This is a genomic window from Anaerocolumna sp. AGMB13020 (genome assembly GCF_033100115.1).
Lineage (GTDB): Bacteria > Bacillota > Clostridia > Lachnospirales > Lachnospiraceae > Anaerocolumna.
On sequence record NZ_CP136910.1, the window covers coordinates 3958015 to 4073357 of the forward strand.

Annotated in this window: 96 protein-coding genes, 4 tRNA genes, 1 other RNA gene and 1 other annotated feature (2 of these 102 only partly in view); of the genes, 85 read left to right on the forward strand and 16 right to left on the reverse strand. The window is 36.7% G+C overall.

Going from position 1 to position 115343, the window contains the following annotated elements; genetic code table 11:
• Nucleotides 1-651 carry the 5' portion of an ISL3 family transposase gene (locus R2R35_RS16395; RefSeq protein WP_317730912.1) on the reverse strand. The gene continues 525 nt to the left of window position 1, outside the view, so 651 of the gene's 1176 nt are visible here — the first part of the coding sequence; its start codon is at nt 649-651; its stop codon lies off the left edge, out of view.
• Nucleotides 652-934: 283 nt separating this feature from the next.
• Between R2R35_RS16395 and R2R35_RS16400 the strand changes: the two genes are divergently transcribed.
• From R2R35_RS16400 to R2R35_RS16435, 8 genes are all read left to right on the forward strand, one after another.
• Entirely contained in the window at nt 935-1846 is a 912-nt protein-coding gene (locus R2R35_RS16400; protein WP_317730913.1) for a LacI family DNA-binding transcriptional regulator, read from the forward strand.
• 397 nt (nt 1847-2243) lie between these two features.
• Nucleotides 2244-3581, forward strand: coding sequence for a carbohydrate ABC transporter permease (locus R2R35_RS16405; RefSeq protein WP_317730914.1), 1338 nt, complete (start codon nt 2244-2246; stop codon nt 3579-3581).
• Between the two features lie 115 nt (nt 3582-3696).
• Complete coding sequence (locus R2R35_RS16410; protein WP_317730915.1) at nt 3697-4518, forward strand: sugar ABC transporter permease; 822 nt, start codon at nt 3697-3699, stop codon at nt 4516-4518.
• A gap of 79 nt (nt 4519-4597) precedes the next feature.
• Nucleotides 4598-5941, forward strand: a complete 1344-nt coding sequence (locus R2R35_RS16415; protein WP_317730916.1) for a sugar ABC transporter substrate-binding protein — start codon at nt 4598-4600, stop codon at nt 5939-5941.
• Nucleotides 5919-7838, forward strand: a complete 1920-nt coding sequence (locus R2R35_RS16420) for a glycoside hydrolase family 13 protein (protein WP_317730917.1) — start codon at nt 5919-5921, stop codon at nt 7836-7838. The genes R2R35_RS16415 and R2R35_RS16420 overlap by 23 nt, the downstream gene beginning before the upstream one ends.
• Nucleotides 7839-9004: 1166 nt before the next feature.
• Nucleotides 9005-10534, forward strand: coding sequence for an ATP-binding cassette domain-containing protein (locus R2R35_RS16425; RefSeq protein WP_317730919.1), 1530 nt, complete (start codon nt 9005-9007; stop codon nt 10532-10534).
• A 104-nt stretch (nt 10535-10638) separates the two neighbouring features.
• Nucleotides 10639-11244 (forward strand): HAD family hydrolase, encoded by a 606-nt coding sequence (locus tag R2R35_RS16430; RefSeq protein WP_317730920.1) that lies wholly within the window; start codon nt 10639-10641, stop codon nt 11242-11244.
• Between the two features lie 89 nt (nt 11245-11333).
• Nucleotides 11334-12080 (forward strand): hypothetical protein, encoded by a 747-nt coding sequence (locus R2R35_RS16435; protein WP_317730921.1) that lies wholly within the window; start codon nt 11334-11336, stop codon nt 12078-12080.
• A 332-nt stretch (nt 12081-12412) separates the two neighbouring features.
• Here the strand turns inward: R2R35_RS16435 and R2R35_RS16440 are convergent.
• Nucleotides 12413-13824, reverse strand: a protein-coding gene (locus R2R35_RS16440) for an IS3 family transposase (RefSeq protein ID WP_317730922.1) whose coding sequence is annotated in 2 segments (ribosomal slippage) — nt 12413-13347 and nt 13347-13824 — 1413 coding nt in all. Because the reading frame shifts where the segments join, the coding sequence is not laid out codon by codon here.
• 163 nt (nt 13825-13987) lie between these two features.
• Between R2R35_RS16440 and R2R35_RS16445 the strand changes: the two genes are divergently transcribed.
• Nucleotides 13988-15163: an ISL3 family transposase gene (locus R2R35_RS16445; RefSeq protein ID WP_317730923.1), complete on the forward strand. Its 1176-nt coding sequence runs from the start codon at nt 13988-13990 to the stop codon at nt 15161-15163.
• A gap of 279 nt (nt 15164-15442) precedes the next feature.
• Here R2R35_RS16445 and R2R35_RS16450 read toward each other — a convergent pair whose 3' ends face one another.
• Both R2R35_RS16450 and R2R35_RS16455 read right to left on the reverse strand, forming a co-directional pair.
• The gene (locus tag R2R35_RS16450; RefSeq protein ID WP_317730924.1) at nt 15443-16729 is read right to left on the reverse strand and encodes an O-acetylhomoserine aminocarboxypropyltransferase/cysteine synthase family protein; all 1287 of its coding nucleotides are present in this window, start codon (nt 16727-16729) and stop codon (nt 15443-15445) included.
• 323 nt (nt 16730-17052) lie between these two features.
• Nucleotides 17053-17490 (reverse strand): RrF2 family transcriptional regulator, encoded by a 438-nt coding sequence (locus R2R35_RS16455; protein WP_317730925.1) that lies wholly within the window; start codon nt 17488-17490, stop codon nt 17053-17055.
• A gap of 339 nt (nt 17491-17829) precedes the next feature.
• Between R2R35_RS16455 and R2R35_RS16460 the strand changes: the two genes are divergently transcribed.
• From R2R35_RS16460 to rlmB, 9 genes are all read left to right on the forward strand, one after another.
• Nucleotides 17830-18348, forward strand: a complete 519-nt coding sequence (locus R2R35_RS16460; protein WP_317730926.1) for a cytidine deaminase — start codon at nt 17830-17832, stop codon at nt 18346-18348.
• A 137-nt stretch (nt 18349-18485) separates the two neighbouring features.
• Nucleotides 18486-18558 (forward strand) — tRNA-Val (locus tag R2R35_RS16465).
• A gap of 73 nt (nt 18559-18631) precedes the next feature.
• A tRNA-Met gene (locus R2R35_RS16470) sits at nt 18632-18705 on the forward strand.
• A gap of 112 nt (nt 18706-18817) precedes the next feature.
• Nucleotides 18818-19381, forward strand: a complete 564-nt coding sequence (ispF, locus tag R2R35_RS16475; protein ID WP_317730927.1) for a 2-C-methyl-D-erythritol 2,4-cyclodiphosphate synthase — start codon at nt 18818-18820, stop codon at nt 19379-19381.
• A gap of 42 nt (nt 19382-19423) precedes the next feature.
• The gene (locus tag R2R35_RS16480; RefSeq protein ID WP_317730928.1) at nt 19424-20566 is read left to right on the forward strand and encodes a GNAT family N-acetyltransferase; all 1143 of its coding nucleotides are present in this window, start codon (nt 19424-19426) and stop codon (nt 20564-20566) included.
• A gap of 78 nt (nt 20567-20644) precedes the next feature.
• Nucleotides 20645-20868 (forward strand) — a binding site (T-box leader).
• 262 nt (nt 20869-21130) lie between these two features.
• Nucleotides 21131-21841, forward strand: a complete 711-nt coding sequence (gene epsC, locus R2R35_RS16485; RefSeq protein ID WP_317730929.1) for a serine O-acetyltransferase EpsC — start codon at nt 21131-21133, stop codon at nt 21839-21841.
• A gap of 184 nt (nt 21842-22025) precedes the next feature.
• Entirely contained in the window at nt 22026-23456 is a 1431-nt protein-coding gene (gene cysS / locus R2R35_RS16490; protein WP_317734804.1) for a cysteine--tRNA ligase, read from the forward strand.
• Nucleotides 23441-23899, forward strand: a complete 459-nt coding sequence (locus tag R2R35_RS16495; protein ID WP_317730930.1) for a Mini-ribonuclease 3 — start codon at nt 23441-23443, stop codon at nt 23897-23899. Before cysS ends, R2R35_RS16495 begins: the two co-directional genes overlap by 16 nt.
• 149 nt (nt 23900-24048) lie before the next feature.
• Entirely contained in the window at nt 24049-24789 is a 741-nt protein-coding gene (gene rlmB / locus R2R35_RS16500) for a 23S rRNA (guanosine(2251)-2'-O)-methyltransferase RlmB (protein WP_317730931.1), read from the forward strand.
• Nucleotides 24790-24891: 102 nt separating this feature from the next.
• Here rlmB and R2R35_RS16505 read toward each other — a convergent pair whose 3' ends face one another.
• Nucleotides 24892-25710: an EcsC family protein gene (locus R2R35_RS16505; protein WP_317730932.1), complete on the reverse strand. Its 819-nt coding sequence runs from the start codon at nt 25708-25710 to the stop codon at nt 24892-24894.
• Between the two features lie 316 nt (nt 25711-26026).
• Between R2R35_RS16505 and R2R35_RS16510 the strand changes: the two genes are divergently transcribed.
• The 6 genes from R2R35_RS16510 to R2R35_RS16535 all read left to right on the forward strand — a co-directional run bounded on the left by R2R35_RS16510 (nt 26027) and on the right by R2R35_RS16535 (nt 30979).
• Nucleotides 26027-26296, forward strand: a complete 270-nt coding sequence (locus tag R2R35_RS16510) for a CD3324 family protein (protein WP_033168373.1) — start codon at nt 26027-26029, stop codon at nt 26294-26296.
• 366 nt (nt 26297-26662) lie between these two features.
• Complete coding sequence (gene sigH, locus R2R35_RS16515; protein ID WP_317730933.1) at nt 26663-27295, forward strand: RNA polymerase sporulation sigma factor SigH; 633 nt, start codon at nt 26663-26665, stop codon at nt 27293-27295.
• A 10-nt stretch (nt 27296-27305) separates the two neighbouring features.
• A tRNA-Thr gene (locus R2R35_RS16520) sits at nt 27306-27378 on the forward strand.
• Nucleotides 27379-28378: 1000 nt separating this feature from the next.
• The gene (locus R2R35_RS16525) at nt 28379-28831 is read left to right on the forward strand and encodes a GNAT family N-acetyltransferase (protein ID WP_317730934.1); all 453 of its coding nucleotides are present in this window, start codon (nt 28379-28381) and stop codon (nt 28829-28831) included.
• A gap of 272 nt (nt 28832-29103) precedes the next feature.
• Nucleotides 29104-30270 (forward strand): ABC transporter permease, encoded by a 1167-nt coding sequence (locus R2R35_RS16530; RefSeq protein ID WP_317730935.1) that lies wholly within the window; start codon nt 29104-29106, stop codon nt 30268-30270.
• Nucleotides 30271-30289: 19 nt separating this feature from the next.
• A complete protein-coding gene (locus R2R35_RS16535) occupies nt 30290-30979 on the forward strand; it encodes an ABC transporter ATP-binding protein (protein ID WP_317730936.1) in 690 nt (229 codons plus the stop codon).
• Between the two features lie 61 nt (nt 30980-31040).
• On the opposite strand, the gene R2R35_RS16540 is transcribed toward R2R35_RS16535, so the two are convergent.
• A complete protein-coding gene (locus R2R35_RS16540) occupies nt 31041-31661 on the reverse strand; it encodes a helix-turn-helix domain-containing protein (protein WP_317730937.1) in 621 nt (206 codons plus the stop codon).
• A 456-nt stretch (nt 31662-32117) separates the two neighbouring features.
• Between R2R35_RS16540 and R2R35_RS16545 the strand changes: the two genes are divergently transcribed.
• On the forward strand, nt 32118-33062 hold the full coding sequence (locus R2R35_RS16545) for a sigma-70 family RNA polymerase sigma factor (RefSeq protein WP_317730938.1): 945 nt from the start codon (nt 32118-32120) through the stop codon (nt 33060-33062).
• 130 nt (nt 33063-33192) lie between these two features.
• On the opposite strand, the gene R2R35_RS16550 is transcribed toward R2R35_RS16545, so the two are convergent.
• Both R2R35_RS16550 and R2R35_RS16555 read right to left on the reverse strand, forming a co-directional pair.
• Nucleotides 33193-33894: an ImmA/IrrE family metallo-endopeptidase gene (locus R2R35_RS16550; protein ID WP_317730939.1), complete on the reverse strand. Its 702-nt coding sequence runs from the start codon at nt 33892-33894 to the stop codon at nt 33193-33195.
• A 16-nt stretch (nt 33895-33910) separates the two neighbouring features.
• On the reverse strand, nt 33911-34819 hold the full coding sequence (locus R2R35_RS16555; RefSeq protein WP_317730940.1) for a helix-turn-helix domain-containing protein: 909 nt from the start codon (nt 34817-34819) through the stop codon (nt 33911-33913).
• A gap of 228 nt (nt 34820-35047) precedes the next feature.
• Here R2R35_RS16555 and R2R35_RS16560 point away from each other — a divergent pair, with 228 nt between their 5' ends.
• From R2R35_RS16560 to R2R35_RS16655, 20 genes are all read left to right on the forward strand, one after another.
• Nucleotides 35048-35377 (forward strand): hypothetical protein, encoded by a 330-nt coding sequence (locus R2R35_RS16560; protein ID WP_317730941.1) that lies wholly within the window; start codon nt 35048-35050, stop codon nt 35375-35377.
• Between the two features lie 105 nt (nt 35378-35482).
• A complete protein-coding gene (locus R2R35_RS16565) occupies nt 35483-35977 on the forward strand; it encodes a hypothetical protein (RefSeq protein WP_317730942.1) in 495 nt (164 codons plus the stop codon).
• Between the two features lie 275 nt (nt 35978-36252).
• A complete protein-coding gene (locus tag R2R35_RS16570; protein ID WP_317730943.1) occupies nt 36253-36702 on the forward strand; it encodes a phage scaffolding protein in 450 nt (149 codons plus the stop codon).
• On the forward strand, nt 36683-37105 hold the full coding sequence (locus R2R35_RS16575; RefSeq protein ID WP_317730945.1) for a phage tail terminator family protein: 423 nt from the start codon (nt 36683-36685) through the stop codon (nt 37103-37105). Before R2R35_RS16570 ends, R2R35_RS16575 begins: the two co-directional genes overlap by 20 nt.
• Nucleotides 37106-37142: 37 nt before the next feature.
• Nucleotides 37143-37352, forward strand: coding sequence for a hypothetical protein (locus R2R35_RS16580; RefSeq protein ID WP_317730946.1), 210 nt, complete (start codon nt 37143-37145; stop codon nt 37350-37352).
• Entirely contained in the window at nt 37346-38656 is a 1311-nt protein-coding gene (locus R2R35_RS16585) for a phage tail sheath family protein (protein ID WP_317730947.1), read from the forward strand. The genes R2R35_RS16580 and R2R35_RS16585 overlap by 7 nt, the downstream gene beginning before the upstream one ends.
• Before the next feature lie 20 nt (nt 38657-38676).
• The gene (locus R2R35_RS16590) at nt 38677-39153 is read left to right on the forward strand and encodes a phage tail tube protein (RefSeq protein WP_317730948.1); all 477 of its coding nucleotides are present in this window, start codon (nt 38677-38679) and stop codon (nt 39151-39153) included.
• A 334-nt stretch (nt 39154-39487) separates the two neighbouring features.
• On the forward strand, nt 39488-39916 hold the full coding sequence (locus tag R2R35_RS16595) for a phage tail assembly chaperone (RefSeq protein ID WP_033168361.1): 429 nt from the start codon (nt 39488-39490) through the stop codon (nt 39914-39916).
• A 183-nt stretch (nt 39917-40099) separates the two neighbouring features.
• On the forward strand, nt 40100-42370 hold the full coding sequence (locus R2R35_RS16600) for a tape measure protein (protein WP_317730949.1): 2271 nt from the start codon (nt 40100-40102) through the stop codon (nt 42368-42370).
• Between the two features lies 1 nt (nt 42371).
• The gene (locus tag R2R35_RS16605; protein ID WP_317730950.1) at nt 42372-43367 is read left to right on the forward strand and encodes a LysM peptidoglycan-binding domain-containing protein; all 996 of its coding nucleotides are present in this window, start codon (nt 42372-42374) and stop codon (nt 43365-43367) included.
• A 1-nt stretch (nt 43368) separates the two neighbouring features.
• Nucleotides 43369-44352 carry an XkdQ/YqbQ family protein gene (locus R2R35_RS16610; protein ID WP_317730951.1) on the forward strand — a complete coding sequence of 328 codons (984 nt, stop codon included), beginning with the start codon at nt 43369-43371 and terminating at the stop codon, nt 44350-44352.
• The gene (locus tag R2R35_RS16615; RefSeq protein ID WP_317730952.1) at nt 44342-44608 is read left to right on the forward strand and encodes a DUF2577 domain-containing protein; all 267 of its coding nucleotides are present in this window, start codon (nt 44342-44344) and stop codon (nt 44606-44608) included. Before R2R35_RS16610 ends, R2R35_RS16615 begins: the two co-directional genes overlap by 11 nt.
• Nucleotides 44601-44990, forward strand: coding sequence for a DUF2634 domain-containing protein (locus tag R2R35_RS16620; RefSeq protein ID WP_317730953.1), 390 nt, complete (start codon nt 44601-44603; stop codon nt 44988-44990). Before R2R35_RS16615 ends, R2R35_RS16620 begins: the two co-directional genes overlap by 8 nt.
• Entirely contained in the window at nt 44990-46045 is a 1056-nt protein-coding gene (locus tag R2R35_RS16625) for a baseplate J/gp47 family protein (protein ID WP_317730954.1), read from the forward strand. The genes R2R35_RS16620 and R2R35_RS16625 overlap by 1 nt, the downstream gene beginning before the upstream one ends.
• A complete protein-coding gene (locus tag R2R35_RS16630) occupies nt 46038-46586 on the forward strand; it encodes a putative phage tail protein (protein WP_317730955.1) in 549 nt (182 codons plus the stop codon). The genes R2R35_RS16625 and R2R35_RS16630 overlap by 8 nt, the downstream gene beginning before the upstream one ends.
• A complete protein-coding gene (locus tag R2R35_RS16635; protein ID WP_317730956.1) occupies nt 46586-48679 on the forward strand; it encodes a hypothetical protein in 2094 nt (697 codons plus the stop codon). The genes R2R35_RS16630 and R2R35_RS16635 overlap by 1 nt, the downstream gene beginning before the upstream one ends.
• Before the next feature lie 17 nt (nt 48680-48696).
• The gene (locus R2R35_RS16640; protein ID WP_317730957.1) at nt 48697-49413 is read left to right on the forward strand and encodes a hypothetical protein; all 717 of its coding nucleotides are present in this window, start codon (nt 48697-48699) and stop codon (nt 49411-49413) included.
• A 271-nt stretch (nt 49414-49684) separates the two neighbouring features.
• Nucleotides 49685-49996, forward strand: coding sequence for a serine/threonine protein kinase (locus R2R35_RS16645; RefSeq protein WP_317730958.1), 312 nt, complete (start codon nt 49685-49687; stop codon nt 49994-49996).
• Between the two features lie 30 nt (nt 49997-50026).
• A complete protein-coding gene (locus R2R35_RS16650; RefSeq protein ID WP_317730959.1) occupies nt 50027-50314 on the forward strand; it encodes a phage holin family protein in 288 nt (95 codons plus the stop codon).
• Complete coding sequence (locus tag R2R35_RS16655) at nt 50304-51017, forward strand: glucosaminidase domain-containing protein (protein ID WP_317730960.1); 714 nt, start codon at nt 50304-50306, stop codon at nt 51015-51017. Before R2R35_RS16650 ends, R2R35_RS16655 begins: the two co-directional genes overlap by 11 nt.
• A 173-nt stretch (nt 51018-51190) precedes the next feature.
• Here the strand turns inward: R2R35_RS16655 and R2R35_RS16660 are convergent, their stop codons facing one another.
• Nucleotides 51191-51493, reverse strand: a complete 303-nt coding sequence (locus tag R2R35_RS16660; RefSeq protein WP_317730961.1) for a hypothetical protein — start codon at nt 51491-51493, stop codon at nt 51191-51193.
• Nucleotides 51494-51703: 210 nt separating this feature from the next.
• Here R2R35_RS16660 and R2R35_RS16665 point away from each other — a divergent pair, with 210 nt between their 5' ends.
• Entirely contained in the window at nt 51704-52777 is a 1074-nt protein-coding gene (locus R2R35_RS16665; RefSeq protein WP_317730962.1) for a GNAT family N-acetyltransferase, read from the forward strand.
• Nucleotides 52778-52920: 143 nt separating this feature from the next.
• Here the strand turns inward: R2R35_RS16665 and R2R35_RS16670 are convergent, their stop codons facing one another.
• The gene (locus R2R35_RS16670; RefSeq protein ID WP_317730963.1) at nt 52921-53601 is read right to left on the reverse strand and encodes a hypothetical protein; all 681 of its coding nucleotides are present in this window, start codon (nt 53599-53601) and stop codon (nt 52921-52923) included.
• 267 nt (nt 53602-53868) lie between these two features.
• On the reverse strand, nt 53869-54516 hold the full coding sequence (locus R2R35_RS16675) for an epoxyqueuosine reductase QueH (RefSeq protein WP_317730964.1): 648 nt from the start codon (nt 54514-54516) through the stop codon (nt 53869-53871).
• Nucleotides 54517-54708: 192 nt separating this feature from the next.
• Here R2R35_RS16675 and R2R35_RS16680 point away from each other — a divergent pair.
• The 13 genes from R2R35_RS16680 (at nt 54709) to R2R35_RS16740 (ending at nt 69969) form a co-directional block, all read left to right on the forward strand.
• Nucleotides 54709-54783: transfer RNA gene (locus R2R35_RS16680), tRNA-Pro, on the forward strand.
• A 581-nt stretch (nt 54784-55364) separates the two neighbouring features.
• Complete coding sequence (locus R2R35_RS16685; protein ID WP_317730965.1) at nt 55365-55517, forward strand: SDR family NAD(P)-dependent oxidoreductase; 153 nt, start codon at nt 55365-55367, stop codon at nt 55515-55517.
• Nucleotides 55518-55733: 216 nt separating this feature from the next.
• Entirely contained in the window at nt 55734-56780 is a 1047-nt protein-coding gene (locus tag R2R35_RS16690) for a deoxyguanosinetriphosphate triphosphohydrolase (protein ID WP_317730966.1), read from the forward strand.
• Between the two features lie 149 nt (nt 56781-56929).
• On the forward strand, nt 56930-58714 hold the full coding sequence (dnaG, locus tag R2R35_RS16695) for a DNA primase (RefSeq protein WP_317730967.1): 1785 nt from the start codon (nt 56930-56932) through the stop codon (nt 58712-58714).
• Nucleotides 58715-58772: 58 nt separating this feature from the next.
• Nucleotides 58773-59861: an RNA polymerase sigma factor RpoD gene (gene rpoD, locus R2R35_RS16700; protein WP_317730968.1), complete on the forward strand. Its 1089-nt coding sequence runs from the start codon at nt 58773-58775 to the stop codon at nt 59859-59861.
• 513 nt (nt 59862-60374) lie between these two features.
• A complete protein-coding gene (locus R2R35_RS16705; protein ID WP_317730969.1) occupies nt 60375-61076 on the forward strand; it encodes a tRNA (adenine(22)-N(1))-methyltransferase in 702 nt (233 codons plus the stop codon).
• 151 nt (nt 61077-61227) lie between these two features.
• Complete coding sequence (locus R2R35_RS16710; RefSeq protein ID WP_331670150.1) at nt 61228-62895, forward strand: hypothetical protein; 1668 nt, start codon at nt 61228-61230, stop codon at nt 62893-62895.
• 103 nt (nt 62896-62998) lie between these two features.
• Nucleotides 62999-63382, forward strand: an RNA gene (gene rnpB, locus R2R35_RS16715) — RNase P RNA component class A.
• Nucleotides 63383-63612: 230 nt separating this feature from the next.
• On the forward strand, nt 63613-64314 hold the full coding sequence (locus tag R2R35_RS16720) for a response regulator transcription factor (RefSeq protein ID WP_033168345.1): 702 nt from the start codon (nt 63613-63615) through the stop codon (nt 64312-64314).
• Nucleotides 64304-65536, forward strand: a complete 1233-nt coding sequence (locus R2R35_RS16725) for a sensor histidine kinase (protein ID WP_317730970.1) — start codon at nt 64304-64306, stop codon at nt 65534-65536. Before R2R35_RS16720 ends, R2R35_RS16725 begins: the two co-directional genes overlap by 11 nt.
• On the forward strand, nt 65533-68142 hold the full coding sequence (locus R2R35_RS16730; RefSeq protein ID WP_317730971.1) for a hypothetical protein: 2610 nt from the start codon (nt 65533-65535) through the stop codon (nt 68140-68142). Before R2R35_RS16725 ends, R2R35_RS16730 begins: the two co-directional genes overlap by 4 nt.
• Nucleotide 68143: 1 nt before the next feature.
• Nucleotides 68144-69070 carry an ABC transporter ATP-binding protein gene (locus R2R35_RS16735; protein WP_317730972.1) on the forward strand — a complete coding sequence of 309 codons (927 nt, stop codon included), beginning with the start codon at nt 68144-68146 and terminating at the stop codon, nt 69068-69070.
• Between the two features lie 2 nt (nt 69071-69072).
• Nucleotides 69073-69969, forward strand: coding sequence for an ABC transporter permease (locus R2R35_RS16740; RefSeq protein ID WP_317730973.1), 897 nt, complete (start codon nt 69073-69075; stop codon nt 69967-69969).
• Between the two features lie 165 nt (nt 69970-70134).
• Here R2R35_RS16740 and R2R35_RS16745 read toward each other — a convergent pair whose 3' ends face one another.
• Complete coding sequence (locus R2R35_RS16745) at nt 70135-70950, reverse strand: hypothetical protein (RefSeq protein WP_331670151.1); 816 nt, start codon at nt 70948-70950, stop codon at nt 70135-70137.
• A gap of 900 nt (nt 70951-71850) precedes the next feature.
• Between R2R35_RS16745 and R2R35_RS16750 the strand changes: the two genes are divergently transcribed.
• From R2R35_RS16750 to R2R35_RS16780, 7 genes are all read left to right on the forward strand, one after another.
• A complete protein-coding gene (locus tag R2R35_RS16750; RefSeq protein WP_317730975.1) occupies nt 71851-73107 on the forward strand; it encodes a cell wall hydrolase in 1257 nt (418 codons plus the stop codon).
• Nucleotides 73108-73556: 449 nt separating this feature from the next.
• Entirely contained in the window at nt 73557-75041 is a 1485-nt protein-coding gene (gene thrC, locus R2R35_RS16755) for a threonine synthase (RefSeq protein WP_317730976.1), read from the forward strand.
• Nucleotides 75042-75784: 743 nt separating this feature from the next.
• A complete protein-coding gene (locus tag R2R35_RS16760; RefSeq protein WP_317730977.1) occupies nt 75785-78205 on the forward strand; it encodes an Ig-like domain-containing protein in 2421 nt (806 codons plus the stop codon).
• A gap of 211 nt (nt 78206-78416) precedes the next feature.
• Nucleotides 78417-80798 carry a CDP-glycerol glycerophosphotransferase family protein gene (locus R2R35_RS16765; RefSeq protein ID WP_317730978.1) on the forward strand — a complete coding sequence of 794 codons (2382 nt, stop codon included), beginning with the start codon at nt 78417-78419 and terminating at the stop codon, nt 80796-80798.
• 95 nt (nt 80799-80893) lie between these two features.
• Complete coding sequence (locus R2R35_RS16770; protein ID WP_317730979.1) at nt 80894-83176, forward strand: polysaccharide pyruvyl transferase family protein; 2283 nt, start codon at nt 80894-80896, stop codon at nt 83174-83176.
• 243 nt (nt 83177-83419) lie between these two features.
• Nucleotides 83420-84196: an ABC transporter permease gene (locus R2R35_RS16775; protein WP_317730980.1), complete on the forward strand. Its 777-nt coding sequence runs from the start codon at nt 83420-83422 to the stop codon at nt 84194-84196.
• Between the two features lie 96 nt (nt 84197-84292).
• Nucleotides 84293-85030: an ABC transporter ATP-binding protein gene (locus tag R2R35_RS16780; protein ID WP_317730981.1), complete on the forward strand. Its 738-nt coding sequence runs from the start codon at nt 84293-84295 to the stop codon at nt 85028-85030.
• 63 nt (nt 85031-85093) lie between these two features.
• Here the strand turns inward: R2R35_RS16780 and R2R35_RS16785 are convergent, their stop codons facing one another.
• Entirely contained in the window at nt 85094-86920 is a 1827-nt protein-coding gene (locus R2R35_RS16785) for an O-antigen ligase family protein (RefSeq protein ID WP_317730982.1), read from the reverse strand.
• A gap of 406 nt (nt 86921-87326) precedes the next feature.
• Here R2R35_RS16785 and R2R35_RS16790 point away from each other — a divergent pair, with 406 nt between their 5' ends.
• From R2R35_RS16790 to R2R35_RS16855, 14 genes are all read left to right on the forward strand, one after another.
• Nucleotides 87327-87962, forward strand: a complete 636-nt coding sequence (locus R2R35_RS16790) for a sugar transferase (protein ID WP_317730984.1) — start codon at nt 87327-87329, stop codon at nt 87960-87962.
• A 134-nt stretch (nt 87963-88096) separates the two neighbouring features.
• On the forward strand, nt 88097-88891 hold the full coding sequence (locus R2R35_RS16795; RefSeq protein WP_317730985.1) for an NAD-dependent epimerase/dehydratase family protein: 795 nt from the start codon (nt 88097-88099) through the stop codon (nt 88889-88891).
• A gap of 51 nt (nt 88892-88942) precedes the next feature.
• Nucleotides 88943-89716 (forward strand): glycosyltransferase family 2 protein, encoded by a 774-nt coding sequence (locus R2R35_RS16800; protein ID WP_317730986.1) that lies wholly within the window; start codon nt 88943-88945, stop codon nt 89714-89716.
• Between the two features lie 43 nt (nt 89717-89759).
• Nucleotides 89760-90725, forward strand: a complete 966-nt coding sequence (locus R2R35_RS16805; protein ID WP_317730987.1) for a glycosyltransferase — start codon at nt 89760-89762, stop codon at nt 90723-90725.
• Between the two features lie 60 nt (nt 90726-90785).
• Nucleotides 90786-91568, forward strand: a complete 783-nt coding sequence (locus tag R2R35_RS16810) for an ABC transporter permease (protein ID WP_317730988.1) — start codon at nt 90786-90788, stop codon at nt 91566-91568.
• A 15-nt stretch (nt 91569-91583) separates the two neighbouring features.
• Complete coding sequence (locus R2R35_RS16815; RefSeq protein WP_317730989.1) at nt 91584-92327, forward strand: ABC transporter ATP-binding protein; 744 nt, start codon at nt 91584-91586, stop codon at nt 92325-92327.
• Nucleotides 92328-92396: 69 nt separating this feature from the next.
• Nucleotides 92397-94277, forward strand: a complete 1881-nt coding sequence (locus tag R2R35_RS16820; protein ID WP_317730990.1) for a DUF4422 domain-containing protein — start codon at nt 92397-92399, stop codon at nt 94275-94277.
• Nucleotides 94278-94298: 21 nt separating this feature from the next.
• Entirely contained in the window at nt 94299-95399 is a 1101-nt protein-coding gene (locus R2R35_RS16825) for a glycosyltransferase family 2 protein (RefSeq protein ID WP_317730991.1), read from the forward strand.
• A gap of 19 nt (nt 95400-95418) precedes the next feature.
• Nucleotides 95419-96198 (forward strand): glucose-1-phosphate cytidylyltransferase, encoded by a 780-nt coding sequence (rfbF, locus tag R2R35_RS16830; protein ID WP_317730992.1) that lies wholly within the window; start codon nt 95419-95421, stop codon nt 96196-96198.
• Nucleotides 96198-97250 (forward strand): CDP-glucose 4,6-dehydratase, encoded by a 1053-nt coding sequence (gene rfbG / locus R2R35_RS16835; protein ID WP_317730994.1) that lies wholly within the window; start codon nt 96198-96200, stop codon nt 97248-97250. The genes rfbF and rfbG overlap by 1 nt, the downstream gene beginning before the upstream one ends.
• A 69-nt stretch (nt 97251-97319) precedes the next feature.
• Nucleotides 97320-98243, forward strand: coding sequence for an NAD-dependent epimerase/dehydratase family protein (locus tag R2R35_RS16840; RefSeq protein ID WP_317730995.1), 924 nt, complete (start codon nt 97320-97322; stop codon nt 98241-98243).
• On the forward strand, nt 98236-99399 hold the full coding sequence (glf, locus tag R2R35_RS16845; RefSeq protein ID WP_317730996.1) for a UDP-galactopyranose mutase: 1164 nt from the start codon (nt 98236-98238) through the stop codon (nt 99397-99399). The genes R2R35_RS16840 and glf overlap by 8 nt, the downstream gene beginning before the upstream one ends.
• A gap of 57 nt (nt 99400-99456) precedes the next feature.
• The gene (locus R2R35_RS16850; RefSeq protein ID WP_317734806.1) at nt 99457-100644 is read left to right on the forward strand and encodes a glycosyltransferase; all 1188 of its coding nucleotides are present in this window, start codon (nt 99457-99459) and stop codon (nt 100642-100644) included.
• 37 nt (nt 100645-100681) lie between these two features.
• Nucleotides 100682-102319, forward strand: a complete 1638-nt coding sequence (locus R2R35_RS16855) for a polysaccharide pyruvyl transferase family protein (RefSeq protein ID WP_317730997.1) — start codon at nt 100682-100684, stop codon at nt 102317-102319.
• A gap of 127 nt (nt 102320-102446) precedes the next feature.
• Here the strand turns inward: R2R35_RS16855 and R2R35_RS16860 are convergent, their stop codons facing one another.
• Nucleotides 102447-105665, reverse strand: a complete 3219-nt coding sequence (locus R2R35_RS16860) for a X2-like carbohydrate binding domain-containing protein (protein WP_317730998.1) — start codon at nt 105663-105665, stop codon at nt 102447-102449.
• 728 nt (nt 105666-106393) lie between these two features.
• Here R2R35_RS16860 and R2R35_RS16865 point away from each other — a divergent pair.
• Nucleotides 106394-107119 carry a hypothetical protein gene (locus R2R35_RS16865; protein WP_317730999.1) on the forward strand — a complete coding sequence of 242 codons (726 nt, stop codon included), beginning with the start codon at nt 106394-106396 and terminating at the stop codon, nt 107117-107119.
• Nucleotides 107120-107232: 113 nt separating this feature from the next.
• Complete coding sequence (locus R2R35_RS16870) at nt 107233-108936, forward strand: vWA domain-containing protein (RefSeq protein ID WP_317731000.1); 1704 nt, start codon at nt 107233-107235, stop codon at nt 108934-108936.
• A 272-nt stretch (nt 108937-109208) separates the two neighbouring features.
• On the opposite strand, the gene R2R35_RS16875 is transcribed toward R2R35_RS16870, so the two are convergent.
• The gene (locus R2R35_RS16875; protein ID WP_317731001.1) at nt 109209-109904 is read right to left on the reverse strand and encodes a hypothetical protein; all 696 of its coding nucleotides are present in this window, start codon (nt 109902-109904) and stop codon (nt 109209-109211) included.
• 122 nt (nt 109905-110026) lie between these two features.
• Nucleotides 110027-111943 carry a polysaccharide biosynthesis protein gene (locus R2R35_RS16880; RefSeq protein WP_317731002.1) on the reverse strand — a complete coding sequence of 639 codons (1917 nt, stop codon included), beginning with the start codon at nt 111941-111943 and terminating at the stop codon, nt 110027-110029.
• Nucleotides 111944-112450: 507 nt separating this feature from the next.
• Between R2R35_RS16880 and R2R35_RS16885 the strand changes: the two genes are divergently transcribed.
• From R2R35_RS16885 to R2R35_RS16895, 3 genes are all read left to right on the forward strand, one after another.
• Nucleotides 112451-113416: an ABC transporter permease gene (locus R2R35_RS16885; protein WP_317731003.1), complete on the forward strand. Its 966-nt coding sequence runs from the start codon at nt 112451-112453 to the stop codon at nt 113414-113416.
• Between the two features lie 117 nt (nt 113417-113533).
• Nucleotides 113534-114472 (forward strand): carbohydrate ABC transporter permease, encoded by a 939-nt coding sequence (locus tag R2R35_RS16890; RefSeq protein ID WP_317731004.1) that lies wholly within the window; start codon nt 113534-113536, stop codon nt 114470-114472.
• 434 nt (nt 114473-114906) lie between these two features.
• Nucleotides 114907-115343 carry the start of an ABC transporter substrate-binding protein gene (locus R2R35_RS16895; RefSeq protein WP_317731006.1) on the forward strand. It continues 1198 nt past the right edge of the window, so only the first 437 of its 1635 coding nucleotides appear in the window; the start codon lies at nt 114907-114909; its stop codon lies beyond the right edge, outside the window.

A 115343-nucleotide genomic window follows, 5' to 3' on the forward strand; every position in this document is an offset into this window, starting at 1 on the left:
CTTTGCCAGATTTACATAAGGTTCCCACATATCACAAACGAAGAATTTTACGCGGTAGCGTTCCGCGCGATTCATTTCTCTAAAATAGGAACTTAAGTGGCTCTGCGTTCTGTCTGGTAAGATGTCTAATATACGGTGTTTTCTGGCATCTGTAAGAATGCATTGATATTTACCGGCATCCGTATTTCCCTTAAATTCATCAATGGATATGCATTCTGGAAGAGAGGGGGCAGGATAACTAACGGTGTCCAAAAGCCTAGTAACAGTACTTACCGATACATTCGTAGCTTCCGCAACGGACTTGATACTTACGAGATTTCTGAGCTGGTCAATAATCTTATAGGAGAGCCGTAAGGTACGCCGTTGATAAGAAGGAAGAAAAGGATATTTTTCAGTAAACTTTTTCCCACACTTACAAATATATCGCCTTTTCTTAAGGACTAAGTATGTATCTTTCATCTGAAAAGGGAGATCCTTAATATGCTGGTAACGGTAATCGTGAATGCGTTTGGTTTGGTTACCGCAGGATGGGCAAGTCTGAAAGGAAGGATTAGTCTCAATAAATACCCTAACATGGTGATCACCATGAACAATTTTTTTAATAAAAATATCTTCTAAATTTAAAAGATTCTTGGTACAATTAGAGTGCATCTATATAAAACCTCCTTTTAAAATGTGTGTTTTGGACGACGTTCATTCTATAAGAGGCTTTGTATAGATGTATTTTAATATAAACTTAACAATGTTGGAAGTATGTTTTTAACATACCCCAACATTTATTATAGAACCTTTGATTTCAGGGTATATACAAGATAATTGTTACGTCAAATCCATGAAGAGTTGTTTGGCTGAGGAAATAGATTGTGACAAATTGACAGGTGAAAGTGGGAATGATATACTTAACCGCATAAGTTAAGTGACGGGGAGGATATGAATGTCGGAGAAGCGTATTACCATGAAAGATATAGCAGCAGAAGCAGGAGTTTCCACGGCAACGGTTTCTTATGTGCTGAATTATTCAGAAAAAGAGAGAATCAGCCATGAAACGAGAATGCGTATTTTTGAAGCAGCCAATAAATTGAAGTATGTTCCTAACATGACTGCGAAATCTCTGGCAAGTCAAAGAAGTTATCTGGTTGGAATCATAATTAATCTGGGAGGACAGGATAAGAAAAGTAAGATCTATCAATATTACGACCTTGCCAGAGAAATTCAACGAAGCCTGTATCCAAAGGGGTATGATGTTGTATTGATATCAACGCAGGAAATGGAAAAAGACTTTACCATAGGGCAGAAACGTTCGCTGGATGCGGTATTTATAATGGATATGGAGGAAGAAAGTATGAAAGCAATTGCTTCCCATTACTATGTGCCTGCTATCTTTATTGAAGGATATATTGAGGACCCTATATTCTGCAAGATTCTGACTTGTTATGAGAGTGTTCTGATTCAGGCGGAAGAGCAGCTGGGCAGCAGCTTTTATGTTGTTATGGAGGACCATGCCAATAAAAATGTATTACAGACCATAGCGAAGAAAATACCGCCGGAAAATATCTTCGTAAATCATAATGATGCAAGTCTGATTCAGTTTCTTAAGGAACATCATAACCAAAAGGGACTTATAATCGGAGAGATACTTGGTATGCAGGTAGAAAACTACGTCGATAACCGTAATATCTCAGTGGTAGTCAATTCAGCGAAAGATATTATGCTGCTACCAGACACGAAGACCATCGTAATCAGCAACAAAGAGAAAGCCCAAAAGGCAGTAGAAATAATGGACCGGATGCTGCGGCTTGATAACCCCGACGAGGTAGAGAGAATAACTTACATACGACCTATGTAAGGTAAAAGTGCTAATAAGGGAAGAGAAATCGTGATTTTGAACAAAATACGGTTTCTTCTTTTTTTTGGTTACAATTCTTTAAGTACTTAACAAAAAGCAGAGAAACGCGAAAGTAATGAAAAATATTCCTTCGCAAAAATTGATTCCTACTTAACAAACGGACGTTAAGTGCGTTAAGTAAAAATAGTACAAAATAACATTTGTATAATTTGTTGAAAGTGTATAAAATGCACAAATATGATTGACGTATTAAACGATAATGTCTATAATTACAGTAGGTTAAGCGCATAAGTTGAAATTAAGTGTAAGAAGTAGTTCAAATAAAATAATGTGGTTATTCCTATCTGATTATAACATTAACAGTCATAGAGATGAACTTTAAGGAAGCAGGTGTGATGTGAAAAAGTACAAAGCGTTAAGTCTCTCACTATTGATATGGGGCAGCGGACAATTTCTGGTATGCAGGCAAAAAATAAAAGGACTGTTTTTTTTGCTATTACAGCTGTTATTTATAGGTATTGAATTATTTAGCGGCTATTGGCTCCAATATGCTGGTGGTCTCATTTCTGATTTCTCAATAAGGCTACACGGAGGTTTTTTTACAAAAGGGATATGGGGACTTATCACCTTGGGAGAAAAAATCGGTGGAAAATACGGTGACCACTCGACGATGTTATTGATAAGGGGAGTCATTGCTCTGTTTGTAATTATTTTATTTCTGCTGGTTTACTTCTGGAACCTAAAGGATGCTTATTGCTCTGGTTTGCAGATAGACAGAAGTGGTACATATACAGATATAAAAGAGGATTTGAGAAGATTTTACAGCATCAATTTTGCTTATATCGTGTTAATACCCATTGGTATAGCATTTTTATTTATTGTAGTAATGCCCATTGTATTCTCTGTGCTGACTGCTTTTTTAAATTACAACAGAGATCACCTGCCACCGGGAAAACTGTTGGATTGGGTGGGCTTAGCCAATTTTAGAAAGCTGTTTACGGTTCCTATCTGGTCCCATACCTTTTTTAAAGTGTTAGTCTGGACGATACTCTGGACCTTTATCGGAACAATGACCACCTATTTCTTTGGAATGCTCCAGGCATTGATTCTTAATCATCCAGTCGTACGCTGTAAGAATGTCTTTCGGACGATTCTCATTTTACCTTGGGCGATTCCACAGATGGTATCTCTGCTGGTTTTTAGAAACCTCTTAAACGGACAGTTTGGACCCGTGAATCAGGCTCTCTTAAATCTTGGATTAATTTCAGAGAATATTCCCTTCTTATCCGATCCGTTTATTGCAAAGCTTTCTATAATCATTGTAAACCTGTGGCTGGGTTTTCCAATCTTTATGGTTATGATGCTTGGCGTATTTGCTAATCTGGATCAGAGCCTCTTTGAAGCGGCAGCCATAGATGGGGCAAATAAATACCAAAGCTTTTTAAGGATTACCCTGCCATTGGTGTTCCAGGCAACAGCAGCGAACCTGATAATGAGTATGGCAGGTAATTTTAATGCCTTTGGAGCGATTTATTTCCTGACCCAGGGTGGTCCCAACAACCCGGATATGCAATTTGCGGGAAGCACAGATATCTTGATTTCCTGGATATATAAATTGACACTGAACCAACAAATGTATGATATTGCGGCAGTTATGAGCGTGCTGCTCTTTCTCTTCGTAGGTGCTGTTTCTTTCTGGAATTTCAGGAGAACCGTATCCTTTAAAGAGTTATAGGAGGGAAAGGTTAAAGGAAACTACTAAAATAATGAAAGGATGCCACGGAGGATTTTTCATCCTTTTATTTGTGGCAGTACTGCAAGCGAACTTGTGGTATGCAAGGGGTATAAGAATGAAGAAAAAGCTTACTGTATTTTTATTGCATGCGGAACTTATCCTGATGTCTTTTATCGTTCTGATTCCGGTTATGTGGATTATACTGTCCTCCTTTCAAAGAGGCAGCGGACCGCCGGTTGCAATAAACTTGAAGGGATTGACACTTGATAACTATAACCGGCTGTTTTCAGAAACCAGTTATTTTTTATGGTTCTATAATACCTTTAAAATTGCATTAGCCAATATGGTATTGTCCGTACTGTTAATTATGATAACTGCCTGGATAATGTCCAGATTCCTGTTCAGAGGCCGTAAAGCAGGATTAATGGCAATTATGATCTTATCCATGTTTCCTACCTTCTTGTCCATGACGGCAATCTACACCTTGTTTCTCACTTTGGGATTAGTGGGGAAATCCATATCCCTGATTATTGTATATGCAGTGGGAGCGATACCGTACAATACCTGGCTGGTTAAAGGATACTTAGACGGGGTGCCAAAGGCTATTGATGAAGCGGCTTATATGGATGGCTGTACCAGGTTTCAAACCTTTCGAAAAGTTATCCTTCCCATGTCAAAACCAATCATTACCTATTGCGCAGTATCTCAGTTTATGCTGCCGTGGATGGATTATATCCTGCCAAACATCCTACTGTCAGGGGACAGGAGCAGGACGCTTGCAGTTGGACTCTTTGCGCTGATAAACGGAAAAGAGAGCATCAACTTTACGGTATTCGCCTCAGGTGCTGTCTTAATAGCAGTCCCTATTACAATCATATTTATAATCTTTCAGAAATATCTGGTACAAGGGGTTTCAGCGGGAGCTGACAAAGGCTGATAATCTGAAAGTTCTATAAAAAGAAAAAAATAAGAGAAGCAGATTTTGTGCCGCCTTTGGCGGGAGAATGGAGGAAAATATGAAATTAAGAAAAATCCTTAGTATTTTACTGGTAGCAGTGATGCTTGCGGGAGTATTCGGTGGCTGCAGCAGAAACATTCCGACGGAACAAGAAGTAAACGAGACAGGGGGTCAGTCAGTTAACGGTTCGGAGAATCAGACAGACGCAAAAGGTACACAAGCCCCCGAAGTTCAGGGGGGCGGGGAAATCATACCGGAAGAAGGCGCTAAGCTGAACTTTTGGACTTTGTCTGGTTACCTGGAGTATGGTAAAGCAGTAGCTGAATTATTTGAGGAAAAATACGGGGTAACGGTTGAAGTTCAAGAGAATGGACTGGATTCTGTTAATAAGATGATGTTAGACGGACCTTCCGGTAATGGTGCGGATATATTCATGGCTGCACATGATTCCTTTGCAACGGCTAAAGATGCAGGGATTTTAGCAGAATTCAGTGAAACAGCGTCCGCTGTCGTAAAGGATAAAATAAACGAAACTGCTGTTAAAACGGTAACCTCAGAAGGTAAAATCTATGGTATCCCGGTTTCAATCGAAACGTATGCATTGCTTTATAATAAAGCGCTGGTAACAGGAGAACCGGCTTCCACCTTTGAGCAGATTAGAGAAGAAGCTTTAGCGTATAATAATGCAGGAGAGAATAAATTCTGGTACCTGACAGTTCCTACAGATGGTTATCCGGCATTTCCTTTTCTTAGTCTCTATGGTTTCCAACTTTTTGGAGCTGACGGTTCGGAGGGAGATAATCCGGGATTTGATACACCTGAATTCCTCAAAGGGCTGGAGACAATAGCATCTTTAAAAGAGATTATTCCTATTAAAGCAGATGACTTGAAAATGGAAACCATGTCACTATTAGAGCAGAATTTCAAAGACGGAAAAACAGCATATTATCCTATCGGACCCTGGCTGATTAAATCCTTAAAGGAAGAAAACATTGATTTTGGAGTAACAGTACTGCCAACCTTGGACGGAAAACCCATGAGATCCTTCAGTGCAGTTCAGAATGCTTATGTATCAGCATATACGAAATATCCCAATGCAGCAGAATTATTTGCAACCTTTTTGACCAGTGATGATGCGGCAGCACTTTTATATAGTAAATCCTATAAGATTACGGCCAACAAAGATATTATAAAAGTAGAAGGCTTAAAAGATGACGAACAGTTAAGAGTATTTTGCGAGGAATTCACCAAATCTGTTCCAATGCCTAGCACCAAGAGGATATCATATTACTGGACGATTGCCCAAAGTGTATTAAGTGCTGTATTTGATGGAACTCTGACACCGGAAGAGGGAGCCCAAAAGGCACAGAAGGATTTTGATGCCCTGGTTGCCAGTGAATAAGACCGGGTACAAGAAAACAATGAAAAGTGAGGAAAGTGCTATGTTATTTTCAGCCCTTATACATGACCCCAAAAGCGCACTGTCCTATGCCTATGATGAGAATACGCTGCATCTCAGGCTGAAAACGGCCCGAGGAGAAGTAAAAGAAGCCAAAGTGCTGGCAGTAGATCCCTTTAACTGGATTCCCAGAGGGGATGGTACACCGATATATGACTTTGATAAAAGCTCAGTGAAACATATTGCTATGGTAAAAGAGCAGGTGACCGCAAACCATGACTGTTGGTTTGCTGAAATACCTGACATCAACTGGAAGAGGACAAAATATTGCTTTGTAATCAGCAATGATACCGAAAAATACCAGATCGGAAGCCGTAGCCGCATACCCTATTCCGAAGAAGACGAGGTGCTCTACAACTTAAGCAACTATTATAATTATCCATACATTAATGAGGAGGACTTATACAAAGCACCGGAATGGGTGACGGAAACCGTATGGTATCAGATATTTCCGGAGCGGTTCTGTAATGGAACTCCTGGGGATGAAAGAGATGTCCTGCCTTGGGGAAGTGATGCCCTTGACGGCTATGACAAGAAATTCGGAGGAAATCTGGCAGGAATAATAGAAAAGCTTGATTATATAAAGGATACCGGATTTACTGGCATTTATTTAAATCCCATTTTTAAGTCCCCAAGCTCACATAAATATGATACAACAGACTATTATACTATAGATCCTGATTTCGGAGATAATGAAACATTTGGTCTACTGGTAGAGGAAGCCCATAAACGTGGCATAAAGATAATGCTGGATGCAGTATTTAACCATTGCGGCTTTCACCATCCATTCTGGCAGGACGTATTAAAGAATGGAATAAACTCCAGGTACTACGACTGCTTTTATATCCTTGATCCGGAAAAACCATATTATACCGGAGAACTAAGAAATGGTCAGCCTCAGGACTGCCCCAAAGAAGAACTGAACTATCGGACTTTTGCCTATGCTCAGACTATGCCAAAGTGGAATACCGGAAATCCTATAGCCCGGGAATATCTTCTTGATGTGGCAGCTTATTGGATAAATGAATATCACATAGATGCTTGGAGACTGGATGTATCAAACGAGATTTCCCATGATTTCTGGCGGGCATTCCGGAAGAAAATAAAAACCATTGATCCCGAGGTATATATTTTGGGGGAAAATTGGGATAATTCCTATCCATGGCTCCAGGGAGACCAGTTTGACGGTGTAATGAACTATGAATTTACCGCTCCGGTCTGGAATTTCTTTGGAACAGAGGAAAAAGGAGCTTTGAAGCTCCATGCCAAGGAATTCAAAGAAGCCATCAGCAGTCTCTTGACAGCTTATCCCAAGCATGTAACCAATAACCTCTATAACCTTCTGGACAGTCATGACACCGAACGCATACTGCATGTAGTTAAGGGTAATCAGGACATAGCAAAGCTGGCATACATATTCCTGATGACTTACCCTGGAACCCCCTGTATCTATTATGGAAGTGAAATCGGAATGGGAGGCGGAGAGCACAGTAACAGGCAGTGTATGATCTGGGAGGAAGAACGGCAGAATAAAGAACTTTATACTTTGATCAGAATCCTGATTCGCCTGAGGAAAGAAAAAGAAAGCTTTCGTACGGAAAACTTCCAATGGATTGAAGGAAACGCTTCTGCAGATACTATAATCTATAAAAAAACTACGCCTACGGAAACCCTCTATGTAGTGCTCCACAAGGAAGAAACCTCCGAGCTATTAAGTCTGCCGCAAGAATTAATCGGATTGGTTTGTCTGGATCCTATAAGTGCAAGTGAGGTAATCCTTGGTGAAAGTATTGAATTATTACCATATGACTTTAGATTGTATACTGTAAAGCATGGATAAATAATAAGTATAAGTGAATTTATGGAATATTAATGGGTAAGGGTAAGGATTAAGGGTTCAATCTGGATTTTGGCAAGGGGACGGTAAAATACGCAAAGCAGAAAAAACTTATGCTTCAATTCCAAGGCATAAGAAGTCCTAGTCTCTGAAAATTTTGTGCTTGACATATTATAAAACAGATAACTCGCTGCGCTCAAACAATCTGATTTATAATATAGCACAATATTTTCAGAGACAAGGACATCTAATGCCTTTCCATAGGCGCATTCGTTCTTTCTGCTTTGTGTATTTTACCTGAACTCTTTGGAATATATTCAAGAACTATCAGACGAGAAGTTTCAAGATACAACGATAAATGTCCAAATCTATTATAAAATAAAGTAGCAATGGAAAGATAAGCAGATGATTTTGAGTACTGTTTGGGAGTTTTGTATTGAGAGGTTCCTTATGACACTTAAGTGGCAGAAACTGCGTATAGGTTAAATTGTGCCACTGTCTGAGCGCACTAACAAAATATATTTATATAAGGTCACAGCGAGTTTGGCACAATTTCACCTGTCCTGAGCAGTTGCTGGCACTTTAGTGGAATAAGGAACCACGAACAACAAAACGCACAAACAGTACTCAAAATCATCGTCCGTCCCCAACCCCCCCCAACCCGCCCGAATCCTGCCACTGATTTATCAAATGAAAATAAACATTTGACTAAAACCTCTCCCTATGCTACAATACTTTTGTTGTAAGTTACTGGAACAATTTCAGAAAGGATAAGAATACCTCTGTCAGAGAGTATTCCGTGTAAAAGAGAAATGAATAGAACATTCAATCACAGCCAATTGAATAATGACTTTTTATACGGAATGTTTATGACCGTCTGATAATTATTGTTTCCTCAGCTTAACAGCTCTCACAATCAGTGCCGATGCTTCAAGGGCATTAGTATACCTTATTGCAGGTAAGGATATTATAATAATTGAATCACTCAGCTAGTGAACATTTTCCGGAGGGAAGATGTTTTTTTATTGCCCAAAAATAATTGAAGTGCACATTAAACGATAAGTTGAAGTAGGTTTTTGCATCTTCCCAATAGGAACAGTCATTTAATCAAGTAGTATGACCGGAAAAAAATATCAACTTATATTGTTGGATTTGAGAGGAGAATGTGTATGTTGGATATAAGAAATGTAACGATAACAAACCGAGAAGATAACAGATGTATTATCAAGGAGTTTAATTTTACCCTGAACCGTGGACAGAAAGCTGTAATCATAGGGGAAGAGGGGAATGGTAAGAGTACTTTATTAAAGTTTATTTATGACAAGACACTCATTGAGGATTATTGTGATTATACCGGACAGGTAACTTCTGGTGTCAGGTGCGGGTATCTAAAGCAGGAAGCTGATGAAGAATGGCTCAAGATGAGTCCGGCTGAGTATTTGAAAGAGGTTGATATTTATAGTATCCGGGATGAAAATATCTGGGCTTTTAATCCTGACCCGGTAATGATAGCATCGGAAGACCCCATAAAGAACTTGTCCGGAGGTGAGAGGGTAAAACTGCAGTTACTAAAATTACTGGCAGATGAACCGGATGTACTTCTATTGGATGAGCCGACCAATGATCTTGACATAGGATCACTTACCTGGCTGGAGGATTTTATTAACCGGACAGATAAGCCGGTTCTTTATGTATCTCATGATGAAACCTTGATAGAACATACTGCTAATGTTATAATTCATTTAGAGCAGTTGAAGAGAAAGACGGAACCTCATTATTCTGTTAGCTATATGTCCTATGATGAATATAAAAATCAGAGATCCTCTTCTCTGGCAAAGCAGGAAATGACTGCGAGGAAACAAAGAGAAGAGTATGAGGATAAAATGGATCGCTTCCGTCAGATCTATGATAAAGTTGAGCACCAGCAAAATGCCATAACCAGGGCAAATCCAGCCGGAGGCAGACTGCTTAAGAAGAAGATTAAGAGTCTTAAGTCTCAGGAAAAACGTTATGAGAAAGAGAAAGATGATTTTCTCGAAATACCGGATACGGAAGATGCCATTCTCTATGATTTTCCGGATACCATTAAGATTCCAAGAGGAAAACGAATTATCGAGTTCAAACTGGGAGAGCTAAAGGTAGGAGAAGGAACAGAGGAGAGAATTCTGTCCCAGGATATATACCTTCGTGTAATGGGACCGGAGCATATTGCTATCATTGGTGATAATGGTACCGGTAAGACTACTCTGCTTCGTAAGATTGCTGCAGAGCTCCTTAATAGAACGGATATTAAGGCTGCGTATATGCCTCAGAATTATGAAGAGGTATTAGATTACAAGAAGACTCCTATTGAATTCCTTACCACCAGCGGACAAAAAGAGGATATTACCAAAGCCTTCACTTATATGGGAGGCATGAAATTCACCAGAGATGAAATGGAACACACAATTGGTGAATTAAGCGGAGGACAGAAGGCAAAGCTTATTCTGTTAAAGATGATATTGGAAGGTGTTGAGGTTCTGATACTTGATGAGCCCACCAGAAATCTAAGCCCCCTTTCCAATCCGGTAATCAGAGGAGTGCTGGCCTCCTACAAAGGTGCAATTATAAGCGTTACCCATGATAGAAAGTATATGGAGGAAGTTGCGGAGAAGCTCTACAAGCTGACAGAAAAGGGTCTCATAGAAAAACTGAAGTAAGTGCTCTGCTACTATATAAAGTAACCACATACTTAAAGTATATTGTATTTATCCTACAAAAAATGAGGTCCTTTAACGCTCTGTAACAAAGAGAGGAGAGCAGAATGATAAATACGGTTGTGTTGGATATCGGGCAGGTACTTGCAGCCTTTCGATGGGAAGATTATCTGAGAGACTGCGGTTATGATACAATTACAAGAGAGAAGGTGGCGAAAGCCACCGTACTCTCCCGTTATTGGGGAGAGCAGGATAGAGGTGCACTTCCTGAAGCTGAGATAATCAGAGCATGTTGCGAATTAGACCCTTCTGTGGAAACGGAAATAAAGAAGCTGTTTGAAGATATCACAAAAACGGTAATTGAGTTTCCTTATGCAAAGGAGTTTATCAGAAAACTTAAGAATAATGGTTACAAGGTTTATTTGCTCTCCAATTATGGTGAAAGAAATTTTGCCTATGCGAAAGAACATTTTACCTTTATACCGGAAGCAGACGGTGGAGTTATTTCCTACGAAGTAAAATACATAAAACCAGAGCCTGAGATTTACGAATTCCTAATAGCCAAATATGGTTTTGAGCCTGCGGAGGCAGTATTTCTGGATGATTCGAAAGCGAATCTGGAAGGCGCTAAAAAGTTTGGCTTTCACACTGTGTTGGTAACAGAGCATGAGCAGGCACTCAGGGATCTGAGAAGTCTGGGAGTAAAGATATAAAGGCATGAAGACAAAGAGAAAACAAAAATATTCAACTTATAAAGCAATAGAAACAGTTTCCTGTTGCAGAAAGATTGGAGGAAAGTAGAATGAAAACAAGAAGAATCATTCTTTTAGTATGCATAGCCATGGCAGGTGTTCTGTTGATGTCCTGCCGTAAGGATAAAAAGGAAGAAGAACCGGTAGTAGTTACAGTGACACCAAGCCCTACAATCGAGGCAACTCCGGAAGTTTCACCGACTCCTGCAGTTACGGAAGAACCGGAGGAAGAAGAGGGAGAAGAGCTTACTGACCAGCAGGCTATAGAAAAAATAGAAGCTATCTTGGGAGAGGAAAACTATTACTTTGAATTACTGGACGATCATTTGAATGTAAGTGACAGATTATATTATATCTTTGAAGTGAGCGACGGTGTAAATGTAATTGAACCTAATATCATCGTGGATAAATTAAATGGTGAAGTACTCTGTTATAATAGCGATGGAACGACAGCACCATTTACGGAACATCCATTATATAATAAGGCAGGTTCTACGGAAGGTCAGGAGGAAAGTACGGAGGATAAGGGAATCGGGAAAGAGCAGGCCCTTAAGCTGTTAAGTGAGATACCTCATAAAACCCTTCAATTATCCAAGGAATTGAAGGAATATGTTATCATCTATGATGACTGGCCTTCTAATATTAAAGGGAATGAATGCTATGGTATTAATGTCCATGAAAAAGGGGATGCAAAAAATACTTTGGCAGGAGTATTTTATGTGGCATTAGACGGTAGTAAAATATATCTGTATGATACCGTAGAAGATAAGGAAATCGATATAACACCGAAGAAATAAATAATGGTTCAAGCAGAAGATAGTGGGTCAGAATAATTGTATAATTAAAAGCCGCTGCCATTTTAGTAAAAACTGTTGTAGAAATCGTTAACTTCATTGGAAATTACAAAACAAAAGTACTGTAAAATATATGTACTTATATGGAAGTTTTTATTTTTATGAAGTACTTAAGTATATTATAAAGGTGTAAGGAATCAATGAACCTTACACCTTTTTTCGTTACTAAATTTTATTGGTTCTATAATAAATGTTGGGGTATGTTGAAAAATATTGATGTGACCCCAATAAGTTAGACTTTATTGCGTAGTAGTTTATAATTGCTACGCAATTATTTATGCAGCCGTGAGGCTAAGCCTGTATTCCACAGGGCTCATCCATCCTAGTTTCTCTTTAATTCGTTTCTCGTTATAATACTTTATGTATTTGTCTATTGTCCCTTTTAGGTGCTCATAGCTGTAATAAATCATACCATAATACATCTCCTGTTTCATAATTCCAAAGAAATTTTCCATAACAGAATTATCATGACAGTTTCCTTTCCGGGACATACTTTGGAAGACTTTATTTTCTTTCAGAGTATAACTATAAGCCTTCATCTGGTAAGCCCATCCTTGATCCGAATGAAATGTACGCCTGTACTTACAATCGCTTGTAATTTTAATGGCTTCATTTAAAGCATTCATTATATTCTCGGCAGATGGTCGTTGTGAAACACCATAGCTAATTATTTCTCTATTACACATATCCATAAATGGATCCAGATAGAGTTTCTTGATAATTATTCGTCCTTTATCATCTATATCATAATACTTAAATTCAGAGGTGTCTGTTGTAATCTTTTGGTGTGGAATATGAGTTTCAAACCTCCTATGAATTCTATTAGGAGCAACCTTACCCACCTTGCCTTTATAAGAACTGTATTTACGACTTTTCCTGGTAAACGAAGTAACTTGAAGACCTAGCTTCTGAACAATTCGTTGAACACATTTCTTGTTTACAACGAGTCTCTGTTTTCTTAATTCTCCATAAATCCGACGATAGCCGAAATCCTTATTTTCCTTTCTAATTTCAAGGATTCGTTGTTCGAGATCCTTATTTGGCTTTTCTCTATCAAAGCGTTTTTGCCAGTACATATAGGTCGCTTTAGGAAAACCTGTGAATGCGAGAATATCTTTTAGTTTGAAGTCTCCTCGGAGGCTGTGGATGATTCTCGCTGTTTTTTCAGAAGAGCTTCCTCCTCTAAACGCAGCCTCCTCAGTTCTTTTAAATAGGTATTCTCTATTCTTAACTTGAGATTTTCATCTTCAAGTTTTTTTAAATACTCAGAATTATTGCTTGTAGCTTCGATATTTGTAGATTTGCTTTCTTTTGGCTCAGACACTTTGGAACGCCGCCCCTTTCGTTTGGTTCGTAAAGCATCAGGACCAGCAATTCTAAAATCATTTACCCACTTAGTAATTAAAGGTGGATTGTTTAAGCCAACTGATAGAGCCAACTCCTGATAAGAGACCTCTGTTGATAAATATAACTCTACCACATGAAGTTTAAATTCAAAAGCATATGTTTCGTTTTTCCTAGAACGCATTAATCCTCTATTACCTAATTCTTTATACGCATTTACCCATTTACGTATTGGTGTATTTGAAGAAAATCCATATTTCTTAGCTAAAAAATCAACTCCGCCCTGTTGTTTAAGATACTCTTCAACTATTTGTTTCTTAAATTCAAAACTATATTTTGCCATGAAAAAACTGACCTCCCAATCGTTAGATTTTTAGGTCTAACTTTTGGGGGTCAGTTCACATACTTCCAACATTGTTAAGTTTATATTAAAATACATCTATACAAAGCCTCTTATAGAATGAACGTCGTCCAAAACACACATTTTAAAAGGAGGTTTTATATAGATGCACTCTAATTGTACCAAGAATCTTTTAAATTTAGAAGATATTTTTATTAAAAAAATTGTTCATGGTGATCACCATGTTAGGGTATTTATTGAGACTAATCCTTCCTTTCAGACTTGCCCATCCTGCGGTAATCAAACCAAACGCATTCACGATTACCGTTACCAGCATATTAAGGATCTCCCTTTTCAGATGAAAGATACATACTTAGTCCTTAAGAAAAGGCGATATGTTTGTAAGTGTGGAAAAAAGTTTACTGAAAAATATCCTTTTCTTCCTTCTTATCAACGGCGTACTTTACGGCTCTCCTATAAGATTATTGACCAGCTCAGAAATCTCGTAAGTATCAAGTCCGTTGCGGAAGCTACGAATGTATCGGTAAGTACTGTTACTAGGCTTTTGGACACCGTTAGTTATCCTGCCCCCTCTCTTCCAGAATGCATATCCATTGATGAATTTAAGGGAAATACGGATGCCGGTAAATATCAATGCATTCTTACAGATGCCAGAAAACATCGTATATTAGACATCTTACCAGACAGAACGCAGAGCCACTTAAGTTCCTATTTCAGAGAAATGAATCGCGCGGAACGCTACCGCGTAAAATTCTTCGTTTGTGATATGTGGGAACCTTATGTAAATCTGGCAAAGGCATACTTCCCCAACGCAATCATTATCATTGATAAATATCATTTCATAAGATACGTTACATGGGCCATTGAAAACGTCAGAAAAAGGCTCCAAAAAACAATGCCTGCAAACTTAAGAAAGTACTATAAGAGAAGCCGTAGGCTAATTTTAACTCGTTATAAAAAACTAAAGGAAGAGAACAAAAAGGCCTGTGATCTCATGCTACTTTATAATGATGATCTAAGGAAAGCCCATTTTCTAAAGGAATGGTTCTATGATATTTGCCAGAACGAGAAATATTCCTATCAGCGAACAGCTTTCTGGGATTGGGTTAAGGCAGCTGAAAAATCAGGAATTCCGGAATTTGAAGAATGTGCAAAGACATACCGAAACTGGTCAGAAGGAATACTAAATGCCCTCAAGTATAAATACACGAATGGCCCCACCGAAGGCTATAATAATAAAATCAAGGTGCTCAAGAGAATATCTTTTGGAGTCCGAAACTTCAAACGTTTTCGGACAAGAATAATACACTGCTCTATTTGATTAGATTGGACGACGTAAAATTAAGAGGCTTATTTGGCATGCCCAGAAACATCAATTATAGATGTAATTACCAAAATAGCTCTAAATATAGCAATGGAGCGGGATTCAAAGAATCCCACCCCAACTATTGACACAGAGCCATTTTATTTTCGTTAATTTCATGTTACCGAAAGCTGAATATAAATTACTATCGGGAAAGATGGGTAGTGCTGCAGTCATATAGTATTATTATTCATCTTACGATGCATCTTGTTCTATACATAACTGGATTATAGCGTATTACTCACCGAAAGCCTGGTTTAAATCGTAGATCAAATCCTCTACGTGTTCCGTTCCAATAGAAAGACGAATGGAATTCGGTTTGATACCCGATGCTAGCAGCTCTTCTTCATTCATCTGGGAGTGAGTAGTGCTGGCAGGATGGATTACCAGTGATTTTACATCTGCAACATTGGCAAGGAGAGAGAAGATTTCCAACTTATCAATGAACTCAGTAGCTTCTTTTGCACCGCCTTTGATTTCAAAGGTGAAGATAGAACTTCCACCATTAGGGAAATACTGATTGTATAGATCGTGGTAAGGATTATCCTTAAGAGAAGGATGATTTACCTTTTCTACCTTTGGATGCTTTGCCAGGAACTCAACAATTTTTAATGTATTTTCCACGTGGCGTTCCACACGGAGGGAAAGGGTCTCAAGTCCCTGCAGGAAGAGGAAGGAGTTAAAGGGACTGATGCATGCTCCGGTATCTCTCATAAGGGTAACTCGAATCTTTGTAACATAGGCAGCGGCACCTACTGCTTGGGTGAATACTACGCCATGGTAGCTGGGGTTAGGTTCTGTAAGATAAGGGAATTTACCGGAAGCTTCCCAGTCAAACTTACCGGAGTCGATAATCACACCACCGATAGAGGTTCCGTGTCCTCCGATGAATTTGGTTGCTGAATGGACTACTACATCGGCACCATATTCAATGGGGCGGAGGAGATAAGGTGTAGCAAAGGTGTTATCAACGATTAAAGGAATCTGGTTATCGTGAGCTACCTTGGCAATGGCGGCAATGTCAATAATATTGGAATTGGGATTGCCAAGGCTTTCAATAAAGATAGCTTTTGTATTCGGTCTAATGGCTTTGGCAAAACCGTCCTTTTCATCAGGGTCCACAAAGGTTGTGGTAATACCGGATTCTTCAAGGGTATGTGCGAATAAGTTATAGGTACCGCCATAAATAGTCACTGCAGATACAATATGGTCTCCGGCATGGGCTATGTTTGTGATAGCATAATGAATGGCAGCAGATCCGGAAGCTGTTGCAAGTGCGGCAATCCCTCCTTCAAGTGCAGCAATTCTCTGCTCGAATACATCTGAGGTAGGATTCATAAGACGGGTATAGATATTCCCTCCTTCTGACAGACCGAATCTTCCGGCTGCCTGCTTTGCATCTGCAAAGACATAGGATGAGGTCTGGTAGATGGGTACACAACGAGCATCAGTAGCGGGGTCGGGATTCTCCTGGCCAACATGAAGCTGCAGGGTTTCAAAATGATATTTGCGCTTTTCTGACATAAAACTCCACCTTTCATTATTGTTTATAATATGAAACACGCAGTTAACAGTAAAGACATTTGAGATAGCGAAATGAATTCATTATTAACTGCGAGTTATATATAAGCTGATTTAAGCTGTTAACTGCTTCCAAATATAAAATACTGATTTATCTTAAGGTTTTTTATATTTGGAAGCAGATAAGACTTAAATCCACCTTATAATTAATTGTAAAAAATACATATCGTTGTATCCATTTAACCTGTTTTCAGAGTATACTGCAAAGGGTTGCGGTATGCAAGAGAACGGTGTGATATAACGCAAGCTGGTTTACAATAAGTAGGTTAAATTATATAATCATTACCTGTCATACTGTTCTGCTTATCCACAAGATCTGCCAGAGTAATATTATCAACGACATTATTGATGGCTTCATACATCTGTTTCCATACGTCCAGGGTTGCACATTGTCCGCTTCTGGTACAGGGGTCTGCATCATCCTCCAAACAACTTACTGGAGCAAGGCTTCCTTCGATAAGCCGTAAAATACTGCCTACAGTATATTCTTCAGGAGCTTTGGCAAGACGATAACCTCCCTGTGCACCGCGAATACTTTTTACAAAACCGGCTCGGCTGAGTTGAGTAATAATCTGTTCCAAATATTTATCTGAGATTTCCTGTCTAGCAGAAATGCTCTTGATTGTCACGTATTCACCAGTATTATGAAGAGCCAGATCCAGCATAAGGCGCAGAGCATAGCGGCCTTTTGTTGATATTTTCATAGGTACCTCCTTCATGATAAGTTACTATACCCTATATTAACATTGGAATAGTAGGATTTCAAGGTCTTTTGCAAAATATTATAATCTGTAATTTAAATTCCATACATTTTTAGCGTCAACATTCTATATAATTAATAAATAAGGTATTTTTCTGTCCATAACGGTTAAAAATGTTTTCTTATATATCCTATACTTGTTTTATTTATATTGCAAGAATATTTATTGATTAATGAATTATTTGATGATAAAATTAGCTTATAAGTGGAATTTTGTTTTTTCTATATATAATTAGTTCAACTTTTAGAACGACCACAAAAATGCAATCAAGGAGATGATTCCATGGGAGAACATAATAACACAAAGGAAGGAAATGAACTTGCCTGCAGGCATGAAGGACAGCTTGTCCCAGCGGATAAGAAGGAAATAGCGGGAGTTATTAATGCAGATACCTGCAAGATGCTTATAAGAGAAGCAATTGATAGTTTGAATTATTCTTATACCCCTTACTCAGGATTCAAAGTAGGTGCGGCTCTTTTGTCTAAGAGTCTGAAAGTGTATAAAGGCTGTAACATAGAGAATGCTTCCTTTACTCCAACGAATTGTGCTGAAAGAACAGCATTTTTTAAGGCAGTAAGTGAAGGAGAGAAAGAATTCATGGCAATAGCCATAGTTGGTGGCAAGAATGGGGTGCTGACCGATTACTGTTCACCCTGTGGTGTATGCAGACAGGTCATGATGGAATTCTGTAATCCGAAGAATTTTCTTATAATTCTTGCGAAATCAGAGCATGATTATTGGCTGTATACTTTGGAGGAATTGCTGCCTTTAGGTTTTGGACCCTCGGATCTGGAGAAATAATTGAATTATAATAGAGTCTGCTTCGCCGCAAGTTTTAAATTTTTTTAATTTTTAGAACAAAACAGATAAAAAGTGCTTGACAAAATAAGCCTGTCCAAATATAATATAAAAGTACCTGTTGAGAGACATGTACGAATGGGATCTTAGCTCAGCTGGGAGAGCATCTGCCTTACAAGCAGAGGGTCATAGGTTCGAGCCCTATAGGTCCCATTTTTATGAAAAAGCAAAGAAAATTTAAGTCATAATCATAATGTTTATAGACTGAAGGCATTTGCTCATATATGGCGAAGTAGCTCAGTTGGCTAGAGCATGCGGTTCATACCCGCAGTGTCGGCGGTTCAAATCCGTCCTTCGCTATTAAAAAGATTGTCTTACTGACAGTCTTTTTTTGTAATATAAATAATACAAAATATATAAAGGAGTAATTGCACCAGGCGTTTTCTTAACGTTTAGGTGCAATCAGATAGATATGAGAATAGGATCAGGCTATGATGTTCACAGGCTGGTTGAAGGCCGTGACTTAATCATCGGAGGCGTTAAAATTCCTTATGAAAGAGGACTTTTAGGACATTCTGATGCAGATGTATTAACCCATGCAATTATGGATAGTCTCTTAGGTGCAGCAGCTTTGGGAGACATTGGAAAGCATTTTCCGGATACGGAGTCCAAATATAAGGGAGCTTCCAGTCTGGAGCTTTTGGCGCGGGTGAAAGAGTTACTGGAGGAGAATTTTTATCTCATTGAGAATATTGATGCAACAATTATTGCACAGCAGCCCAAAATGGCTCCTCATATTGAAGCGATGAGAGAGAATATATCCAAAGTACTTGGAATAGAAATAAATCAGATTAACATTAAAGCTACCACAGAAGAAGGACTTGGATTTACCGGAGAAGGTCAGGGAATCTCCAGTAATTCCATATGTCTGTTAACTTCAGTTGCAGACTACCGTTATGATGAGAGAACCAGGGTATTTGGTGAGGAAAGCAGTGGTGGGTGCAGTGGCTGCAGCGGTTGCTCGAAGAACAAATAAGAGATTTGTTTAAGATACCGTTGCAGGGAAAGCAGGTGAAGAATGGAGTACAAAATATATACTTCTCTGGAGGAAGCAAAAGAAGACGGAAATGAAAATGTCAGAGAGGATGTTTACCGGCTGTGGCAGGAATGCTTCGGGGATTCAATCTCCTATACAGACTTTTATTTTGAGTGGGTAGTTCCCTATAATCGCATCTTTACTCTCTACAAAGGGGACAAGTTATGTTCCATGCTTCATCTTAATCCATATACCTTCGAAATCTGGGAGGTAGAGGTAAAAGCAGATTATATCGTAGGTGTGGCTACAAAAGCGGAGGAAAGAAGAAAGGGTTATATGGGATTATTGATAAAGGAAGCCCTGGATGCAATGTATCAGGAGGAAAAACCATTTACCTACCTGATGCCGGCGGCAGAGAGTATCTACTATCCCTATGAATTCAGAAGCGTTTATTTTCAGGAAGACTGGATCCGTAAAATGAAGCAATATGGTCAGAATGGCAAAGAGAATACAGAAATCCAAGTGGTGAAGCTGGGAATGTCGGACCTGGAGGAAAGAAGAATACTTACTGAATTTACCGAGGAACTGCTTAAGAAATACCATAAATATTATGTCTTAAGAAGCAGAAAGTATTATGAGAAGCTTTTAATTGAAATGGAAAGCGGACAGGGTAGCATCGCAGTTATCAAAAAGGATGGAATACCTGTAGGTTATGCGGCATATATGTTAGAAGATGGCCTGCAAATTGCAGAATGTCTTTATGAGCCGGATTTTGAAAAAGAAGTCTTTCAATGCCTTTACCAAGAATTTTCTTCTCATTTAAGAGAGAAGGTTGAGCCCTTTAAACCATCCATTATGATACGTATTGTGAACTTAAAGGTTTTTCTGGAAGGGTTAACGGCTTCCGAAGAAGTTGCCCTTATAATAGAAGCCAAAGATGACAGAATTACCTGTAACAACAAAAAAATGCTGCTGACACTTAATGAAGATGGCGGTTGTGTTGTTGATTCAGAAGAAACACCTCATCTGTACGGAGATATCGGAGACCTTACAAGTCTGTTCTACGGGCAGTTAGGTGTTCAGGAAACAAAAGCGCTGATACAGAGTGAGAAGAAGGAGGAGGTTATGAAGCTCCTTTCGAAAATAAACCTGTATAAAGATGTTTTTATTAATGATGTTGTATAATTGCAATTGACATTTTTACCGCTTTTGCATAGAATGGTATATAGATTAATGAAACAAATATTAGCTATTAAATATAGAAAAAAAGCTATGAACAGAAAAGTAATCCGTAGGAAGGCAGCAGAGATAGGATGTCACCGGCTGAAAGCATCCTTTACCTGATTTCGGATAAAGTGCATCTGGGAGCTGATTAGGTGAGACCATGGGTTTAGCTTAGTCCGGTATAGGCCGTTATCCGATTAAGTGTGCAGAATATATATAAGCTGCATAATAGAGTGGAACCGCGGAATAACTTCGTCTCTAATTAGAGACGAAGTTTTTTTATTGGCTGGAATTTCGCCTGGTAACATAAAAAGCTCAGTTGAGACTTTTTCTTTTGTTTTAGAATATAATATTTAATGCATAATAAGTTTATCAGATGGATTCAAATTTAGGCTTACGGAGGATTCTCACGTATATGGTTCTTTGACTAGGATGGGTTCTGACAGTAATGGTACTTTGTTCTACATAGATAGTACAACAGATAGTTAGAGTTTCTATTATAAGGTATTGAAAAGGAGGAAGCAAATGGGTATCATAAAATATATTAAAAGTGAAATTGAAATAATCAAAGAGAGAGATCCCGCCATCCGTACACCTCTGGAGGTATTCCTGTATCCAAGCTTTAAAGCAATTATAAGATACCGTATAGCAAATAAACTCTATAAGCATAAACATTATTTCCTGGCCAGATGGTATTCACAAAGAACAGCCAGGAAGACAGGTATCGAGATACATCCCGGTGCAACTATTGGAAAAGGGCTGTTCATTGATCATGGTCACGGTGTGGTCATAGGTGAAACCGCTATTATAGGAGATAATGTTACTTTATACCAGGGCGTGACACTGGGGGGTACCGGGAAAGAAAAGGGAAAAAGGCATCCAACCATCGGAAATAATGTCATGATAAGTGCCGGTGCTAAGATACTCGGTTCTTTTACCGTAGGTGAGAACTCCAAAATTGGAGCAGGTTCTGTTGTATTATCAGAGGTGCCGCCAAATTCTACAGTTGTAGGCGTGCCCGGACATGTAGTAAAACGGGATAATATGAAGGTTCCGAGAGAAGATATGGATCAGATACATCTTCCCGATCCAGTGTTTATGGAACTCCTTAGCCTGAAATCAGAAAACATTAAATTAACAGAGGAGATCAAACAGCTCCAATTGAATTTTCAGCTGATGGAGGCACTTAATAACAGGCCTAAAGATGAAATATCCTTTGATAACAGTATGCTTTAAGAATTATTCGAAAGAGCTTTAGATAGATTATCAATAGTACTACAGGTAATGGAAGCACCCTGATTTATGGCCCTACAGCATCTGAAATTGGATGCTGAAGGTATTGTGAGCAGGTGTGATATAAATGAAGAAATACAAATATTATTATCCGGGAAGTGAATGGATATACAGAAAAGAGGTTATCATGAAAATCTATAATACCCTTACGAAGAAAAAAGAAGAATTTGTTCCTTTGGAAGAAGGCAAGGTGAAAATGTATGTCTGCGGTCCAACAGTGTACAATCTGATACACATAGGAAATGCCAGACCTATCATTATTTTTGACACGGTAAGACGTTATTTTGAGTATAAGGGCTATGAGGTGAATTTTGTATCAAACTACACAGATGTGGATGATAAAATAATAAAGAAAGCGATTGAAGAAGGGGTATCTGCTTCTGAAATATCCGAACGTTATATCTTAGAACTAAAAAAAGACGTGGAGAGACTGAATGTAGAACCGGCCACCTATAATCCCAAGGCCACAGAAGAAATTGAAGGGATGGTTGAGATGATTACCTCCCTTATTGAAAAAGGTCATGCATATGAAAAGAATGGTACGGTATATTTTCGTACCAGAAGTTTTGAGGAATATGGCAAGCTGTCCAAGAAAAACATTGATGATCTGGAAGCCGGTATCCGTATAGCTGTAAGCGAAGAGAAAGAAGATCCTATGGATTTCGTACTTTGGAAACCTAAAAAGGACGGAGAACCCTTCTGGGAATCTCCCTGGAGCCAGGGCAGACCCGGATGGCATATTGAATGCTCTGTGATGAGCAAGAGATATCTTGGGGAGCAGATTGATATTCATGCCGGCGGAGAGGATCTGGTATTTCCTCATCATGAAAATGAAATAGCTCAAAGTGAAGCCTGCAACGGCAAGGAGTTTGCAAAATACTGGATGCACAATGCCTTCTTAAATATTGATAATAAAAAAATGTCCAAATCAGCCGGAACTTTCTTTACCGTAAGAGAAATCACGGAGATTTACGATCCTCAGGTGCTTCGTTTCTTTATGCTGAGTGCCCATTACAGAAGTCCTATTAATTTCAGTCAGGAGCTTATGGAGTCTTCTAAGAATGCACTTGACAGAATACTTACGGCGGCAGCTAATCTTAAATATCTGATAGATAATGCAGGTAAGGTGGAAAGTGCAACGGTTGCAAGTGTCAGCGGAACTTCCCTGCAACAGGGAGAAGAAGAGCTGATTGCAGATATAGAAAAGCATCAGGAGAAATTTGAAGCGGCCATGGAGGACGATTTCAACACAGCTGATGCAGTAACAGCTGTATTTGAAATTGTAAGAATAGCAAATACCAATGCAAGTTCTGCGTCATCAATGTTATTTCTAAAGGCAGCACTTGATAAAATCACACAGCTCCTGAACGTACTTGGAATTAAAGCTTTAAAACAGGAAGAACTGCTGGCAGAAGAGATAGAGCAGTTGATTCAGGATCGTCAGGATGCCAGAAAAGAGAAGAATTTTGCAAGAGCGGATGAGATAAGAAACCTCCTGCTTGAGAAGGGTATTGTACTGGAAGATACAAGAGAAGGTGTAAGATGGAAAAGAGCGTAGACAATGGCTTGATCAGTATCTTAAAGGAGACTTTCTCGCTTCCGGATACGGATCTTAAGACGTATTCACCTTTAACCCTTGCATTTATCGGAGATGTAGTATACGATTTAATTATCAGGACACTGGTAGTAGAGCAGGGAAATGCTCCGGTGAACAAGCTTCATAAGAAGGTGAGCAGTATGGTTAAAGCTTCTGCCCAAATGGAGCTGTTTCATCGTGTTGAGGACATGCTTACAGAAGAGGAGCTGGTGGTGTACAAAAGAGGACGTAATGCCAAATCCTTTACCACTGCCAAAAATGCCAGTATAACAGAGTATCGTACTGCAACAGGCTTTGAGGCGCTGATTGGATATCTGTATCTGGACGACCGTCTTAACCGTGCCCTTGCTATTGTAAAGACAGGAATTGAAAGAGGAAGTGCAGAAGAGAGTGAAAAGGCATAATACTCTTAACCTGTAAAAGCTGATAGAGGTATGTGTCAGTTGAAAGGTCGGGTTAAAAGCATGACTTGAGCTGTTTATAGACATGAAGCGGTGGTTTATACTATCCCCTGAGTGTAGTTTAAATAAATATAAGAAAAGAAGAGGAATACATGAGATACGAGGAACTTACCATTGAAGGCCGTAATGCTGTAATAGAGGCATTTCGTGCCGGAAAAACCATCGACAGACTGTTTATATTAGATGGCTGTCAGGATGGCCCTATAAAGTCCATCTTAAGAGAAGCAAAAAAAGGTGACACAATTATAAACTATGTAAAAAAAGAAAGACTTGACCAGCTTTCAGAGACAGGAAAGCATCAGGGTGTCATCGCTTATGCTGCAGCTTATGAATATGCAGAGATTGAGGATATTCTAAATGCCGCCAAGGAAAAAGGTGAGCCTCCTTTTATAATCCTTCTGGATGGAATAGAAGATCCCCACAACTTAGGCGCAATTATCCGTACGGCTAATCAGGCAGGGGCTCATGGCATTATAATACCCAAGAGAAGGGCGGTAGGACTTACAGCCACAGTTGCCAAAACCTCAGCAGGTGCAATCAATTATACACCCGTAGCGAAAGTAACAAATCTGGTTGCCACCATAGAAGAATTAAAGGAACAGGGTCTCTGGTTCGTATGTGCTGATATGGAAGGTGAAGTAATGTACAAGCAGAATCTGAAAGGGCCAATTGGACTTGTTATCGGAAGTGAAGGAGAAGGAGTTGGAAGACTGGTAAAGGAAAAGTGTGATTACCTGGCGAAGATTCCAATGTTTGGAAATATTGATTCCCTAAATGCGTCTGTTGCTATGGGAGTTCTCTCTTATGAAATTGTAAGACAAAGAATGGCTTAAATGAATGAAAAATCTCCTGAAAGAGCTTTAGACGAGCTTTTTCAGGAGATTTTTCATTATAAGGCGGGGATTTAAGAGTAAAGAAAAAACGAGGAATATATTCTAGTCTGTTATGGTATTGGCATACTGTTCATTGATTTTTTTGAGCAGATAACGTTTCTTATATTTTATTTGACTGTATGCAGTTATTTTCTTGATATAACTATGATTGATTACGCCGCCTATTGCTCCTACAATAGGAGTTCCCTGAATGAATTTGGCGGTTAGGAGAGCCTCTGAGAAGCAGGAGGAGGCGGCTTTCATTTCCTTTTTTATATTAAGAGCAGGAACATTTCCATTCTCAATAGCATAAGCCAGTTGGTCGATACGCATATTTAATTCCCTTTGTTCTTTTCCTTTTAAGAGGGAGGCTTGAATTAAAAGCAGCAGATATGCTTTCTCTTCCTCTTTCTCATTGGTGAAACCATAACTTAAGGAGATTTCGTTTATTGATTTTATAATGAGGCCCAGAAATACCGGTATATCCGGAAGTCCGATGCCAAATAAACCAAGGACACTTCCCTCAACAGCAGAGAAAGCAGAATTAAAACGACTGGAATTAAGAGAAGGGTTATCCAGATCTTTGATATGTTTTTTTGTCAATTTCTTGTTCATGGCCTGGTTGTTGATGTCGTAATCCACCAGTATGCTGTTTTTGTTATAGGTCTTTTCAATAACATCAATTCCTTTTTCGTAGATCAGTTCAAAGGCTTTAAAAAAAGCTTTATCCAAAGTATTCTTTAAATTTGCGGGTATTTTATCCCGAACCTTATCAAGGAGAGGATTTATTTTCTGATTCAAATAGGTGTTGTCCTTACCTTGTAAGAATAGTTCTTCTTTTTTATTGATTTCTTTAATCTGCTCCTCTAATAAATGCTTCATAAGCTTATCCTTTCTTTTATTACGGTCTGGGTTTCTAGTAATCCATTATATGATAATAACGATAATATATAAATACTTTCTGTTAAATTCTAATATATTATTAATTTTTCTGTTTTATAAAAGAAAATGATAGTGGTTTAATAACTCAATTATATTCATTTGATCAAATAAAAGAATAAATAACTGGAAATTCTCCAAATCCTATGATATACTGGTAATTATTAATATAAAATACAAAAATCAAGGAGGTGGCTATACATGAAAAGCTTAGTATTTCGTAGCGTTGAGAGTAATGTAATAACGGAGGTAATGCTGATTGAATTACAAAAAAGGAGCAGATGTATTGCCGGACCAACTGTTAAAGGAAGTACAGCAATACGCTGAAGGATGCCTTGTATATATTCCGAAGCGAAGCAGCAAGGCACAATGGGGATGCATTAGTGGCACCCGTGAATGGATTGATAAGAGAAATGAAGAAATAACCTGTTTATTCAGACAGGGAGAACCGGTTAAGAATTTGTCGGAAGAATATCATCTGAGTGAAGATACCATCAGAAAAATTATATATAAGAGAAATCAGATATAATCATTCTTACCCTGGCTTACAAAGGAAAACTATGAGATAATACAGTTGACCGGTCGATTCCAACAGGAAAGGGGATGGTTATATTGAACAACAAATTAGAGGTGTTTAAACTCTAAGGAGTAGGAGAGGTATTGCTTAAGCAATTAGGCAGTACCTTTCTTTTCGTGTTAGAAGCAATTATAAGGTTTAATAGTTATATTACCAAGAAGCATAAAAGGAAGTTTAAAAGAAGTACAAAAAGAAGCATAAAAGGAAGGTATGCATCCAGCTTATCTGGTTGCTATTTCCTAAGGCCTGTGCTACACTGATTGTAAAATAGCAATCATTATAGACATTTTCAAACAGACCAGGGGAGGTTACGACAAAATGCCTGATAAGATATGGGATCAGTTGAGTGACGATGAAATCATTTCTATGATTCATGGCGGGGATTCCTATGCAATGGACTTTATGCTCACCAAATATAAAAGTCTGGTGAAAAACAAAGCAAAGGCTCTTTTTTTAATTGGCGGGGATAAAGAGGATTTAATACAGGAGGGCATGATAGGTCTCTATAAAGCTATCAGAGACTATGATACGGATAAAGACAGTACCTTTTACAGCTTTGCTGACCTTTGTATCTCGAGGCAGATTTACACCGCAATCAAAGCCTCCAATCGAAAGAAAAACATTCCTTTGAATACCTACGTCTCATTATACGCACCTGCTTACAGTGAGAATGCAGATCAGGACGAGAAAGAAACCCTGGCTGATATCATGAGTCAAAATAAAATTTCAAATCCTGAAGAATTAGTTATTGACAAAGAGAGTACAAGTATGTTAGAATATGAACTCGTAAGGCATTTAAGTCAGTTTGAAAAAACAGTTTTGGATTTATATTTGCATGATTATTCTTACCTTCAGATAGCAGACAAATTAAAGAAAGAACCAAAGTCAATTGATAATGCATTGCAGCGAATTCGTTTGAAGCTGAATACAGTTTTGAAGGATTTGTATTAAATAAATAACTGCCCCCGTAGCTCAGTCGGTAGAGCGTTACCTTGGTAAGGTAAAGGTCTCGAGTTCAAGTCTCGTCGGGAGCTCTCAAGAAAACCTGGTAAATTCAAGGGTTTGAACGGTTTTAAAAAGTTAAAAGGCATCCATTAACGGGTGCCTTTTTTATGCCTTGGTAACTGTTTGGTTTTGCTTATTTTATCTGATTCTTTTTGGCTGGAGCATAGATGTCATTGTGGTGCTTGTCTGAGTGTACCCCAGTTGAGCTGATACGATTCTAAGATCAACGTCTTCTGGTATAAGCATAGTACCAGTGTGCCTTGTTCTAAGCAATGGATATGAAGGATTTGAAGGATTCATCCTCAACGGTTGCATTATATTTGTGGATAATATCCTTAAAAATCTGATAAGGTGTGGATATATTCATTTACTTATCGTTTCGCCGGATAAAGATATAAATATATTCATTTGCTTGCCGTTTCGCGGGAGAAAGATATGGTTCGTATCCTGCTAGTTTTTACCTTCACAACTTTCCATTGATTGCCCAGTTTATTTGTGTTGATATTGACATTACAAGTATAGTGTGTAATCGTATATATAAACCACTGAATGTGCGAATGCATTGCAGGTGGTGTTTTTATTTGGATGGATATATAAAAATCCATATTTGGTAGAACTTGCCAATTCGTTAAGAATACCTGCGCCATGATTACTTAATGTAGCCATGACCTGCTCTGCAAATTTATTATCTATGAGTCTTCCTACGCATGAAGGAAGGCTTTTTATGTCGAGTTTTGAAATATAAATGAACAAAGCATGAAAAAAAATCATATATTTGAATAAAACAAGATTCGTTTGAGACTTTTCCATAATATCTTCAATAAGGTAATTGATTGGTTTGTTTATCTTACCTGAGTATTATGAAGGAATTGGACTGCTTACTTGGAATATTTATATCTCTTTTTTGGACATCTGAAAAAAATATTTTTTATCTAATCTGATATTATCTTACCATCTCTTAGAATAATAGTCTATTCATTTTTGGGGTATGCTTTATACTAAAGGTATACTAAAAGGGAGGTAAACAATATGTTGAGTATTGAACGTGCAGATGTACAGGATGCTAGTGCAATCACAGAAATTAAAATAGCAGCATATAATCAAGAAGTTAATACATATTTGGGGAGAAATGGAGGCCCGCCTGGTTATGATAGTATAGAATCACAAATTTTCATAATAAAAAACTTTATTTCCTATAAAATCATATTGGATAGCCATATTATAGGAGGATTCTTTCTCATAACAATAGATAAAGAAACAATGCGTTTTGAAGACTTTGTTATTAATCCGATCTATCAAGGAAAAGGATATGGATATAGAACAATGGAATTAATTGAAGAAAATTATAGGGATATCTTAGTATGGCAACTTTCAACACCAGTTTTCAGTAAAGTTAATCAATACTTATATGAGAAATTTGGATACACCGAAGTGTCCAGAGATGACAATGAGATAGAGTACATAAAGAGAATAGTAACTTGATCGACTTAATAGTTCACTACCAGCTATCAATTCAGTTGGTAGTTTTTTATACCAAGAATTAAAAGTGGATAACATGGGCAATGATAATAATTAAACACAATTAAATAGATTAAAATTATATTGCAAGATGCCGAATGTTGTGCTATATTATTTTTAAAGATTTACAACTAACAGATATGACTTCTCAAATACTGAATATGAATCATACTGGATGAAGTTGTGATGCTGACTGTAATATAAATTAAAAATATGTAGTGTGAGGTGGCTGATATATGAGACTTGGTTTTAAAATAGGTGCTAGATTTCTAAAATCAAACATAGGGCAGACTATACTGATAATCTTAGGAATCTCCATAGGTGTTTCGGTACAGATTTTTATCGGTTCTCTTATTCAGGGACTCCAAAAAAGTCTGGTGGATAAAACAATTGGAAATGCATCACAGATAACCGTTACAGCGGATGCAGCAGACAAAAAAATAAATGATTATGATGAAATTATTAAATTGATACAATCGGCGGATAAGGATATTACTACCATAGCTCCTGTCTCCGATCATCCGGTCTTTCTTGATAGAGAAGAGGATGCGGCATCATTGCTTTTAAGAGGATTTGATTTAGCAAGTGCAGATGAAATCTATGATCTGAAAAAGCAGCTGGTAGAGGGGAGTATGCCTGAAGGAAGAAATGAAGTTATTCTTGGAACGGATATAAAGGATAAATATGGCCTTCATACCGGAGAGGATGTCAAAGTCATTACACCGGAGAAAGAACTGATTACACTGAAGATAAAAGGCTTTTATGATTTGAAGGTGAAATCTATTAATACGACCTGGGCAATTACAAATCTTGAGACTTCTCAGGAAATATTTAAAGAAGTTGGAAAAATTACTTCTATAGAAATTCAGGTGGAGGATTCAGCGGTATTTTCGGCAGATATCATAGGTAATAGCATAAGTACTGCCTTACAAGGAAGGGATGTTTCCATAACGAACTGGAAGGAACAGAATGAGCAGCTGCTAAGTGGGTTGAAAGGTCAGAGTATATCCAGTTATATGATACAGATATTCGTACTTATATCTGTTGTGCTTGGAATAGCCAGTGTTCTTGCTATATCGGTATTGCAGAAATCAAAGCAGATAGGCATTTTAAAAGCCATGGGTATGAAAAACAGGATGGCGTGTTATGTTTTTCTCTCACAAGGGATTATTCTTGGAGGCTTCGGAGCGGTGTTGGGAATTGTTCTTGGTCTCGGCTTATCCTATGGATTTAGTACCTTTGCATTAAATCCTGATGGTACCCCAATCGTTGCATTATATCTAAACAAAGGATTTATTAGTATATCTGTATTGGTGGCATTGCTGTCTTCCGTAGCGGCTTCCTTACTGCCGGCTGTAAAATCATCCAGATTAAATCCAGTAGATATTATACGCAATAATTAATGAAACCAGGAGGTAAAAGATGAAGCATGTTATGGAATTAAAAAATATCAATAAAATATACGGCTCAGAAATCCAGAACCAGGTACTTTATGATATTAACTTAAATATAGAAAAAGGATCCTTTAATTCGATTATCGGACAGTCAGGAAGCGGAAAAACAACTCTTCTTAATATTATGGGAACCCTGGACCAACCTACTTCTGGTGAGATTCATGTAAATGGTCTTAAGATCAATAAGCTGCCGGTTAATCAACTGGCCGAAATTCGTAACAGGACCATCGGATTTATTTTTCAGTTTCATTATCTCCTGCCTGAATTCACTGCCTTGGAAAATGTACTGATGCCCTATGAGATACAGTATGGAAAAGGAGGGAAAAAAAGAAGGAGTGAAGCCGAGGAGTATCTGGAGCTGGTTGGGCTTAAAGATGTTATTAACAATCCTTCCTCCAAAATGTCCGGCGGCCAACAGCAGAGAACTGCAATTGCAAGGGCTCTGATGAATTCTCCGGAGATTATTCTGGCTGATGAGCCAACTGGCAATCTGGATTCGGATTCTGCAGAGACAATATATGAACTTCTTCGCAAGATCAATGGAGAAAAAGGAACCACTTTTGTTATTATTACCCATGACAACAGAATAGCAGAGAAGACAGATCGTATTATTGAAATAAAGGATGGCAGAATTGTAACCGATACGAACAGGATATGATCCTGTTCGTATCGGTCAGGTTTCAGGTATAAGCCTTTCTGACTCATTGAGAAGCTCAAATTTATTGAAATATAGAAGTGTTACCTTTGCGTATACTCACTTTTAGCTCTTCATCTTCGGTTTTAATGTGATAATAACCTCTTATATCGGCATTTATTGTATTCATCACTGCAGTACGCATGCGCTCCATTATTCGCTCCAGACTAAAATCTTTTAATGTATCAACATTTAATTTATGTTTTTCTTCACTGCTTAGTTTATAAAAAGCATCCTCCATTTCCTCCCACTCCTTCTCGGTTCTGGTTTTAAAGGTAAGGAGCAGGTCAATAGATTTCGTAAATTCTATATCCGATATTAATTTATTGAAAATATCCATCATTGTAATACCTGTTTTTGAATCAACATTGGTTGAAAAATTCTTAATGGAAGCAAGAGCTTCTTTTGACATTAGTAATTCCTTGGAAATAATGGTATCTTCTGTGGTATCCCACCCCATCAATCTGGCGGGAGTGGTGCCTAAAGCCGCTGCTAGACTCTCGATTCTTTCCGATGGAATATTAGGAATAGTACCATTTTCGTATTTGTGCAGTGTAGAACGTCCGATACCGACTTTGTTTGCAACCTCTTCCAAAGTGAGATCTAACTCAATTCTTTTTGCTTTTAAATTTTCTTTTAATCCCATGTTACGCACCTCCATATTCTCTAGTATATCATTAATTTCTAATTAAGCAACAAAAATTAGAATATTTCATTAAAAAGTTGCTTGACAGTGGAAAATATTAAGCTTATAATGTTTCTTATAAGGAAACAATACGTGATTGTATATACATAGATAATTCAGTATTAGCGTGAGATATCAATATATATTTAAACAAAGAATTTGAATACTTTATATAGTACATATAATCAATCATATAAATGGATTCAGATATAGATAATCAGTCATGTAAATGGATTCAGAAAAAAATTTACCACAAAAGTTTCCTAATGAGAAACTTTTGCACCAAGTAGTGTGTTCAGATTAATATAGTAATATATAGTATGAAGAAAAGGCGGATTTGTCAGAGTACGATTAAGTTATTGTATTTACGAAAGTAAAATAACTACAATTTATTAAAAAGAAAAAGGGGTTGAGTGAATGAGTAATGAAGAATTGATTGAGCTCATAAAGAAAGGCGAGGATGTTACCGGAAATATGAGTCAACTATATAGAAGGAATCAAGGTATCATATTTTCAATTGTTAAAAAGTATAGCTATGCCTGCAAAGCAAGTTATGGCTGTGCAGCAATAATAGAATTAGAAGAGTTAATGCAGGAGGCTTACTTTGGATTGGTAAAAGCAGTAGAGAAATACGATGTCACACAAGGTGTTTTATTTATGTCTTATGCACCTTTCTGGATAAGACAAGCGATTAAAAGGTTTCTGGAGGACAGTGGGCAGTTTATTCGTGTACCGGTTCATACCCAGGAGAAAATTCATCGGTATAATCAGTTATCTTCTCATTATATGTATAATTTAAACAGGCAGCCAACCAAAGAGGAGTTTGCCTCGACGCTGCAAATGTCAGTCAAAGAGGTAGAACAGCTTCAAAGATTTATGTATAGAAATAAAGTCAGCAGTCTGGATAGAGTAGTAGCTGATGGAGCTGATGAGGATATAAGCTATTCTGAAACAGTACCTGGCGAGACTGATGTGGAAACTGAAGTTGTGGAAAAGGTGGCCAATCAGCAGCTAAAGGATGAATTGTGGATTGTAATTGATAAAATTCTTAAGGATGAAAAGAAGATGCAGCTGATCAGAATGAGGTATATAGATAATAGGAACATGGAGGACATTGGAAAATACTACAATATAAGCAGAACTGCTGTAAAACAGTCCATAGATTACAGTCTTAAATTAATAAAACGCAATGCACAGATAAGACAATTAGCTGTTCAAACAGGCTTATGGGATGAGAATAAGCCCTTTACCGAAGAGAAGATCAAAAGATTATGTAAGTGGGGGCATTATGAAGGTTTAGATGAGAAAGAATTGAACTATGCGAAACAAAGAGGATGGGTGCCGGAACAACATATTAAGTGAAGTAATTCTTTTAAGCTGCACAATGCAAGAATGGTATGAATCCGCTTGAATCGATGAAACATGAGTTAGGCGTTAAAGAAAGAGGTGTTATAATATGCCTGCCTAAGGCTGAATTATAACACCTCTTTTGCTATTGTTCTCCATATAACCAGTTTGATTCAGCAATCAGAAAATCATCATTATGGACAGAATAAGAGGAGTAGTGATTAGAGCTATGGAACAGCTTTTCACATTTTTTACAATGTGGTTCCTCCGTATTATATAATTCCTGCCCACAAAAATGGCAGTTAGCAATACGGTAAACAAATCCATTATACTCCTTATTATAAAAATGATTATAGATGGTTTTATCTAGTGCATCCAGTGTATGGATCGACTTTCTGTGCCATCTTCTGTAATCATTAAATGCATAATGTGCAGCTTCATAGGAAATGTCAAATTGTTTTGACACCTGTACGTAGTTTTTGCAAGCAGCATAATGTATGGCGATTCTGGGAGCTATAAAGAAACTTGCGAAAGTGTCAGCTTCTTTTTCGTGCAAAGGAGTCCTGGGTTCTGAGTGCTTTAAAGCAATGTGAGCAATCTCATGGGCAAGTGAAAAGTATATTCTGCCTGGTAGTTGAGCATCGTTGTAATATACGGTTTTCTTTAAAGTAAAGGCATCTTTGCTGAAAGACATACATTTTTCGTATTTTTTTGGTTTCTGTGCAGAGTAAGGTTCAATTTTCATGCCATATGCTTCCAAAACTTCAGTACAGTCGATTGGAAAGGACTTTATATTACATTTTTGAAATACCTCTAAGGTTGTTAATTTTATTATGTTGTAATCCATAGAACCACCTTTTTGATTATTCATCGTCATCGGAATACATTTCAGTTATAAACTCTATGGCTTCCTCTCTGGTCATCTTCTTACCATTTCTGGCAACCAGGGAACGAATATCCTCTTCTGTAGGTACGTATCGTTCTTTCTTTTTGGGCATACTAGGGTTATTATCCGTGTACTGAGGTATATATGTAAGTTCAGTCACACGGTTAACGGCTACGCTTTTTCCTTTTTCATTCAGCTTATTGAATTCCTTTAGCAACATATTCTCATCTTCTGAATTTTCGTATGGGGATTGGGAGTGCAGCCTGGAAGCCTGGGGCATAAGTAAATTTGTTTTTCCTTCTTCCAGTCCCTCCTGTGTGCCATACATCCTAACAAGTCGTGTATAAACTGCTGTGTCATTGATTCTGTCCTCTATGGTTTTGGTGTTTAGTAACATTGCGGCATAGTTATCAAAGGTAGGGTGTTCCAGCTCATAATTCCATCCGGAAAGGCTTCGTGAAAAATAAGCTCGTATCACTTCTATCCAGGCATTTACTCTGGTCTCAAAACTATTATCGTAATTAGAAGCTAGATTAAGGTATTTGTTCTTTTCGTTTTCGATTACCGGTAATGGATAAAAGTCACCATAAAATCTTGATGCCAACAAGTATTTTCTATGAAATTCATCGTGAGTACGGCGCTCGGTTATATCTGAGGCATAATACATCATACCACATTCCTGGCAGGTAACAATACCATTTTTGCCCAGAAGGTATTCTAAAGGTACATTAAAAAAATCTGCAATCTTCTGCATCTTGTCAGATTTAGGAGTACTTTTACCCTTTTTCCACTCTGAGAACACGGTCTGGTTAATTCCGGTTTCTCTTGCTACATCTGCAGTCCTGCAACCCTTTTCACTTAATAAAAGCTCATAAACTTCATACATAATAATACCTCTTTCAATAAAATTAGGAAAATCTAATTACAGACTTGACAACTTAGGATATGCTATATATAATTAAAACATGTACTTAGGATATTCTAATTAATTGACGAAATATAGCGAATGAACTGTTACCTATATTATATAGGAAATTCGAAGTTGTGTCAAATTAAAATTAGAAAATTAGAAAAATAGAAATTATGATATCAATTAAGGGGGAAGGTATTTACGATGGATACGTTAAGGGAAAGTAGACAAAGCCAATCCAGCAGGATAATTATCCCTATTGAGATAAGGAAAGTTTCAGTGTTAAAGGGGAGAGATATAAGAATATCGTTAGAAGGGATAACTAGATATGTAAATTATGGCGAACCAATTGATTCAGGTAAAAGCCGTAATAATATCACTGGCAGGAAGGGGTCTCCCTTGGCGAATAATACAGTAAACCTGGAAGTCTATAAACGGGATATTGGCTGTATACTGTGTTCTGAAACAGAAGGGCTGGTGGAACTAAATGGGTATACCATATGTTCAAAGTGTTCAGGGATTATTTTGAGATAATGGAATAAAAGCTGCTATTTGCAGATAGGCAGGAAAAAGGAATATTACAGAGAAATCTGGTTTGAAAACAGGTGCTATCTATACCTGTTGGAGAGGAGTGTTTGGGTGAACATACAAGTGACAGATGATTTTATTGAAGAAGCTATAAGAAAAGCGATCAAAGAATACAGTATCGAACAGAGGACTGAAAGAAACAGGAAAGCTCTGCATAACACGAAGTTATTGCTTAAGAACTACAGTAAATTGAAAAAAAGTGTTGAGGCAGGAATGGCTGATATAACAAGATATGATAAGTTCAACCATTATCAAACGAAGGCAGATGAGTTATATGTGGAAAGCATTAAAAGAAGTAAGATGAGAAGTTTGATTGTGGTGACACATATAGATAATGCGCTGGCAGTAATAAAGGAAGATTATGAGAAGAAAGGGCTGCAAGAAAAATATGAAGCATTTGAAAGCTGCATATTGGACGAGATGAACTATGATGATGCGGCATTGATCTATAGTTCCAGTAAAGCTTCTATAAGCCGCTGGATAAATGAAATAACCATAGAAGTCAGTGTATTATTGTTTGGGATAGAGGGATTGGAACTCATTTGAAACAAATATGAAATAAAGACGAAATTAACCGGACATATGAAATATGTTAATATTAAAGTATAAGGGAATAGAGTTGAACAAGAAAGCATTTAGCTGCCTTCAGCAGTTGAGTGCTTTCTTTCTATTCAGCAGCTGGCTCCTGACACAGATGCAGGAAGTTGGGCTAAGTGTTGCTTCTGTCCGGAATGACGTAAAACTATCAAAACTCCGCCGGAGAATAACGGCCAGATCCCAATACCCGGAGAGCGGGAATAACTATCTATGGAGGAAGCGAAATGAAGTGGATACGAAAATTAATAGAAGGAGCCTTGATAAACGGTGATGGCCGTATTGATCTGGAGAGCCTGATGAAACAAATCAATGAAGAATTCCCTAGAAATGCGGTACCAAAATCAGAATTTAATCAGGCGAAGAAAAAACTGAAAACAGCTATGGCAGCCATTGAAATCCTGAGAGAGAGTAAAAGTGAAAAAGAGATGTTGCTTGAAATTATCAAGCAGCAGGAAGCGACAATCCAAAAGCTTCAATATGATGTCGTCAATACAATAAAATCATATTCTCTGAATAAACAATTCGGTAAAGCAGGAATCCAGGATCCGGATTACCTGAGTTACAGGCAAAGAGGTCTTGATGGGTTTCAACTTGAGAACAAAGAGAAACCCATGGTTATAGAAGAGCTTATTAAATCTCTTAAGGAGGAATTGGATGGTAAAGGATATTGTTAATGGCATTGTTGCAATGCTGGAAGCAACTTACGGAGAGGATATTCATATCTATACGGACGGGGTCCAGAATGAGCTTACGATGCCTTGCTTTTTGGTGAAGCTGATTAAGGGAAGCCGTAAACAGATGATGAGTAACCGATTATACCTGGAGCATTCATTTGATATTCAGTATTTCCCGGGTACTGTGAATAAAAACAGTGAAATATCAGAGATAGTTCCCGGTCTTTCGGCCTTGGAGTATATTATGTCAGATGGAAAACTGCTCCGTGGTACCAAAATGAATTATGAGATTACAGAAGAGATACTGCATTTTTATGTGCAATATAATTGCTTTGCATACACTTCCAAAGAAGAGAGTGACAAAATGCAGTCTTTCAATGTAAAAAGTGATTTAAGGAACTAGTGCTTGTGGCACTTAGTTTGCAGAATATGAGAAAGGTATGGTTCTAAATATGGCGAAAGCAAAAATCATACAGGAAGAAAATATTGAACCTGTAACATTTACGAAGAAACAGTTAGCAGCAAGTAAAAAATATGCCGAAAAAAAAGATCTGCTCAATGCCCTGCTGGCAGAGGACAGAGCTTATTCAATATCGGAAGTCGAGGGAATTCTTGAGGGTTTCCTGAAAGGTAAGGTGATTTCATGTTAGGTGGCGGAACATTTACAACACAAAACAAGGTAATTCCTGGTGCTTACATTAATTTTGTAAGTGCTGCCAATGCTTCATTATCCTATTCTGACAGAGGGTTTGTAGCATTTCCACTGGTGCTCGATTGGGGTACAGATGGGGAGGTATTTACTGTAACACAGGGAGAGTTTCTGACAAACTCTCAGAAACTCTTTGGATACGCTTATACAAGTGATAAGTTAAAGGGCCTAAGAGATTTATTCCAACATGCTCAGACCTGTTATTTCTACAAATTAAATGGGGGAGTGAAAGCCTCCAATGCATTTGCAACAGCAAAGTGTAAAGGAGTAAGAGGCAACAGTCTCAAGACAGTTATTGCCGTGAACGCAGACGATAATGACAAATTTGATGTAGCCACTTATCTGGATACAGCCCTGGTGGATTCTCAGACCGTTGCAGCGGCATCTGAACTGGTGGCAAATGATTATGTGGAGCCTGTAAAAACAGCTGAACTTGCAGTTACAGCCGGAACACCACTAACAGGAGGCACCAATGGGGAAGCAGTGACAGGTACAGATTATCAGAATTTCTTAGCAAAGATTGAAAGTTATTCTTTTAACATCCTGGCCTGCCCATCTGATGTAGCAGAAGTAATTGCTTTGTTTGTGGCTTTTACCAAACGTATGAGAAATGAAGTGGGTGTAAAGTTCCAGACAATCGTATATCGTACGGCAGCAGATGATGAAGGTGTAATCAATTTAAAAAATGCTATTACGGATAATAACGTAGATTTCCCGGTATATTCCTTAATGTACTGGCTGGCCGGCAGGGAAGCAGCCTGCGAAGTAAATAAAGATCTGACGAACAAAGCCTATACTGGAGAATTTAAGGTTGATACCAATTATAGTCAGCAGGCTTTAGCCCAGGGAATAGGTGCCGGTGAGCTGCTGTTCCATAAGGTAGGGGATAGCATCAGGGTTTTAAATGATATTAATTCCCTGATTTCCTTTACAGAAGAAAAGAGCAGGGATTTTTCGAACAACCAGGTTATCAGAGTTCTGGATCAGGTAGGCAATGACATTGCTGCGATTTTCAACACGAAATACATAGGGAATATTCAGAACAACAGTGCCGGCCAGAGTCTGCTTTGGAATGATGTTATTAGCTATTTGGATGCATTATCACAGATCGGTGCCATTGAAGGAATTATAAAGGATGAGGTTATTGTTTCACAAGGTACTGCAAAAGATTCAGTTGTTGTAACTTGCCCGGTTACCCCGGTAGCAGCTATGAAGAAGCTGTACATGGAAGTTGCTGTAAATTAAAAGAAAGAAGGTAAAAAAATATGGCGAATGCTATTATGAATGCTCAGGACGCAATTAGTGCCTCACTGGCTGAATGCTATGTAACGATTGGGACGCAAGTATATAATTTCATGCAGGCTATCAATCTTGAAGCTAAAATGGAAAAGACCAAATCAGAAGTTCCGATTCTTGGTAGGACTGGAAAGGGTAATAAGACTACAGGATGGAAGGGAACCGGATCAGCAACCTTCCATTATAATACGTCAATCTTTAGAAGTTTACTATATGATTATAAGAACTCAGGAAAGGATATGTATTTTGATATACAGATAATAAATTCTGATCCTACTTCTACTATTGGCACCCAGGAAATTATACTAAAAGGTTGTAATATGGATGGAGGGATACTCGCAAAATTTGATGCCGATGGTGAGTATCTTGAGGAGGATATGGACTTTACCTTTGAAGATTGGGAAATGAAGAAAGGTTTTGATGTAATAAAAGGAATGCGTATGTAAGTCATAGAGACTGTTGCATTTAAAGTAATTTAGCGGAAGAGCTCCAGGTTCACTGCCACACACAGGATATCTGCACATTATTAGCAGGTGAAGAATTAATCGCAAGAATAGTTCCTTACAGGCATGATAGATAAATATCGTCTTTCAACGGTGTATTGCAGGAGAACCAGGAGTCTCTTCCCATTTTATGTTGAATATAAGTTGAATTTAAGTATATTCCTTCAAAGCAATGAAAGCATAGATAAGAAGATTATTTATGTTTTGGCAGGTATTATACTTCATTCACCTTATATGATTGCTATTTATCTTATTACAATAATCGGAGGATATAAATATGAGTGAATTGAGTATGTTCTTTGCGGAAAACGCATTAAAAGAGGAAAATGTGAAATTTGTAGCATCAAAGAGGTTTCTGAAAAAGTCCGGTAAGCCGGTGGAGTGGGAATTGTGCTGTATTTCTTCCAAAGAGGACGAAGATATCCGAAAAGCCTGCACCAGGAAAGTGCCGGTACCCGGGAGAAAAGGTCAGTTTACAACAGAAACCGATGGGAATATGTATCTTGGCAAACTGGCAGCAAAATGCGTAGTGTATCCTGAGCTTAACGATGCCGGGTTACAGAATTCCTATGGTGTATTAGGTGCTGACAACCTGTTAAAGGTTATGCTTAAGAGCGGAGAGTATTCCGACCTTATACTAAAAGTCCAGGAAATCAACGGATTTAATACGGATACGGAAGAGCTGGTAGAAGAAGCAAAAAACTAATTGAAACCGACGGCGAGGCAAGTATTCTTTATTACTGTATACTGAAGCTCCATTGGAAACCATGGGAGTACATGCAGCTAAGTCTTAAGGAAAAGGCCTTTGTCATCGCGTCGGTTGAAAAGAAGATCAAAGCTGACCGGGAAGCGGATAGAAGAGCCAGAGCAAAGAGAAAGTAGGTGAGATATGGGGTCAGTAGAAAACGCCATCGAGGTATACGATGGGGCAACACTAGCACTGCAGAACATGAATACTGCCTTGGCAAGAACAGGGCAGCGTTTTGATGATGCCTTTAGCGGAGGCCGCTTCGGTGCTGCTTTAAATGGCCTTAATATGATTAATGTATTCATAGATAAGATAGAAACTAACATTGACCACAGCACGACTACACAGAAGGCCTTCGTTCATGAGATTAATCTGGGTACGCAGGCAGAAGCGAAATTGCAAGCACAAATTGCAGCATCCAACGATGAACAAAAGAAGATTCTAAGTCCTATCGAAGAAGCCATAAAGCTTCAGAATAAATTGACAGAATCATTAAGCAATAGTACTTCAGCAGTCGTTGCATTGGTTGATAAAGCCAAAAGCATTGGAGTATCTTTTCTTGATACGGGCAAAAAGATAATGGGCGCATCTGATGAAATGAACCAGACGAAAATGAAGCTGGATGCTATAAATAAAGGATTACAAACCTCAGAACAATTTTCCCAGAAGGTCTTTGAAGCCGCTGAGCGGTCCAGAACAAGTTATGCAGATACCGCTGATATGGTCTATGCACTTGGTACAAAAGCGAAAGGTGCCTTTAGCAATGAGGATGAATTGATTGCTTTCACTGAATTAATGAATAAGAATTATAAGATTGGTGGTGCTAGTGCACAAGACCAGGCAAATTCCATGTCGAAGTTATCAGAAGCAATGAGTGCGGGCGGTATTCAGGGAGATGGATATAAGGATATCTTACAAAATGCTCCATTACTGGCCGCATCTATCGAAGATTACATGACAAATGTACAGAAGGCAAAGGGATCTATGGGAGATTGGGCAGCGGAAGGTTTACTGACTGCTGATGTAATCAAAGCTGCTATGTTTCTTTCAGGTCAAACGGTAGAAGAGCAGTTCGGTAAGCTACCAATTACCTGGGCAGAGGTAAGTAACAGCATTAAGGACAATGGGCAGATGGCTTTCCAGGCTGTATTGGAAAAGATAGGGAAAATAACAGGGAGTACCGCATTTCAGACTTTTAAGAACAATTTGATAACTGGGTTTCAAGCTATAGGTATGGTTGCTTCCCAGCTCTTTGATGTAATAGCCGGAATCGGAAACTTCTTTACGGACAATTGGGGGATGATAGCACCTTTTATTTACGGTATAGTTGTAGCTGTGGTGATATATACAGGGGTTTTGACTGCTCTGAATATTGTGCAGGGCATATCAAATGGCTTAAAGGCGGCAGCAGCACTGAGAGCGGGGATTTTAGCAACGCAACAGGCATTTGCAGCAGGGGCAACCTTTACTGAAATGGTTGCAGTTCAAGGATTAAATGCGGCGCTTTTAGCTTGTCCGTTGACTTGGATTATACTAGTAATCATAGCTGTTATAGCAATTATTTATGGTGTCGTAGCTGCAATAAACCATTTCGCAGGTACATCTTTAAGTGCGACTGGTTTAATTGCAGGAGCGTTCATGTGGCTTGCAGCACTTATTGCTAATGTATTTATAGGTGCTATAAATGGGATGATTCAATACTTCTATACCACTTTTGTAGAACCTTTCATCGGAATCTTCGAATGGATTTTTAATGTAATAAATGGTGGATTTGACAGCTTGGGTGGTGCAGTTGCAAATTTAATTGGACAAATTATCTCCTGGTTTCTGTCTTTGGGGATGATCGTAACGAAAATTATCGATGCAATTTTTGGTACCGATTGGACTGCTGGCCTTGAAGGTTTGAAAGGTACTGTCCTTTCGTGGGGGAAAAACGAGAATTCAATTACGTTAAATCGAAACGCACCAGAGATAAATTATAGGGTTGATATGACAGATGCATTTGATGGTGGGTATAATGGGGGGAGCAAATTGTTTAATTCAAAGGATGAGAAAAATGAATTACAAGACCCGTACACTAATTTTATAGATAATTCTTCAGGCAACCCTTTGATTAATCCTACCGTTAATCCTCTTGACAATTCGAATAATTCAGACCTTTACGACAATGTATCAACAACTGCCGATAATACAAGTAAAATGGCTGAAAAAGTGAATATAAGTGATGAGGATCTGAAATATCTCCATGATGTGGCAGAGCGGGATGCAATTAATCGATTTACAACCTCGGAAATTAAGGTTGACATGATCAATAACAACAGTATCAAAGGAACGAGAGATATCGACGGAATTGTAGAATACCTAAAAAATGAAGTTGAAACAGCAATGAGCAGTTCCGCAGAGGGGGTGTAGAATGTATAAGTTTTATATGGGAAAGGTGTTGCTGCCAATTCCTCCATCAAAGCTGCAAACGACAATAAATAATCAGAATAAAACAGTTAATTTGATGAACGAGGGTGAAGTCAATATAATAAAAACTCCGGGTCTTACCTCCATTAAGTTTGATATAATCTTACCCCTGTATACGTGGTATCCTTTTGCTAAGTATGAAAATTCTTTTCAACCGGCAGGGTATTATCTGGAATATTTTGAAAAGCTTAAATTCATGGGCACACCATTTGAGTTTATAGTAAATAGATACAAAGAAAATTCTGAACCAATAATGAGTCGGGATATTATGTGGACAAATATGCTGGTAGTGTTAGAGAACTACACGTTTACAGAATCAAAAGACAATGCGCCGGACTTGGATGTTTCTATTGAATTAAAAGAATATATAAAGTATGAGACCCTGGTTAAGAAATTCGACATCAAGACAAAAAAAGAATTAAGCAGTACAAAAAAAGAAAATAAGGCAAAGAATACGATTCCGAACACTTACACTGTAAAAAAAGGAGATACTCTATGGGCGATAGCCAAGAAGCTTCTTGGAGATGGTGCGAAGTGCTGGAATCTCGCAAAATTAAATGGAATTAGTAATCCCAATAAGCTGTCTGTTGGTCAGGTACTGAAGATACAGGATGTAAAAGCATCTTCTGCACCGGCTTCCGCATCGAATCCTACAAAGACCAGCTCACCTACAAAGAATAATTCATCCTCTAATACGAACACCTCTACGAAGCCTACTACAACTACAGTTAAAACGATTACACCATCAGCAGCAAATAACAAACCCCCCCTGCCTAATCTGTCATATTGGAATTACACTTATGATGTCTTAAAAGATTTAACTGGGATAAAAGATGCAAACACCGCAGTATGGACGGAGTACAAGGGATATAGCAGTAAACGAGAACTTCCTAAAAGATCACTAAGAGATTTGAAAAAATTAGGAAAAGGAGGGAAATAGAATGCAATTATTTATTGAAAACAATAATAATTTATATTTTCCTTCTGTTCTGGATGGTGTTAAGTGGACAACGGAGAGAAAAGGTACACCAGGAGTTTTGACTTTTTCTGTTATAAAGGATGAAGCGCTTGCTTTTACAGAAGGGAATTCTATTTCATTTCAATATGATGATGAAAAAGTGTTTTATGGATTTGTATTTTCCAAGAAACGCACAAAGGCTAATATCATTGAAGTTACAGCATATGATCAGTTAAGGTATCTGAAGAATAAAGATACATACACCTATGAGAATAAAAAAGCCAGTGAGGTTATAAAGATGCTGGCAGCAGATTTCAAGCTTCAGGTAGGAGAGATCGAGGATACGCAATATGTCATACCTTCCAGGGATGAAGATAACCAGACTCTCTTTGATATCATAAATACGGCACTTACCTTAACTACGACTGCCAAAGGCTTGTTATATACCATGTATGATGATCATGGAAAATTGACCTTAAAAAGCATGGAAAATATGACATTAGATATCTTGATCTGCAATGAAAGCGGAGAGGATTTTGACTACAGTTCCAGTATTGATACGAACACATATAACCGAATCAAAATAGTCTATAATAGTGATTCCTTAGGAAACCGAGAGGTGTTTGTAGAGCAAAGTGATGAGAATGTTGATAAGTGGGGGGTTTTACAATACTATGAATCAATCAGTGGTGATTCTAATACCAGTATTGAGCAAATAAAAGCTTCAACAAGAAAGAAAGCTACTACACTGCTTCATTTCTACAATACAAAAACTAGAAGCTTATCCTTTAAAAATCTGTTTGGAGATACCAGGGTAAGAGCGGGATCAAGAGTTTATGTTAATATGAACCTGGGGGATATCGTTCTTAAGGATTATATGCTTGTCAACCGAGTAACACATACTTACAACAAAGACAGTCATTTTATGGACCTGGATTTATTAGGAGGTGGTATCTATGGCCAGTGAGGGATTAATACCGCTGCTTAAGAGGGTAGCGTTAGAAGCAGTCGATGCGAGTAAACCAACAGTTGTACTTTATGGGACGGTAAGCGGCATCAACCCGCTAACCATTTATCTGGAGCAAAAACGTACTATAACAAGGGGATTTTTGGTGGTTACGGATAAGGTAAAGAACCTGGTGGTTGGTGATAAAGTAGTTATGATTCGCATGCAGGGTGGGCAGAAGTATATCATAATGGATAAGGTGGTGTCGGATGGCTGATTTTGAATACACAGAAGTTGAGGTGGTAGAGCAACCCAGTAAAACTTACCGGCTTGACTTAGCGAATAATAGAATGCTAGGTAAAGTAGATGGATTGGAAGCAATCAAGCAGGCAATCTATTTAAGGCTTAGTACTGAGAGAGAGGATTATCTAATCTATAGCGAGGATTATGGGATACAGCTTGAAGATCTGGTTGGTGAACCTGATGCCTATGTGCTGCCTACCTTACAGAGAAGAATAGCAGAAGCGCTGTTGCGGGATGAGAGGGTACTTGGAGTTGATGATTTTTACTTTACGGAGGAAAAGGGAAGCGTAACTGCGGCCTTTACCGTTCGTACTGATTGGGGGGATATAGTGATGGAAAAGGAGGTGGATTACTGATGTATGAAGCAAATACTTATGATGCCATTCTCGAACGAATGCTGGAACAGATCCCGGATTCTATTGATAAAAGAGAAGGAAGTATCATCTTTGATGCCTTGGCACCGGTAGCAGTGGAGCTGACACAGACCTACATAGAAATGGATGCAATCTTAAATGAAGCTTTCGCGGACACAGCGTCCAGAGAATATCTGATTAAGAGGGCAGCTGAAAGAGGTCTTGCACCTTCTGCTGCAACCTATACAGTTGCGAAAGGCGAATTTAATATGGATCTAGCTGTTGGTGACAGGTTTAGCTGCGGAGATTATAATTATGCCGCATCGGAAAAGATATCAACCGGTATATGGAAACTGACCTGTGAAACTCCAGGAAGTACACCAAATGGCAATCTTGGCATGCTGATACCCATTGACTACATAGATGGACTGACAACGGCTGCTTTGACTGAAATATTGATACCAGGTGAAGACGAAGAGGAAACCGAAGATTTCAGAAGCAGATACTTTGCAACTCTTTCGACCAAATCTTTTGGCGGGAACAAAGCGGATTATATCGAAAAAGTAAACGCTGTTTCCGGTGTTGGCGGAGTAAAAGTGTATCCTGTGTGGAATGGCGGAGGAACAGTAAAACTGGTAATCATTAATTCGGATTATGGGAAAGCAACAACAACCTTAATTGATACTGTGCAGACAATGGTTGACCCGACTATAAATAGAGGCGGGGGCAACGGTCTTGCACCGATTGGTCATATAGTAACGGTTGAGACTGTTACAGAGACCAAAGTCAATCTTACGTTTAACATAACATATCAGGAGGGGTACTCCTTTCATGAAGTAGAGAGCTATATCACCGGAGTAATCGATAATTATTTCTTAGAACTGTGTAAAACCTGGGATGATAATGACAGCTTGATTATACGTATCTCTCAGTTGGAGTCAAGGTTACTGAATGTTACAGGAGTTGTTGATGTTACAGGTACAACCATTAATGGAGAGGCATCTAATCTGGTTTTATCCGCTGATGCTATTCCGGTAAGGGGGACGGTAATTGGATAGGGAGATAAATCTGATAGAGTACCTTCCCGGTGTACTGAGAGAAATAAAAGAATTCAAAGCTCTTTCAGCAGCGGAAAATGCAGAGGTCATCGGGCTGTGGGAAGAACTTGAAAATGTACTGGATGACCAGTTTGTTAATGAGTCTACATTAAACGGGGTTAAGAGATGGGAACGTATCTTAGGGATAAAAGCACTTGATACGGATACATTGAGTGACCGAAAATTCAGGATATTGACCAGGTTGAATGAGCAGCTTCCGTATACTTATACTAACCTGGAAGCACAATTGAATCTTTTGTGTGGGAGAGATGGGTATAAGCTTATTTTAGACAGTAGTGCATATGCTTTGACTGTTAAAGTGGCTTTAACTGCCAAGAAAAAATATGCTGAGGTTGGTAACCTGCTTGATCGGGTGGTGCCGTGTAATATTGTAATAACATTATTACTATTATATAACCAGCATAGTACACTGAATCAATATACACACATTAAGTTAAGCCAATATAAACACAGTGAAGTAAGAGAGGAGGTCTTGAATTAATGGATGAAACAACTAATTTTAAACTAAAGAAACCAGCATCAGAGGACTACTATAATGTGCAGGACTTCAATGATAATATGGACATTTTAGATGAAAAAGTAAAAAAAGCCTTAGATAAAGATATCTTTAATCAGCTAACTGTTGGGACACGGGAAAGTGGAGTGATAGGAGATAACAGTACTTCCATTGGACAAAATAATTTGGTGTCTGGTACTTTCTCTGTGGCAGAAGGTTATGGGAACAAAGCGGTTGCTTCTAGCAGTCACGCTGAGGGGTCGTTTTCATTGGCGGCAGGAAGTGGAGCTCATTCAGAGGGGTATTATACACAAGCCTTGGGACAGTATTCTCATGCTGAAAATACAAATAATATCGCTGCTACTGAAAATACACACGTTGAAGGAAAAAGTAATTTAGCTTCTTTTGGTACGCTGTATATGATTACGGGTTATGATAATGCAGCAAAAAAATTGACATTAGACAGTGTGTCCGGTTTGGCGGTCGGTGATAAAATCGATATTCAAGCAACGGATTTAAAAGGTTTTTCAGCGATATCAATAAATGCAATTGATACAACTACAAAGACAATAACACTGGATACTTCACTTGATATCACATCGAGTTGGAAATACTGTGTTAAGAGGTCAACTGTAACAGCTGCACCTATACATGCCGAGGGAAGTAATAATATTGCCGTTGGAGCCAATAGCCATGTAGAGGGAAGTAGTAATGTTGCATCTGGAAGTTCAGCTCATGCAGAAGGCAGTAATTCAAAAGCTACAGGTGTTTCATCGCATGCGGAAGGGGGGAGTTCATCAGCCGAGGGTTCATATTCTCATTCCGAAGGTGCTAGTACAAAAGCCATAGGTAATTATTCACACGCCGAGGGTGATCAATCTGTTGCCACCGGAATAACTTCACATGCGGAAGGAAACTTAACAAATGCTATTGGAATAGGTTCACATGCTGAGGGAATAGAAACCAATGCTACTGGACAAACATCACATGCTGAGGGATGGAGAACAAGATCACTCGGGATAACGTCACACGCAGAGGGTAGTGAATCTATAGTAGCATCTGATTATGGTCATGCAGAAGGTGTTTGGAATCTTGTATCTGTTGGATATGTAACAAATATTACGTCATTTGATAATGAAGCTAAGACGATTACTGTAGCTGATTCTAGTAGTGTAGTTGTTGGTTCATCTATAGATATAAAACGATCAGATAAGTTATCATTGTTTAATGTATTAGTTACTATGAAATCTGGACTTGTTCTGACATTAAGTACAACAGCAACTATAGATAGTTCATGGCAGTATGCTATAAATCGAGGTGTATATACTGGGGGATTTCCAGCACATGCTGAAGGACAAAATAATCTTGCGGGTGGATTATATTCTCATGCAGAGGGTGGTTCTACGGTTGCTGGTGGAAATTATTCTCACGCAGAGGGAAATCTAACAGTTGCATGGGGTTCATATTCACATTCTGAAGGAATTGCTACGAGAGCAGGAGCAAACGCATCTCATACAGAGGGTGATAGAACGACAGCAAATGGTATATCTTCACATGCTGGAGGTACTTTAAGCACAGCAAGTGCATTGAATTCGTTTGTTCATGGTTCTTTTCTAAAAGCGAATGGGAACGAGCAAGCTGTATTTGGACGATGCAATGAGCCAAACTCAACTGATTTATTTCAAATAGGAAATGGTACATCCGATAGTGCAAGAAAGAATGCACTTAGAGTTGCTAGTGATGGAGCATTGATTCCAACTGCGATTACTGGAAACTTAACGTTGAATGGTGCATACGTAGTTTCTGCTGGTGCGGGCAATTATTACAGAGTGATAGCTGGTACTTGTCATGTTCACTTAGAGTTTGATTTTCTTGCGTCTGCTCCAACCACCAATGTACTTTTTATGGGACTTCCAAAACCTGTTGGTGGTACTATTAATATGGTTATTCCTATGTGGTGGGGGAATAGCAGTATTGTGTATTTACACGTTAGCACTGCAGATGGATTTCTTTATTCTGGAGCGCCAACACCTAGTTCTGGACGTTTTGCATATAATTTTTCATATCCAGTAGTATAAAATTATAGGGGGTTGTTATGAAACTAATATTAAAAACCGGAGAAGAACTGCAAATAAATAGCATTTTTATGCTAGCGGAAAATAGGTTAAGTATTTCATTTGGAAGTATCGAAAGCTTTGATGAACTAAAAGCTAAATTAACAGGAACAGCCACTGAGGAATTAAAGGCTTATATTACAGATGATACTTATTCAGTATATGAAGACTATACAATTATGGTAAATCCATCTACAGTGACACGGACGTCAGACGGTACACTCGATGTAGTTATTATCTTAGAAAAAGAAGATGAACTATCAAAAATGAAAAAGACAATAGCTACATTAAATCCAGTTATCAATCTTGATACATGTACTCTGGATGAACTGAAAGTCTACCAGATCGCTAAGAGCAAGAAGGCACTTGAAATCTACCTTGAGGCTAATCCTATCACTTCTGATTGTCACGGTGGGATAGAAAAGAAGTATTCAATCACAAAAGAAAAGCAATCCTTACTTACCCAAGAAATTGCTATAGTACAAATGGCGATACAGGCAGGTATAGAATATCAGCCGAGCTGGAATGCAGCTGATGAACCCCTTACGTATGATTGGACATTGGAAGAACTTAAACAATTGGCATTCGAAGTAGTTACCTTAGTAAAACCTCTAGTTCGTCACCAACAGACAATTGAATCTAATATTAATGCTGCACAGACCAAAGAAGATGTCTTAGCAGAATCAATAGAGTATTAAAAGAGAGCCATGAGGAAAGTAATCGTGGTTCTTTTTTGATGATATCGGGGTTAATTTATTATGTTGTAAAATTCTTTCGAGGGGCTATTCACAGGGTGTCTGGGATTGTTACCAGATGCCCTAAACTTTATAAGGAATATAACATGCTCATACTGAACTATGTTTTTCTTATCCCTTTCTGTATTTCGGATGGCTTCAGACTACATACAATACTGATTTAAAGATAGGAGAAGAGAAACTGCATAACAAAATTTATAATGGAGGGGATTTATTGGATATTACAACAATTCTAGTAGCAGCTAGCATTCCAAGCGCAATTACCGGATTCTGTTTCTGGTGGATTGAACGAAGAATGATTAAGCGGGAAGAAACTTTTACGGAGAAGGAAACAGCAAGAGAAAAGAACACAGTTTTATTAATAAAAAGTGTAGGAGCTGCAATTGCTCTGGGAGAAGCAACAGCCACTGCTTTAAAAAACGGACACAGCAACGGAGAAACCGAGACAGCTCTTAAGTTTGCAAGAGAAATCAAACATGAACAGGAAGATTTCTTAACGGAGCAGAGTATTAAAAATTTGTATTAAAATGTGAACATGAAAGAGAGGCGATACTTTATGGATTTAGATTTTTTGTTACAATACATAAACCTGATAACCCTTGGCATTTGCTTATGTATTGGCTACGCCTTCAAAAAGATAGACAAATTTAACAACCAGTATATCCCCGCAGTAATGCTTTTATTAGGTACTATCATTAATATACTGGTTAATATCCCTAATATAAACATGGCAGTCATACTTGGTGGTATGATTAGTGGTCTGGCAAGTACAGGACTTTATGAAGCTATGAGAAACCTGCTTGAAAAAGATGGAAAGAAGGAGGACTCCGATAATGACGAATAAGGAACTGATTACGCAGCTTGGAATTGCTGCAGTAAAGTTCTATCCCCAATACAAAATTTTACCCAGCATGACAATTGCCCAGGCAATTCTGGAATCAAATTGGGGGAAATCCGGCCTTGCGAAAGATTGCCACAACTACTTTGGCATGAAATGGACGAATACATGCGGTACCTCCTTCAAGGAGTATTCCACCCAAGAACAGAAAGAGGATAAGACCTGGTATACAGTAAAGGCAAGGTTCCGAAAGTATGCCAATGTCTCGGAAGGCATTCTGGGATATTATGAGTTTCTCAATTACACCAGATATAGGAATTTGAAAGGAGTAACGGATTACCGTGAATCTTGTATCCTTATAAAAGAAGATGGCTGGGCAACAGATGTATCTTATACGTCCAAACTAATCAGGCTAATACGGGATAATGAGTTATGGAAATATGATCTCCAGGTAATTTATACAAAACCACCTACAGGTACAATAAATCCGGATTCGAACTTCTTATCCATTGTATGGCTGCAATACAGGCTTAATATATGCCTGGCAGGGATAAAAGCTTATGTTCCGCTGATAGTGGATGGAGATTACGGAACCAAGACGAGAGCAGCAGTGTTATTATACTGGAAACAGTTAAAATGGAAACCTGCTACCGGTTGGGGTGTGGGGATAAATACCAAAACAGCACTGGTAAATGAAAGAAGAGTATAAGATGCTAATTAGAGTAGAGGCAATAAGGATAACACACAGGTTTAGTATGTAAAGAAGGAGCATCACTTTTTCGCGAATAATAAGCTATCGATTGAAGCTCCTTGTCTGAAGTATATTTTATCGTATATCAGTGTTAATTTCTAATTGGAGACTCTAATTGATGTAAGCATCAACTAATCAGTGCCAGTAATCTCAATAATCTTCTGACGCAGCAAGGATATAATATATTTTTCTGCATGTTCAGCAATATGATGAACGGAACAATCTAAACATTTCTCATAGATTTCACCAAAAGCCGCTTTAAAATAGAGTTCTCTTTCATCTATTGTTATGCTGAAAGAGTAACTTCCGCTGTTATGTTTTACAACAGATAACAATTCAGTATCATTATTAATCAGGCTGTCCAGATAATCCTTTACCGTCTGATATCTGATCAATTCATCATTTACCTTTGAAGTAATTGCATGTTTTGCCATAAATAAATTCTCCCTTCATGTAACCTCTTATTTTCATAATTTATATCATAAAGTAAAATGCATAGCAATAAGACAAATTGCTTACGAAATCTCTATCATACAAAATAACTATACTCATAAATTCCTTTGAAGTACAGAAACCTACATATTATAATAGCACTAATACGAATCGGAAGTATTGTATAATACGAATATCACAAGGGAGAGATTATGTTTAAACTACAGAGCAGGGAGTATAGTAAGGTTATACCTTTCATCAAATCTAAAAACGAATTATCTGTATTTGCGGTCCTTCATAATATCATGCCAGGTGAAGTTTATGTTAATAGCCTGGAAAAACCAACGGCTGTATTAATACAGACCAGTGAGTGCAACCTGGTTGCAGGAGATATAACGGATGCTGGATTTAATTCAAGGATAGTGGAGGAACTGGATTTCTGGGATCAGCTGACCCCTGATACCCCGGAATGGAGCGATATTATACCCTCCATACACAAGAACCCGTATATCAGAAAATATAAAAGACGCAGATATATTCTGTCTCGCGATACTTATAAAGAAGGTACTGCAATACTAAAAGAAGGCTTTGTATTAGAAAAAATAGATGTAAATGTAATGAAGCAAAGCGGTTATGAAAATGCAGAAAAACTTCTTAATTGGGTAGAGGAATGGGGCAGTATTCAGAATTTTGAAAAGTATGGTACAGGGTATTACATTTACAAGGATAACGTAATTGTAAGCTGGTCTGTTAGTGACTGTAGCTTCGAGAAGGCAATTGCTATAGGTATCAATACGGATGAAAGATATCGAAAAAACGGATTGGCTAAAATTGTAGTGTCTGCAACGATTAAGGATTGTTTTGCAAAAGGATATGAAAAAATTGAATGGTTATGTGTTGAAACAAATAAGGGATCAAGAGCCTTAGCCGAAACCTTGGGCTTTCAATTCAAAAATGAATATTATTCTTATACTTCCTATCCTCCTATTGAAAATTTATATGATTTGACAGAGGCAGAGTGGTGTGAATGGGGTATCTATTTAGAAGAAGCATCAAAATCTCAGAATGAATTATGGGTGGAGTGTCTGAACTGCTATCTGAAATCCAATAACATTAAAAAGACAATAGCATATCTGACAGCCATGAAGCAGAAGGGTGTAAAAATAGACTATAACAGAGTAAAGGAATTTATATGCTACCTGCAAGCCAATGGTCTGGGAGCAAATTTTAATTCTCGGGAATGGACTGATTTTTTTGAGAAGACCAGGCCGCTTAACTATGATTAGAAGCAGCTGAGCAAATTTCTACTTTGTTAAGACTTTGCTGCAAATGGAAGAAATTAAGGATAAAAATTAAGGATAAAACTTAAAATAAGGTTTCATAGAAGAAAGTAGAATCGTCACACTACAGCTGTAGTGTAACGATTCTACTATTGTATTAAGTCAGATGAATTGGAAGTTGAAATAGTCTCTCCTGTCTCCGCATTTATATAGGTTACCGTTATGTCATCTGACCCGGAACCATTAAAAATATTATACATTCCACCAAACATATAAAACATAAGATATGTGAAAGATTCACCCATATCTAAGTCTTTAGAGTTTGTTGTGACTATAAATTCCGTATATGCATCATTTGCTTTTACTTCTGTAATATTAGGATATTCTTCAGAGCCAATCATTTCCTTCATAGCGTCATTAATTGCAGCAGCGATTTTAGTCATCAGTGATTGGTGCTGTTCCTTTGACATAACATAGGTGGCGCTGCCATCGTCATTTAAGGTTATGGATTTGTAACCTTCCATCTCACGGATTTGATCAAGCTCGTCCTGTGTTTTGCCTTCAACATAAGTTGCAGGTATGGTAAGCTCTACTTCAGAAGCTCCTTTCTCTACACTTACATTGCCTAAATTTTCAAGCTCAGATGTGGTACCTTCTTCTGTGTCTTTCTCTTCGCCTGTTTTATCGGAGCTTTCGGTATTTTGAGCAGTAGCATTTATTCCGCTGGAATTTTTAGAGCTATTGTCAATACTGTTTGGATTGGTATTTTTACCACAGGCAGACAGTATTAAGGCTGTTGATAATAAAAACATAAAAAGTATTTTTTTCATAAATTTCTCCCTTTATTTAATCAGTTATTACTGGATTATCTGCCTGAATCAGTTATGGAAAAATAGAATTACCATAACCCATGGTTTTTCGGAAACCAATAAAACCATGAAATGGTGCATATGTATATTCAGTGTATAATAAATACACGTAGTATCCTAAACATGATAATCTACATAGATATTGACATGTAATGATGTCATAAAGCATTTGCAGAATTATAAAGGGATATTCTTCATTACAGTTAATTGTAAACAATAACTTAAAACTTATTCATTGTCTTTTAACTCGTGTTCTTCTCTGGAACGAATCATAGAGTAAACACAACCGCAGTAATCCTGTCTGTATAAATCAAACTCCTTTGATAATTCAATGGAGCGCTTATAACCATTTTTTTTCTTGAAATCCGAGCGGAGATATACAGCTCCGTATTCGGCAGCTACAGCTTCACCGATAGAATTTAGCTTGGCTGCATTTTTGTGGGGGCTGATCGTGAGGGTAGTGGTAAAGTAATCAAATCCATTTTCCTTTGCACATTTGGCTGCTTCTCTGAGACGGAGTTCATAGCAGCCGAAACATCTTTCGCCACCTTCGGGCTGGTTTTCCTTGCCTTTGGCAATTTTATAGAAAAGTTCCGGTTCATAACTGCCCTCCAGGAAAGAAATGGGATGTTTTACAGGCAGAGCATTAATCAGTCGCTTCTGTTCTTCTACTCTGCGGTCATATTCCTCTTTTATGGAGATATTAGGATTATAATAATATATGGTGATACGAAAATACTCTGACAGGTATTCCAGACAATAACTGCTGCAGGGTGCGCAGCAGCTGTGGAGCAGAAGAGTGGGGGTACTGCCTTGTGCGGTTATATTTGATAGAGTTTTTTCCAACTCTTTTTGATAATTTATAATGTTTTCCAATGATATCCTCCGTTTTCACCTAAATCTGTATGTCTTTGGCAGTTTTTAGGGCTTTTTTTTGTACTTAATAATAATTTTTAAATTTTTTTAAAAAATATGAAAATTCTACTTGATTTTTTCTCTAGAATATTATATTATAATATTGTTGTGAGACGCAAGAGCAAAATAAAAAAGCTGATCATCAACAAATATCGAGGCGTGGCTCAGCTTGGCTAGAGCGCTGTGTTAGGGACGCAGAGGTCGCAAGTTCAAATCTTGTCGCCTCGATTTTTTATTTAAAGCGGTATATAATAAGAAGCAGTAGGATTGAAGATGTATTTTAATCCTGCTGCTTCTTTCTTTGTACCAAGTATGTTATAGCTATAGTATGCCATTTGTGCAGAATTTAGTCTTATCCAGGGAGAGTCTGAAAACTCATGGTGTGAGGCTTAACACTGTGCTTTGTGGGATATGTTTTGACGCTTTTACCAAGGACAAATTATGTGGAGTGGTGTTACACTTTCATAATTGTTAAGCATGAATATTGCAAAGAGGAGACTTCTAAACAATATTGTGACTTTTAAGGCATGAGAGTTAATTGACATGAATTAGATACAAAAGATTTGCATATATGTTTAATATTTGGAAAAGAAGAAAAACGTATAAAGGCAGGGGAGTTTAAGACTTTTATGTGGACGAAAATATAAATTTATAAGTCATTATAAATAACAGTATTTAACCAAAAATTTAGAAAGCTGGAAGCTAATCTGCTATCAACCTTATGTACAGATAGCTATAGTATAATAACTTCAAACAATTTATTCAGTTAAATAAATTTAGTAAAAATATGAGATAAGGTGCAGGCATAAATGGATTTCACAGACAAAGTAGTTTTTATAACCGGAGGTGCCAAAGGAATTGGAAGGAGCATGGCAGAGCATTTTCAGGCAGCAGGAGCCAAAACAGCAATTATGGACAGACTTACAGCGAATACATCAAATCCAAATCCTCCTGACTTTTAGGGAGATTTAAAAGCAGAACAGGATATTCAGCTCTTTGTGGCAGAAGTGCTTAAATGGTATGGTAAAATTGATTGATTTATCATAAGGACAAAGGCTGGGAATATAAGGATTAAGAACGACCGTAAAAGCAAAATTTTGAAAATAAAAAAAGGAAACAGGAAGTTTTGGTGGAATATTATTAATATAAGCATTAATCTGAAAGAAAGGAGAACAGGTATGGAAGAAGCAGAAATAGAAAAAATGGCAAAGACATTAAGCATGCGTGAAAAGCTGGAACAAAGAGAACATCAGTTTTTGAGTAAATATGCCTCCTTTAGTGATAATTCTATGGGCAGGGATGTGTATGAGGACCCTTGTGATCTAAGGCCAATTTATCAAAGGGACAGAGACCGGATTCTTCATTCCAAAGCCTTTCGACGATTAAAGCATAAAACACAGGTATTTCTTGCTCCGGAAGGGGATCATTACAGGACGAGACTTACCCATACCCTTGAGGTATCCCAAAATGCAAGAACCATTGCCAGAGCCTTAAGACTGAATGAGGATCTGACGGAAGCAATAGCATTAGGACATGATCTGGGACATACACCCTTTGGCCATGCCGGGGAGAGAGCATTGAATTCCATCTGCCCGGAAGGGTTTGAACATCATCTGCAGAGTATACGTGTCGTTGAACTTCTGGAGAATCACGGCAGAGGGCTCAATTTGACGAAAGAAGTCAGAGACGGCATTGTTAATCATCAGACCAATGGAGTGCCTAAAACGCTTGAAGGAAAAATAGTCAGATTATCTGATAAAATAGCTTATATAAATCATGATATTGATGATGCTATCAGAGGACATATTATTTCCGAAGAAGATATTCCCACGGAATTTACAGATGTTCTCGGTCACAGTTCCAGAGAGCGGTTAAACCGTATAATTCATGATATTGTAAGCTGCAGTGAGGACAAGGATGATATCTTAATGTCACCCGAAATAGAAAAAGCTATGTTTGGTATGAGAAAGTACATGTTTTACAGTGTATATACCAATCCAAAAGCCAAAGGGGAAGAGCAAAAGGCAGAGACTATGTTAAAGTATCTGTTTGAATATTACAGTAAGAATTTTGAACTTCTGCCCGAGGAGTACTTTAATATGATTAAAATGAAAGAGGAAAAAGAAGCCAGAGCGGTCTGCGATTACATAGCAGGGATGACGGACCGTTATGCTGTGGCTAAATTTAATGAGATTGCGATACCTCGTTTCTGGAGTGTATATTAAATTAAGAGATATAAAAATGATAGAAGTCAAATCCTTTAAAATCTCTCCTGACAGATACCATAATTAGTAAACAGGATTACAAGAAATCAAGTTACAAAGAAGCAAATATAAGATAGATAGATTTACATTTAAAAGGAAAAGGAGAAGACATGTTTTATCCGGAAGAACTGGTAGAAGAAGTAAGACAGAAGAATGATATAGTAGATGTAATCAGTTCCTATGTGAAATTACAGCGGAAAGGCAGCAGCCATATGGGACTGTGCCCCTTTCACAGTGAGAAATCTCCTTCCTTTAGCGTCAGTGTCTCGAAACAGATGTATCACTGCTTTGGCTGCGGTGTAGGAGGCAATGTATTTACCTTTATTATGGAGTATGAGAACTATACCTTTGTAGAAGCTCTAAAGTATCTGGCGGGCAGAGTCGGAGTAACACTGCCGGAAGCTGAAATCAGTGAAGAAGCCAGACGCCAGGCAGGCTTAAAGGCCAGACTGTTGGAAATAAACAAAGAAGCCGCCAAGTATTATTACTTTCAATTAAAATCTCAAAGAGGACAAGCTGCCATGGATTATCTGGTAAACCGGCAGTTATCGGAGGATACCATAAAGAAATTCGGACTTGGATACTCCAACCAGACAGCAGATGATATTTACAAGTATTTAAAACATTTGGGTTATGAGGATGAGGTTTTAAGAGAGTCAGGACTTGTAAGCTTTGATGAGAAACACAAGGTATACGACAAATTCTGGAACAGAGTCATGTTTCCCATTATGGATGCAAATAACCGGGTTATCGGATTTGGCGGACGTGTAATGGGGGATGGACTTCCCAAGTATTTGAATTCACCGGAGACCAAACTCTTTGATAAGAGCAGAAACCTGTATGGTCTGAATTTTGCACGAACCTCAAGAAAATCAAATTTTCTTATCTGTGAAGGTTATATGGATGTTATTGCACTTCATCAGGCTGGGTTTACCAATGCAGTGGCATCACTTGGAACTGCATTTACGGGGTTACAGGCGAACCTTATCAAGCGATATACCGGAGAAGTGCTGTTAACGTATGACAGTGATGCGGCTGGTACCAAGGCGGCCTTAAGAGCAATACCCATCCTGAAAGAAGCGGGCTTAACGGTAAAGGTCATTGATATGAAGCCGTATAAAGACCCGGATGAATTTATCAAAGCCCTGGGTGCCGAGGAGTTCCAAAAGCGTATAGAAACGGCCAAAAATTCCTTTCTCTTTGAAGTGGAAGTAACCGAACGGGATTTTGACATGAATGACCCGGAGCAGAAGACAAAATTCTTTAATGAAACAGCAAAGAAAATGCTGCAGTTTACCGAGGAAATCGAGAGAAATATTTATATAGAGGCTGTATCAGCCAAATATGGAATCGGTTTTGACAATTTACGCAAGCTGGTGAATAGTTACGGTGCCAGACTTGGTACCGGCGACAGCTATAAACCAAAAGAGCATACCATGAGGGATAGAAATAAGAACCTGCCCATGGAAGGAATGCGGCAGTCCCAAAGGATACTGTTAACCTGGCTTATAGATGATCTGAGGCTCTTTGAAAAAATCAAGGGTATTATTACTCCCAGGGATTTTACAGAAGATTTGTACAAACAGGCTGCCGAGCTTTTGTTTGATCAATATGAGAAGGAGGGCAAGGTTACACCTGCCAAGATCCTCAATCATTTTGAAAGCAAAGAAGAGCAAAAGGAAGCAGCGGCTCTGTTTAGTCTGGAGCTAAGCAGTGAAATGGGCAGCAAGGAAAAAGAAAAGGCTCTAAATGAAACCGTACAAAGAATCAAGAAGAACAGCCTTGACAAGCAGAGTAAGGAGGCCATTGAGCAAAATGATATCCAGACCCTTCAGGGTATCATAAAGGAACAGACGGGTTTACAGAAATTGCATATTTCCCTGGACTGTGGTTAAAATACTAGTAATTAAGCTGAATTTTCATACTGGAATGAGCAAGGAGGATGGATAAATAATGGATGAGAATATGGTTAAATTCACTGAAAAGTTAAAAGAACTTCTGGTATTTGCCAAGAAGAAAAAGAATGTTCTTGAATTTCAGGAAATAAATGATTTTTTTGCTGATTTTGAACTGGATTCCGTTATGATTGAAAGAATCTATGAATTCCTGGAATTAAATAATGTGGATGTGCTTCGCATGACGGAGGAAGAGGATATCCTGATAGAAGAGGAAGAGGATATAGAAGAGATAGACTTTTCCATACCGGAGGGAATCGCCATAGATGACCCTGTAAGAATGTACTTAAAAGAAATCGGAAAGGTTCCTCTCTTAAGTGCCGATGAAGAAATTGAATTGGCACGAAGAATGAAGGTGGGGGACACAGATGCCAAGAAAAGACTGGCGGAAGCCAATCTGAGACTGGTGGTAAGTATTGCAAAACGTTATGTAGGAAGAGGTATGATGTTTCTTGACCTCATTCAGGAAGGAAATTTAGGACTTATAAAAGCAGTTGAGAAATTTGATTATACAAAAGGATTTAAATTCAGTACCTATGCTACCTGGTGGATCAGACAAGCTATTACCAGAGCCATTGCGGATCAGGCCAGAACCATTCGTATACCGGTGCATATGGTGGAGACAATTAATAAACTGATAAGAGTACAGAGACAGTTACTTCAGGAGCTGGGGAGAGAACCAACGCCGGAGGAAGTATCGGAAGAAATGAATGTACCCGTTGACCGGGTGCGTGAAATTCAAAAGATCAGCCAGGAGCCAGTATCTCTTGAGACACCCATCGGTGAAGAAGAAGACAGCCATCTGGGAGATTTTATTCAGGATGACAATGTTCCGGTACCTGCGGATGCAGCAGCCTTTACCTTGTTAAAGGAACAGCTCTTTGATGTACTTGGCACCCTTACGGACAGAGAGCAGAAGGTGTTAAGACTGCGGTTCGGACTGGACGATGGCAGAGCCAGGACCTTGGAGGAAGTGGGGAAGGAATTCAATGTTACAAGAGAAAGAATCCGACAAATCGAAGCCAAGGCACTACGCAAATTAAGACATCCCAGCAGAAGCCGTAAGTTAAAGGATTATCTGGAATAAAAAGTTTATAATAAAAGCAGTGTAGATAAGATAACTTGTATTTTTGTCCGAAGCGTTTCTTTGTACAGCAAGCACGAAATTATGAATGTGCAATAGTAAGAAAAGCACGATTATATGTGAAAGAAAGTACTGTTTAACATGAGAAGGAAATATAGGTGTAAATGAAAAAAGTATAAGTGTACACCAGAATATAGCACAAGTGTGCATGGCTAGAAATACAAGTGTGCATGGCTAGAAATACAAGTGTGCATGACTAGAAATACAAGTCTGCATGATAGAAATACAAGTCTACATGAGTAGAAATACAAGTCTACAAGAGAAGAAAGTACAAGTGTGTCTGAGCAGAAATATAAGTCTTACATGAGAAAATAGCACAAGTTAATATTTGAAGAATGTAAAAGTGAAATGAGAAGAAAGTACAAGTCTGACATTATACCAAGGCACAAGTGTGGCTGAGAGAAAGTACTGTAACAAAAGTACGGAAAGAATACAACAAAAGATTCAGGAGACAGCATGCAATTATCATTACGTTTAAAAACTGTTGCAGATTCTGTTACAGCAGGAAACAGGGTTGCAGATGTAGGATGCGACCACGCCTACATAGCCATACATCTGGCAGAGAATAACATAGCACCCAGGGTGGTTGCCATGGATGTTAATAAAGGACCTTTAAGCAAAGCCAGAGAAAATATTGAGACCAGAGGTCTGAAAGACAGAATAGAAACAAGGTTATCCGACGGACTTGCCAGGTTAAACCCCGGTGAAGCGGATACAGTTGTTATCGCCGGTATGGGTGGAGCCTTGATGGTTCGGATATTAACAGAAGGTGAGTCAGCTTTAAAAGAAGTTAAGGAGTTGATTCTGCAGCCTCAATCAGAGGTTTTTCTGGTACGCAGACATCTTCATGCTAATGGGTATAGAATTGAGTCTGAAAAAATGGTAAAAGAGGAGGATAAATACTATATCATTATAAAAGCACAAAAAGATTCGGCAGAGGAAACCTATGAGCACGAGCTGTTTTATGTATATGGAAAGCAGCTGCTTGAGAGCGGCAGCCCTTTGGTGGAGGAATATCTGCGGAGGGAAGAACGATTAAAAGAACAGGTAGAAGAATCATTAAGGGGTACAGATACCGCCGGAAGCAATAAAAGACTGGAAGAGATCCAAAGGGATCTTGCCTTGATACATGCAGCTCTTGATTATTTTAAAAATTAAGGTGCTTACGTAAAAGAAGCTGAATATATTAAACATAGATAATTCACTTTGTATGCAGGACTGATTTGCATACAAAGTGATATTTTCCTTGTATCATACAGACAATTTATGTCTGCAGCCAAGGATTGCAGTCTGTGAGAAAGGCATGGTTATGAATATGGATGAATACGTAAAAGTTGAGATAGATGGAGTTATAAAGGAATATCTGAAAGGAACGAGCCTTTTAGAAATCAGCGGTGAATATATACCAAAGGACGGCGGCGACTTTATTCTTGCCCTTGTTAACAATAAACTGAGAGAGTTAACAAAAAAGGTACAAAAGGACTGTAAGCTTCGTTTTGTGACTACCGGAGAGGATGCGGGGCACAAAACCTATACCAGAGGAATGATACTGGTATTTATGAAAGCCATTTACAGTATCGTGGGAAAAGAAAATATCGACAAGGTATATGTGGAATACTCTCTGAAAGAGGGAATCTATTGCCAGCCCGTCATGAATATACCTGTCACAAAAGAGTTGGCAGATAAGATTAAGTTGAAAATGAGCAGTTATATAGAGAAAGACCTTCCCTTTGTAAAGAAAACCATCGGAACAGATGATGCGATTGAGCTTTTCAAATCTTATGCGATGTATGACAAAGAAAAACTATTCCGTTACAGACGTGTTTCAAAGACAAATATCTACAATTTGGAAGGCTTTGAGGATTATTATTACGGATATATGCCGCCAAACACTGGTATGCTTCAGTGGTTTGACCTGATTCAAAAGGATGAAGGGCTGATACTTATTATGCCGGATAAAAAGAAACCAAGACAGCTTCAGCCTTTTGTATTTCCTGAAAAATTATATCAGACCCTGAAAGAATCAAATGAATGGGCACAGACAATGGAAATTGATACCGTTGGAGCCTTAAATGAAGCAATCGTAGCCGGTAATCTTAACGAACTGATCCTGACCCAGGAAATGTTCCAGGAAATGAAAATTGGTGAAATCGCTGCCATGATAAAAGAATCCGGCAAGAAGTTAGTTATGATAGCAGGCCCCTCCTCCTCCGGTAAGACCACTTTTTCCCACCGGTTATCCATTCAGCTAAAGACCCATGGATTGGTTCCGCACCCTATTGGCGTGGACGATTATTTTGTGGAAAGAGATCTGACACCCTTGGATGAAGACGGAAAACCGAACTACGAGGCGCTGGAAGCGATTGATACGGAGAGTTTTAACCGTGATATGTCAGCACTGTTAGAAGGAAAGACCGTGGAACTTCCAAGTTTTAACTTCCTGACCGGGCACAGAGAATACAAGGGGAATTATAAAACCCTCGGACCTCATGATATACTGGTAATTGAAGGAATACACGGACTTAATGACAAGCTTTCTTACAGTCTGCCAAAAGAAAGCAAGTTTAAAATTTATATCAGCGCTCTGACGGCATTAAATATTGATGAGCATAATCGTATACCCACCACTGATTTGCGTCTTCTCAGAAGAATGGTGAGAGATGCAAGAACCAGAGGAGCAGACGGTACTAAGACTATCAGTATGTGGCCTTCTGTAAGAAGAGGAGAAGAACAGAATATCTTTCCTTATCAGGAGGAAGCGGATGTTATGTTCAATTCTGCCTTGATTTACGAACTTGCTATTTTAAAATCCTATGCGGAACCTGTACTATTTGGTGTTTCAAGGGAATCAGAGGAATATATGGAAGCCAAACGTATGTTGAAATTCCTGGATTACTTTTTAGGAGTCAACAGCGATGTGGTGCCAAAACATTCTATATTAAAGGAATTTATTGGTGGAAGCTGCTTTAAGGTATGATGCAGAGTGAAATAAAGCAGATAGTATTCTTTATGAGCCTGCAAAAAGTAGGATGAAAAAACTCCTTTACAATCTATTTGTTGCGTGTTAAAATTAAAAATTGTGAGTAGCACAGATGGTCGCGCCTATAAGTTGCCGAAAGGCCATAGGTGAGGAAAGTCCGAGCTTCATAGGGCAGAGTGCCGGATAACGTCCGGTGGAGGCGACTCTAAGGAAAGTGCAATAGAAATATACCGCCGGGATTTCCCGGTAAGGGTGGAATGGTGGGGTAAGAGCCCACCGCCTGGGTGGTAACACACAGGGCATATGTAAACCCCACTCGAAGCAAGACCGAATGAAAAGCGATACGGCGGCCCGTCGTGCTTTTGGGTAGGTCGCAGCTGATAAGACCAGGTTTTCCTGGTGCTTACGGTGAGCCACATGGTAACATGGGGCAAAGATAGATGACCATTTGATACAGAACTCGGCTTATAGTGCTGCTCATACAGCTGGTGTAGAATAGTTCCTATGTGACTATTTTGCAGCAGCTTATTTTAGTTTTAAGAAAAAAGTAAAGACTTTTACATATAAACTATGATAGAGTGAACATAGAAATGGAATAGTAAGTCTATAGTATAAAGCGATAGAAAATGAAGTCCTGGAACATATCCATAGAAAAAAGACCATGCAATCATAAGGGGCTCAAATAGTATAAGATTCAAAGAAAGGAAAATCAGAATGGAACAGACAAGCATTTTAGTTGTGGATGACGACAGAGAAATTGCTGAACTGGTGGAAATACATTTAATCGGAGACGGTTATCAGGTTTTTAAAGCGTTTAATGCAAAAGAAGGTTATGATATCTTAAAAAAAGAAGATATCAAATTGATTATATTAGATATCATGATGCCCGGAACTGATGGGCTCAGTATGTGTAAGACAATAAGGGAGACCAGTACCATACCTATTATAATGCTAAGTGCCAAGTCGGCTGATCTGGATAAGATTATAGGACTTGGAACCGGCGCGGATGATTATGTTATCAAACCTTTTAATCCCCTGGAGCTTACGGCCAGGGTGAAATCCCAGCTCAGGCGGTTTACAAAGTTCAACCCCAGTTCTCACGAAGACAAAGCTGACAAGGAAATAGCCATTAATCATCTGGTAATCAACAAAGAGGATCACAGAGTAGTTTCATATGGCAGGGATGTTAAACTGACACCTATTGAATTTGATATATTGTATCTTTTGGCAAGCAATCCGGGCAGAGTTTTTTCCACCGATGAAATCTTTGAAAGAGTGTGGAATGAAAAGATGTATGAGGCAAATAATACAGTAATGGTGCATATCAGAAGACTCAGGGAAAAGATTGAGATGGATTCCAGAAATGCGCAAATAATCAAAACAGTATGGGGAGTAGGATACAAAATTGAAAAATAGTATTTTTAAGAGCTTTCGTTTTGAAATAGTCCTGTATAGTCTGTTAAGTCTGGTGTATGCGCTGTTAACAGAGGCGGTTATATTTTTTGGTATATACATCGTTTATTATATGACAGGCGGAAAAACAGATGTCCCCGGTGACCTTCAAGGCGGAGCTTCCCTCGGCAGCAACAGCAATTTAATACAGAATAACAGCTTGTACAACAGATATACGGCAGAGCAAATAAGTCCCACCCTGGAGGGCGGAGCTACCAAAGGTATGATTGCTATGGTAACTGTAATTGCAATAGCAATAGGAATCATACTGTTTATGGGATATTTCTTACTGCTTACCAGAAAATTCGCGGTGTATATCGAGAGAATAGCAGGCGGTATCACAGCAATCTCCTCGGGTAATTTTGACACCAGAATAACCATAGACAACGATGATGAATTTGCATTGATAGCAGACCGTATCAATCAGATGGGCGGAGACATCCGTCGTATTATAGAGAACGAGAGAAAGAGCGAAAATACGAAGAATCAATTAATTACAAGTGTTGCCCATGATCTGCGGACACCGCTTACTTCCATAATAGGATACCTGGATTTGGTACAGGGTGAGAATAACATTAATATGGAGGTTAAGAAACACTATGTAGAGATTGCTTACACCAAGTCAAAGCGGCTGGAGAAACTTATAGAGGATCTATTTGCTTATACAAAATTCAGTTCCGGTGAAGTAACTCTGGAAGCAGGTCCTATAGATATGGTCAAATTTGTGGAGCAGCTGGCGGAGGAATTTTATCCGAGCTTTCAGGAAAGTAATCTGCAATATGAATTCAGAGCCAATACACCTTCGGTTTCCGTCTGGGGAGATGGTAATCTTTTAGCCAGAGCTTTTGCTAACCTCATTGATAATGCCATTAAGTATGGAAAGGATGGCAAAAGTGTTCAGATTGAGATTCTGGAGCACCTGGATACGGTACAAATATCGGTAATTAATTACGGGAAGTTAATTCCGGAAAAGGATATTGAAGCAATATTTGAACGTTTTTACCGGCTGGAGGAGTCGAGATCCAGTGAAACGGGGGGGACCGGTCTGGGGCTTGCAATTGTAAAGAACATCATCGTCATGCATGGCGGCAGTATCAGTGCACGTAGTGACCATGACGGGACAGTGTTTATGATTATACTGCCAAAAGCTGATATACTGCCTAAAACGGAAGAGGTGAAAGGATGACAGGCAGAAAGGTAATACTGGCATTTTTGATAAGTCTGTTACTGATATGTATTTTTGTGTCGCCTCAGAATGCTGCAGGAGCGAACGAAGAGGATGGACAGCTCTTAACAAATGATAAATACAACATTAGTATGTCTGTAAAGTATGGTTTTGACAATAAGGTGAAATATGGCCGGTATGCTCTTGTGTCAGGAGAAATTGAAAATAGCGGAGAAAAGTCTTTTACGGGAGTTTTTCAGATTATGGTTCCAAAATCCACTGATAATGCCTTGTATCAGGAAGAAGTAACGATCAGGCCGGGAGAAACCAAAAAGGTATCGCTGGCACTTCCTATAGTAGATGACACAGGTTATCTTCAGGTAAAATTATGGAACAAAAAGGTCGCCGTTCTGGAACATACCTATCAGCTTACTTTTGGTAATTATGATAAGCTGGTTTATGCAGGCGTGCTGACCGAAGAGAGAGAAAATCTTGCTTATCTGGATCGATTGAATCTGAAGACGTTTTATCTGACGGAGGATACCTTATCCGATAATCCGCTGGGACTTGACCTGCTTGATGTACTGATCATCAACAACTTTCAGGTTTCAAAGCTTCGTACGGAACAGGTTCAGGCAATCACCACCTGGGTAAATAATGGGGGGACCCTTGTTCTGGGTGCAGGTAAATATAACAAGGAAGTAAGTGAGGTGTTTAAGAACTTTCAGGTATCTTTTGGCAACGAGACGGACACTGAGAATATAAGCATGCTCTCAAAGGAAGATGATCTAAAAGGTTTAAAGCAACACCTACTGGATTGTCAGAAGAGCAGAAGAATGTTCTTATTGGAATTATCAGAGCGAAACCAACGGCTGATTTCTTCTGGAAATAAGAAAAATCTGACTGAAATAATAACAGGGTTGGATTTGGAATATAGAAAGAGGGAATTGTCGGAGGAAAAGATTTCAGGTTTACGAAAATCTGTTGCAGAAAAGCAGATTACAACCATTGGGTTAGACGGAGGAAGGAGCCTGGTACAAGAAGCTGGCAAAGACTTGCTGCTGTACTCAAAAGTTAACAGCGGCAGAGTTCAGCTCTTTGCCTTTGATTTAGGGCTGACAGCGGAAAAAGAATCCATTGCCTTGTCCATTATAAGCCTGATAACGCAGCATATAAGCGAAGACAACACTCTTCAGCTGGATAATGAGTATTATGGCTGGTATATGACAGATGGATTGATGAACTCGATTGCATCCGCAAAAGAAAAAATAGTTCCGGCCACCTATAAATATTTTATTATCATTGCACTTTACCTGTTGATAAGCGGCCCTGTTACCTACTTTTATCTCAAAAAGAAAAAGAAGCAGGGGATGGGACTGATCGTTGTATCGGTCCTGGTAGTTGTATTCACCCTAATAATTTATGCGGCGGGGACAAAGACACGTATTACAAAACCCTATGCCGAATATTTAAGAGTTCTGGATTATACGGATGCCGGTATGGACAAAATTAATCTATCCCTGACAATGCCAAATAACTATGATTACACGTTGAATCTTACCAGGAGATTTAACCTGGTGGAAATGACCAATGCAAATCCATATATTACAGAAAGCCGTTTGGGGACGAAAGCGGATTTTAACAATGCAGATAAGATTATACGTTACGAAAGCGAAGGTGTAAAACTGACGGTAACAGATAATCCGGCATTTACTCCGGTGTACTTTCAGGGAATCTTTCAAACAACGAAAGAGGGAGGGGGTATTACCGGACAGCTGACCCATACCGGCAGCGGAATAGATGGTAGCATTAAAAATGATAACGATTATGACATCAGCAATGCCATATTAATATGTGATGGAAGATTAATCGATATCGGTTATCTGAAAAAAGGTCAGGAGCTTTCTTTAAAGAATGAGAAGGGGACATATCTGCTGTCCATTGATGATTTATACAGTACTTCTTTAATTAAAGGGATGACAGAGTTGTCGGAAGAAGGAAAAGACGGGAATGAAAATACCAGGCTGAATCAGCTGATATCTCTTATGGTGGAATATAATTTTACACAGGGAGAATATTCTAATTGTATTATCGGTCTAAAAGAAAACGGACAGAAAAACAATCAGACTGCAAAAGAAGGTGATCAGCTGCTGTCCCAAATATCTTCTATTATGCAGCTGGAAGGCACAACCCTTGTTAAACTGCCTGTTAAGGTGGATAACCATCTGGCGGATAAGGAGTATGTGTATACCATAGACAATAATATTCAGGCCGAGGGCATGAAAATGAATGAGTATTATGCTGGCAGATATATGACAAATGACAGCATCATTCATACCTATCAGTTCCCAGCGGAGGAGAAAATCATTAATTTCAGTTTTCCAAAAGCACAGAATCAGAAGGTTTTAAGTAAATATACCCAGAATTTTGGAGGAAGTGTATTCTTTTTGAATGTAGAGACGGGAAGATATGAAGAAGTATTTAACGGCACCTATGATATAGATATCAAAGCATCAGATTATCTTACAGCAGATAATATTTTAACCGTACGCTACAGACAGGAATCTTCTTTACAGGAGTATCAGGTAGTCTTACCTCATATATCCTATTGGAAGGAGGCTGATTAAAGTGTTAACAATTCATAAACTGACAAAAAGCTATGGCAAATTTCTGGCCTTGGATCAGCTTGAGCTTAAAATAAGGCCGCGAGAAATCTACGGTTTTGTCGGGCCTAATGGTGCGGGAAAAACCACTACCATGAAAATCTGTGCCGGTTTAATGAAAGCAGATTCTGGTGAAGTAATGATTGACGGTATCAATGCTTTGGAAAATAACAGGGAGCTCAAAAAAAGAATTGGATATATGCCCGATTTCTTCGGGGTATACGATAATCTAAAGACCATTGAATACATGGAATTTTATGCCTCGATATACGGTATCACGGGAAAAGAAGCCAAAACCTTGTGTATGGAGCTGTTGGATTCTGTCCAGCTGAAGGACCAATATGACAACTATGTTGACAGTCTGTCACGAGGAATGAAGCAAAGGCTCTGTCTTGCCAGATGTCTGGTCCACGGACCTAAACTGCTGATATTGGATGAACCTGCTTCCGGTCTTGATCCCAGAGCAAGAGTAATCATGAAGGATATATTACGAAGGCTCAGTTCAGAAGGGATGACAATACTTATCAGCTCTCATATTCTTCCGGAGTTGGCACAAATCTGCACACACGCTGGAATTATTGAAAAAGGAAAACTGGTCCTCTCCGGTTCCATTGAAGAAATTACCTCAGCAAGGGGCAATGCCAGACCCATTGTACTGCGAATGGTAGACAATCAGGAAGCAACGGTAAGAGTTATAAGGGATAATCCCTTTACCAAAAAAATAACGATTCTTGAGAATGTAGTGAGTCTGTTGTTTACAGGAAACCAGGAGGAAGAAGCAGCGCTGCTTACTTCTATCATACAGGGAGGAGGAGTCATATCCTCCTTCGCAAGAGAAGAAAGCAGTTTGGAAGCTCTGTTTCTGCAAATAACGCATGAGGAGGGAAGTTGATTATGCTTAGAGTAAATCCGGTATACCAAAAAGAACTGAGAACAAATGCCAGAAGCTTTAAGACCTATCTTATTATATTTGCCTTTAACGGACTGCTTTCTCTGTTCGGGCTGCTGACCTTGTATCTGACCTTTGAATACCAACAGGGACTTGGTGGCAGTGTTCAATATTCAGATGTGCTGGAAATCTATACGATAATAACTGCTGTTGAATTCTTCTTGCTGATGCTGGTGGTGCCGGCAGTAACCGCAGGCTCTGTTTCCGGAGAAAGGGAAAGGCAGACCCTGGAAATACTTTTAACTACCAAATTAACCGCAGGCTCTATTATAAGAGGAAAACTTCTTTCTTCCATTAGTATGATGCTGTTTCTGACCTTTACCAGTTTTCCGGTAATGGCTCTGGTATTTACAATAGGAGGTATAACTCTGAGAGATATGGCAGAGTTTCTGCTTCTTATTATTATAACAGCCATTTATTTGGGAAGCATCGGAATATTCTTCTCTGTACTGTTTAAGAAATCAACCTCAGCAACCGTGGGAACCTTTGGAAGTGTCCTGGTATTGAGCTTTGGTACGATAGGTATAGCCCTGGGAATTCATTTTATCATGCAAATGCATCTAAACAATTCACTGGACAAAGCAACCTCTTATGTACAAGCGGATATTGGAAACTGGATGCTGCTATTGTTAGTCAATCCTGTAGTTAACTTTCTTTCGGTATTAAAAGATCAGACAGGGATAGCCACACAGGTATCTTATTTGTTTAATAATGTAGGCAGTGTTTCACCGGCATTAAGAAATATCTGGTTTCCTCTGAGTTCTGCAATACAGCTTATAATAGCCATATTATTATTGGTCATATCAACTGCAATCCTCAATCCTTGCAGAGGAAAAAGATGAAGAATAAAATAGCCATCGGCTTCCTGAGAGCAGGTAACCGATGGCTAATTTCTGGAATATGAAAATGGAAGAAGAATAATATAGATTCATTATAACATATAAAAATAAAAAAGGTAGTGTTTTTTTAACTTTTTTTAAAATTCTTAAAAATTAATATAAAAATAGTTACTTATCAGTCCTTTCTGCATAATTCTCTGCATACATCCGGATATTTTTAGAAATTCTTACTTTGTGATATAGCTTTGCATACTCAATCTCATCAACCTCTGCTACATAATTTGTTGGAAAGTTTTTTAAAAATCCACTGCGTCTTAAGGTATCTGCCGCTTTGTTATAAGCGATGGCTGCTTCCTTTTCGGTAGGATAACGGCCTACAACATAATCGCCTTCTATATGAATTTTTGCAACGTAACAAGGATGTCCTTTCCATTTAGAGAAAAAAACGCCATGGTATTGGTTGATTACTTCAATATTACTATATCTTAAATCGTGCTCATTTCCATTGATAAACCTAAAATCTCTGCCAGCAACAGCATAATTCTTTATACCATAGCGGGAGAGGATGCTAACCTGCATTCCATAATCTGAAACAAAGAGATGCCCTCCGCGGAGCATTATCTTGTGATGGCCATAATAAAACAAATCATCTGTATCAAAAAGATAATAATTTTCTTTTCCTATATAATATAAGAAGTAATTCTTTCTTAAATAGATAGGATTCCTGATATAAATACCATTATCTCTGTAATTTATCAAAATAACCCACTTCTCAAAAGGAAGTCCAAAAGCTTTGTCATAGTCGGAAAGTGTATAACTCCCATCCCGTAGAATCGCATTTGCGGTTTCGTAAGCTTTATTCCCTAAAGCAGTATCGTTAAAACTGCCGAGGCTGATGTGCTTATTTCGATAAGTAATACCAGCACGGTAATAAATTTCGCCATTTTTCTTATAAGCCTTTGATAAACCCTGATTTGATGACAAAGATTTCACCTCCTGATCTGAGCTGGAAAATAAAACAATTATTCAAATGCTGTATTGTGGTAGTGTAATAGATTAACGTTTCTTTCTTTTTATATGGTTTGTTTGATGAATAGTTTTTAAGCTGTTTTCTTGCCGCTTATGAATTTTCAGGTTGTCAAAGAAACATTTTGATTCCGATATTATAATTTCAATATACTCCGACGTTCATGTATAAAAGTTAAATAATGGTAAATAATAAGAAGTGTACATAAGCTTTCTCGTTATACTTATTGTATAAGAAGAAACTCCTAAAATCAATAAGGCAAAGGTAGTACGAGTGTTCGGTGTTTAGGAGAAAGTTTGTTCTATCAAAATAGAAAATTGTAAAAGAACGGAGAGGAGGTAAAGAATATCCTGAATAGCTATAATTGGGCGGTATAGGAGAAACATCAGCCATAGATAATATATTACGTACATATTAATGAAGTTAACACAATTGTAACAATATACATGCCTCTAAACCCACAAAATACAGGGTTTTAGAGTGCGAAATAGAAAAAAATCATGTCGATCATGAATAATGTGCCAAAAATGGTTTAAAATATTTAATAACTCCTTAATATTTAGTTAAAAAATGTTTGTGCGTAATGCACAAAAGGAGATGCTTAAAAGAAAATCATATTATGCATAAAGATACTTAAGGGGAAAATGAACCTTAATAAGGTTATCGTTTCTTCCAAAGTTTGCATAGAGTTATTGACAGTAAAAGGCGAGATGATATAATTCATGAGAACCTCTTAACGGAAAACAATGCCTGTGATTCTTTTAAGCGGTTAACAGTCCACAGACTATTTATGACAATAGAATAACAAAGGCGATATTTTATTGGAATAAGATCAAAAAAGAAAAGAGGATGTATATATGCTAAAAATACACTCGTTTCTTCAAAGGGCTCTTAAGCCGGTAAAAGATATGTTACCACTCTCCGGCAGAAGTAAAGCGGGAATCACAGCAGTAGTACTTTATGCTGCCCTTTCATGCTTACTGATATTGAGCCCGGATACTATCTACGAACACTCCAGCAGAACGGAAGCTCCTGTTTATACATCGGGAAATTCCAATAAGGAGTCAGAAGAGGTAGGCGAAGAAACAGCGATAGAAGCAATTGTACGAATGAATCCTATATATTTTAAGGGGTACATTGTACAAGGCGGTTTAGAAGCCTATGGTACCCAGTACGTAAATCCTTATGTTTCCTTCATGCAGAGCATGATAACCAAAACAGCAAAAAACGATTCTGATATTACAGCAGACAAATTATTAATGGCAGAAGAAATAAAAGCGGCAGAAAATAGCCTTGCATCGAAATTAAGTATAACAACCAACTTAAATCTGTTGACAGAGGAAGATATAATCAGTTTACAGGCAGAAAAAAACTCGGACAACCTAAGCAGCTTTACGGAGATAATGGCAGCAGCTGAAAAGAAAACAGCTGAAGCAAGTAATGGAGTAAAGAATGCGGCATCGGACGATGAGGCAGAGAGTATGGATACAGCTTCCGTAAAGGAAGCAGTAAAAACTGAGAATACTGATAAGAAAACAGAGACCGAGAAAACAACTGCGGTAAAAAAAGCTGCAGCAGCGAAGAAAGAAATAGATGCAAGCGTAACAAAGACAAAAGACACTAGTTCGAAAAAAGCAGTACAGGCAGCTGCAAAAAGTAAGGTTGATAGTAGTTCAACCAAAGAGAAAACCATTAAAGATACTGCAAAGAAAACAGAAAGCAAAATCAAATTAAATGAAGAAGATACTGGAGTTCTTCAAAGAATCGTTGAAGCTGAAGCAACAGGTGAGGACATAAAAGGAAAGATGTTGGTCGCAAACGTCATCCTGAATAGAGTTAAAAATAAGGATTTCCCTGATTCGGTAAAGGCCGTTGTATTTCAAAAAAGCGGCAGCACCTATCAGTTTTCGCCGATAAAAGACGGAAGATATTATTCCGTTAAAATATCGGAAAGTACCAAAAAAGCAGTCAATCGTGTACTGCAGGGAGAAGACTACTCCCAAGGGGCGCTGTATTTCTCGGCGAGAATAAGAGCCGATAAAAACAGCATGAGCTGGTTTGACCGCCATCTAACATACCTGTTCAAGCACGGAGGGCATGAGTTCTTCAAATAATTGAATAACCGTGACATCAGTTCGTAAGTTTTATGCTGATAAGTGATAAAACTTAGTGGTGTATTGCAGGAATAGGTGTACGGGATTCAACCAATAGAACAGGAGAAAAAGAGGACACTCAGGAAAGTGATGATACACTTTTCTGGGTGTCTTTTTTTGCGTCCGTCAATTTATACCGTTATTTTACTTTAGTAAGGTATTGTACATCAGTGCTTTAAATGATATAATACAACGAAAATAAGAGTTTATAATGAAATTTTTATATTGCATACTTAAACTTAAACATCAATTAGTATATGATAGTTATGAATATATGATAATTACGTATTTGACTGGTTCTTATAGGTTCAACCTATAATTGTAATCATAAATTTTTATTACGATAAAATTACTTACTGTATCACAGGCTAAGTATTTGAATAATATAAATGCACAGATGGAGGAAAACTATGAATCTTTTGTATCAAAGCACTCGCAGCAACACGGCTCCTATTACGGCATCTCAGGCAATCTTGAAAGGACTGGCTGAGGACGGTGGTTTGTTTGTACCTGAAAGCATACCGGCACTAAAAGTTTCTTTAGAGGAACTTAGTAACATGACCTATCAGCAGACTGCTTATGAAGTAATGAAATTATACTTTACTGATTTTACGGAAGAAGAACTAAAAAGCTGTATAAGCAAAGCTTATGATGAGAAATTTGATACAACTGAAATTGCACCGTTAAAGGAAGCTGGCGGGTTCTATTACCTGGAGCTCTTTCATGGCTCCACCATTGCGTTTAAAGATATGGCCTTATCCATTCTGCCGCATCTTCTGACCACAGCCGCAAAAAAGAATCAGGTGACGGATGAAATTGTAATACTGACCGCAACCTCAGGAGATACGGGTAAAGCGGCCCTTGCAGGGTTTGCTGAAGTCCCCGGAACAAAAATCATAGTATTTTATCCCAAGGATGGTGTCAGTCCAATTCAGGAGAAGCAGATGGTTACCCAGAAAGGAGACAATACCTATGTTGTCGGAATCGACGGAAACTTTGATGATGCGCAGAATGGCGTAAAGGCAATGTTTAATAATAAAGCGCTGGCAGACAGCCTGAAAGCAAAAGGATATGTGTTTTCTTCTGCTAATTCCATCAACATCGGCCGTTTGGTTCCTCAGATTGTTTATTATGTATATGCCTATGCCAGTCTGTTAAGGAAAGGCGTTATTGCAGAAGGTGAGAAAATTAATGTGTCGGTGCCTACCGGTAACTTTGGGAATATCTTAGCGGCATATTTTGCAAAAGAGATGGGAGTGCCACTAAATAAACTGGTGTGTGCCTCCAATGAGAATAAGGTGTTGTTTGATTTCTTTGATACGGGGATATATAACCGTAAGAGAGAATTCATCCTTACTTCTTCACCTTCCATGGATATCTTAATCTCCAGCAACCTGGAAAGATTGCTCTACCTGGCAGCAGGAAGAGATAGTGAGAAGACATTAGCGCTCATGAATGGCTTGTCTAAAGAAGGAGAATATGTAATAACACCGGAAATGAAAGTGAATATGGACGGTATTACCGGTGGCTTTGCTACAGAGGCTCAGACCGCGGAGACGATCAAGGCAGTTTATGAGAAGACAGGTTATGTACTGGATACCCATACAGCAGTAGGCGCTTCTGTATATGAGAGATATCAGGAAGAGAGTTCAGATAATACAAAGGTTATCATCGCCTCCACTGCAAGCCCTTATAAATTTACCAGAAGTGTTATGGAAGCCATAGATCCGAAGTATGGCAGTCTGGGAGATTTTGAATTGTTGGATGAGCTTAGCAGAATCTCCGGTGTAAATGTACCGGCAGCCATCGAGGAAATCAGAAGTGCCAAAGTGCTTCATGACAGGGTGTGTAAGACGGAGGAGATGCAGAAAGTGGTTGAGGGAATATTGAATTAAATGTAACGATATATAATTTACTCAACACAACATTTGTTTGCTTTAGAATCATTATGGCTTAAATAAACGGCTTTGTTAATTTATATTTTGTGTTATATATTATTATTTGGTGTGAAGAGACATAGATTATTTTGAAAGGATACGGAATTGATCTGTTTGATGATTAAGGCTGTAGCCAATAGATATCTTGTAAAAATAGTACTGTGCCAAACCATTCAATTGTTCATATAAGATAGAAAATGCTGCAGAACATAAAATTAAATCTGCGGCATTTTCTATATTTTTCCTCAAATGCATGAATCTATAAAAGCTGGCAAGAACATGAAAACACCTGAAAAAAAGCCATTTGTGACAAATGCATGACATAAAATTGACATAAACAAAGTGCATTATATACCTAGAGTTCACGAGACACAAAACTTCAACTAGAGTTTGCATCCGGAACTTTGGTATAATCAAACCATAAAGGTATAACAAGATATGGAAAGTAGCCAAGTGCTTAAGTGGGAAAATAATCCTTAACAGAAAGACGAAGAGTAAATTTCAGGGTTCCCTGGAATGTGTCAAAATTAAGGCAAAACCCAGTTTTTAAGCCTAATGTACGGGGTTACATAAAAGTAAAATTATAGCTAAAAGGACTTGACCTTTTATCTAATTATTGTTATAATCGTCTTGTTATTGGAATGATTATATTGAAAAATATAATACCAAACCAACCTATATTTTAAGGAGGAAGAAAGAATATGAAGAAAAATTTCTTTAAAAAGAAATTAGCTTCTGCTCTTGCTCTTGCATTAGTAGTAGCAAGTTTCAGTCCTGCAGGAATCTCTGCACAGGCTGCTACAGCTACTAAAATTGTAAAGCAGGGCGGCGCAGCAGCACCGACAGTATTATATGTTGGTGGCTCCAAAGTTGATTACAGCTTAAGCACAATCAAATCTGGAGTAAAGTATACTTGGAAATCAAGTAATACAAAAATTGCAACAATCACTGCTACAACTGGTGTTGTTACAGCAAAAGCTCCTGGTAGTGTAACTATCACAGCTACAGCTACAGATAAGAAGAGTGGAAAGGTTCTTAACACTTTCAAGAAAACTCTTACAGTTAATCTTCGTGCGACAAGCGTTGAAGCTGGTGATGATTTCACATTAGCTACAGGCGAGACAAAGAAATTAGCTGCAACATTAACACCTTCTAACTCCACAGACGTTATCAACTATGTATCCAGCGATAAAGCTGTTGCTACAGTTGGTTTAACTGGTGGTGTTGTAACTGGTAAAGAAGCTGGTGAAGCTACTATTACTGTTTACGCTAAAGCTACAAAGAGCACTTCTAACAAGAGTACAAAGAACAAGGTTGATACAATCAAAGTTACTGTACCTGTTGGTGTGACTTCTGTTAAGCAGGTATCTGATGTTTCCTTAGACTTAACTTTTAACAAAGCTATGACTAAAGATACAATCAAAGCTTCTGATTTAGTTCTTAAGAATGCTGCTAACAATGCTGTTCAGGCAATTAAAGAATTAAAATTCTCTGCTGATGGCAAAGTTGTTACTGCTGTAACATATTTACCTTTAACAGACAAAGCTGAGTACAAATTAACATACGCTGAGAAAGAGCATAAATTCACTGCAAGTGTTGGTGAAGTAGCTTCTATCGTTATCAAAACTACTCAGGTGGCTTTCGGAACTGACTCAGCTATCGAATACAACTTCCTTGATGCTAATGGAATTCAGTTAACTAACGTTGACTCTAGCAGAGTTGCTGTTGCTATCGATACAACAGGTGGTTATATCATCGGAAGCGGTACAAGTGCAAAAGTTAACCTTTTTGCTAAAGGAAATACTGCAACTGTAACTGTAACATACCACACTTGGAAATATGAGAACAACGCTGAAAAGACTGTTGTTGCTAAGGGAACAATCGTAGCTGTAGATCCTACAGAAATTACAATTGGAAACTATGAGAAATACACAATTTCCGGTGCTTCTGTTGACTGGTCCAAAGATGCTGTTACAACTATAGCTATCGGCGATACAGGAAAGAAAATCTACTTACACGTTAAAGATTCCGCTGACAAATATGTAACTGCTGATAAGATTACTTACAAAGCAGCTGATGCTAACTACTTATTAGTTGGTTCAGACGGTTCTTTAACAGCTGTTAAAGAAGGAACAACTTATGTTATCGCTACTACTGGAAAAACAAGCTTTACTCTTCCTGTAACAGTTGTTGCTAAAAGAGATGCTTCTTCTGCAGAGTTAGACAAAACAGCTGTAACAATCTCCAACACTGATAAAGTAGTTGATACTGTAGTAATCACTGCTACAGCTAAAGATCAGTATGGTTCAAACCTTGCTGCAACTACTGTAACAGATGTAGAGCAGAAATCAACAAAAACTGCTGTTAATCCTATAGCTACTTGGGCTGGTGATAAGATTACCGTTACTGCAACAAATGCTGTTGCTGGAACATACAGCTTTGTAGCAACAGTTAATGGAAAACCTGTAGCATTTAATGTAACAGTACTTGATGCTAAGACTGCTTCCGTAGCTGATCCTTCAACATTAGGAACACAGTTAGTATTATCAACAAATTCACTTGATACTAAGATTACTTCAACTACTGCAGTTGCTGATAAGGACTTAACAATCAAACTTGCTCGTTACAACAACGGTGCACTTTATGATTATGTAACATCTGCTACTGTAAAAGTTACAACTCCTGGTGCTGTTGGTGGTGCTACATTAACTCTTACACCTAATGCTGATGGTGTTGCTACATTCAACGGTCTTACAACTGACGGTGTAACAGTTACTAAAGCAGATAAGGGAACTTACAAAGTTGTAGTAACTTATAATTCCAAAGATTTTACACAGTATTTTGTAATTAATGATACTCAGGTTGTACCTGGTTTCTCTGTAGATAAAGTTGTTACAGAAAAACTTACAGCTGATGATATTGCAAAAGATGTATTAACAATCAAAGATGCTGATGGAAACAACATAACTTCAACAATCAAAAATACTGTATTTAAGACAGTTACTGGTACAATCGTATCCGGTTCTGATGTATACCTTGACAAGGTTACTGTAACACAGAAAGTTGGAAGCTTATCTTTCGATGTTGTTGTAACTATTGGTCAGTCAGTAAAAGTTAAATAATAATAGTTGACTATCATTATTTAATATAAAAATATCCCTGCCAGTTCAAATGAATTGGCAGGGATATTTTGCGTTACAGTGTAATCTGGCATATACTCCTTAAGAATCCTTAATAAATATTGCATATTAAAATTATATATGATAAAATTCAATTTAGTTATAAATTAGTAAATAATAATTATATGCCTCTAAAGGAGAGAAAATACATTCTATGAAACTCAAGTCTATATGGAAGAGAAGCAAAGGTATCTTATTAAATTCCTATTATTCCAACTGTTTTTATAATGGAAAAATAAACAATCGCCTTATATTAATAGAATCAAAAAACGGCAGCGATTTAGCAGGAAACATGTTCCATATACTACGTGAATTAAGGACGGAAGTTTATTCGGATTATAAGGTAGTCTTATCTGTTTTAAATAAGAAAAAAGAGAGTATACAGAATCAGTTGTCCAACTACGGGATTAAAAATGTAAAATTAGTACGAACAAATTCTTACGCATATTATAAGTATTTAGCAACTGCTAAATACTTATTTACTGATACAACTTTTAATAGAAGCTTTATAAAAAAGGAAGGCCAGATTATTACGAATACTTGGCATGGTACTCCTTTAAAGAAAATGGGTAGAGACGTAGATAATAGAGCATATGCTATTGGTAATGTTCAAAGAAACTTTCTATTCTCAGACTATTTGGTATATCCCAATGAGTTTATGAAAAAGAAGATGGTTGATGCATATCTTCTGGAAGGGATATATGATGGCACTATTCTCAATGAAGGATACCCCAGAAATTCGATATTTTTTAACAAAGAAATCGGTCAGAATATAAAAGAGGAATTGGGACTTCATGGCAAGCAGGTTTACATTTATATGCCTACCTGGAGAGGAACAGTTACCAGCAAGAATACAGATCATTTATTAGCTATTACGGATTATTATCTGAGAGACTTGGACAAGCACCTTACGGATAATCAGGTATTCTATGTAAAATTACACCCTTTTGTAAGCAGAAATATGAATTATAGTAATTATGTTCATATAAAACCTTATCCGGATCAATATGATTCCTATGAATTTATGAATATATGTGATTGCCTGGTTACTGATTACTCCAGTGTTTTCTTTGATTATGCCAACAGTGGAAATAAAATTATTTTGTTTGCATACGATGAAACAGATTATTTAGAAGAAAGAGGTATCTATGTACCTCTGAATGAATTCCCATTCCCTATGGTTAAAACAGTCGAGGGATTGTTAAAAGAATTAAACGCTCCCAAGAATTACGATGATACAGCTTTTCTAAAGGAATATTGTACCTATGACAGAGCTGGTGCAGCAGAACGTATCTGTAAACACGTGGTCAAAGGAGAAAAAGTCTGTAAGGAAGAAAAACTCAAAAAGAATGGTAAAGAAAATGTGGTGATGTTTGGTTCAGCATTAGCGAAGAACGGTTTAACTTCCTCACTACTGAATCTTTTTAATAATATAGATATAGAAAAGAGAAATTATTACGTAACTTTTAATGAAGCAGCCCTTAAGAAGACACCGACCAGAGTATCACAGATTCCTGATAAGGTTGGTATTCTTCCAATGAGCAGCGGAGCTGCTTACACTATAATGGAAGCTATAGCCTTTGTTCTATATTTTAAGAAGAACAAAGATAATAAGTTTGTTCAAAAATATCTTGATAGATTATATAAACGAGAGTTTATAAAGCAATTTGGTAGAATTAAAATTGATTCACTGATTCAGTTTGCAGGTTATGATCATAAAGTAACGAATTTGTTCCAACGATTTGAAGGACCGAAGGTTATTTATGTGCATAATGATATGATAGCTGAGATGAAAACAAGGGGTAACCAGCATTACCTGACTCTTCGTTCAGCATATCAAAAGTATGATAAAGTTGCAGTAGTTACCCAGGACATTGTTCCACCTACGGTTAAAATCAGCGAAAAGCAGGATAATATAGTAGTAGTTAATAATTGTCATGCACATCTTGAAGTTAGAAGTAAAGCGAACCAGCCTCTGATTTTTGATGCAGATACTAAGTGCAATATTCCACAGGTGGAGTTAGAAGATGTATTAAACAGCGATGCCAAGAAGTTTATCACTATAGGAAGATTTTCACCGGAGAAAGGGCATATGATGCTTATGAAGGCATATGAAGAATTTTCCAGGGATTATCCCGATACTTATCTGATAATAATTGGCGGACATGGTGTCCTTTATAAGGAAACATTAGATTATGCCAAAGAATCAGAAGCAAATATAATTATCATAAAATCAATGAAGAACCCTATGCCGGTATTGAACAAATGTGATTTCTTTATTTTATCTTCACATTATGAAGGACTAGGTCTTACGTTATTAGAAGCAGATGCGCTAGGTATACCTACTATGTCTACAGATGTAAGAGGACCTCAGGGCTTTTTAAGAGAGTTCAATGGCTGCCTTGTAGAAAAGAGTGAAAAAGGCTTGAAAAAAGGTATGGTACGTTATATGAAAGGCGAAATTAAAGCAATGAATGTTGATTATAACGCTTATAATAAACGTGCAATCAATCAGTTTGAAAGTCTTTTTGAATAATTTAGGAAAGGAAAGCCACAATTTAATCATAGATAGTTACCAGTCAATATATTGGAATATCCTATTATATCAATTGTGATAAGAATGGTGAGTGTATGAAGATAGGTATTATTACCTTTAACAGCGCCCATAATCATGGTGCTGTATTACAGGCTTGGGCGTTGCAGGAGTATTTAAAAGGTGAAGGACATGATGTCAGCATTATAAACTACAGATTGCCAGCTACTGATAATCTGTACCGTTTATATGTGCCCAGAAAAACTTTTAAAAGCTATAAATTAAATAAAGTAGTTCACATGCTTCAATATTTAAAGAAGTTTAAGACGGAACCGGATAAGGTGAAGAGATTTCGTAAATTTGAGCATTTTATAAATAATACATTAAATACTACAAAAGCATATTCAGTTTTTGGTGAATTAAATAAAGCAAATTTTGATTTTGATGTTATGATTGCAGGTAGCGATCAGATTTGGAATGGTTCACTTACAAAAGGTATTAATCCCGCTTATTTTCTGGCATTTGGAAAAGAGAAGATAAAGAGGATTTCTTATGCTGCCAGTATTGGAAAAGATTTTATTCCGGAAGTTGAACATACACTGTTTTCCAGATATCTGAGGCTATTTGACTATATATCTGTTAGAGAGGAAAAGGCAAAGGAGGCGATTGAAAAATTAACGAAGAAGGAGATTTCGGTTGTACTTGATCCAACCCTTCTTCTTGACAGAGAAAGATATGACCAGCTAAAGAATGATCCTAAGACAAAAGCTAAATATATATATGTGCATAATGTTCATATAACGAAAGTAGACAAGCGGTTAAATGCAATGGCAGAAGAAATATCTCAAAGACTTGGATTACCTATTGTTCATAACCGATCAGATTATAACTTTACCAATGAATTGCATAAATTCACTTCTGGTGGTCCGAAAGAGTTCCTGGGTTATATTGCAAATGCGGAATATGTTGTAACAAATTCATTTCATGCTACAGTGTTCTCAATTATGTACCAAAAGAATTTTATAACAATACCTCATTTTCAAAATCCTGAAAGAATGAGACACTTATTGGATACATTAGGTACGGGAAATCATTTGATTGAATTTACAAAAGACCTGCCAAATGATTTAGATGAGCTATCCATCGATTATAATCAGGTTGAGAAGCTTAAAGTTGAACTTAGAAAGACATCAATAGACTATTTGAGTAGGTCTCTTGCAGGTGAGAAAACCACTAATGAGCCTGTTAAAGACGAGGATAAGTACTTTGATTCCAAGGATGTTTATTCCTGTTATGGATGTAAGGCCTGTAAGGATATATGTCCGGTTTCAGCAATTACTATGGTATCGGACAAAGAAGGCTTTTGGTATCCCAAGATCGATGAAGATAAATGTATACATTGTAATCTTTGCAGAAAAGTATGTATTTACCGAAAGTTTGAAAAAGAAGAACCGGTTGAAAATTACCCGGTAGTTTATGCCTCCTATCATAAGACAGAAGATATTCATACTGAAAGTACCAGCGGAGGTATGTTTATACCTATGTATCGATATATACTTTCTATAGGGGGTAAGGTAGTAGGTGTTCGATATGATGAAAATATGAGAGTCATATATGACATTGCAGATACAGAAGAAGGCTGCAGAGCTTTTTGCGGTTCAAAATATGTTGCACCTGACAGTGAAAATGTGAAGCCAAGAGTAAAGAAATTACTTGAAGCCGGAACGGTTGTATTATTTACCGGTAATCCATGTCAGATAGCAGGTTTAAAGACTTATCTGGGTAAAGATTACACGAATCTGTATACAGTGGATATTATCTGCCATGGTGTTCCTTCACCAAAAGTATTTGAAAAGTATATTAACTACCTGGAGAATCGTTATCACTCAAAGGTAATCGATTTTCAATTCAGAAATAAAATAAGAGGTTGGAGTAAACCTTATATACTGGTTAAATTTGAATCTGGTGAGGTATTATTAGAGCCGGCAGCCAGCAACAACTTTAATAGAGCTTTCTTAAGCAATAATATTCAGAGGCCGTGCTGCTACACCTGTGAATTTGCAGGATTAAAGGGAAGTGTCGGTGATATTACCATAGGTGACTATTGGGGTATTGAAAATGAGCATCCTGAAATGATGGACCAAAGAGGTGTATCCATTATTAAGCTGAATAATTCCAAGGGATCAGAATTCTTTGAACACTTTAAGGAGCAGCTGGTACTAAAAGAAAGTACTTATGAGAAAGCCTATAACGCTAATCATAAAAAACCCATGAATCTGGTTCTAAAGCGAAATCAGCTTATGTCCCAGATTGATGATGTAGAAATTGACAGCTTGCTGCAGTCCTATAATCATTTAAAGAAGAAGAAAAAAAAGAAATAAATCAATATAAATAATAAGTTGAGCATTTTATCATAAGAGCTGATTTGTAAGACACAGGTTTAATCCTAAAATCAGAAATAGATAGAATGGTATTTGAGCTTGACTTTAATAATTTATAATAAAAATTGAATTAACCATTAGTTTAACATGTAGGTGTAATATTAAGGAAAGAGTATAGAGTATTACACCTATATGATGGCTATATATTCAACGAATATAGTAAGAAAGAAAACAGGTGGTAAATTGAAAAAGTATTTCAGTAATTTTGCAAAATATAGATTTTTATTAGCGGAACTTGTTAAAAAAGGAGTAACCTTAAAATATAGAAGATCCTATCTGGGTGTAGTTTGGACTTTGATTGAACCTTTATTAACAATGATGGTTTTAACGCTCGTATTTGGTACGCTGTTTGGAAACACTGACAGGACCTTTCCCGTCTACATACTGTCAGGACGGTTAATGTATTCTTTTTTCTCAAATAGTACGAAGACCTCAATGAAGTCGATTCGATCCAATAGTGGTATGATTAAGAAGGTATATGTACCAAAATATATGTATCCTTTATCATGTATATTAAGCGATTATATAACATTCCTGATATCTTTGCTTATATTGTTTATAGTTAGTATTGTACTAAGAGTTGAGCCTAGTTTTTATCTGTTCCAAGCTGTCATACCATTATTGATCTTACCGGTTATGTGTTATGGCTTAGGACTAATATTAGCGACACTCTCGGTGTTTTTTAGAGATCTGGAATATATCTGGTCGGTTGTAATGATGCTTATTATGTATACATCAGCAATATTTTATAAGCCTGAGAGAATTATCAAGGCAGGATATGGCTGGCTGCTTGATATAAATCCGCTATATTCCGTTGTAGTGAATTTTCGAAATGCAATCTTTGGACAGGCATTGGATACAAGAGCGTTAGGGTTATCCTTACTTTACACTGCTGGATTTATGATTGTCGGGTTACTCATGTTTTATAAAAAGCAGGATGAATTTATATTACATGTTTAATGGTAGAAGTTGCAGTGAAAATATGATAAGAGAAAAACTACAACCAGTTATAAACGTATATCAGATTCCTTATTTGGTATATGGGAAAGAGGAAATATGGCTAAAACAGCGGTAGAAGTCAATCATGTCAGTATGAAATATAATATGTCTACTCAAAAGGTTGACAGTTTAAAGGAATATTTTATTAAGCTTGTAAAAAAGGAATTAAAGTATAAAGAGTTCTGGGCCTTAAAAGATGTTGACCTGTCTATTGAAAAAGGAGACCGCCTTGGAATTTTAGGGCTTAATGGTGCCGGTAAAAGTACTCTGCTTAAAATAATAGCAGGTGTTCAGAAGCCTACAGAGGGCAATGTTAATGTTAAAGGGAAGATAGCCCCTTTGTTAGAGCTTGGAGCCGGTTTTGAAGGTGAATATACAGGTATTGAGAATATATATCTTTATGGATCTGTTTTGGGGTATCACAGGGATTTTATTAATGAAAAATTTAATGAAATCGTGGAGTTCTCTGAATTAGGTGAGTTTATAAAAGTACCACTTAAGAATTATTCCTCCGGTATGAAATCAAGGCTTGGTTTTTCAATTGCTACTATTGTGGAGCCGGATGTTTTGATATTGGACGAAGTATTGTCAGTAGGTGATGCGAAGTTTAAAAAGAAATGTGAAGCAAAGATACAGAGTATGTTTGATAAAGGGGTTACAGTGTTATTTGTATCTCATTCCCTTGCGCAGGTTAAGAAAATATGCAATAAGGCTATTCTGTTGGAAAAGGGGCAATTAATAGCAAATGGTACTATTGATGAAGTAAGTGCCATTTATGAAGAGAAGACGAAATAGTTAAGAATGAATATATAAAGCTCCAGTAAGTTTACATCTACTGGAGCTTTTTAGTGCTGCTTGTTATTTTCCTTTTGTGCTATTAGGTATTTGAGAAGCATTGTATGCATTACACGCTATACCGATACCGAGCAAGGACCAAAATACCGGAGAAACAGCCATAGAGGAGTCGTTTGTAATACCTGCCAACATAAATCCTATGGTTGCAATAAAAGAAGCAATACCGGTACGTGTAAATAATGTATAGGAAACAATATTCTTATATAAGCGAATGCTCCATACAAAATAAATTATATAGAATACGAGAAAAGATATCAAAGCTAACAGTCCGGATTGAATGCCTAATTGTAAATAAAAGCTATGAGGTTTTGTTAAAAGCTCATCTCCAAACCCTGAATTGTAAAGATTAACGTAATCTTGCTGAGGAAATGCAAAAACGTATGAATTAGCACCTTCACCCAGTATAATACGGTCTTTTAACAAGGGGATAGACCTTGACCAAATATAACCCCTTCCAGAGGCATAATTTTCATAACCTGTAAATATTGCAGAATCAGCTTGTACTATTTTATCCAATTTACCATACTTATTAATATAGTAGAATGTATCATCTCCTAATTGATTGGTAAAATTCCAGTCTGTACCATCTATCGATAACTGTAGTACTGCTAAGCTATCTGCATATCCTATTGCAGCAGTAATACCTTGAAAGCGCTCATCATCAATAATAAGTTGTCCGGATTCATCTTTATGACTTGCTAGTATGCTTTCTTTCTCATCATAGAAGTAAGTGTTATAATTGGTGTCTTCAAGCTTTATATCAATGTTCAAGTTATTGCCTTTATAAGTAATAGTAAGTAGTTTATCTGTCTTGATATCAGTTAAATTAGGCGTAGACTTTGTGATATTTGTAAAGCTTTGAAATGTGTTCTTAATAAAACTAAAATTAGTTAGTGAAATAATCAATATTCCAACTAAAAGAAAACCAGTAGTAATCATACTTATTTTTTTATTAGTAAAGATTTTAGCACGAAAGAAGAATAATAAAAACGGAATGGTAGCAATTATACATATAATGGATGTTTTGGATTCAGAACCTAACAGTGATATAATCAATCCTAATAATATAGTACTATATAGTGCCAGTGCTTTTTTTGTCTTCTCAGTTATAAGGAGACATAAAATAAAAGGAATGAGCATGGATACATATACTCCGACATAGTTAGGATTAAATAGAGTCATATATGTACGATTTTTACCAAATGACATGGTATATCCAGCTAAATTACTCCATTGAGTTCTTGGAAGATAAAGTTTTTTTCCAATCTCTGTTGCTAGAAAATCATGTCCAATAGCTTGTAGTGACCCGATAAATACTATAACTAAAACGCCTATCATAAAATAGTGAAGTAAGTAGGCTAGATCTTCTTCTTTTTTTATGTAAAGATAACAATAAATTACTATCAGGCTGTAGCTTATTAGTGTAAAAACGGATTCAAACTGATCAAATATACCCCAGTAACCATACTTGGCAGTTTCAGAAGTTATAGTTGAGAGTAAATTTAAAACCCCTAATAATAATAAGGGAATAAATAATTTTAAGTCCTTAAAGTTACTGTTAGATTTTTTTATGTTTAGTATAATCAATACTAACATCACCGCCGATATTATAAGAAAAAATATCTGCTTGTAATGAAGGAAGAAATCTAAGGTGGAAGAGTTCTGCGATGCCCATGAATAAGAAGATATATCAGGGTTATCAAGGTGATAATGCATAATTAATGGTAAAACAGCGAGTATTAAGATGATAGGTATAACAAGATATTTACTGCTTTGAGAGGTATACGAATGTTGTTTTGATTTTGTTTTACTGGTTGATTTGTTTGCCATAGGGGACTCCTTAAGTATAAAAAATACATTATTAGGGTGAATTTATAGTACAGGAGTATTTTAATACTTATTCTGGTAATTGACAAGGTAAAGAGTAGAATTAGGTGATTTTAATTTTTATTTTTATTATTCTAATGAGGCATAGGCTTGAATTGCTTTGATACAAATCAAGATTTATTAATAATATAGATTATACAACTACATAGAATGAAAATGTGGTTCTTGAATGGATACAAAAACTTTTTGCTGTACAAATCAAGAATTATATAAATAATATTAAGATTTGATGTAAATAGGTCTGAAATGCTTACTTTTAATTCTAATTATAAGCAAAGGACAAAAAAGCTTGTATTCTCAAGACCTATTCATTATAATAAAAGTAATAATTAGACAGGAAGAGATATCAATGTATAATAAAATTATAAAAAGAATATTGGATATTATGATTGCCTTTCTATCACTTATTATTTTAGCGGGGATTATTTTAATGATATCATTACTGATTAAAATTACATCAAAGGGCAAAGTATTGTACCGACAAAAAAGAGTAGGAAAGAATAAAAAAGAATTTTACATATTAAAGTTTCGGACCATGTCATCTGCGGCACCAAAAGATGTACCGACTCATCTGCTTGAAAATCCGGACCAATATATAACTAGAATCGGTAAACTACTAAGAAAGACAAGTCTTGATGAATTACCGCAATTAGTTAATATACTGAAAGGGGATATGTCATTAGTTGGTCCGAGGCCGGCTTTATGGAATCAATTTGATCTTATTAAAGAAAGAGATCGGTATGGGGCAAATGATGTGAGGCCAGGCTTAACAGGCTGGGCACAGATTAACGGAAGGGATGAAGTACCAATACCACTTAAAGTTCGTTATGATAGTGAATATATACAAAAAATGAGTTTTCTTTTTGATTTGACCTGTATGTCAAAAACGGTTGTTTGCGTTGTAAAGCATGAAGGAGTAAGAGAAGGTGCGTTGGAAGGTGGAACGGAAAGTAAGTATGAAAACGGTATTGATTATTTAAGTTAACAGAATTGAGAGTAGAATTATTAGTATGCAAGAAACAATAGAATTGTAATGTAACTCAATCTTAATTGTAAAGGTTTTATAATTTAGATTTAACTATGAAGTTACTGTATGTCTAATTAAAGGATTTGACTATAATGAAAAAAATATTAGTAATTGGAGCTAATAGCTATATTGGTAAATGTTTTAAAAAATTTGTAGATAATAATTATAAACTATTGCTGAAAGTAGAAATGGTCAGTGCCTCAAATGGCGAGTGGGAAAATATAGATTTTGCCCAGTATGATGTGATTTTACATTTATCTGCAATTGTACATAAAAGAGAAAAAAAGTGTATGATGAAAATGTATGAGAAAGTAAATTATCAGTTGGCTGTTAATTCTGCCCAGAAAGCAAAGAAAAGTGGTGTACACCAGTTTGTTTTTATGAGTTCGGCTGCTGTTTATGGTAATATAAGTGGATGTATAACAAGCGATACTATTCCTAGACCGATTTCATTGTATGGAAAAACTAAATTGGCAGCAGAGAATGAAATCTTAAAATCACAAGATAAAGATTTTAAAGTAGTAGTTTTAAGAACACCAATGGTTTACGGTAAAGGGTGCAAAGGCAATTATGCAAGGCTTGTTAAACTGGCTAAATATCTATTTTTAATACCCAATTATCATAATATAAGAAGTATGGTATCTATCGAAAATTTATGCGAATTTTTAGTAAACGTCGTAGTTAATGAATCAAAAGGTGTTTTTTACCCTCAAAACGATAGTTTCGTAGATACTTGTGAATTAATAGAAGGAATTAGAAAAGATTTAGGTAAGAAAACAAGACGTACTCAGTGTGCTAATTGGATAATAAGCATACTGGTTAAAAAAAAGGGAGGCATTTTTCAAAAAATATTTGGTGATTTTTATTATGATAAATCGCTAATATAAACACATTAAGTTACTTAATCTACTTCCTTATAAATAATGAATAATGCGAAAATGTATATTAAATTGGAGGTGGTATATATTAATCCAATTGTTTCAGTTATAATACCTGTTTATAATAATAGCCTTTATATTGAACAAGCTATTGAATCAGTACTTATACAAGATATACCATTAGAAATAATAGTTATAAATGATTGCTCGCAGGATAACCTTGAACAAGTGATAGAGAAATATCTTAAAATGGATAATTTTATATATGTTAAGAATGAGATTAACCTTGGGGTAGCTGCAAGCAGAAATAAAGGGGTAGGACTAGCAAAAGGACGTTTCATTGCATTTTTAGATGCTGATGATTGGTGGAGTCCTGATAAATTAAAAAAACAGATGGAAATTATGGATACAAATAAGTATGTGATTTGTTTTACAGGAAGAAAAATTGTTAATTCATCAGGTTTATATATTAAAACAATTATTCCTTCCAAGCAAGTAGTAAATTATAATACATTATTACATCATAATAGCATATCATGTTCATCAGTTATGCTTGCTAAAAAAATAGCTTGTGAGCATCCAATGAGGAACGATGAATACCATGAAGATTATATAAATTGGCTAGAAGTATTAAAAGATCATGGTCTTGCATTTTGTTTAAGAGAACCATTAATAACATATAGAAAAAGTATTAATGGTAAGTCAAGGAGGCGTTTTAACTCCATTAGAATGACTTACGGAGTTTATAGGACAGAGAGAATTAGCAAAGTAAGATCATTATTTTTAGTATGCTCCCATTTATTACATGGAATAATAAAATGTTTTCAAATTTAATAGATGTATAAAAATAAAAAATTAAGGAGTATACTAATAAGCCATGCATTATATAAGTGTTATTGTTCCTGTATTCAATGTTGAGAATTATTTAGAACAATGTATAAATAGTATTATCAAACAGACATATAAAAATATTGAAGTTATATTAGTTAACGATGGTTCCAACGACAGAAGTGGTTCAATTTGTGATAAATATGCTACAAAAGACAATCGTATTAAAGTTATACATCAAGTAAATGCTGGCTTGTCAAATGCTAGAAATATAGGATTGGATTTAGCTAAAGGAGATTTTATTGGTTTTGTCGATAGTGATGACTACATTGAAGAAGATATGTTTGAATTTTTAATAAAACTTGCATTAGATAATAATGCAGATATTGCTATATGCGGAACATATAACAAAAATAAGATAAATAGAACAAATAATCATAAACGAAATCATGTCTATTTGCCAGAAGAAGCAATAAAGGTTATGCTAACAGAAACTAAGTTTAATACAAGTGCATGGGATAAACTTTATAAGAAAGAGTTATTTATTAATATAAAGTATCCTAAAGGAAAAATATACGAAGATTTAGATACTACATATAAATTAATACATAAAGCGAATAAAATAGTATACAATTCTACTCCCAAATATTATTATCGAGTAAATCCTAAAAGCATTACAAATAAATCTTTTAGTAATAAAAACTTAGATTTTTTAGAAATTTCTTTTGATATGATAAACTTTTTAAAAAAAGAATATCCGTCTGTAACAAATGTAGCTTATAATAGACTTGTTAGATATTCGATATCTTTTTTAAAAACTATCGCGGATGAAAATTTTAAAGATATAGATACGATTAATTTACTGATTTCTATAGTTAGAAAAAATATTATTAAATATATATTCAGTAATTATAAAACTTCTAGTAAATTATATGGATTATTAATATCAATAAACTACAACTTTGCTTCACTAGTTAATAAAGGGATAATGTATAAAAATATAGATAGAATTTGATTTTTGTTAATTACTCAGTCAAATCTCACTGAAAGTTCGAATAAGATAAGGAAATTTAATATGAATTTAAAAACACAAATAATAACGTTTATTAAATATGGTAATTTATTGAAGAAATTAGTTGCACGAGATATAAAAGTTCGATATAGAAGATCTTTTTTAGGTTTATTATGGACAGTTCTTAATCCATTATTATCTATGATTATCTTAACAATCGTATTTTCTAATTTGTTTAAAATGAGTATAGCAAACTTTCCAGTATATGTTTTGATTGGTAATATTGTATTTAATTTTAATTCTGAAGCTACGACTCAGTCCTTAACATCAATTATCGATAATTCGTCTTTGATTAAGAAGATATATATACCTAAGTATTTATTTCCTATTTCAAAAGTAGCTTCAAGTTTGGTGAATTTTGGATTTTCTTGTATAGCCTTATTAATCGTTATGATATTTACTAAAGCAGATTTTTATATATTACTAATTACACTATGGATTCCTTTTATTTATTTGTTTATGTTTACATTAGGTCTTAGTCTTATATTATGTTCTGTTAATGTGTTTTTTAGAGATATTGGTCATTTATATAGTGTTTTTTTAACTGCATGGACATATTTAACTCCGCTTTTTTATTCTATTGAGATTGTTCCAAACAATATAAAAAAGTTTATATATTTAAATCCTATGTTCCATTACGTTACTTTTTTTAGGGCTATAATACTAGATGGATATTATCCTGATTTAAAAGAAAATATTATATGCTTTTTATTTGGTCTGGTAACTTTAATAATAGGTATAATAATATTAAAAAGAACACAAGATAAATTTATTTTGCATATATAGAAAATGAGGCTTAAGATGAATGAAAATAATGTGATAATCAGTGTCGATAAAGTATCTATGATGTTTAATATATGTGGTGAAAGAATTGACAGTTTAAAAGAATATATTATTAAATTACTGAAAGGTAACTTAATGTATGAAGAATTTTGGGCTTTAAAAGATATAAGTTTTGAGGTTAAAAGAGGAGAAAAAATAGGAATTGTTGGATTAAATGGTTCCGGCAAAAGCACTCTATTAAAACTAATATCAGGAGTAATGAAGCCGACTAAAGGAAAAATAAAAGTAAATGGGTCTATTGCTCCACTTATTGAGTTAGGTGCAGGATTTGATGCAAATTTATCTGCTGAAGAAAATATATATCTGAATGGTGCTATATTAGGTTATACAGATCAGCAAATAAAAGAAAGATACGATGAGATAATTAAGTTTGCTGAATTGGAAAGGTTTGAAAAAGTGGCAATAAAGAATTTTTCTTCTGGTATGATAGCAAGGTTGGGATTTGCAATTGCTACATCTAATATACCTGACATTTTGGTTGTTGATGAAATTTTATCTGTCGGTGATTTTGAATTTCAGCAAAAATGTTATGATAGAATGAAGAAAATGACAGATCTTGGGACTACAGTTTTGTTTGTTTCACATTCACCAAATCAAGTTAAAGAAATATGTGAAAAAGTAATATGGATACAAAATGGACATATGGTTGAAATTGGTGATTCGAAATATATTTTAGAGAAATATATGAGCAAGGGTAATTAACAGTACTTACTATTTTAAGTGTTGTTTAACGTATGATAATAAAAATTAAGTAAGGTAGTGAGGAACGGTATGAGTGGAGATAAGAAAAATATTAAAATATTTGTAACCCATAGAATAGATAAAAATAGTGTATGTTTAGAGAATCCATTGTTTGTTCCGATTCGGTGTGGAGCAGCTTTAGATAAAGATAATGTAGCTTCTACAATACAAGGAGATAATACTGGAGAGAATATATCACTTAAAAGATTATCATACTGTGAGCTTACAACACAATATTGGGCTTGGAAAAATGAAGATTTAGATTATTATGGCTTCTGTCACTACAGACGTTATTTTTCATTTAATGAGAAACCATTGGTTGAAGATGTTTGGGGAAATGTGGTATATAATTCATTGAATGAGAAAGCAATTAAAGAACTTTGTCTCGATTCTCTAACAGTAAGGGGAAAAATTGAAAAATATGATGTTTTAATTGCGAAAAGTTGGGATTTAAAAACTATAAAATGCAAATCAGTCAGAGAACATTATAATTCTGCTGACTCACTTGACATTAAACATTTTGATTGCATGATAGAAGTTATAAATAAAAAGTATCCTGAATTTAGTAATGCTGCAAAAAAATATTCTAATGGAAAAATTTTATATTCCTGTAATATGTTTATTATGAAAAAAGAAGTTTTTTGCAAATACTCAGAATGGTTGTTTGATATACTGGGGGAAGTTGAAAAGTTGATTGATACAGAATACTTTTCAGAAGAAAAACTACGAACAATGGGTCATCTAGGAGAAAGATTAGCTGGTATATATTATACATATTTGTTAGAAGAGGGTATATATAAAACAATAGAATTACAAAAAGCTTTAATAAATAATACGGATGTAGAAGAAAATATAGATCCAAAGTTTACGAGTAATCAAGTACCTATTGTTTTGGCAGCTAGTGATCTTTTTGCTCCTGTTCTTGGGGTATGTCTTAAGTCAATTATTAATTGTACCACTGAGTTTAATAATTATGATATTATTATTTTTAACAAGGAAATTAGCAAAGATAACAAATGTAAAATATTAAAATTACAAGAAAATCGAAATAATATTAGTATACGTTTTTTTGATGTAACACGTAAAGTAAGTGAATATGATTTATCACCTAATGAACACGTTGGTATTGAAACATACTATAGATTTTTAATCCAAGATGTAATGAAACATTATGATAAAGTTATTTACATGGATTCAGATGTTATAGTAAAGGCAGATTTAGCAGAATTATATCATACTAATATTGATAATAAAATTCTAGCTGCAACTCATGATGCAGATTTTATAGGGCAATATAGTTTAAAAAATGGTAAAGTAAAAAACTATTGTGAAAAAACATTAAAGTTGAAAAAGCCATACAATTATTTTCAAGCTGGCGTATTGTTATTAAATATTACAGAGATGAATAAATCTTTTAATGTTAAAGAACTACTTGAAATTGCTCAAAAAGGTATATATAAATATATGGATCAGGATATTTTAAATATCAAATGTAATGATCGTATTGTATATTTGAATATGAAGTGGAATTTGTTGACTGACTGTGCAAGATATAGGATTAATAATGTTATTAAGTTTGCACCATTCAACCTATATAATGAGTATTTAGAGGCTAGAAAAAGTCCTAAAATAATTCATTATGCTGGTTATTTAAAACCATGGTATAATGCTGAAGAGGATATGGCTGAGGAATTTTGGAGAGTAGCCAAACAAACAGATTTTTATGAATTATTACTTTACCGTATGAATACGGGAGCTGCGTGGCATATAGCACACAATATGAAAAGAAGAATAGATTATAAGGGGAGTATTTTGAAGTATTGCTATCGAATTTACTCTTTCCTAAATCCAGCTAATACTAAACGAAGAAAACTATTCAATAAAATATACTTAAAAATGAGATCGAGTTAAATGTTGTAAAGGATGATTAGTGTGATTGATACGAAAACAGATTTTTTTAAGACTAAAAATAATTTTCAAAAGTATAAAGGGGTAGAAAGTGAATGTATTCTTTCTTATAAGAGTGAAAAAAATCCTTTTATTACAGTAGTTATTCCTACATATAAAAGAGTGGATACATTAAAGTTGTCAATTAATTCTGTTTTAAATCAAAATAACATTGAAAATATTAATTATGAAATTTTAGTTATTGATAATGACAATAATTTTGAGAGTGAAACAGAGTTACTAATAAAAAGTTATAAACAGTTACCAATAAGATATTATAAAAACATGGAAAATATTGGACAAGTAGGTAATTGGAATAGAGGAATTGAACTTTCACGATCTGAGTGGATAGTTTTGTTGCATGATGATGATTTGCTGGAACCGAATTATTTTGTTGAAATTATTAAACTATTAACGTTGAATAAAAATATACAAGGTTTGGGAACTATATACAAGTTATTTAATCATGATAGTGAGATTTTACATACTGATACTTGGGATTTAAATTATAATAAAAAAAATAGTCTAGTCAAAAAAAATAAAGTTAAAGGTATTATTAAAAATATATTACTTATAATAAGAAAATCTAGAAAAAAATTAGGTAGAGGTAAATTGTATAAATTAAAGTTAATAGATTATTACTTTGAATGTGGTTATAATGCACCTATTGGGACATTGTATAAGAAGTCTAATGTAATAGAGTTAGGTGGGTTTGATGATCAATTTTTCCCAATTAGTGACCAAGTTTTTCATATTAATTATCTTTTAACATATGGGTTCTACATCTTTTCACTAGAATTGTCTTTGAGAGGGATAGGATTTAATGAAGCTCTATTAAAAAAATGGAGAATTGGATTTATTGAAAACGGCTACTTTCTTCGCAAGGCAATAAAAAATAAGTTAAAAATTCATTTTTGGGGTGAATGGTGGATTCAAATTGATTTACTGTATCAAGCTAGGGTAAATTATGACTTGGAAATGTCAGATATTAGACGTAATTTTTTGAATATCAAATATGATAAACCGTTTTATAAATTTTTATATTTACTAATTTATCGATCTTACAATTTAATAAAAAAATACTAATTATAAGGAGAATACACAAATGAAGGTAGTGATATTAGCTGGAGGATATGGTACAAGAATTAGTGAAGAGTCACATTTAAAACCAAAACCTATGATAGAAATAGGAGGAATGCCTATTTTATGGCATGTAATGAAATTATATTCTTACTATGGATACAATGAATTTATTATATGTTGTGGTTATAAAGGATATGTAATAAAAGAGTATTTTGCAGACTATTATTTACATAATTCGGATATTACTTTTGATTTTACAGATAATAATAGAATGGAAATACATAATAATGTTGCCGAACCATGGAAGGTAACATTAATAGATACTGGTTTAAATACAATGACTGGAGGTCGTATCAAAAGAGTAAAAGAATATATTGGAGAGAGTCCTTTTTTGTTAACATATGGAGATGGAGTAAGTGATGTTAATATAAAGGAACTGGTTCGATATCATAATGAGCATGGTAAGAAGGCTACAATTACTGCGATTCAACCAGGAGGTAGATTTGGTACTTTGGATATTTCGGAGGATAACAGCATCAATCGATTTGCTGAAAAAACGAAAGAAGATGGTGGATGGATAAATGGTGGTTTTATGGTGTTAGAACCATCTGTCATAGATTATATTGATAATGATACAATATCATTTGAAAAATATCCATTAGAAAAATTAGCAAGAGAGGGACAATTAAATGCCTACATGCATCACGGATTCTGGCAGTGTATGGATACACTAAGAGATAAAAATTATCTTGATGAACTATTAGAAAATGGTCAAGCACCATGGAAAGTGTGGGGGAAATAATGGATTTATCATTTTACAAAGGAAAAACTGTACTAGTAACAGGTCATACAGGATTTAAGGGTTCATGGATGTGTAAAGTGCTAGTAATGAATGGAGCTCGTGTTATTGGTTATTCATTAAAACCACCTACAAATCCAAGCTTATTTGAAATTGCAAAAATAGAAGAGCAAATAACTTCGGTAATTGGTGATATAAGAGATTTAGAAGCTATTAAGAATTGTATGGATAAATATAATCCTGATATAGTAATACATATGGCAGCTCAACCGATTGTACGAGAAGCCTATATAAATCCCGTTTATACTTATGAAACTAATGTTTTAGGAACTGTTAATATTCTTGAATCAGTACGTCTTAATAATAATGTTAAGTCATTTATTAATGTAACAACTGATAAGGTTTATGAAAACAATGAATGGGAATGGGGATACAGAGAAATTGACAGGCTAAATGGATATGATCCTTATTCAAATTCAAAATCCTGTTCTGAGTTAATTACTAGTTCGTATATAAAATCTTTTTTTAGAGATAAAAACATTGCATTATCAACTTGCCGTGCAGGGAATGTAATTGGAGGTGGAGATTTTGCTAATGATAGAATTATTCCTGATTGTATAAGGGCGGTGGCATCAAATAAAGAGATTATTGTAAGAAATCCAAATTCAACAAGACCATACCAGCATGTGCTAGAACCTGTTTGTACTTATCTATTTTTAGCCCAAGCTCAGTATATAGATAAAGTAATACAAGGAAGCTTTAATGTTGGGCCTGAAGATAAAGATTGTATAACTACCGGAAAACTTGTAGATATTTTCTGTGAAAGTTGGGGTGAAAATGCCAAGTGGAGAGATATATCAGAAGTGGATGCACCACATGAAGCTAATTTCCTGAAATTAGATTGCTCAAAAATAAAAACATTATTGGAATGGAAACCTCGATGGGGAATCGAAGATGCTGTTAAAAAAACAATTGAGTGGAGCAAAGTATTTTATTCTAATAAAGATGTCAATGCAGTTATGGAAGATCAGATAACTGAATATTTAAAGAGTTAACTACTATTATGACACTTAGGTTAAACTAAGTGTCATAATTATAATATGCAACCAATAGGAGACAATAATATGAAAAAAGTAATTATAATGGGGGCAAATGGCTTTATAGGATCACATCTTGCCATTATGTTTCTTAAAGAAAACTGGGATGTTTACTGTCTTGTGCAAAATAAGTCGAATTTTGAGTTGGATGGAAGTAATATTATTGAATTTGAACTTAATAAATTGAATGAACTAGAAGGTAAACTTCCTACTAATGCAGATTTATTTTATAACTTAGCTTGGATAGGGGTAAGTTCCACTTATAAAAATGATTTTGAAATACAGTCACAAAATATAGCACACTCATTAGAAGCACTAAAGTTAGCAGAAAAGTTAAAATGTTCAAAAGTAATTTATCCTGGTTCGGTTTCGGAATACGCTTATGCAGAAACACCTGTGAATGGAAGAAACTTACCGTGTCCAGCTGATATGTACAGTGCATGTAAAACATCTGTGCATTTTATTTGTGATCTATATTCAAGGCAAAATAATTTAGAATTTCTATGGGTCCTTATACCAAGCATCTATGGACCTGGAAGAGAAGATAACAATATAATTACGTATGCTATAAAAACTTTTTTAAGTAATAAAAAGCCTTCTTTTACGAAACTAGAACAAATGTGGGATTATTTATATATTGATGATTTGATAGCTGCTTTATATTTATTAGGGCAGCAAGGAATAGGGGGTAAAACATATGTAGTAGGAACAGGAAATTCATATCCACTATCAAAGTACATTGAAATAATCAGAGATATAATTAATCCATCGCTTCCTATGGGGATTGGTGAATTACCGTATAAAACGACTAAAGTAGACAATTCGATAGTTGATATTACTTTGTTAACAGAAGATACTGACTATAAACCTAGATATACTTTTTATCAGGGAATTGTAAATACAATAGAGTATTTTAAGAAAAATAGAAATGAGGGGAATAAATATGATTGAAGCAATAGTTGTAGGTGCCGGATTCTCTGGCGCAGTAATAGCACGTCACTTAGCAGTAAACAAAAATAAAAAAGTACTACTATTAGATAAAAGGAATCACATTGCTGGAAACATGTATGATAAAGTAGATGAAAATGGGATAATTGTACAACAGTATGGACCGCATATCTTTCATACAAATAATGAACGAGTTTACAATTATATAAAGCAATTTGGGACCTGGGAAAAATATTTTCTAGAATGCATGGTTTTCATGAATGGTAAATATACAAATTCGCCATTCAACTTCAAGACTATTGATGATTACTATGAAAAAGATAAAGCAGAATTATTAAAAGAAAGAATTAGTAAATATTATAATGGACTTGAAAAAGCTACAATAGTTGAAATGCTTAATTGTGAAGATGAAATCATAAGAGGGTATGCAAAGTTCCTTTTTGATAATGACTACAGTTTATATACTGCTAAGCAGTGGGGGATATCACCAAGCGAAATTGATATAAGTGTATTAAAAAGAGTGCCAGTTCTTTTTTCTTATAACACTGGGTACTTTGATGATTTATATCAATGTATGCCTGTTGGAGGCTTTACAAATGTTATTGAAGACATTATAAATCATCCTAATATAGAAATCAAGTTAAATACTAATGTAAAAGACTATTTGGAATTTGATTTGAAAGACAGTGTTATAAAAAGAGATGGTACTGTGCTAAAAGTCCCTGTTGTTTATACAGGAGCTCTAGATGAGTTATCCGATTATAAGTTTGGGTTATTACCATATCGATCTTTGTATTTTGAGTACAAAACAGAAAACATAAAAAGTTATCAAAAGGCTCCAGTAGTTGCATATCCACAGGCTAAGAGTTTCACAAGAATTACAGAGTATAATAAATTACCGAAACAAGAAAGTATTAAAACAACAATTGCAGTAGAGTATCCGATTCAATATAATTTAGGTGGCGCCTCAGAACCATATTATCCAATTATTACTGAAGATAATCAAAATAAATATAATAAGTATAAAAGTTTATTTGATAAAATTGATAACATTTTTATTTGTGGTAGGCTTGCTGATTATAAATATTATAATATGGACCAAGTTATAAACCGAGCTTTGGAGGTATGTGATAGTTTAGATTTGTGGTTTTCCAAATGAATTAAATAAAATTACATTAGAAAAGTAGGTGATTTAATTAAAAGATTACTAATAGTTATTTCAAAATTATCAGGTGGAGGAGCAGAACACGTAGCTAGAAATAATATTGAATGTTTTGTAAATGATTCAAACATAGAGTTAGCTATATTAACTTGTGATGCTTCCGCGACAAAAATGTTTAATTTAAAAATATTTATTGCTAAGGATTTCAGAAGTTTAAAAGGAGTTTTTTCAAAAGGTATAGGTAGTATGTACATGGAATATAATTACAGAATTGTTCGGCAATGTCTAACGAGGTTTAAACCAGATATTATACATATGCATGACTATATACCATTTTCTCCAAGTATGTTAAAAGCTTTTAGTGAGTACAAAGTACGTTCCTTGTGTAAAATAATATTGACTCATCATACATTTTCTTTTTTGTGTACAAACGATTCATTATTTAATTACTCTACTTCAAAATTATGTGAAAAATGTATTGGTAAATTTGATAAAACTATCATTAAAGAAAATTGCTACAATAGCAATATTGGTTCAACTTTGAAGTATTTACAAAAAAAAAGAATAATGTATTTTATGGGTAATTTAATAGATATTCATGTAGCACCAAGCTATTTTATGAAGAATATGTTGCTAAAAGTTAATAATAAATATAAAGTTGAAGTCGTATACAATCCTTGTATAAAAAATAATTTTCAATTACCTTATAATAAAAAAGAAAATAAAATTGTATACTTTGGACGTATTAGCAAAGAAAAAAACATTTTAAGAATAGTTGAATTATTTGATAGTTCTTGTACTGGAACAATGCAATTGCTCATTATTGGAAATGGAGATCAATCTGGAGAATTAAGAAAAATAGTGAATAATGCTAGAAATAGAAAGATGATTGTTTTTAAGAATGAATTTTTAAGTACTGAAAAATTGTATGAAGAAATAATTGATGCAAAGTATTTAATATTACCATCTGTTTGGTATGAAAACAGTCCGGTATCAATTGTTGAAGCAATAAGTTTAGGCATAGTTCCTATTGTTTCAAATATAGGAGGGATGAAAGAATTAGTTGACTATTTCGAATTTGGTTATTGCTTCGATCCATATGATGATAAAAGTTTTGTTGAAATAATTAGAAACTTAGATAATTTTATTCATCCTAGACCTGATGATAAAGTATTAGTGAAATTAAATCTATTTACAAATAAACAATACCAAAAAGACATTATCAGTATTTACAATAGTTAATTAGTACAAAATATTAATTATAGAATAGGGTATTTACATGAAATATAAACTGCAGAGTAAAAATGAATGTGGTTCTAATTATAATAAATATATAATTTGTGAACAAGAATCACTAAAATTAAATAATTTTAATTGGCCAGTTTTAGTAAATGCGTATAACAGAAAAGTTAGAAACTACCATATTATAAAAAAGAACAGCTTTAAAAAGTCAGAAAAATATTACGATGAAAACAAGTTTAATGTCGGGATTCTTGGAATATGGAGTGAAAAGAACTATGGTTCTGAGTTAACTTACTATGCACTCTACCAAGTTATAACAAGTATGGGTTTTAAGGTACAAATGATAGAAAGACCTCGAGACGCAGAATGGAAACCAAATGAATCTGCTATTTTATTTAAAACTAATCCATATCCAAAATACTCTTTATGCCCTTTATATAATACAAAATATGATATGTTGGATATTAATAATCGATTTGAAACTGTTGTTATAGGGTCTGACCAATTATGGCATAGAGAGTTATATGAATGTTTTGGAAAAATATGTTACTTGGACTTTTTGAAAAGCAATATAAAAAAAATATCATATGCGACTTCTTTTGGCAAAGATGAGTGGACTGGTAACGAATATGATAAAAGAGAAGCTACTTATCATCTGAATAAATTCGATTATATTTCAGTAAGAGAATATAGTGGAGTGAATTTATGTAAAGATAAATTTAATCTCATGGCAGAGAGGGTATTAGATCCAGTATTTTTGTGTGAAGAGAATTACTTTTTAGAGTTAGCGAAAAGATCAAAAATGAAAACTCCTTTTGAGTTTATTGGAGTGTATATACTTGATAATTCAGAACTAAAGCAAGAGATTATTAATTATATAAGTATAAAGTTAAAAATAGAACACAATATAATTTCTGATGCGTTAAAAGAAAATATTACAAATGAGTGGGATAATAATATTATTAAAAATGCATATACTGAAGACTGGCTTAAGAATATTATCACATCTAAATATGTTATAACAGATTCTTTTCATGGTATGTGTTTTGCAATTATATTTAAGAAACAATTTATAGTTATTGAAAATGAAAAAAGGGGAAGTGCTCGATTTGTAGACTTATTAACTATGTTAGGTCTTAAAGAAAGATTGGTTAATAGTATGCATAATGTAGAACGATTGCTTACAAATAATATCGATTATAATAAAGTTGATGAAATATTACATAACGAAATTAATAAGTCGTATAATTGGTTAAAGACAGCACTTGTCGAAAGAAAAAAAGTTAGTTATACTGTGGATGATAATATGTTGAGTAATATTACTGACCATGCAAAAAAGTATAATTTGCATAATTATTACTTACAAAATTCATTGGTACGACATGAAGAATCTTTAATAAAGCATGAAGAAGTAGTAAATCGGCATGAAGAAGCATTAATAAAGCATGAAGAAGTAGTAAATCGGCATGAAGAAGCATTAATTAAACATGAAAAAGTAGTGAATAAGCATGAAATTTCAATAAATCGGCATGAAGAAGTTGTTAATAATCTTATTAATCAACAAATTATTCAAGAAAAGATAATTGATGAAATGACTAAGCAAATTATTCATTTAAATAATAGAATAAATGAAGGTGGAATTAGGAATAAGATTAAGAAATTATTTAAACATTAAAACCCAAGATTTATGCTGAAAATTAGCAGATTAAAGTAATTATTACTAAGAGGTTAAGTGAGGTAGCTTCAAATGATTTTTGAAGCTACCTCACTCCATTTAGGCTATCAAAGTGAAAAGGTACGCTCTACGGCTCCACCCCCCAAACCAAACTACCATCCAAGTAAGCCGTAACCTTACTCCAATCCCCATAACTCGTACCACTGGAATTAAAGGAATAGTCATTACTCTGTGTATAATTACTCCAATCACTCTTAGAAAATCTAGTCTGAACAAACGCACTGGACCCAGCCGCAAGACTTCCGGCACCACTGGAAAAGCTTATCTCAAGATAACAATCCGCTGTAGTTTTAACAGTAGCCATATCCACAAAAGCGCCTGTCACATTAGCAGAACCAACAGATGACCAGTCACACCAGAAGCTTTGTGCAGCTGCTCCGTCATCAGTGAAATAGTATCTTAATTTTACAGATGCCAGATTAATAGCACTGCTGCCGCTGTTTGTCAGCTTGAGTTGGGGTGATATGCTCTGTGTACTGGCAGTAAGTCCATTATTATACATCTGAACTGTCAATCCGCTGCTGCCGCTATTTGTCGTATCTGAAATCACAATACTAAGAACCGGATCAGTACCGGCACTAAAATCAAAAGTCAAACTGGTAGTTCCAACTGACCTTCCTGCCAGATAAGCCTTCTTAATCACAACCGTATTACCGGATACCGTATAATCAGTTCCAGCTGTTAGTACAGTTGTACCATTTTTAATAGCATTCAAAGTAATCCCATTAGGAGTAATTGTAACAGTTACATCCGCCTGCTTCGTTGTATTCTTATCAAATGTAGCTGTTACAGGTGAAATACTAGCAGAATTTGTAGGAGTAGGCGTTGGAGTAGTTGTAGGGGTAGGTGTAACTGTAACCGTCGGAGTAGGTGTAGTAGTGGGAGTAGGCGTTGTGGTCGGTGTCGGTGTAACAGTAGGAGTTACATTGGTATCACCATATACAATACCTCTTCCATTGGTTCCCACATAAACTCGTCCGAAGATTCTCGGATCACCGGTAATGCACATATTAATTCTACCATATTGGTGATTATCATCATTAATCCTTACCCAGCTGGCTCCCACATCCGTTGAACGGTAAATACCACGTACTCCGTCAATCTCTGCGGTGATATAAAGTGCCATGTAGTTTGCACCGGGTGCTGCTTTACCAAAGCCGACTACATCTGCTTCGTCTACACTGCTTATCCTTGTAAAGGTAGCACCGGAGTCTGTGGAATGCCATAAACCATACTCATAACCTTCACTGCCGCCGGCAAGCCAGATATCACCTTCAATACCAGGCATAGCCTTAAAGTTAACAGGTGTTGTTTCGGGAGAAGGACTGGAGGAGGGATCAGGGAGTCCGGTTGCTGTAAGTGTAAAACTGGCACCTTTATTGGTACTAACATAAAAGTTTCCGCCAGAATAACCATAGAACTTGTTGGGATTTACACGGTCTGAACCAACAAAAGCATTTACAGGGAGGCCGGTGCAGGCTGTCCAGGAGCTTCCGGAAGTGGTGGAATAGGAAGGGGTCTTACCGGCAGGCGCCCATACTATGGTATTGCCGTCAGCGGACATGGCTACCTTTCCACCTTCTGTTTTATCGCCGCTGTTTGAGGACCAGCTGTTGGTTCCAGCACTCCAGTTATAACCACTATCGTAAGAGATACCAATTCTGGGATTGGTTCCCTCATCTGTATTACCAACCCGCACAAATTTCGTTGGATTCAGTTCTGCATAATCCATGCTTGTAGTCGTAGCGAAATTCGGTGTGGTCATCATCAGGGAGGGTATCTTTGTCAGATCATCGTGTACGAAACCGGTAACGTCACCTATACCACTGACCAGGTGAGCTTTGCCGCTGTTAGGGCTAATCAGGGAAAGAACGGCGGTCTGTTCGATTCCAAGGGATTTTACAGTGATCTTTACTTTACCACCGGAATCGATTGCTGTTAGATTATCAGCACCATATACCGTAGCTCCGGTTCCATACATCATTCGGTCAGAATTAAAAGGATCGATAGCAATATTTCCCATCATCCAGCCAAGCTTTGGAATGGCATCCGGTGGAATTGGCTGCTTGCCAAAGGTCAGCCAGGGAGACACTGAAATATCCTGGGTATAACGAAGCGTACGATCTGGATATCCATTCCAATCCCAGAACCTTGTCCAGGTACTGCCGCCATCTGTAGAACGGAAAATGTTGGCATCCGGCCACCAGCTATTCAATGTCGTTACTATAAGTGTATCGGGATCCTGTGCATCCACAGATAATCCGCCATAGCCATAGTAGTTATCCTCGCTTGACGAAGGAACGGGACTTATCTTACTCCAAACAGAAGTATTGGTATTGTATTTCCATACATCACCTTTTGTGCCATCATAAGGACCTACACCGTTACTGTATGGAATATAGAGCATTCCGTCGGAGGAAAGGACACCGTGATGAGGAAAATAACCATCTTTGGGTTGTCCGGCTACGGCACTCCAGGTCTGACCACCGTTAGTGGTATAAAATACCGTATTTTTCGCAGCCTCACCGCTTTTTGCCTTATTTGCAACACCTACGTAAATGGTCTTGCAAGGGGATCCGGCAGTGCTGGAGCGTGGGTCAAAGGTTACCCATACTACACCGGTAAGTGTATTGTCATAATAAGTAGGATCAAGATCTGTGGGAGCAAAGTTACCTACTTCTGTAAAGGTGGTGACTTGGCTCCAGGTAACACCATAATCTATACTTTTCCATAAGCCGTTCCCGCTTCTGGTGCCCATGTAAAGGACATTGTTGCTGTTAGGGTCAACAACAAGACGTTCGCCCATGGAACGACCCATCATATTGGCACCAACCTTAAAGGGAAGGTTCGTTACCTGCCAGGTATCACCTTTATCGGTGGAACGTAGAATTGCTCCGTTATAGATTGTCCAATTGTTGGTATAGGTACCTGCTGCTATGTATACACGGTTGGTATCTACAGGGTCCACAGCCAGACTGTCGCAACCTAAGTTGTTCCAGTCATCAAAGCCGATGGTATCCGTTAAGGGAATCCATCTTTGCGTTGTTGGATTCCAGCGGTATGCACCACCCATGTCTGTTCTTGCATAAATGAGATCTTTTTCTCCGGGATTGAAAATTACATTATCTACATAACCGCCTCCGCCAATCTGAACGTTTTGCCAGGTGTAGGCTTCGCTTGCAACCTTCGCAGATGCCACTGACGGAAGTAACAGGGAGGCAGCAGTGGTAATTACCATAGCAGCAGCTGTTATTGCGCTTATAGCAATTTTGAATTTCTTTTTCATCATTTACCCTCTTTTCTGAACTGCCAATTAGTATTGGCTATTCCTTAATTAGTTGTACGAAAGAAGTCTTTCTTTCGTACTATACCCTCCACATTTTTTGTATAATGGCTACATCCTTTAAGTATGAAATACCTTCGTTTCCTCCTTTCCGTGCATCAAAATAGTATTACTTCTATATAAGTGGGCGTGCCATTATGCACAGTAATAAATGCTCACAATTGATAGCATAAAAACGTATGGAAAATACTTATGCGAGCTGTTTATCTAATTAATTTGCGTAAGTGATCGTGAGATTACTTTAATACAATTGTGTTATAATACTAGCCGGGATATGAAGCAGGTTATTGAAAACTCCGGGTAAATTAGTAATCCTTCGGAGCTTATGCCAATTAAAAGAATCAGGAATGTGACAAGTAGTCAAGAAGTGTTAAATATTTACAAAATATAATTTTATACTACATAAATTTGTGACTTTTGTCAATGATGATGTTTCACAATCTCACATCATAATAATAGTATATTTTAACAAAATATTAATCTACATTAATTGACTTTTGGCAAAAAGAATATTAAGATTATTAAAAGCCAAAAGATTCCATGCCGGCTGTTATCCTAATTTGTTGCAGCACCACTTCTTAAGGCAGATTCAGTATGTAATGGAAGCTAATGTGGAAATAAAAGTATTTTCCACTTCTTATTTACGCACCAAGGCGCGAATGGAGATTAACATGAAAAATAAAAGGAATCTTACCCTGTACGGATTGGTAATTCTTGCAGGTGTATTAACAATACCAATAGCTTTTATCATCCTAAAGAACTTATCGAACAGCTCAAATGTATTCAAAGCCCTTTTTATAACAGCTGTCTTTGTAGTATTGGCAGCTGCTATAATGCTGATTTACCGACTGGTTTTTGATGTGCCCATTGACGTGATTACACAGGATAAGGAAGTAACAAAGCTTGGCAGGAAGAAATATTGGTTTGCGGCATACATCCGTAAGCAGAGATTTTCCAGCAGCTATATGAAACGGCTTTATCGCAGCATTAATAAAAATATTGAGCAGATTGAAAGCTTTTACAGGCGAAAGGATGTTTTCTCCTCCCTTTTAGAAGAACTGCAGGGGGAACAGAGTGGTGCCATTGCGGATATGGCTGCATTGGTGGAAAATTCTCTGGATTTTAATACAGATAAAATTATTGACCGAATTAAAATATTCGATGATAAATTACAGGTTTTCCTGGTAGAACAGAACTTAGAATATATAGAAGAATATATTAATAAAAATGACCAGGTTCTGATGGAGTTTGAAAAATTAATTACAGAAGTCTCCGGTATGAGTGGGTCTGAAAGTGAAGTTGATATCAGTAAACTTACAGATATCATTACGGCTATGCAGAATTTACGTAGAAATGAAGACAGCCAGCTTGAGGATTTAAAGAAAAAGTACCAGTAAGTCCGATAATTACAGGTGTTTATAGAGACACAGCTTAGAGTTAGAGTGAAAGAGAAGTCCGTTTACTCCAGCTGATTTTGTAGGCGTACAAAGTGCGCAGATAGGAGCCAAAGATGGAAAATAATCAAAAAGTATTCAAATTTATTTTAGGCATTGCTCTTGTTTTTGTCATAGTTCTGGTGATAGTTGGAGCACTTAGCGGAAACAGCAAGAAGGAAGAGAAGAGTGACAGTGCGTTTAAAACCTATTCAGAGAAGGACTTAACTGCTAAGCTTGATTACCTGACTCAAAGTATTAATGTCACTACCTCCACTCCAAGAAAAGCTTCAGTGGAACTTACACCACCCAGTTTATATGACGAATTGCCGGAAATTGATAAATATCCCTTAACCGTAACCGGGACAGGAGATATCGATATTGAGATCTTCTCCAGTCCGGAAAAGGCAGGAGCTGACAAAGACGGCTGGCTGATCGAAACAGCTGAGGATTTTAATAAAGAAAACATCAAGATAGATGGAAAGACAATATCGGTATCTGTCAGAAATGTATCCTCCGGCCAGGGAGCAGATTATATTATCTCCGGTAAGTATCTTCCGGAGGCTTATACACCTTCTTCCAAGCTATGGGGAGAACTCGTAGCCTCACAGGGCGGGAAAGTTGAGGTTGCTGCAGACAGGCTGCTTGGCAATGTAGCCGGAATACTAATCAGCAAAGACGCCAAAGCCAGACTGGAGCAAACCTACGGGAAAGCAGATTTTAGTACTGTTGTAAAAGCGGTAGTGGATAACAACCTGATCATGGGTTATACCAATCCTCTGGCAAGTGCTACAGGCCTTAATTTCTTATTAAGCACCCTGCACAATTTTGATTCCAATGATATGTTAAGCAATACAGCCAAAGAAGGATTTACGAAGTTTCAGAATAATATACCGTATGTAGCGTATACCACCATGCAGATGCGAGACAGTGCTTCCTCCGGTAAGCTGGAGGGTATGATCATGGAATATCAGACCTATATCAATGACAAAGAGCTATCCAAATTTGAATTTATTCCCTTTGGTATAAGACATGATAATCCACTTTATGCAGTAGGTAAGCTTTCTGATGGTAAAAAAGCCGCTATAAAGGAATTTGTAAAATATGCAACAGGAAGTAAAGCCCAGAAATTAGCGGCAGAATATGGTTTTAATGGAAACAATGAGTATGCCGGAGAGTCTTATGATACTACCGGAAGAGGTATTCTGGAAGCGCAGAAGCTTTGGAAAGAGAACAAAGACGGTGGAAAGGATATTATTGCCGTATTTGTAGCCGACACCAGCGGCAGTATGGACGGTGATCCTCTCTTACAGCTTAAGAAGAGTCTGATTAACGGAGCGGAGTATATTAAGGACAATAACAGCATAGGTCTTGTAAGCTATAGCTCTGATGTAGTGGTAGAAGTTCCTATCGCAAAGTTTGATTTAAATCAGCGAGCATATTTTCAGGGAGCGGTAGAGGACTTACAGGCAACAGGAGGAACTGCTTCCTATGATGGTATAACCGTTGGTGTCAATATGCTGCTGGAGGCAAAGAAAAGTAATCCAAATGCCAAGCTCATGCTGTTTCTTTTAAGTGATGGAGCCACCAATGAAGGAAACTCACTTGATTATGTATCTCCGGTAATTAAAGAATCCGGAATTCCCATCTATACCATAGGTTACAACGCTGACATTGAAGCTCTTAAAACAATTTCTGATATAAATGAAGCTTCCAGTATCAATGCGGATTCAGATGATGTTATCTATAAGATTAAAAGTTTGTTCAATGCACAGATGTAGATGAAAACAGATGACGTTAGAAAGTAGATAATGTAAGTAAGCAGATAAAGTTTTCGTAAAGCTGGTTATATATTGAAGCTTAGAACAATAAAAAAGATTCATGAGGCCATTAATTATTTGACTCCGCAGGCTGCTCATGAGGTTGTCTAAGCGGCATCAAAAGTTAACTTCTTGTTTACGTTATTTACACAAGTCCAATATACTTGGAATATATGGTATATGAAAGCCGGTTGCACTTGTTAAGAGAAGCAGCCGGCTTTTTGAAAATTATTTTATCGGGGTATTAGGTGACTTTGTTTTAATACTTCAATGATAGTCTCATTTTCATCAGACAGCCTTTTGATATCCTTTCGGACATTAGATTCTGACATACGTACTCGAAGTTCAAGACTCTCAATCTTGTCGCTGTGCATGTCGAGTTTATAATTTACAATATCCATCTCTTTTCTTAAGGAACCTACGTCCTCTTTCAAAACAGAAACATCTTCTTTCAAGCCAGAAACATCTTCTTTCAAGCCAGAAACATCTTCTTTCAAGCCAGAAACATCTTCTTTCAAGCCAGAAACATCTTCTTTCAAGCCAGAAACATCTTCTTTCAAGCCAGAAACATCTTCTTTCAAGCCAGAAACATCTTCTTTCAAGCCAGAAACATCATCCTTCAAAGCGGAAACGTCTTCTTTCAAGCCAGAAACATCATCCTTCAAAGCGGAAACGTCTTCTTTCAAGCCAGAAACATCATCCTTCAAAGCGGAAACGTCTTCTTTCAAGCCAGAAACATCATCCTTCAAAGCGGAAACGTCTTCTTTCAAGCCAGAAACATCATCCTTCAAAGCGGAAACGTCTTCTTTTAAGCCAGAAAAATCTTCTTTCAAAGAAAAAACGTCTTCTTTTAAAGAAGAAACATCATCTTTTGTGCTTCTGACATCTTGCATTATCTGAGTTAACATACTCTTTAATTCTGCTTCCATTTTATCACTACCTCCTTTCGTAAATATTGTATCATACAAGCCTGAAGAGATGCAAAAGAATTATTCTTAAGAATCTCACTTAATTATTTTTCATAAAAACATCGACGGCAAGCAGAATAAAATTATTCTTTGCTTGCCGCCACATAAGTCATTGCAGTTTTGTCACTATTTCCACTCTCAGCACCTGCATTTTCAGGATGGTAAGTAGGTATTAACGCTATAATCCGCTCTCTAATATCCTCCGCTTCCTCTTTTGCCGCATTGTCCAGCTCCAGGACTTTCGTTAGGAAATCATCTGCATCAATATCCATTTGTTTTCCAATATAAATTAATTTATTAGCAGTTGTAGTAAGTCCTTCTTCATCCATTAAGAGCTCTTCGTATAATTTCTCACCGGGGCGAAGACCCGTATACTCAATCTCAATATCCCTTCCGGGCTCATATCCTGATAAACGAATAAGATTCTCTGCAAGATCAGCAATCCTTACTGGTTCCCCCATATCAAGAACAAAGATTTCTCCGCCTTTGGCATAAGCACCTGCTTGCAGCACCAGAGATACTGCCTCTGGTATAATCATAAAATACCGAATAATATCCGGATGGGTAACTGTCACAGGACCACCTCTTAGTATCTGCTCCTTGAACAGAGGAATTACACTGCCGTTACTGCCCAGTACGTTACCAAACCTTACGGCAACGAATTCAGTATCTGATTTCTTTTGAAAAGATTGAATTATAAGCTCACAGATACGTTTAGAGGCACCCATGACATTAGTGGGATTAACCGCTTTATCAGAGGAAATAAGAATAAACTTCTTTACTCCAAACAAATGAGCCGCCATTGCCATCTTGTAGGTACCGCCAACATTGTTCTTAATGGCTTCATTGGGACTTGCCTCCATTAAAGGTACATGCTTGTGAGCAGCAGCATGATAAATAATTTCAGGGCGGAATCTGTCCATTATCATATGTATTCTTTTCGTATTTCTTACAGAGGCAATAAGCACAGTCAGGTTAAGCTCAGGATGCGTATTCTTAAGCTCCTGTTCGATGGAATAAGCATTGTTCTCATAGATATCAAGTATGATCAGGTGCTTTGGTTTATGACCTGCTAACTGCCTGCACAGCTCACTTCCAATGGAACCGCCGCCTCCTGTAACTAATATAACCTTTCCGCTTACATAACCCATAACCTCGTCCATATCAATTTTAACCGGGTCACGGCCAAGAAGGTCATCGATTTCAACATCTCTTAATTTCGTAATGCTGATATCTTCGTTGATGAGCTGATACATGCCAGGAAGAATCTTAAGCTTACAATTCGTCTGCTTACAGACCTCCAGTATTTGACGGATGGTTTTTTGACTGGCGGAAGGGATAGAGATAATAATATTGGTAATCTCATATTTTTCAACGGACTCAAGAATTTTGGTTCTGTCACCTACGACCTTAACTCCCTGAATATAGCTGCCTAGTTTATTCTTATCATCGTCAATGGCACAGACAACGCTGCCGTTTATATATACACTGCTTGTAATTTCACGAATGATATAACTGCCGGCCTCACCGGCACCGATGACCATAATTCGTTCCTTAACCACGCCAAAATTTCGTCTGGACAGTCTTCTGACATAACGATAGAAGAAACGTCCGAGAGTAACAAATAATAATAAAAAGAGAGTACTTAAAGGGTAGAAGCTTCTAGGAACATGAACCTTTAAGAAAAAATGCATGGCTGTTAACTGTACAGCTCCAGCTGTTACACAGGCAAAAAGAATATTGGTAAGCTCATCAATACCTGCATATTTCCACAAACTGTTATAAAGCCTGAAAACCGCAAAAATACCAATAGTCAGCAGGGTATTAATAAACACATAACTAAGAACTGCTTCTGAATAATTCGTCGGCACCTGACTGATACGAAAATCAAAACGTATCATTAACGCCAGAAAAGATGCCAGGTTAATAAACAGAGCATCCAATATTATAAGAAAAAGTCTCCTTATAAAAAGCTTTCGATCTGCTATAAATCTTTTCATCTATTTCACCTTATATTTTTTCTTCTCTTAGGGTATGTCTGAAATTTAGTGCACCGTAATGAACACCATACTTAGCAGCCTTCTGCATTATAAAAACCAATCACCCGGCAGCTATAATCACACTTTTGGTATCTCTAATATTCCGCTAAATGGAATATCCAACCTCGGTATAAGCTGTTCAGACACACCTGGGGTTTCGCTAAAACAGATTCCTAAAAAAAGGATTGTTATATTATACCTACAAGATAGTATCTTATCATATTTTCTTATTTCTTACAATCGATTCACAGGAATTTCAAATATATTGGTATGTATTACATTTACTTCCTGGTGTTCTGTTAAATAAGCACAAAAACATTTCAACTAATCAATCAAATATATCACTATTCACATATATAAACAAATAATAACAATTGCATACCGTTACTATTACGAATAAATCATGTAAACTTAGTGTAAACAGTGGTTTGCGTCAGATATCAAAAAAAGACTACAGGAGGACAAAATATGCTTAAGTTAACAGCCGGAGCAGGAGACAAATTAAAAGGTTTTGCCAAATATAAAAAAACCTTAGTGCTGCTCAGTATGGTAGCTCCCGGAGCCATTTGGCTCATTCTGCTGCGTTACTTGCCGATGTTTGGTATTGTAATTGCCTTTAAGGAGTACAAAATATACAGCAAGGACCCTTCACTGATTAATAATATCCTGCATAGTGAATGGGTGGGCTTTAAGAATTTTAAATTCCTGTTTGCTACTTCGGATTCCTGGGTTATGATACGCAATACACTGGGATATAATGCGCTCTGGATTGTACTTGGAATCCTTATATCTGTAAGTTTTGCTGTAATGTTAAATGAAATAACGAAAAAGTTTGTAGCAAAGACATATCAGACCTTAATGTTCTTTCCGTATTTTCTTAGCTGGGTAGTAGCAAGTTATTTTGTCCTGGCATTTTTAGATCCCACCAGAGGGTTAATCGTAAACTTCCAGAAGTCACATGGAATGGAGGTTATAAACTGGTATAATGATCCTTCCTATTGGCCCTTTATACTGACCCTGGCAAGCTTGTGGAAGAATATCGGTTATTCAACTATTCTATACCTGGCAGCGATTACCGGTATTGATACCTCTCAATACGAAGCAGCGGGAATAGATGGTGCCAGCAAATGGCAGCAGGTATGGTATGTTACGGTTCCTCATCTGAAAACAATGATAATCATCCTGTTTATTATGAATGTGGGCAAAATCTTTAATGCTGACTTTGGACTTTTCTATAGTGTTCCTATGAATTCTGGACCTCTATTTCCAGCTACACAGGTTATAGATACCTATGTATACCGAACCCTGATGTCCACTCACAGTGAAGGAATGAGTACTGCTGCCAGCCTTATGCAGAATATTATCGGTTTTGTCTGTATTATGGTTACCAATACAATTGTAAGAAAAGTAGACAAAGAGAGCAGCCTGTTCTAAACAAGTAATTTTGCTGAGAGCGGCAGATTTGGATAAAAGAAAGAAAGGATGCGGTATGCTTTCGGAAACGAAAGTTACGGCCCTGCAGTTTGGATAACGGCAGGTGGGGGTAATATTATGAGTTCTGCTAGAGATACAGTCAATATTAGCGGCAGGAAAAGAAGATTGAATTCCGTCAGTCTGACAGCTGAAGTAATAATAAATATCATTCTGGGATTGTTCTGCCTTATGTGCATTATCCCATTTCTATTTGTAGTAATCATATCCTTCAGTTCCCAGGACAGTATCAGGAGCATTGGGTTCTCCTTTATCCCGGAAACCTGGTCACTGGAAGCCTATCAATATGTAATGGATTTAGGCGATCAGCTCTGGAGATCCTATTTCAACAGTTTCTTTGTAACGATTCTTGGTACCGGGCTTAGTGTCTTAATGTGCGTATTGTATTCTTATGCACTTTTTCGCAAGGATTTTAAATACCGTACTTTTTTCACTTTCTTCAGCTTCTTTACCATGCTTTTTGGCGGAGGACTTGCACCTACCTATATGGTATGTAAGATAATGCTCGGTTTAAGTGATAATTATGCAGCAATGATTGTACCAATGCTAGTAAACCCTTTTAACATAATAATCATGAGGACCTTTTTTCAATCCTCAGTTCCTACTGAATTGATCGAGTCAGCAGCTATTGACGGAAGCGGAGAGTACAATACCTTGTTCAAGATTATCGTACCAATATCAAAACCCGGCATTGCTACCATAGCGTTATTAAATGCACTGGCATTCTGGAATGAATGGTTTATTCCCATGCTTTATGTCAGGGATGCTCATTATATTCCACTTCAATATCTTTTGATGAGAATGCAGAATCAAGCGGATTTCCTGGTAAAAAACAGTTCTTTAATAGGTGCGGAGGCGGCCAAGATTATGAGCTCCATACCCCAGGATACCTTGCGAATGTCCCTGGTTGTGTTAATCGTACTGCCTATTGCCTGTGCCTATCCGTTTTTCCAGCGTTACATCATATCAGGACTTACGGTAGGGTCTGTAAAAGGATAAAGATGTTATCCTGCTCAAGTTAGCCCGCACAATTCTCGGTTAATTTGTTATTACATTTGATTTACATGAGTGCTTCTTTATACCCTATGGGGGTGGAAAACGTATAAGTTTAACAAACGTAACTGTTCTTGTACCAAGTCACAGATGAGAGTTAAATAAGACAGAGAGCTAAATAAGACAGAGAGCTAAATAAGACAGAGAGCTAAATAAGACAGAGAGCTAAATAAGACTGAGAGTTAAATAAGACTGAAAGCTGAATAAGACTGAGAGCTAAATAAGACTGGGAGCTATATAAAACAGGGAGTTTACCCTTAAAAGTTATCGGAAATAGTGACTTATAACCGATAAAGAGGCGGATTTAATTCTGCCATAATGATGATTACAGGGATGATTTTTTGTTCCTATAATAAAGAATATAAAGGAGGATTATATTTATGAAAAAGGTACTATCAATGCTTCTTGTCCTGGTGCTGGTATTTTCTCTGGCGGCCTGCGGAAAGAACAACACCGAAAAAACTTCCGGAAACAATACGGGAAGTACAAATAAGGGCTCTTCTTCGGAGTCCGGCAGTGAGACTGACACAAAAGGTACTGAAACGGAATCAGCTGCTGCAGACATTTCACAGCCAGTTACCTTAAAATGGTATCTCCATGGAAGCAATGTTACCGATGACACAGAAGTTCTTGCAAAAGCAAACGAATATTTAAAAGAAAAGCTTAATGTAACTCTTGAGCCAATCTGGGGAACCTGGGGTGACTTTAATGACAATGTAACCCTTGCCATTAACGGTGGCGATGATGTAGACATTTATTTTACCTGTTCCTGGAGTGCTGACGAATACAATGCCTTTGCAAAAAAAGGTGCTTGGGT

What these genes read in the sequence shown, in the direction of transcription:
- R2R35_RS16795 (WP_317730985.1), top strand. Translation starts at nt 88,097, where the DNA reads ATGAAAAAAATATTAGTAATTGGAGCTAATAGCTATATTGGTAAATGT.
- thrC (WP_317730976.1), top strand. Translation starts at nt 73,557, where the DNA reads ATGAATCTTTTGTATCAAAGCACTCGCAGCAACACGGCTCCTATTACG.
- sigH (WP_317730933.1), top strand. Translation starts at nt 26,663, where the DNA reads ATGCCTGATAAGATATGGGATCAGTTGAGTGACGATGAAATCATTTCT.
- R2R35_RS16540 (WP_317730937.1), bottom strand. Translation starts at nt 31,661, where the DNA reads ATGGGATTAAAAGAAAATTTAAAAGCAAAAAGAATTGAGTTAGATCTC.
- rfbG (WP_317730994.1), top strand. Translation starts at nt 96,198, where the DNA reads ATGGATTTATCATTTTACAAAGGAAAAACTGTACTAGTAACAGGTCAT.
- R2R35_RS16665 (WP_317730962.1), top strand. Translation starts at nt 51,704, where the DNA reads ATGTTTAAACTACAGAGCAGGGAGTATAGTAAGGTTATACCTTTCATC.
- R2R35_RS16760 (WP_317730977.1), top strand. Translation starts at nt 75,785, where the DNA reads ATGAAGAAAAATTTCTTTAAAAAGAAATTAGCTTCTGCTCTTGCTCTT.
- R2R35_RS16400 (WP_317730913.1), top strand. Translation starts at nt 935, where the DNA reads ATGTCGGAGAAGCGTATTACCATGAAAGATATAGCAGCAGAAGCAGGA.
- R2R35_RS16505 (WP_317730932.1), bottom strand. Translation starts at nt 25,710, where the DNA reads ATGAAGCATTTATTAGAGGAGCAGATTAAAGAAATCAATAAAAAAGAA.
- R2R35_RS16670 (WP_317730963.1), bottom strand. Translation starts at nt 53,601, where the DNA reads ATGAAAAAAATACTTTTTATGTTTTTATTATCAACAGCCTTAATACTG.
- R2R35_RS16885 (WP_317731003.1), top strand. Translation starts at nt 112,451, where the DNA reads ATGCTTAAGTTAACAGCCGGAGCAGGAGACAAATTAAAAGGTTTTGCC.
- R2R35_RS16585 (WP_317730947.1), top strand. Translation starts at nt 37,346, where the DNA reads ATGTTAGGTGGCGGAACATTTACAACACAAAACAAGGTAATTCCTGGT.
- R2R35_RS16805 (WP_317730987.1), top strand. Translation starts at nt 89,760, where the DNA reads ATGCATTATATAAGTGTTATTGTTCCTGTATTCAATGTTGAGAATTAT.
- R2R35_RS16765 (WP_317730978.1), top strand. Translation starts at nt 78,417, where the DNA reads ATGAAACTCAAGTCTATATGGAAGAGAAGCAAAGGTATCTTATTAAAT.
- R2R35_RS16445 (WP_317730923.1), top strand. Translation starts at nt 13,988, where the DNA reads ATGCACTCTAATTGTACCAAGAATCTTTTAAATTTAGAAGATATTTTT.
- R2R35_RS16570 (WP_317730943.1), top strand. Translation starts at nt 36,253, where the DNA reads ATGAAGTGGATACGAAAATTAATAGAAGGAGCCTTGATAAACGGTGAT.
- R2R35_RS16800 (WP_317730986.1), top strand. Translation starts at nt 88,943, where the DNA reads ATGTATATTAAATTGGAGGTGGTATATATTAATCCAATTGTTTCAGTT.
- R2R35_RS16860 (WP_317730998.1), bottom strand. Translation starts at nt 105,665, where the DNA reads ATGAAAAAGAAATTCAAAATTGCTATAAGCGCAATAACAGCTGCTGCT.
- R2R35_RS16855 (WP_317730997.1), top strand. Translation starts at nt 100,682, where the DNA reads ATGAAATATAAACTGCAGAGTAAAAATGAATGTGGTTCTAATTATAAT.
- R2R35_RS16685 (WP_317730965.1), top strand. Translation starts at nt 55,365, where the DNA reads ATGGATTTCACAGACAAAGTAGTTTTTATAACCGGAGGTGCCAAAGGA.
- R2R35_RS16810 (WP_317730988.1), top strand. Translation starts at nt 90,786, where the DNA reads ATGAATTTAAAAACACAAATAATAACGTTTATTAAATATGGTAATTTA.
- R2R35_RS16635 (WP_317730956.1), top strand. Translation starts at nt 46,586, where the DNA reads ATGGATGAAACAACTAATTTTAAACTAAAGAAACCAGCATCAGAGGAC.
- R2R35_RS16525 (WP_317730934.1), top strand. Translation starts at nt 28,379, where the DNA reads ATGTTGAGTATTGAACGTGCAGATGTACAGGATGCTAGTGCAATCACA.
- R2R35_RS16730 (WP_317730971.1), top strand. Translation starts at nt 65,533, where the DNA reads ATGACAGGCAGAAAGGTAATACTGGCATTTTTGATAAGTCTGTTACTG.
- R2R35_RS16660 (WP_317730961.1), bottom strand. Translation starts at nt 51,493, where the DNA reads ATGGCAAAACATGCAATTACTTCAAAGGTAAATGATGAATTGATCAGA.
- R2R35_RS16880 (WP_317731002.1), bottom strand. Translation starts at nt 111,943, where the DNA reads ATGAAAAGATTTATAGCAGATCGAAAGCTTTTTATAAGGAGACTTTTT.
- R2R35_RS16460 (WP_317730926.1), top strand. Translation starts at nt 17,830, where the DNA reads ATGGGAGAACATAATAACACAAAGGAAGGAAATGAACTTGCCTGCAGG.
- R2R35_RS16720 (WP_033168345.1), top strand. Translation starts at nt 63,613, where the DNA reads ATGGAACAGACAAGCATTTTAGTTGTGGATGACGACAGAGAAATTGCT.
- R2R35_RS16560 (WP_317730941.1), top strand. Translation starts at nt 35,048, where the DNA reads ATGGATACGTTAAGGGAAAGTAGACAAAGCCAATCCAGCAGGATAATT.
- R2R35_RS16790 (WP_317730984.1), top strand. Translation starts at nt 87,327, where the DNA reads ATGTATAATAAAATTATAAAAAGAATATTGGATATTATGATTGCCTTT.
- R2R35_RS16595 (WP_033168361.1), top strand. Translation starts at nt 39,488, where the DNA reads ATGAGTGAATTGAGTATGTTCTTTGCGGAAAACGCATTAAAAGAGGAA.
- rfbF (WP_317730992.1), top strand. Translation starts at nt 95,419, where the DNA reads ATGAAGGTAGTGATATTAGCTGGAGGATATGGTACAAGAATTAGTGAA.
- R2R35_RS16890 (WP_317731004.1), top strand. Translation starts at nt 113,534, where the DNA reads ATGAGTTCTGCTAGAGATACAGTCAATATTAGCGGCAGGAAAAGAAGA.
- R2R35_RS16820 (WP_317730990.1), top strand. Translation starts at nt 92,397, where the DNA reads ATGAGTGGAGATAAGAAAAATATTAAAATATTTGTAACCCATAGAATA.
- R2R35_RS16705 (WP_317730969.1), top strand. Translation starts at nt 60,375, where the DNA reads ATGCAATTATCATTACGTTTAAAAACTGTTGCAGATTCTGTTACAGCA.
- rpoD (WP_317730968.1), top strand. Translation starts at nt 58,773, where the DNA reads ATGGATGAGAATATGGTTAAATTCACTGAAAAGTTAAAAGAACTTCTG.
- epsC (WP_317730929.1), top strand. Translation starts at nt 21,131, where the DNA reads ATGGGTATCATAAAATATATTAAAAGTGAAATTGAAATAATCAAAGAG.
- R2R35_RS16620 (WP_317730953.1), top strand. Translation starts at nt 44,601, where the DNA reads ATGGCTGATTTTGAATACACAGAAGTTGAGGTGGTAGAGCAACCCAGT.
- ispF (WP_317730927.1), top strand. Translation starts at nt 18,818, where the DNA reads ATGAGAATAGGATCAGGCTATGATGTTCACAGGCTGGTTGAAGGCCGT.
- glf (WP_317730996.1), top strand. Translation starts at nt 98,236, where the DNA reads ATGATTGAAGCAATAGTTGTAGGTGCCGGATTCTCTGGCGCAGTAATA.
- R2R35_RS16580 (WP_317730946.1), top strand. Translation starts at nt 37,143, where the DNA reads ATGGTTCTAAATATGGCGAAAGCAAAAATCATACAGGAAGAAAATATT.
- R2R35_RS16780 (WP_317730981.1), top strand. Translation starts at nt 84,293, where the DNA reads ATGGCTAAAACAGCGGTAGAAGTCAATCATGTCAGTATGAAATATAAT.
- R2R35_RS16610 (WP_317730951.1), top strand. Translation starts at nt 43,369, where the DNA reads ATGCAATTATTTATTGAAAACAATAATAATTTATATTTTCCTTCTGTT.
- R2R35_RS16650 (WP_317730959.1), top strand. Translation starts at nt 50,027, where the DNA reads ATGGATTTAGATTTTTTGTTACAATACATAAACCTGATAACCCTTGGC.
- R2R35_RS16750 (WP_317730975.1), top strand. Translation starts at nt 71,851, where the DNA reads ATGCTAAAAATACACTCGTTTCTTCAAAGGGCTCTTAAGCCGGTAAAA.
- dnaG (WP_317730967.1), top strand. Translation starts at nt 56,930, where the DNA reads ATGTTTTATCCGGAAGAACTGGTAGAAGAAGTAAGACAGAAGAATGAT.
- R2R35_RS16770 (WP_317730979.1), top strand. Translation starts at nt 80,894, where the DNA reads ATGAAGATAGGTATTATTACCTTTAACAGCGCCCATAATCATGGTGCT.
- R2R35_RS16435 (WP_317730921.1), top strand. Translation starts at nt 11,334, where the DNA reads ATGAAAACAAGAAGAATCATTCTTTTAGTATGCATAGCCATGGCAGGT.
- R2R35_RS16555 (WP_317730940.1), bottom strand. Translation starts at nt 34,819, where the DNA reads ATGTATGAAGTTTATGAGCTTTTATTAAGTGAAAAGGGTTGCAGGACT.
- R2R35_RS16590 (WP_317730948.1), top strand. Translation starts at nt 38,677, where the DNA reads ATGGCGAATGCTATTATGAATGCTCAGGACGCAATTAGTGCCTCACTG.
- R2R35_RS16425 (WP_317730919.1), top strand. Translation starts at nt 9,005, where the DNA reads ATGTTGGATATAAGAAATGTAACGATAACAAACCGAGAAGATAACAGA.
- R2R35_RS16575 (WP_317730945.1), top strand. Translation starts at nt 36,683, where the DNA reads ATGGTAAAGGATATTGTTAATGGCATTGTTGCAATGCTGGAAGCAACT.
- R2R35_RS16420 (WP_317730917.1), top strand. Translation starts at nt 5,919, where the DNA reads ATGCCCTGGTTGCCAGTGAATAAGACCGGGTACAAGAAAACAATGAAA.
- R2R35_RS16840 (WP_317730995.1), top strand. Translation starts at nt 97,320, where the DNA reads ATGAAAAAAGTAATTATAATGGGGGCAAATGGCTTTATAGGATCACAT.
- R2R35_RS16455 (WP_317730925.1), bottom strand. Translation starts at nt 17,490, where the DNA reads ATGAAAATATCAACAAAAGGCCGCTATGCTCTGCGCCTTATGCTGGAT.
- R2R35_RS16415 (WP_317730916.1), top strand. Translation starts at nt 4,598, where the DNA reads ATGAAATTAAGAAAAATCCTTAGTATTTTACTGGTAGCAGTGATGCTT.
- R2R35_RS16605 (WP_317730950.1), top strand. Translation starts at nt 42,372, where the DNA reads ATGTATAAGTTTTATATGGGAAAGGTGTTGCTGCCAATTCCTCCATCA.
- rlmB (WP_317730931.1), top strand. Translation starts at nt 24,049, where the DNA reads ATGAGATACGAGGAACTTACCATTGAAGGCCGTAATGCTGTAATAGAG.
- R2R35_RS16865 (WP_317730999.1), top strand. Translation starts at nt 106,394, where the DNA reads ATGAAAAATAAAAGGAATCTTACCCTGTACGGATTGGTAATTCTTGCA.
- R2R35_RS16740 (WP_317730973.1), top strand. Translation starts at nt 69,073, where the DNA reads ATGCTTAGAGTAAATCCGGTATACCAAAAAGAACTGAGAACAAATGCC.
- R2R35_RS16600 (WP_317730949.1), top strand. Translation starts at nt 40,100, where the DNA reads ATGGGGTCAGTAGAAAACGCCATCGAGGTATACGATGGGGCAACACTA.
- R2R35_RS16690 (WP_317730966.1), top strand. Translation starts at nt 55,734, where the DNA reads ATGGAAGAAGCAGAAATAGAAAAAATGGCAAAGACATTAAGCATGCGT.
- R2R35_RS16870 (WP_317731000.1), top strand. Translation starts at nt 107,233, where the DNA reads ATGGAAAATAATCAAAAAGTATTCAAATTTATTTTAGGCATTGCTCTT.
- R2R35_RS16495 (WP_317730930.1), top strand. Translation starts at nt 23,441, where the DNA reads ATGGAAAAGAGCGTAGACAATGGCTTGATCAGTATCTTAAAGGAGACT.
- R2R35_RS16535 (WP_317730936.1), top strand. Translation starts at nt 30,290, where the DNA reads ATGAAGCATGTTATGGAATTAAAAAATATCAATAAAATATACGGCTCA.
- R2R35_RS16640 (WP_317730957.1), top strand. Translation starts at nt 48,697, where the DNA reads ATGAAACTAATATTAAAAACCGGAGAAGAACTGCAAATAAATAGCATT.
- R2R35_RS16710 (WP_331670150.1), top strand. Translation starts at nt 61,228, where the DNA reads ATGAATATGGATGAATACGTAAAAGTTGAGATAGATGGAGTTATAAAG.
- R2R35_RS16480 (WP_317730928.1), top strand. Translation starts at nt 19,424, where the DNA reads ATGGAGTACAAAATATATACTTCTCTGGAGGAAGCAAAAGAAGACGGA.
- R2R35_RS16655 (WP_317730960.1), top strand. Translation starts at nt 50,304, where the DNA reads ATGACGAATAAGGAACTGATTACGCAGCTTGGAATTGCTGCAGTAAAG.
- R2R35_RS16530 (WP_317730935.1), top strand. Translation starts at nt 29,104, where the DNA reads ATGAGACTTGGTTTTAAAATAGGTGCTAGATTTCTAAAATCAAACATA.
- R2R35_RS16410 (WP_317730915.1), top strand. Translation starts at nt 3,697, where the DNA reads ATGAAGAAAAAGCTTACTGTATTTTTATTGCATGCGGAACTTATCCTG.
- R2R35_RS16875 (WP_317731001.1), bottom strand. Translation starts at nt 109,904, where the DNA reads ATGGAAGCAGAATTAAAGAGTATGTTAACTCAGATAATGCAAGATGTC.
- R2R35_RS16550 (WP_317730939.1), bottom strand. Translation starts at nt 33,894, where the DNA reads ATGGATTACAACATAATAAAATTAACAACCTTAGAGGTATTTCAAAAA.
- R2R35_RS16785 (WP_317730982.1), bottom strand. Translation starts at nt 86,920, where the DNA reads ATGGCAAACAAATCAACCAGTAAAACAAAATCAAAACAACATTCGTAT.
- cysS (WP_317734804.1), top strand. Translation starts at nt 22,026, where the DNA reads ATGAAAATCTATAATACCCTTACGAAGAAAAAAGAAGAATTTGTTCCT.
- R2R35_RS16545 (WP_317730938.1), top strand. Translation starts at nt 32,118, where the DNA reads ATGAGTAATGAAGAATTGATTGAGCTCATAAAGAAAGGCGAGGATGTT.
- R2R35_RS16430 (WP_317730920.1), top strand. Translation starts at nt 10,639, where the DNA reads ATGATAAATACGGTTGTGTTGGATATCGGGCAGGTACTTGCAGCCTTT.
- R2R35_RS16615 (WP_317730952.1), top strand. Translation starts at nt 44,342, where the DNA reads ATGGCCAGTGAGGGATTAATACCGCTGCTTAAGAGGGTAGCGTTAGAA.
- R2R35_RS16625 (WP_317730954.1), top strand. Translation starts at nt 44,990, where the DNA reads ATGTATGAAGCAAATACTTATGATGCCATTCTCGAACGAATGCTGGAA.
- R2R35_RS16450 (WP_317730924.1), bottom strand. Translation starts at nt 16,729, where the DNA reads ATGTCAGAAAAGCGCAAATATCATTTTGAAACCCTGCAGCTTCATGTT.
- R2R35_RS16815 (WP_317730989.1), top strand. Translation starts at nt 91,584, where the DNA reads ATGAATGAAAATAATGTGATAATCAGTGTCGATAAAGTATCTATGATG.